The organism is Pseudomonas ovata (assembly GCF_003131185.1).
GTDB classification, from domain to species: Bacteria; Pseudomonadota; Gammaproteobacteria; order Pseudomonadales; family Pseudomonadaceae; genus Aquipseudomonas; species Aquipseudomonas ovata.
On sequence record NZ_QFFU01000013.1, the window covers coordinates 57672 to 154657 of the forward strand.

General features: G+C 62.4%; 68 protein-coding genes and 2 pseudogenes. 47 read left to right on the forward strand and 23 right to left on the reverse strand.

Going from position 1 to position 96986, the window contains the following annotated elements:
- Positions 1 to 128 precede the first annotated feature (128 nt).
- The 27 genes from DGA31_RS17855 to DGA31_RS17985 all read left to right on the forward strand — a co-directional run bounded on the left by DGA31_RS17855 (position 129) and on the right by DGA31_RS17985 (position 36858).
- The gene (locus DGA31_RS17855; RefSeq protein ID WP_109513446.1) at positions 129 to 845 is read left to right on the forward strand and encodes a replication initiator protein A; all 717 of its coding nucleotides are present in this window, start codon (positions 129 to 131) and stop codon (positions 843 to 845) included.
- 649 nt (positions 846 to 1494) lie between these two features.
- The gene (locus tag DGA31_RS17860) at positions 1495 to 1680 is read left to right on the forward strand and encodes a hypothetical protein (RefSeq protein WP_082481335.1); all 186 of its coding nucleotides are present in this window, start codon (positions 1495 to 1497) and stop codon (positions 1678 to 1680) included.
- Between the two features lie 95 nt (positions 1681 to 1775).
- Complete coding sequence (locus tag DGA31_RS17865) at positions 1776 to 2060, forward strand: hypothetical protein (protein WP_109513447.1); 285 nt, start codon at positions 1776 to 1778, stop codon at positions 2058 to 2060.
- Complete coding sequence (locus DGA31_RS17870; protein ID WP_109513448.1) at positions 2057 to 2488, forward strand: hypothetical protein; 432 nt, start codon at positions 2057 to 2059, stop codon at positions 2486 to 2488. The genes DGA31_RS17865 and DGA31_RS17870 overlap by 4 nt, the downstream gene beginning before the upstream one ends.
- Before the next feature lie 59 nt (positions 2489 to 2547).
- Positions 2548 to 3363, forward strand: coding sequence for a toprim domain-containing protein (locus DGA31_RS17875; protein WP_338322869.1), 816 nt, complete (start codon positions 2548 to 2550; stop codon positions 3361 to 3363).
- Positions 3350 to 5140: a DUF927 domain-containing protein gene (locus tag DGA31_RS17880; protein ID WP_109513449.1), complete on the forward strand. Its 1791-nt coding sequence runs from the start codon at positions 3350 to 3352 to the stop codon at positions 5138 to 5140. Before DGA31_RS17875 ends, DGA31_RS17880 begins: the two co-directional genes overlap by 14 nt.
- A 359-nt stretch (positions 5141 to 5499) precedes the next feature.
- The gene (mltA, locus tag DGA31_RS17885; protein ID WP_109513450.1) at positions 5500 to 6669 is read left to right on the forward strand and encodes a murein transglycosylase A; all 1170 of its coding nucleotides are present in this window, start codon (positions 5500 to 5502) and stop codon (positions 6667 to 6669) included.
- Positions 6670 to 6896: 227 nt separating this feature from the next.
- Positions 6897 to 7127, forward strand: a complete 231-nt coding sequence (vapB, locus tag DGA31_RS17890) for a type II toxin-antitoxin system VapB family antitoxin (protein WP_109513451.1) — start codon at positions 6897 to 6899, stop codon at positions 7125 to 7127.
- Positions 7127 to 7543: a type II toxin-antitoxin system tRNA(fMet)-specific endonuclease VapC gene (vapC, locus tag DGA31_RS17895; RefSeq protein ID WP_056835776.1), complete on the forward strand. Its 417-nt coding sequence runs from the start codon at positions 7127 to 7129 to the stop codon at positions 7541 to 7543. The genes vapB and vapC overlap by 1 nt, the downstream gene beginning before the upstream one ends.
- 553 nt (positions 7544 to 8096) lie before the next feature.
- Positions 8097 to 9638 carry a cellulose biosynthesis protein BcsE gene (bcsE, locus tag DGA31_RS17900; RefSeq protein ID WP_109513452.1) on the forward strand — a complete coding sequence of 514 codons (1542 nt, stop codon included), beginning with the start codon at positions 8097 to 8099 and terminating at the stop codon, positions 9636 to 9638.
- Positions 9635 to 9835, forward strand: a complete 201-nt coding sequence (gene bcsF / locus DGA31_RS17905; protein ID WP_109513453.1) for a cellulose biosynthesis protein BcsF — start codon at positions 9635 to 9637, stop codon at positions 9833 to 9835. The genes bcsE and bcsF overlap by 4 nt, the downstream gene beginning before the upstream one ends.
- On the forward strand, positions 9822 to 11453 hold the full coding sequence (gene bcsG, locus DGA31_RS17910; protein WP_109513454.1) for a cellulose biosynthesis protein BcsG: 1632 nt from the start codon (positions 9822 to 9824) through the stop codon (positions 11451 to 11453). Before bcsF ends, bcsG begins: the two co-directional genes overlap by 14 nt.
- On the forward strand, positions 11423 to 11680 hold the full coding sequence (gene bcsR / locus DGA31_RS17915) for a cellulose biosynthesis protein BcsR (protein WP_109513455.1): 258 nt from the start codon (positions 11423 to 11425) through the stop codon (positions 11678 to 11680). Before bcsG ends, bcsR begins: the two co-directional genes overlap by 31 nt.
- Complete coding sequence (gene bcsQ / locus DGA31_RS17920; RefSeq protein ID WP_109513456.1) at positions 11677 to 12417, forward strand: cellulose biosynthesis protein BcsQ; 741 nt, start codon at positions 11677 to 11679, stop codon at positions 12415 to 12417. The genes bcsR and bcsQ (DGA31_RS17920) overlap by 4 nt, the downstream gene beginning before the upstream one ends.
- Positions 12414 to 15005: a UDP-forming cellulose synthase catalytic subunit gene (gene bcsA, locus DGA31_RS17925; RefSeq protein ID WP_109513457.1), complete on the forward strand. Its 2592-nt coding sequence runs from the start codon at positions 12414 to 12416 to the stop codon at positions 15003 to 15005. Before bcsQ (DGA31_RS17920) ends, bcsA (DGA31_RS17925) begins: the two co-directional genes overlap by 4 nt.
- Positions 15002 to 17296, forward strand: coding sequence for a cellulose biosynthesis cyclic di-GMP-binding regulatory protein BcsB (bcsB, locus tag DGA31_RS17930; protein ID WP_109513458.1), 2295 nt, complete (start codon positions 15002 to 15004; stop codon positions 17294 to 17296). Before bcsA (DGA31_RS17925) ends, bcsB (DGA31_RS17930) begins: the two co-directional genes overlap by 4 nt.
- On the forward strand, positions 17286 to 20861 hold the full coding sequence (gene bcsC / locus DGA31_RS17935) for a cellulose synthase complex outer membrane protein BcsC (protein WP_109513459.1): 3576 nt from the start codon (positions 17286 to 17288) through the stop codon (positions 20859 to 20861). Before bcsB (DGA31_RS17930) ends, bcsC begins: the two co-directional genes overlap by 11 nt.
- Before the next feature lie 389 nt (positions 20862 to 21250).
- Positions 21251 to 21709, forward strand: coding sequence for an REP-associated tyrosine transposase (locus DGA31_RS17940; RefSeq protein WP_109513493.1), 459 nt, complete (start codon positions 21251 to 21253; stop codon positions 21707 to 21709).
- An 854-nt stretch (positions 21710 to 22563) separates the two neighbouring features.
- Positions 22564 to 23454 carry a cellulose biosynthesis protein BcsQ gene (bcsQ, locus tag DGA31_RS17945; RefSeq protein ID WP_241509611.1) on the forward strand — a complete coding sequence of 297 codons (891 nt, stop codon included), beginning with the start codon at positions 22564 to 22566 and terminating at the stop codon, positions 23452 to 23454.
- The gene (gene bcsA, locus DGA31_RS17950; RefSeq protein WP_109513461.1) at positions 23451 to 25670 is read left to right on the forward strand and encodes a UDP-forming cellulose synthase catalytic subunit; all 2220 of its coding nucleotides are present in this window, start codon (positions 23451 to 23453) and stop codon (positions 25668 to 25670) included. Before bcsQ (DGA31_RS17945) ends, bcsA (DGA31_RS17950) begins: the two co-directional genes overlap by 4 nt.
- Positions 25667 to 27961, forward strand: coding sequence for a cellulose biosynthesis cyclic di-GMP-binding regulatory protein BcsB (gene bcsB, locus DGA31_RS17955; protein WP_109513462.1), 2295 nt, complete (start codon positions 25667 to 25669; stop codon positions 27959 to 27961). The genes bcsA (DGA31_RS17950) and bcsB (DGA31_RS17955) overlap by 4 nt, the downstream gene beginning before the upstream one ends.
- Before the next feature lie 3 nt (positions 27962 to 27964).
- Positions 27965 to 29173 (forward strand): cellulose synthase complex periplasmic endoglucanase BcsZ, encoded by a 1209-nt coding sequence (bcsZ, locus tag DGA31_RS17960; protein ID WP_109513463.1) that lies wholly within the window; start codon positions 27965 to 27967, stop codon positions 29171 to 29173.
- A complete protein-coding gene (locus DGA31_RS17965; RefSeq protein WP_161959201.1) occupies positions 29149 to 32916 on the forward strand; it encodes a cellulose biosynthesis protein BcsC in 3768 nt (1255 codons plus the stop codon). The genes bcsZ and DGA31_RS17965 overlap by 25 nt, the downstream gene beginning before the upstream one ends.
- Positions 32917 to 32931: 15 nt before the next feature.
- Positions 32932 to 33597, forward strand: coding sequence for an SGNH/GDSL hydrolase family protein (locus tag DGA31_RS17970; protein WP_056835751.1), 666 nt, complete (start codon positions 32932 to 32934; stop codon positions 33595 to 33597).
- Positions 33598 to 33611: 14 nt separating this feature from the next.
- Positions 33612 to 34268: a cell division protein FtsQ gene (locus DGA31_RS17975; RefSeq protein ID WP_109513495.1), complete on the forward strand. Its 657-nt coding sequence runs from the start codon at positions 33612 to 33614 to the stop codon at positions 34266 to 34268.
- 21 nt (positions 34269 to 34289) lie between these two features.
- Positions 34290 to 35705 carry an MBOAT family O-acyltransferase gene (locus DGA31_RS17980; RefSeq protein ID WP_109513464.1) on the forward strand — a complete coding sequence of 472 codons (1416 nt, stop codon included), beginning with the start codon at positions 34290 to 34292 and terminating at the stop codon, positions 35703 to 35705.
- Between the two features lie 10 nt (positions 35706 to 35715).
- Positions 35716 to 36858 (forward strand): alginate O-acetyltransferase AlgX-related protein, encoded by a 1143-nt coding sequence (locus tag DGA31_RS17985; RefSeq protein WP_109513465.1) that lies wholly within the window; start codon positions 35716 to 35718, stop codon positions 36856 to 36858.
- A gap of 244 nt (positions 36859 to 37102) precedes the next feature.
- Here DGA31_RS17985 and DGA31_RS17990 read toward each other — a convergent pair whose 3' ends face one another.
- A complete protein-coding gene (locus DGA31_RS17990) occupies positions 37103 to 37543 on the reverse strand; it encodes an RES family NAD+ phosphorylase (RefSeq protein ID WP_109513466.1) in 441 nt (146 codons plus the stop codon).
- A complete protein-coding gene (gene parS, locus DGA31_RS17995; protein ID WP_109513467.1) occupies positions 37540 to 37980 on the reverse strand; it encodes a type II RES/Xre toxin-antitoxin system antitoxin in 441 nt (146 codons plus the stop codon). The genes DGA31_RS17990 and parS overlap by 4 nt, the downstream gene beginning before the upstream one ends.
- A gap of 180 nt (positions 37981 to 38160) precedes the next feature.
- Between parS and DGA31_RS18000 the strand changes: the two genes are divergently transcribed.
- From DGA31_RS18000 to DGA31_RS18010, 3 genes are read left to right on the forward strand one after another with little or no spacing between them, the layout of a single operon-like run.
- Positions 38161 to 39552, forward strand: coding sequence for an MBOAT family O-acyltransferase (locus tag DGA31_RS18000; RefSeq protein ID WP_109513468.1), 1392 nt, complete (start codon positions 38161 to 38163; stop codon positions 39550 to 39552).
- Entirely contained in the window at positions 39539 to 40774 is a 1236-nt protein-coding gene (locus DGA31_RS18005; protein WP_109513469.1) for an SGNH/GDSL hydrolase family protein, read from the forward strand. The genes DGA31_RS18000 and DGA31_RS18005 overlap by 14 nt, the downstream gene beginning before the upstream one ends.
- A 1-nt stretch (position 40775) precedes the next feature.
- Positions 40776 to 41978, forward strand: coding sequence for an SGNH/GDSL hydrolase family protein (locus tag DGA31_RS18010; RefSeq protein ID WP_236709367.1), 1203 nt, complete (start codon positions 40776 to 40778; stop codon positions 41976 to 41978).
- Between the two features lie 29 nt (positions 41979 to 42007).
- On the opposite strand, the gene DGA31_RS18015 is transcribed toward DGA31_RS18010, so the two are convergent.
- The 3 genes from DGA31_RS18015 to tynA all read right to left on the reverse strand — a co-directional run bounded on the left by DGA31_RS18015 (position 42008) and on the right by tynA (position 45172).
- Positions 42008 to 42136, reverse strand: coding sequence for a type II toxin-antitoxin system YoeB family toxin (locus tag DGA31_RS18015; protein ID WP_277749402.1), 129 nt, complete (start codon positions 42134 to 42136; stop codon positions 42008 to 42010).
- Positions 42137 to 42142: 6 nt separating this feature from the next.
- Entirely contained in the window at positions 42143 to 42523 is a 381-nt protein-coding gene (locus DGA31_RS18020) for a lysozyme inhibitor LprI family protein (protein WP_082481329.1), read from the reverse strand.
- A 375-nt stretch (positions 42524 to 42898) separates the two neighbouring features.
- On the reverse strand, positions 42899 to 45172 hold the full coding sequence (gene tynA, locus DGA31_RS18025) for a primary-amine oxidase (protein WP_109513471.1): 2274 nt from the start codon (positions 45170 to 45172) through the stop codon (positions 42899 to 42901).
- A gap of 412 nt (positions 45173 to 45584) precedes the next feature.
- On the opposite strand from tynA, the gene DGA31_RS18030 reads away from it, so the two are divergent.
- Together DGA31_RS18030 and feaR are read left to right on the forward strand one after the other, a co-directional pair.
- The gene (locus DGA31_RS18030) at positions 45585 to 46496 is read left to right on the forward strand and encodes a helix-turn-helix domain-containing protein (RefSeq protein WP_109513472.1); all 912 of its coding nucleotides are present in this window, start codon (positions 45585 to 45587) and stop codon (positions 46494 to 46496) included.
- A gap of 69 nt (positions 46497 to 46565) precedes the next feature.
- Positions 46566 to 47483 carry a transcriptional regulator FeaR gene (gene feaR / locus DGA31_RS18035; protein ID WP_109513473.1) on the forward strand — a complete coding sequence of 306 codons (918 nt, stop codon included), beginning with the start codon at positions 46566 to 46568 and terminating at the stop codon, positions 47481 to 47483.
- Between the two features lie 311 nt (positions 47484 to 47794).
- On the opposite strand, the pseudogene DGA31_RS18040 reads toward feaR, so the two are convergent.
- From DGA31_RS18040 to wecB, 8 genes and pseudogenes are all read right to left on the reverse strand, one after another.
- Positions 47795 to 47938: pseudogene (locus DGA31_RS18040) on the reverse strand (type II toxin-antitoxin system RelE/ParE family toxin); the annotation flags it as partial.
- Positions 47934 to 48797, reverse strand: coding sequence for an alpha-amylase family protein (locus DGA31_RS18045; RefSeq protein ID WP_161959202.1), 864 nt, complete (start codon positions 48795 to 48797; stop codon positions 47934 to 47936). The gene DGA31_RS18045 and the pseudogene DGA31_RS18040, both read right to left, overlap by 5 nt.
- Positions 48798 to 49772: an alginate O-acetyltransferase AlgX-related protein gene (locus tag DGA31_RS18050; RefSeq protein ID WP_109513474.1), complete on the reverse strand. Its 975-nt coding sequence runs from the start codon at positions 49770 to 49772 to the stop codon at positions 48798 to 48800.
- Entirely contained in the window at positions 49769 to 50422 is a 654-nt protein-coding gene (locus DGA31_RS18055) for an alginate O-acetyltransferase AlgF (protein WP_109513475.1), read from the reverse strand. The genes DGA31_RS18050 and DGA31_RS18055 overlap by 4 nt, the downstream gene beginning before the upstream one ends.
- A gap of 9 nt (positions 50423 to 50431) precedes the next feature.
- Complete coding sequence (locus DGA31_RS18060; RefSeq protein WP_109513476.1) at positions 50432 to 52993, reverse strand: bacteriophage N4 adsorption protein A; 2562 nt, start codon at positions 52991 to 52993, stop codon at positions 50432 to 50434.
- Positions 52990 to 55098: a glycosyl transferase family protein gene (locus DGA31_RS18065; RefSeq protein ID WP_056835725.1), complete on the reverse strand. Its 2109-nt coding sequence runs from the start codon at positions 55096 to 55098 to the stop codon at positions 52990 to 52992. Before DGA31_RS18065 ends, DGA31_RS18060 begins: the two co-directional genes overlap by 4 nt.
- A gap of 12 nt (positions 55099 to 55110) precedes the next feature.
- Positions 55111 to 57315, reverse strand: a complete 2205-nt coding sequence (locus DGA31_RS18070; RefSeq protein ID WP_109513477.1) for a cellulose biosynthesis cyclic di-GMP-binding regulatory protein BcsB — start codon at positions 57313 to 57315, stop codon at positions 55111 to 55113.
- A 96-nt stretch (positions 57316 to 57411) separates the two neighbouring features.
- On the reverse strand, positions 57412 to 58653 hold the full coding sequence (gene wecB, locus DGA31_RS18075) for a non-hydrolyzing UDP-N-acetylglucosamine 2-epimerase (protein ID WP_421957982.1): 1242 nt from the start codon (positions 58651 to 58653) through the stop codon (positions 57412 to 57414).
- 923 nt (positions 58654 to 59576) lie between these two features.
- On the opposite strand from wecB, the gene DGA31_RS18080 reads away from it, so the two are divergent.
- Together DGA31_RS18080 and DGA31_RS18085 are read left to right on the forward strand one after the other, a co-directional pair.
- A complete protein-coding gene (locus DGA31_RS18080; protein ID WP_109513478.1) occupies positions 59577 to 60605 on the forward strand; it encodes a response regulator in 1029 nt (342 codons plus the stop codon).
- A gap of 3 nt (positions 60606 to 60608) precedes the next feature.
- Entirely contained in the window at positions 60609 to 61559 is a 951-nt protein-coding gene (locus tag DGA31_RS18085) for a sensor domain-containing diguanylate cyclase (protein WP_056835719.1), read from the forward strand.
- A 166-nt stretch (positions 61560 to 61725) separates the two neighbouring features.
- On the opposite strand, the gene DGA31_RS18090 is transcribed toward DGA31_RS18085, so the two are convergent.
- Positions 61726 to 62754, reverse strand: coding sequence for a hypothetical protein (locus DGA31_RS18090; RefSeq protein WP_109513498.1), 1029 nt, complete (start codon positions 62752 to 62754; stop codon positions 61726 to 61728).
- Between the two features lie 283 nt (positions 62755 to 63037).
- Between DGA31_RS18090 and aroA the strand changes: the two genes are divergently transcribed.
- Together aroA and DGA31_RS18100 are read left to right on the forward strand one after the other, a co-directional pair.
- Entirely contained in the window at positions 63038 to 64300 is a 1263-nt protein-coding gene (aroA, locus tag DGA31_RS18095; RefSeq protein ID WP_109513479.1) for a 3-phosphoshikimate 1-carboxyvinyltransferase, read from the forward strand.
- A 180-nt stretch (positions 64301 to 64480) separates the two neighbouring features.
- A complete protein-coding gene (locus tag DGA31_RS18100; RefSeq protein WP_152035055.1) occupies positions 64481 to 64816 on the forward strand; it encodes a hypothetical protein in 336 nt (111 codons plus the stop codon).
- 39 nt (positions 64817 to 64855) lie between these two features.
- Here the strand turns inward: DGA31_RS18100 and DGA31_RS18105 are convergent, their stop codons facing one another.
- On the reverse strand, positions 64856 to 65677 hold the full coding sequence (locus DGA31_RS18105; protein WP_109513481.1) for an NAD-dependent epimerase/dehydratase family protein: 822 nt from the start codon (positions 65675 to 65677) through the stop codon (positions 64856 to 64858).
- Between the two features lie 418 nt (positions 65678 to 66095).
- Here DGA31_RS18105 and DGA31_RS30300 point away from each other — a divergent pair, with 418 nt between their 5' ends.
- Entirely contained in the window at positions 66096 to 69278 is a 3183-nt protein-coding gene (locus DGA31_RS30300) for a glycogen debranching N-terminal domain-containing protein (RefSeq protein ID WP_109513482.1), read from the forward strand.
- A gap of 16 nt (positions 69279 to 69294) precedes the next feature.
- Here DGA31_RS30300 and DGA31_RS18115 read toward each other — a convergent pair whose 3' ends face one another.
- A complete protein-coding gene (locus tag DGA31_RS18115; RefSeq protein WP_240043348.1) occupies positions 69295 to 70080 on the reverse strand; it encodes a substrate-binding domain-containing protein in 786 nt (261 codons plus the stop codon).
- A 388-nt stretch (positions 70081 to 70468) separates the two neighbouring features.
- Here DGA31_RS18115 and DGA31_RS18120 point away from each other — a divergent pair, with 388 nt between their 5' ends.
- The 3 genes from DGA31_RS18120 to DGA31_RS18130 all read left to right on the forward strand — a co-directional run bounded on the left by DGA31_RS18120 (position 70469) and on the right by DGA31_RS18130 (position 73568).
- The gene (locus DGA31_RS18120; RefSeq protein ID WP_109513484.1) at positions 70469 to 71104 is read left to right on the forward strand and encodes a hypothetical protein; all 636 of its coding nucleotides are present in this window, start codon (positions 70469 to 70471) and stop codon (positions 71102 to 71104) included.
- A 452-nt stretch (positions 71105 to 71556) separates the two neighbouring features.
- A complete protein-coding gene (locus tag DGA31_RS30305) occupies positions 71557 to 72579 on the forward strand; it encodes a type II toxin-antitoxin system RelE/ParE family toxin (RefSeq protein WP_241509614.1) in 1023 nt (340 codons plus the stop codon).
- Positions 72580 to 72608: 29 nt separating this feature from the next.
- Positions 72609 to 73568 (forward strand): alpha/beta hydrolase, encoded by a 960-nt coding sequence (locus DGA31_RS18130; RefSeq protein WP_241509616.1) that lies wholly within the window; start codon positions 72609 to 72611, stop codon positions 73566 to 73568.
- Positions 73569 to 73636: 68 nt separating this feature from the next.
- On the opposite strand, the gene DGA31_RS18135 is transcribed toward DGA31_RS18130, so the two are convergent.
- Positions 73637 to 75547: a HAMP domain-containing methyl-accepting chemotaxis protein gene (locus DGA31_RS18135; protein ID WP_109513485.1), complete on the reverse strand. Its 1911-nt coding sequence runs from the start codon at positions 75545 to 75547 to the stop codon at positions 73637 to 73639.
- Positions 75548 to 76035: 488 nt separating this feature from the next.
- Between DGA31_RS18135 and DGA31_RS30815 the strand changes: the two are divergent.
- The 3 genes and pseudogenes from DGA31_RS30815 to DGA31_RS18145 form a co-directional block, all read left to right on the forward strand.
- Positions 76036 to 76914: pseudogene (locus DGA31_RS30815) on the forward strand (cache domain-containing protein); the annotation flags it as partial.
- 117 nt (positions 76915 to 77031) lie between these two features.
- Positions 77032 to 77820 carry a methyl-accepting chemotaxis protein gene (locus tag DGA31_RS30820; RefSeq protein ID WP_421957983.1) on the forward strand — a complete coding sequence of 263 codons (789 nt, stop codon included), beginning with the start codon at positions 77032 to 77034 and terminating at the stop codon, positions 77818 to 77820.
- 206 nt (positions 77821 to 78026) lie between these two features.
- Complete coding sequence (locus tag DGA31_RS18145; RefSeq protein ID WP_109513487.1) at positions 78027 to 79232, forward strand: tyrosine-type recombinase/integrase; 1206 nt, start codon at positions 78027 to 78029, stop codon at positions 79230 to 79232.
- Here DGA31_RS18145 and DGA31_RS18150 read toward each other — a convergent pair.
- The 4 genes from DGA31_RS18150 to DGA31_RS29660 form a co-directional block, all read right to left on the reverse strand.
- A complete protein-coding gene (locus tag DGA31_RS18150) occupies positions 79207 to 80235 on the reverse strand; it encodes a DNA replication terminus site-binding protein (protein WP_109513488.1) in 1029 nt (342 codons plus the stop codon). The genes DGA31_RS18145 and DGA31_RS18150 overlap by 26 nt on opposite strands.
- Before the next feature lie 268 nt (positions 80236 to 80503).
- Positions 80504 to 80803 carry a hypothetical protein gene (locus DGA31_RS18155; RefSeq protein ID WP_109513489.1) on the reverse strand — a complete coding sequence of 100 codons (300 nt, stop codon included), beginning with the start codon at positions 80801 to 80803 and terminating at the stop codon, positions 80504 to 80506.
- A complete protein-coding gene (locus DGA31_RS18160; protein WP_056835692.1) occupies positions 80800 to 81432 on the reverse strand; it encodes an AAA family ATPase in 633 nt (210 codons plus the stop codon). Before DGA31_RS18160 ends, DGA31_RS18155 begins: the two co-directional genes overlap by 4 nt.
- A 60-nt stretch (positions 81433 to 81492) precedes the next feature.
- Entirely contained in the window at positions 81493 to 81885 is a 393-nt protein-coding gene (locus tag DGA31_RS29660) for a hypothetical protein (RefSeq protein ID WP_152035056.1), read from the reverse strand.
- Between the two features lie 768 nt (positions 81886 to 82653).
- Between DGA31_RS29660 and DGA31_RS18165 the strand changes: the two genes are divergently transcribed.
- The 4 genes from DGA31_RS18165 (at position 82654) to DGA31_RS18180 (ending at position 88498) form a co-directional block, all read left to right on the forward strand.
- Positions 82654 to 83400 carry a replication initiation protein gene (locus DGA31_RS18165; RefSeq protein ID WP_056835690.1) on the forward strand — a complete coding sequence of 249 codons (747 nt, stop codon included), beginning with the start codon at positions 82654 to 82656 and terminating at the stop codon, positions 83398 to 83400.
- 682 nt (positions 83401 to 84082) lie between these two features.
- On the forward strand, positions 84083 to 85834 hold the full coding sequence (locus tag DGA31_RS18170; protein WP_109513490.1) for a type I secretion system permease/ATPase: 1752 nt from the start codon (positions 84083 to 84085) through the stop codon (positions 85832 to 85834).
- A gap of 7 nt (positions 85835 to 85841) precedes the next feature.
- A complete protein-coding gene (locus DGA31_RS18175; protein WP_056835686.1) occupies positions 85842 to 87176 on the forward strand; it encodes an HlyD family type I secretion periplasmic adaptor subunit in 1335 nt (444 codons plus the stop codon).
- Entirely contained in the window at positions 87173 to 88498 is a 1326-nt protein-coding gene (locus tag DGA31_RS18180) for a TolC family outer membrane protein (protein ID WP_109513491.1), read from the forward strand. Before DGA31_RS18175 ends, DGA31_RS18180 begins: the two co-directional genes overlap by 4 nt.
- Positions 88499 to 88720: 222 nt before the next feature.
- Here the strand turns inward: DGA31_RS18180 and DGA31_RS18185 are convergent, their stop codons facing one another.
- A complete protein-coding gene (locus tag DGA31_RS18185) occupies positions 88721 to 90547 on the reverse strand; it encodes an O-linked N-acetylglucosamine transferase, SPINDLY family protein (RefSeq protein WP_056835860.1) in 1827 nt (608 codons plus the stop codon).
- A gap of 76 nt (positions 90548 to 90623) precedes the next feature.
- Positions 90624 to 96947, reverse strand: a complete 6324-nt coding sequence (locus DGA31_RS29875) for a beta strand repeat-containing protein (protein ID WP_206606847.1) — start codon at positions 96945 to 96947, stop codon at positions 90624 to 90626.
- Positions 96948 to 96986 lie beyond the last annotated feature (39 nt).

Sequence of the window (96986 nt, forward strand, 5' to 3'; positions counted from 1 at the left end):
ATCCCGTAATTCACACACACGTCCTGCAACACGCGTTGCCGCGCTCTGATTTTTTCTTACCGTACAAGCGCCTACCATCGTGCGCTGCCCGTTCTTGCTGGCATGTTTTTCACGATGGAAGCTTTGCCATGCCGACCGACGAGCGACTTCGCCCGCTTTACCTGAGACACCCCTTGCCGATGGACCCGACTGTGCCGCACGAGCCGACCGAGCGCTCGGCTGGCCATCAGCCGCTGCAGCCTGTGGAAGCCGGGTATTGGTTGCACGAGCCGTTGCTCTACGACGATGACATCGACGGCGTGCCGATCACTTACGTCATGGGCGCCAATTACCATCCGCCGATGGAGTACCTGGCCGAGAGGTTTCTGTCCAGGGCGCCTCTGGGCCTTACCACGCCGATCCGGTTCACGCTGAATGATGGTTACCTTGAGCTGTCAGCCGGGTTTCATGGCATGGCTCTGGTCGAGGACTACGCCATCGTGAAACTGGCGCGCTCATGCTTGACCGAGGCAACAAGGACGTATCGCAAGGACTGCGGCGAGCGGCCCGCGCAGACTGTGGTGATGCCTCTGGAGGTCGTGCTGGACCTTTACCGCCAGAACCACGGCGATTACGCCGACAACGCGCTGAGCAACGCCTTGCAGCGCCTGAGCACGACGTTTCTGAAGACTGAGCGCAAGTTTATGAGCAAGCGGGTGCCGCAGACGGTTGTGCTTCATGCGAGCCTGATCAAGGCGTTCAGGGTGACGCGTTGCCCGCAGACCAAAGACATCCTGTGCCTGGAGATCCAGGTGGCTGACCAGATGTACAGGGATGTTGTGGGGACGATGGGCAGGAGGTCGTAAGCGCTTATAGTCAGAAAGGTGTTTGTGTTCACACCTGTTCCTGCTTTTTTTATTACGTGGGTACGCCGCAAAGCCCCGTACTTGCTGGTTGTTCGCAGCGTTCTCACTGTTCCCGTGGCGTTCAGGTTCCTGTGAATGATGCTTTCAGATCTGGACGTTCTGACCTCAGAGATCCTTCTCATGAAATGTGCCTGTGATTTCAAAACGGCGGGAACATTGGGAATGCAAGGAAAAGCCAATGTTTACGGGGAATTGGCATGTGTTCGTCATTCCCGTCACGATTTTGTTGGGTACAGTTGGCGAGGCTCCGACTCAACACGAACAGCCCTACACCTGCAGGCCCGTTTTCAGACAGCCTGAATACGGCTGGCCCGGTTGCACGTCATGGTGATGCCCGGTATGGTTTCCGCCAAGCCATGGTAAATCCCATGGCCGGGTGTGGAAGCCCGAATAGACAGAGGCGCAACAGCGCCCAGACCACGACTGAGAGCGCTTTTTTTGCGTCTGAGGTTTCGTGCTATGGCGGCTGTGCGTTGGAGGCTTCGGCCTGCCGGTTTCCTTTGTCACCGGTCTTCCACACCTTCGCACAGCTGCCACCCTTCATGTGGAAGTGAAGCCAGCAGCTCTATCTGACGAAGGAGCTACATCAATGCCTACCCATAGTCCGTCCAGAATCCGTGCTTTTGCTCATCGCCGCATGGCCCTGAGTGCACTGCACGCCGATTCATCCCTTGCTACACGCCTGGCCCGCTACAACCGCCACATGGCCCGCGCTCGCGCCTTTGAACAGGCCGAGGGGACTCAGCCATGCCCGGATTGCGTCGTCTCGACCTGACCGGCTGCCCCTGAGCAAAACGGGATCGCGGTCACCCTGGCGGGTGGCTGCGATAGTGATCTGAATTCCAGGGCCACAAGGCCGGCGGAACACTCATGAAAAATCAAAACGGCGCACTGGCGCCAACAGGACCGGCTTGCCTGAAAAAAGCCATCGAACTGTTTTTTATCGTTCATCCCAAGGTCGCCAAGCCGTTGCTTGGACCGTTCCTGACCCGTGCGGATGCCGAATGCGCACGGGTTGTCATTCGCAGCGCTGGCGCTGCTGTCGAGGCCCGTCAGGTCTTTGCGGTTGACGATTTCATTCGCGGGCATGCCGTTAACAATGGGTGGGTGTGCCGGGCCTTGCTGGGTATTGCTACTCAATGGAGGCGGGCATGAACGACTCTTCGAAACGCCTCACTCTCGATCATCTGCCCAGACTGTCACCGCGTCCGGCGCAGGCTACCGACCACACCGGCAAACAGCGCGGCAAGATGACCGCCATTGCCTGGGTACGCGCCAGTCATTCAGGCAAGGGCACCGTATGGCTGTGCCGTTGCGCCTGTGGCTTGTACGAATACCGTCGGCCCGGCACTTGGTTGAGCAAGCCGTTTCCTGAAGACATGTGCACGGTGTGCCAGCGCGCCCAAGGCCCTAATGCCCGGCAAACGGCCCCCGTGCGCTTCCAGCAATGGATTGATGGCCTGCACAGTCTCGGCCTGACCGATGAGGAAATCGCCCGTATTCAGGCCCTCAAGACCAAGGTAGAAACCCGAGGCAAGACGGCCGCCGAAATCCGCGAGCAGATCGCCAGGGGTGAGGCATGAAGGTCGAGACCCTGCTGTTTCGTGAGGCCCTGCAATCGGCCTATGGCGTGCTCGACTGAGTGCCGATCGGCGATGGCGAGATCCATCGCTTTCATGTGCCGGGTGACAAGCCGGGGCGGCTCAATGGGTGGTACGTGTTGTTTGTCGACACGATTGCGTCGGGTGCATTCGGCAGCTGGAAGGCTGGCGGTACGCATACCTGGTGCAGCCGGCAACCGCATACTCGCCAAGAGACCGAGCAGGTGCGCCAGCACATCGAGCAGGCGCGCATGCGACGGGAGGTCGAGCGTGTGCGCGGCCAGAAACAGGCCGCCGAGTTGGCGCGAAACTGGTGGCGCAGGGCACAGCCTGCCGATCCTGGACATGCTTATCTGGTGGCGAAACAGGTCAGGGCCTACACCCTGCGCCAACGTGGGGATGAGCTGCTGGTGCCTTTGTACGAGTATGGCCATCTGGTCAATCTGCAGCGTATCGGCGCTGACGGTCGCAAGCGCTTTTTGCGTGGCGGCAAGGTGCAGCGCAGTTACTCGCCGCTGGGCACGGTAAAGCCTGACAAACCCCTGTGCATCTGCGAAGGCTGGGCCACGGCGGCCACGTTGCACCATAGCGGCTATGCGGTGGCTGCGGCGATGAATGCGGGCAACCTCAAGCCCGTGGCGCAGGCCTTGCGGATGCGGTATCCCCATCTGCAGATCATCATCGCCGGCGACGATGATCGACAGACCGAGGGCAACCCGGGCCGCACCCTGGCCAATGCCGCTGCGGTGGCGGCGTTCGCAGGGGTCGCCTTTCCGGACTGGCCCGCCGAGGCGCCACTGACCCTGACCGACTACAACGACCTGGTGGCTTGGAGGCGTGCGCATGGACGTGCCTGAACAGACTTTCATCAGTTTGCATCCTGATGTTCCGGTGATCGCGCCTGAACGGCCTTGCTGGGCTGTATATGAACATTGGGTCAGTAATGAAAAGGGCCGGCGTCTGCGGCCCGGTGTGTACTGGCATGGCTACAAACGCATGCTTGGCGACGAGGAATCAGGCTGTGAGCAGAGTTTGCCTATCGTCGATGAGTGGGTGTCGACCCCTGTAACGGTGGTGACCCGTACTACCAACAGTGATGACGGCAGCCATGGGCGCTTGCTGCGTCTACTGACCGATGATGGACCCAAGGAGCTAATCATCGCCATGGAGGCGTTCGGTGGGAGCGGCGAAGAGATTCGACGGCAACTCTTCCACATGGGCGCCATTATTCTCATGAAGAAGCGTGGCCAGTTCATGGATTACTTGCTGGAGCAAAGGCCTGTCGAAGCCTTCGCGACCACAAGCCGACCGGGCTGGCATGAGTCCGGCGCTTTCGTACTGCCTGGCCTTACCCTTGGCAGCGACAAGGTGCGTTATCAAAGCAATCCTGCAACTCAGGTGCTGTTCAACCGTCGTGGCAGCCTGGATGGATGGCAAGTCGAAGTCGCCACCCGATGCGCAGGCAATCCGGTGCTGACACTGGCCATCGGCTGCGCTTTGGCAGGTCCGCTGCTGAGCCTTGTGGGTGTCTTGGGTGGCGGCGTGCATCTGGTGGGCGACAGCTCCAGTGGCAAGTCGCTGGTGCAGTTGATCGGCTCGTCGGTCTGGGGCGATCCGGGGGTGTTTGCGGCGTCCTGGGACATGACCAAGGGCGGGCTGGAAATCGAAGCCTCCAGCCGCAATGACACCATGCTGCCGCTGGACGAGATCAAGCGTGCCGACCCCAAGCGCATACAGGAAATGGCTTACAGCCTCGCCAATGGCCAAGGCAAAGGCACCATGACCCGCGACCGTGAAGCGCGGGGCAAATTGAGTTGGCGCCTGTTGGCGCTGTCCAGTGGCGAGCGTTCCTTGTCCATGCATGCGGCCATCAGCGGCAACAGCGCTCATGCCGGGGCCGAGTTGCGCATGGTCGACGTCAACGCCGGCACCCGCACGCACCGCGCCTTCGATGAACTGCACGGGCTGGCGGGGGCTGACTTTCATCGGGCGCTGACTGTGGCCGTCAGCAAGCATCATGGTCATCTTGGGCCCGCGTTCGTCGAGTGTCTGCTGGCCAGTGATGATCGGGCCGGGTTGCTGCAGGAGTTCGCCAGTGTTCGTGCCCGCTTTGTCGAAGACAACGCCCAGGCCGGTCGGGTGGCGGATCGCTTCGCCGTGATCGCGCTGGCGGCGGAAATGGCAATCGCCTACCACCTGTTGCCCTGGACGCCGGGCAGCGCTCTGGATCATTGCCGATTGCTCTATGGCGAATGGCTGGCCCAGATCGGTAGCGGAAACGCCGAAGACCGCCAGATCCTCGCCAGCCTCTCGGACTTCATCGACAAACATGGCAGCAGCCGCTTTTCATGCATCAAGCACGACACCACCGACCTCAAGGTGCATAACCGTGCCGGCTACTGGGAGGTGACGGGCGAGCGGCGGTTGTACCTGTTCAACAAGCCGGCGCTGATCGAGGCGGGTAATGGCCATGCGTTGAGCCGCATCATCAAGGCGCTGGAAGGCGTGGGCGGCCTGGCCAAGCGCGACAGCGACCGCAAGCGGCACACCAAGAAGTATCGGCTGCCGGGGGGCGGTTCGGCCGGGCTTTATGTGATTGATCCGGAGGCTATCAACGGCGAAAGCACGCGATGAGAAAACATCGGACTGTGGGAGGCGGCTTGCCGGCGATGGCGATGGGACAGGCGCAGCAGGTGTGTTGGGCTTGCTGGCCTCATCGTCGGATCGCCGCCCGGGGCAGAGCCCCCTCCCACTGGATTGATGTCGCCCAAGGTCTCGGGTCTGGCATCAGACTGTGGGAGGCAGCTTGCTGGCGATGGCTATGTGACAGGCGCAGCAGGTGTGTTCTGCATGCATCAGACGCTTGCAGGATAGACCTCGATAAAAGCCGATACAGGTCACGGCCTGGCCAATGGTTACCTTTGACCGACAATCACTTGCCCCTCACGCCACATCCGCCACAATGGGCGCTTTTTAGTTAGGACTGCCCGCCGATGCCTGTCTTTTTTACTCCTTGGCGCAAAGCCCTGGTCATTTCGTCGCTGGTGTTGCTGGCCGCGTGCGACAACACGGATAACACCGCCAAGCCCACGCCACCGGTCAAGCCGGCCGAGCCGCACACCACGTACCGGCAGGCCGGCTGGGACGAGCTGCCGGCGGTGGCGGATGCCGACCTGCAGGCCGGTTTCGGTGCATGGCGCAGCGCCTGCACGCGGCTCAAGGCGGATCCGGTGTGGGGCGCGCCCTGTACGGCGGCAGCCAGTCTGGCGCCGGCGCCTGAGGCGATGGCGATCCGCAGCTTTTTGCAGGCCAACCTGCAGGTCTACAGCTTGCGTGCCGAGGGCGGCAGCGCCGATGGCTTGATCACCGGTTATTACGAGCCGGTCTACCCCGGCAGCCTGACCCGCACCGAGCAGGCCACGGTGCCGGTGTACGGCATTCCCGAGGACCTGGTGGTGGTCAACCTCGACAGCCTGTACCCCGAGCTCAAGGGCAAGCGCCTGCGTGGCCGGCTTGATGGGCGGGTGCTGAGGCCTTATGACGATGCCGCGACCATCAACGCCCAAGGCCTGCAAGCGCCGGTGATTGCCTGGCTGACCGACCCGATGGATTTGCAGTTCTTGCAAATTCAGGGGTCGGGCCGGGTGAGCCTGCCGGATGGCTCGCAGGCGCGTCTGGCGTATGCCGACCAGAACGGTCACCCGTACCGCGCCATTGGCCGCTGGCTGGTGGAGCAGGGGGCCTTGAAGAAAGAAGAGGTCACCATGGGCACCATCGCCGGTTGGGCCAAGGCCAACCCGCAGCGGGTGCCGGAGCTGCTGGCGAGTAATCCCAGCTATGTGTTTTTCACCCGGAATCCGGACAGCAACGAAGGTCCGCGTGGCTCGCTGAACGTGCCGTTGACCGACGGTTATAGCGTGGCCATCGACCGCAAGGTGATTCCGCTGGGCAGCCTGCTGTGGCTGTCGACCACCCGCCCGGACGGCACGCCGCTGGTGCGCCCGGTGGCCGCGCAGGACACCGGCGGGGCGATTGCCGGTGAAGTGCGTGCCGACCTGTTCTGGGGCACCGGTGACGCCGCCGGGCACCTGGCCGGCGACATGAAGCAGAAAGGTAATGTGTGGCTGCTGTGGCCCAAGGGCACGGCATTGCCGGCGCAGTAGGCACGGACTCGATCGCGGGCAGATCGGGTCGCCGATCTGCCCCTTCTACAGGATTGATGTCGCCCAAGGTCTCGTGCCTGGCACCGGACTGTGGGAGGCGGCTTGCCGGCGATGGCTATTGTGTTGTTTTGATGAAGGGCCACGTTTTGTCAATGTCAGAAGGTTGGTTGTAGCCATGTGAAGGCCTATCATGGGATATACAAGTGACATATCCCAAGAGGTGTTCCATGGAGCAAGGTGCTGTTTTTCAGAGCAACCGTAGCCAGGCAATCCGCTTGCCAAAGGCGGCAGCGCTTCCCGATGATGTCAAACGGGTCGATGTCGTGGCGATTGGCAGGACACGAATCATTACCCCGGCGGGCGAGTCCTGGGACAGTTGGTTTGATCAGGAGGGTGTTACTGGCGATTTCATGACTCATCGGGAGCAACCTTGCGATCAGGAGCGCGAGTCGTTCTAATGATCAAGTACATGCTCGATACCAATATTTGTATTTTTACCATCAAGAACCGCCCTGAGTCGGTCCGCGACCTGTTCAAGCGGCACCACGGTCAAATGTGCATCAGCACGATAACGTTGATGGAGCTCATGTACGGCGCAGAAAAGTCTTCAAGGCCTGAACGTAATATGGCAGACGTTGAAGGGTTCACGGCCCGTCTTGAAGTGTTCTCCTATGACGTGAATGCAGCTGCGCATACCGGCCAGCTTCGTGCCGAGCTGGCAAAGGCAGGAGCGCCGATCGGACCTTATGATCAAATGATTGCCGGTCATGCGCGTGCTGAAGCGCTGATTCTGGTTACCAACAATCTTCGCGAGTTTGAACGAGTACCGGGTTTGCGAATTGAAGACTGGGTGACAGCCAAGGGTGAGTCATAGCCGGTCTGCACTTCTCTGCCTGCGAAAGGCTGGAATCATGACCATCGCGGGCAGATCGGGGCGCCGACCGGCCCCTTCCACAGGATTGATGTCGCCCAGGACCTCGTGCCTGGCACCGGACTGTGGGAGGCAGCTCTGCTGGCGATGGCTATGTGACAGACGCAGCAGGTGTGTGGGTCTTGCTGGTCTTTCCCACAAGTGCTGCAGCGAAAGGCCAGAAGGTCAATAATTTGGCGTTTTTTAAACGTCTACTCAATATAAAACCAATCATCACATAATATTGACAGTGGCAGTTTGATGCCACACTATGTCTCTTATGACGAACGGTATTACACAATCATGACAGGCCTGTTTTAACGCTGGTCAGCCGATAAGCATCCTCCGTATCATGCGCGCACTCTAGTTATAAGCCCGCTTGCCGATAGCACGGGTAATCGCTTAATCCACTCGTCTTCTCTTCAGGTTCAAGTTCTCGACGTTCTGGTTTACGGCCAGTGCTCAATCATTGCGGTTGAGGCCTGTCTGTGCATTCGTATTGATGGAGTAGAAAGGTTTGGGGCCTGTCACCTTGGCCATCCGGCATTTGCAGGATGAGCATATTTTACTGCGCCAGGGAGGCCTGTACTGGATCGCTCATGATCTGCCGGCGGATGCGCAGACGCTTGCCTGTCAGTTCCTGGGCGCCTTGTCGGCGCAGCATGAGGCGACGCTGGTGTGTGTCGGCACTGAACCTGAAGCCCTTGCCGGGCGCCTTGCTGCGGACAGCGGCCCCTCTGTCTTGCGCCTGTTTGCCGTGGCCGCCGACGCGGCAGCCACGGCGGTATTGCCGGCCCTGAGTGTCGACCTGCAGCGCATCCGCCTGGCCCGGGGCAGCCAGTTGGTCTTGATGGTGCCGGCCGCCTGGCTGGACACGTTCGACACGCTTGAACTGCAACGCTGGTGCGTGCATATGCGCCAGTGGTTATTGTCGTTCGAGGCCACGCTGTTGGTATTGAGCAGCGGGCAGTCGCCACAACTTCATCAATGTTTGCTGGGCTTTAACGAGCAACTTTCCGGGCTGGCGCAGTTGTATCGCCAGGATGGTGCGATTCGTTATCAATTGAATTACTGGCACAGCCCGCTGGGCGTTTGTGCCGCACAAATGTTCGAGCTGCAACAAGGCGCCTGCGGCTTTGCCCTGGACAAGACGCAACGCGCTACAGCGAAGTCGCGCACCGACGATCAACGCATTTACCTGACCCAGCGTCTGGTACTTGAGGGCGCGCCGCCCTTGTCCAGGCAGTGGCGGCTGTTCGAGCAGCGCAGCGAGCTGTTGCAGCAGGCGCGCAGTGCGCGCGCTGCCAGCGTCATCGTGGCACTGGAGAGCAACAAGGATGTGGAGGCGCTGGCCGGCCAGTTGCACGAACTGCGTGAGCACTGCGGTGTGTCCCTGAAGATCATCGTGCGCGAAATGGAGCCTTGCCTGCGGTATCGCGACGAACGCCTGCTGCTGGCCAGCGGGGCCAACCTGATCGTGCCGTGCAACACCACGCTGGCCCGCTTTCTGAGCATGGTCGAAAGCGTTCAGGGACAGGTCTGGCGTCACCGCCAGGCGTCCGACATCGAGTCGCTGCTGGATCGGCTGCGCCCGCCGGCCCAGCGCGGCCTGCTGGACCCCAAGGCATTCATCGACCTGCTCGATCAGGTCTATGGCGGCGCCGGCGGCGAGCTGGATCACCAATTGCTCAGGCTGCAGCCTCGCGGTGAATTGAACCTGGAACAGTACCTGGGCCAGATCACCCTGCGCCGCTTCGGCGATGTCGCCTGCGTGGTCGACGGGCAGTTCTACCTGTTTCTGTTTGCCTGCCGCGGCGACGGCCTGGAGCCGGCGCTGGGCAACGTCTGCCGCCTGCCGTGGCGCGACCTGTTCAGTGACTGCACCGTGCTGCCCGGCGTGGACGCCTTGCCGCGCCAGGCCTTTGTGCTGGCGCCGGCAATGCAGGACCTCTCGCAGCAGGCGCTGCAACAGGTGACCGCCGACCTGCACCGGTCGATCAATCAGACCGGCTTTGTGCCGCAACGCATCACGCTCACGCTGTCGGAGCCCGGTTCATGAATTACGCCCAGTTGCTGCAGGTCATGGCCGTCAGTGTATTGCTGACGGTGGCGCTGATCCTGCTGCTGCGCAGTGTCCGCCAGCGCCTGGCCCGCTGGTGGCAGACCTGTTTGCCGCCACGTCACCTGAAACCGCGTGGCGTGCGCCGCCGTCAGTCTGCGGATGCGGCCGGGAGTGATGTCCATGAGCAGTCTTGAACGCGACAAGGCCGTCCCGGCAGCCACGGTCTGGACCTGGCCGGGGCTGGGCCTGTGGAACCTGTATTTCATCGTCAAACTGGCGCTGTTCTGGGCCGGCTACCTGAACCTGCAACTGCTGCCCAACCTGGTGCTGGCTGCGGTGCTGCTGGTGCCGTTGCCGCATCGTTACCTGGTGTGGCTGCGCACGTTGATTGCGGTGCCGGTGGGCGTGGCGCTGTTTTATCAGGACACCTGGCTGCCGCCGTTCAGCCGCTTGCTGGACCAGCCGGGCGTGTTGAATTTCAGCAGCGAATATTTGCTGGAGCTGGCCGGGCGGTTTATCGACTGGCACCTGTGTGGCCAGTTGCTGGTGCTGACCGTGGTGTACTTCTTTGTGCGCCAGTGGCTGCGCCTGACCACCCTGACCCTGGCCGGCTTCGCCTGGCTGGGCAGTGCCAGCCTGCTGGCCATGCAGGCGCCGGCGCCGCAAAGCGTGGCGCCGGTTCCGGGCGTTGCGGCCGTCAGCAATACCGAGCCCGACAGCCCGACGCTGGAGGCCTACCTGCAGAAGTTCTACACCACCGAGGCCGCACGGCAGGTCAAGTTCGAGCCGTCGACCTCGGCGGCGCAGCCGTTCGACCTGTTGCTGATCAATATCTGTTCCATGGCCTGGGACGACCTGGAGGCGGTGGGCCTGCGCGACAACCCGCTGTTGCAGCAGATGGACATGGTCTTCGATAACTTCAACTCGGCCACCTCCTACAGCGGCCCGGCGGCCATTCGCCTGTTGCGCGCCAGTTGCGGCCAGCAACCGCACAGCAAGCTATACGGCATGGCCGCCGAGCAGTGCCTGCTGATGGACGACTTGCGCAAGCTGGGCTTCAGCAGTCAGGTGATGCTCAACCACACCGGCCAGTTCGAAGGCTTTATCGATGAGGTGCGCAGCCAGGGCTCGCTACCGGCGCCGCAGGTCAGCACCGCCAACCTGCCACGGGCACTGGTCGGCTTCGATGGCTCGCCGATCTGGCGCGACCGCGAGGTGCTCGACAAGTGGTGGCTCAACCGCGTCGGCCAGCAGGATGCGCGCGTGGCGCTGTTCTACAACACCACCACGCTGCACGACGGCAACCGCGCGCTGACCGCCGATGGCGGCACCCGGAGCGCCGACTACAAGCCGCGCGCCCAGGCGCTGATCGACGACTTGAACACTTTTCTCAAGCAACTGGAAAAGAGCGGCCGGCGCGTGGCGGTGGTGATCGTGCCCGAGCACGGCGCAGCCTTGCACGGCGACCGCATGCAGATCGACGGCATGCGCGAGATTCCCAGCCCCTCGATCACCCATGTGCCGGTCGGCATCAAGCTGGTGGGCATGGGCAAGCCGCCGGCCAATGGCCCGATCCATGTCAGCGCGCCAAGCAGTTATCTGGCGCTGTCGCAGATCATCGCCCGCCTGTACGCCGCCGGCCCCACGGCCGAAGGCCAGGAGCCGGACTGGCAGGCGTTGCTGGCCAACCTGCCGCAGACCCCGATGGTGTCGGAGAACTCAGGCACCGTGGTGCTCGATTACGCCGGCAAGCCTTACGTTCGGATCAAGGAGAAGGGCGCATGGCTGCCTTACCCACAACGGTTCAAATGAACAAAGCGCCGTTGACACGCAACGAGCGCGCCGACGATATCGCCAGGCTCAAGGCCGACCTCAATCTGGCGGACCTGCACTACGTCGATATCTCCGCGCAGCTGGAACTGAGTCAGGCGCTCAAGCGCTGGCCATTGCTGGTCGAGCTGATCCGCGCCGACGAGCCGGATAAACAGGCCGTTGACGACCAAGACGAGCGGTCCATTATTCGTGAGGCGCGCCTGTGACGGTCCTGAGCCTGTCCGGCGTGCGCGGCGGGGTGGGCACCACCTCGCTGCTGGCCGCGCTCGGCTTTGCCCTGCAAAGCCTGGGCGAACGGGTGTTGATGATTGACCTGTGCCCGGAAAACCAGCTGCGCCTGCACTTCAACCTGCCCCTGGAGCAGTCGTCAGGCTGGGCGCGGGCGATGCTTGATGGCCAGCCCTGGCATGAACACGCCTGGCGCCTGACCGAGCAGTTGCACCTGCTGCCTTATGGCCGCCTGAGCGCGGCCCAGAGCCATGTGATCGAGCAGCGCCTGCTGACTGACCCGCTGCTCTGGACCCGGCGCCAGGCCAGCCTGGCCGGGCAATACGACTGGCTGTTGTTCGACCTGCCGCAGCGCTTGCCGGGTCATGCCGCGATGGGACCGTGCCTGCTGCCGATCCGGGTGGCCGAAGCGGATCCTGCGTGCCTGGCGCTGTTGCAGCAGGCCCGGCAGGAGCCCGGTCATGTGCCGCCCCTGCTGTTGGTCAATCGTTTCGATCCGGGCAGTCAGTTGCAGCGCGACCTGTTGCTGGTGTGGCGCAACAGCCCGGGTAACCGCCTGCTGCCGTTGACCGTGCACAGTGATGAGGCCCTGCGCGAGGCCATGGCTTTTCGTCAGCCGGCGGGTCAGTACGCCCCCGACAGCCTGGCCGCCCAGGATGCGCTGAGCCTGGCGACCTGGTGCCTGACCCGGCGCCACGAACTGGAGGCCGCATGATCGGGCGCTGGTTTCCTTACCGGGCCTTGCGCCGCCAGCATGACTGCTATCCGCCTACCGCGCTGTGGCTGGCCACGCTGAGCGCGCTGGCCTGGGTGTTCCTGCGCCTGGAGTCGCCGGTCTGGCAGCGCCTGATCGAACAGCGCCGGCGCTGGTACCCGCACCTGGCCGACAAGGCACCCGGTGCCGGTGATCCGCTGCGCATTGTGCTGCAAAGCCTGTGGCTGATGCTGTTCCAGCCCTGGCCCGAAGTGCGCCGGCGGCCGATGCCGGCGTGGCTGCTCCAGGCTGGTCGTTTCAACCGCGCGCTCTGGGCGCGGCTGGCGCATTTTCTCAATAACTTGCCTGATCAGGTCAGCCAGAGCCGTTCGATGCAAGGCAGTAGCCAGTGGTGGGCGGCCCTGGGGCGACGCCAGCAATTGTGGCTCAACACTCTGTGTGCCGTGCTGGGCGTGCTGCTGGTGGTGATGTGCATCACCGAGCCGTTCGGCCTGATTTCGCAAGTGGCGTTCGTGGCCCTGCTGTGGGCCGTGGCAATGCTGGTGCGACGTGTGCCGGGGCGCTTTCCGACCCTGCTGCTGATCATGCTGTCGCTGATTGTGTCGTGCCGTTACCTGTGGTGGCGCTACACCGCAACCCTGAACTGGGACAGCCCGGTGGACCTGGTGCTGGGCGTCATTCTGCTGGTGGCCGAGACCTATTCGTGGCTGGTGCTGGTGCTCGGGTATATCCAGACCTGCTGGCCCTTGCAGCGTCAGCCTGCGCAATTGCCGCGCGACACCGACCTGTGGCCGACGGTCGATCTGCTGATTCCGACCTACAACGAAGACCTGTCGATCGTGCGCGGCACCGTGTACGCGGCACTGGGCATCGACTGGCCGCACGACAAGCTGCGCATCTCGATCCTGGACGACGGCAAGCGCGAGTCGTTCAAGCAGTTCGCCGCCGAGGCAGGGGTCAACTACATCACCCGCACCGACAACAAGCACGCCAAGGCCGGTAACCTCAACCGGGCGCTGGGCCAGCTTACCGGCGAGTTGATCGCCATTTTCGACTGCGACCATGTGCCGGTGCGTTCTTTCCTGCAACTGACCGTGGGCTGGTTCCTGCGCGACCCGAAGATGGCGCTGGTGCAGACCCCGCACCACTTTCTGTCGCCGGACCCGTTCGAGCGCAACCTGGACACCTTCCGCAAGCGCCCCAACGAAGGCGAGCTGTTCTACGGCCTGGTGCAGGACGGCAACGACATGTGGAACGCGGCGTTCTTCTGCGGCTCGTGTGCAGTGTTGCGCCGCGCGGCGATCGAAGACATCGGCGGCTTTGCCGTGGAAACCGTCACCGAAGATGCCCACACCGCGCTGCGCATGCACCGCCGGGGCTGGAACTCGGCCTATGTGCGCATCCCGCAGGCCGCGGGCCTGGCCACCGAGAGCCTGTCGGCGCACATCGGCCAGCGGATTCGCTGGGCTCGCGGCATGGCGCAGATCTTTCGCACCGACAACCCGTTGCTGGGCCGCGGCCTGACGTTCTTCCAGCGCATCTGCTATGCCAACGCCATGCTGCACTTTCTGGTCGGCCTGCCGCGCCTGGTGTTTCTCACTGCGCCCTTGGCGTTTCTGCTGTTTCATGCCTACATCATCTACGCCCCGGCGGTAATGATCGTGCTGTATGTGATTCCGCACATGGTCCACGCCAGCCTGACCAACTCACGGATTCAGGGCGAGCATCGCCTGACGTTCTGGGGCGAGGTGTATGAAACGGTGCTGGCCTGGTACATCGCCCGGCCGACCACCGTGGCGTTGTTCAACCCCAGCAAGGGCAAGTTCAACGTCACCGCCAAGGGCGGGCTGATGAGCGAAAACCAGTTCGACTGGGCCATCGCCCGGCCTTATCTGGTGCTGGCGCTGCTCAACGTACTGGGCCTGGGCTTTGCCGGGTGGCGGCTGGTGTATGGGCCGGCCGACGAGATCGGCACGATTCTGGTCAGTTGCCTGTGGGTGTTCTACAACCTGTTGATCGTCGGTTCCGCCGTGGCGATTGCCGCCGAAGTGCGCCAGGTACGTGAAGCCCACCGCGTGCTGGCGCGCCTGCCCGCTGCGCTGCGCCTGCCCAATGGGCGCTTTTACACCGGCACGCTGGTCGACTATTCCGATGGCGGCGTGGGCCTTGAGCTGGATGCCGGGCTGGCGGTCACGCTCGGTGAGCGGGTGTCGCTGATGATGCAGCGCGGCAATCGCGAATTCCTGTTCCCCGGTGTCGTGACCCGCAGCCACCGCAACCTGGTCGGCATCGCCTTCAACGAGCTGTCGGCGGCGCAGAAGATCGATTACGTGCAGTGCACCTTCGCCCGTGCCGATGCCTGGCTGAACTGGAACGAAAACTTCACCCCTGACCGCCCGCTGCACAGTTTCGTCGAAGTGCTGCGCCTGGGCGCGACCGGCTATTACCGTCTTTATCAGTACCTGCCGTCCTGGCTGCGCACCCTGGCGCGGCCGCTGGTGCGTGCCTGCGCCTGGCTGATCAGCTATGTGCCACGGTTCGCCAGGACGTCTGCTTCTTCAATTTCCCGATCGGTGTCTGCCCCATGAGTCGTTCTTTCACTTTCAGGCTTGCCAGCCTGCTGTTGCTGGCCATGGGGTGCGCCCACGCACAGACACCGACACTGCCGGGCGCAGTGACACCCAGGCCGGCCGTGCCGGCGCCGGTTGCAGCCCCCGTGGCCGCGCCGGTGCCGCCGAGCTGGGGGGTCGAGCACAGCTTCGAGCGCCTGGGCCGGACTGCCGACAGCCTGTTGTTGGGTACGCGCACGACCGATCAGTTTGAATTCACCCTGCGCCGCGACCGCATTGCCAGCCAGGCCGGGCTGCAACTGGAGTACACCCCGTCGCCGGCGCTGCTGCCGACGCTGTCGCACCTGCGCATCTACCTCAACGATGTGCTGATGAGCGTGGTGCCCATCGAGAAGGAGCAACTGGGCAAGAAGACCGTGCGCCAGGTGGCGCTGGACCCGCGCCTGGTCAGTGACTTCAACCGCGTGCGCCTGGAGTTCGTCGGGCATTACACCGACATCTGTGAAGAGCCGTCCAACAGTGCGCTGTGGGTCAACATCAGCCGTACCAGCCAGGTGACGCTGACCGAGCAGGCGCTGGCGATCAAGAACGACCTGGCGTACTTTCCGGTGCCGTTCTTCGATGCCCGTGGCTACGGCATACCGACCCTGAACATGGTCTTTGCCGGCCAGCCGACCCTGGGCGAGCAGCGCGCCGCCGGGGTGCTGGCCTCGTACTTCGGCAGCCAGGCTGCTTGGCGCGGCACGCAGTTTCCGGTGCTGCTCGACCAGTTGCCGGCGGCCACGGCCGAGCGTCCGGCCGGCGCCTCCATCGTGTTTGCCACCAACGGCCATCGCCCGGCATTCCTGAGCGACCTGACGAAGTATCCGGCGGTCGAGGCGCCGGTGGTGCAGATGATCGATCATCCGCAGGACCGCTACAGCAAGGTGTTGCTGGTCATGGGTCGCGACGAGGCCGATCTGCTCACCGCCGTGCAGGCCCTGGCGCTGGGCGGCGATCTGCTGCGCGGCGAGCGGGTGGTGATCGACAAGGTGCAGCAGTTGCAACCGCGCCAGCCTTACGATGCACCGAACTGGATGCGCACCGACCGCCCGGTGCGCTTTGCCGAGCTGATCAAGTACCCCGAGCAGTTGCGCGTCAGTGGCCTGCAACCGCAGCCGATCAACGTGGAAATGAACCTGCCGCCGGACCTGTTCGTCTGGCGCAACCAGGGCATCCCGCTGCAGACGCGCTACCGCTACACGCCGCCGCCGTTCAATGACGGTTCACGGCTGAACATCAGCCTCAACAACGAGTTCATCAGCAGTGTGCCGTTGCAGGTCCACAGCAATGACCAGCTTGAAGAGCTGCGCATGGCGGTGCTGTCGAGCGAGTCGGCTAACGTCAACGAGAAACTTTCGGTGCCGGCGCTGAAAGTGGGCGACCGTAACATTCTGCAGTTCAAGTTCAGCTTTACCACCACCGGCGGCAGCGCCCAGCGCGACCGCTGCCAGACCTCGCTGCCGATCGATGCCCAGGCGGTGATCGATGATCAGTCGAGTATTGATATGTCGGGCTATCACCACTACATGGCGATGCCCGACCTGTCAGCCTTTGCCCGCAGCGGTTTTCCGTACAGCCGCATGGCCGACCTGTCCGACACCGTGGTAGTGCTGCCCGCGCAGCCCAATGCGTTGCAGTTGAGCACTTACCTGGAAGCGCTGGCCGGCATCTCGGCCCGCTCCGGCCTGCCGGCCATGAAGCTGCAGATCAGCGATAACTGGGAGCAGGCTGCAAAACAGGACGCCGACCTGCTGGTGCTGGGCACCTTTGCCCCGGACATGCGCACCAACAATGACCTGAGCCTGTTGCTCGACCGCTCCCGTGACTGGCTGTTGCAGTCCAGCGAAAAGGGCCGCTACAGCGAGTCCAACCCACCCTCGACGCGGGTCGAGGTGTCGGCGCAAGGGCCGATTGCAGCCATCGTCGGCCTGCAGTCGCCGTTCCATGCCCAGCGCAGCATCGTCGCCTTGCTGGCCACCGAAGACGCCGACTTCCAGTTGTTGCGCGAGGTGCTCAGCGACAGTGGCAAGCTCAATGCGGTGGCCGGTTCCGTGGCCCTGATTCGCAGCAGCGGTGTGTACAGCCAGATCGTCGGCGAGCGCTATTACGTCGGCAGCCTGCCGTGGTGGCTATTGCTTTGGTACACCTTGTCGGAGCATCCGGTGTGGCTGGCGGTCATGGCGGTGTTCGGTGTGCTGCTGACCTCGCTGGTGGTCATGCGTGCGCTGCAATGGGCGGCCCGTCGTCGCCTGGCCTATGGGCAATAGACCGGTGCGCGCGCTCAAGGCGGTGACCGTGCGCTACACCTTGCTGCTGTCGTGCCTGAGCGCTGCGGCGCTGGCGGCCGAGGCGCCGCAGTCGGGGAGCGAGCAGCAGCAATGGCTGTTGCAGCAGATGCGCATGGGCGAGGCGCTGTACCGCGATGACGTGGTCAACGACGCTCTGGCGCGCCTGGAGCTGGTCGCCCCGCAGCACCCCCAGGTGCTGTTGGGCAAGTTGGTCCAGGCGCTGGCCAATCCGTCAGCCAACGAAGCCTGGATCAATCAGCTGTTGCGCGAACTGGACCAGAAACACCCCGATTCGCTGCAGCGGCGCCAGGCTTACGCGCTGGTCAGGCTGCGCAGCCAGGAGGGCCAGCAGGCCTTGCAACAAGCCCGGCTGCTGGCCGCTGCCGGTCGCTTTGACGAAGCCACCAAGGCGTTCGAGCAGGTTCTGGGCGAGCAGCCGCCGAACCTGGCCATGGCGCTGGAATACTGGGGCAGCCGCAGCCGCCTCAACGGCCAGCGGCCGGTGGCCATTAAGCAGTTGCAGGCCCTGGAGCGTGATTATCCCGGCAATACCGGGGTGCGGCAGATGCTGGCCAGCCTGCTGATGGCCGACCAGCGCGACGGCGATGCGCTGGCGGTGTTGCACCAGCTGGCCGGCGATCCGCTGGCCAGCAACAGTGCCGCCGAAACCGAATACAACTACCTGCTCAAGCAACCGATCACCCCCGAGACCTTGCGCGCCTGGCAGGCCTTTATCGGGCACTACCCGTATTCGCCGCTGATCAAGGACGCCCGCCAGCAACTGGCCGACCAGCAACGCTTGCAGGGTGACCCGGCCTGGCAGGCCGGTGCCCAGGCCAAGCGCTTGCTGGAGCAGGAACCGGCCACGGTCAGCGACAGCGCGCGCGCCGAGCAACTGCTGCGCCGGGCCCTGAAAGCCTACCCGCAAGACCCAGGCCTGCACGGTGCGCTGGGCACTGCCCTGGCGCGCCAGGATAAGAATGCCGATGCCTACGCGGCGTTCACTCAGGCGCTGAAGCTGGAGCAGGACACCTCTTACATCAGCAAGTGGCAGGACCTGCAGAACGCCGCACGCAACTGGATGGTGCTGCAACAGGGCGACCAGGCGCTGGCGCGCAAGGACTATGCCGGCGCACGCAAGGCGTATCAGCAAGCCCGCAGCCTTGATGCTCAGTCAGCCGGGCCCCTGATCGGCCTGGCCGAGGTGGCCCGTGGCGAACTGAACGACATTCAGGCTGAAGCCTTGCTGCTGCAGGCGCGCAAGCTCGAGCCAGGCAATGGCAACGTGATCCGTGCCCTGGTGCGGCTGTATCGCACACAGTCCGACGAGCGTGCCGTGGCCTTTCTCAATACCCTGCCGGCGAGCAACCAGGCGGAGTTCGCCGCGTTGCGCCAGAGCCTTGAACTGGCGCGCATGAACCAGCAGGCCGATCAGTTCAGCCAGCAGTCCGATTGGGCGCAACTGGTGCCCTTGCTGAAAAAGATTCGCGTGCTGGACCCGGACAATCCGTGGCTGGCCTACCGCCTGGCGGCGGCCGAAGTGGCCCTGGGCAACCCGCGTCAGGCCGATGATGCGTTCGCGCAATTGCTGGTGCGCCAGGGCAACAACCCTGAGGCCCGTTATGCCCACGGTCTGTACCTGGCCAATGCCAACCGCGACAGTGAAGTGCTGGCCAGCCTGGGCAAGATTGCCAAGGCCGGCTGGACCGACAACATGCGCGAACTGGCCACCCGTATTGAACGCCGGCAGTTGCTGGCGCGGGTCGAGCAGTTACGCAACAGCGGCCAGGAGCCACAGGCCATCGCCTTGTTGCTGCGCAACCCGACTCCCGATGACTATGCCACCCTGGCCGACTGGGCCACCCAGCGCAGCGACTTTCCGGCGGCCGAAAGCGCCTACAGGAAAGTGTTAGCGGCCGATCCGCACAATGCCGATGCGCAACTGGGGCTGATCGAGGTCTTGCTGGCCACGCAGCGGGTGCCCGAAGCGCGCCAGGCGCTGGCCGGCCTGTCGATGCTGCCCCAGGCCTCGGCCAATTGGCAAAGGCGGCTGGCCAACGCCTGGCTGGGCGCCGGCGACAAGGCTCGTGCCCAGGCGTTGCTCGCCGATCTGCTCAAGACCCCGCAGAGCGACCCGCTGATCTATCGCGATGCGGCGCGCCTGCAGGCCAAAGACAATCCGCAGCAGGCACTGGACCGCTACGCCCAGGCCATGGCCGCCGCGGGCCTGATCAGGCCTGACGAGGCCAGCCCCAGAAATAACGTGGCCCTGACCCGTGCCAGCCGCGCCCAGGACAGCGACGACTGGTTGCCACGCGGCCTGCGCAGCGATGTCGAAGAGCTGTACAAGGCGCAGAATACGACGGTCAACGTCTATCGCGACTTCACCGTGCGCACGGACAGTACTTCGCCGGGCATTTCCGACCTGACCACCCAGACCACGATCGTGCGCGTCGACACGCCTGTGGCCCAGGGGCACGGTTTTATCCAGGCCGAGCAGGCCGATCTCAAGGCCAGCGATTTCGAGACCGAAAACGGGGTGCACACCGAAGCGTTCGGCACCTGTGCCGTGCGGGTCCGTGACCGCGCCACCGGTGAGCTGGTGACCAACGGCTGCCGCAGCACTTCACAAAGCGTCAGTGGCCCCAGCCTGGCAGTGGGCTGGAAAAACGATCAGGTGGCGGTGGACATCGGCCATACGCCGCAGGGGTTCGAGGTGGGCAACTGGCTGGGCGGCGTCGCCTACAGCGGTGCCTGGAAGTCGGTGGGCTGGACCGTGACCGCTTCGCGCCGGCCGCTGACCAACTCGGTGATCTCCTACGCCGGTGCCGTGGACCCGGCCACCGGCATACGTTGGGGCGGGGTGACCAGCAACGGCTTTACCCTGAGCCTGAGCCATGACGAAGGCGGTGTCGACGGTCTGTGGGCCAGCCTGGGCACCCATTGGCTGCGTGGCAAGAACGTGGTCGACAACTACCGGCTCTCGGCGATGGGTGGCTATTACTACCGGCTCAGGGACAGCGCCGACGAGCGCATGCGCACCGGCCTGACCTTGATGTACTGGGGGTATGACAAGGACCTGAGCGAGTACACCCTGGGGCAGGGCGGCTACTACAGCCCGCAGCAGTATTACTCGATCGGCGTGCCGCTCAGCTACGCCTGGCGCAATGCCAACTGGTCGGCGCAAGTGGAAGGCTCGGTGGGCTGGTCGTTCTCCAGTACCGAAAGCAGCGACCTGTACCCGCTCGACGGACCGGCCGGCAAGCTGTTTGCGCAACAGGCCAGCAACGGCCTGGACATTGACGCCGACACCACCCTGAGCAAGTCCGGGAGCAGCAGCACCGGCGCCAGCGTGCGCATGCAGGCGCAGGTCGAACGGCGCCTGAGCAACAACCTGATGCTGGGCACGGGCGTCTCTTTGCAGCACAGCGAAGGCTACGCCCCGAGCCGGGCCATGCTGTACCTGCGCTATAACTTCGACGAATGGCAAGGCAACCTGCCCATGCCGATCGAGCCGGTCTCGCCATATGCGGACATGCGCTGAAGGTCGGCGTATCGCGGTGTCGATCAGATTGTGGAGAGGGGCCGGCCCCCCGATCTGCCCAAGTGACGATGAGGCCCGCAAGGCCAACACACCGGCTGCGCCTGACACATAGCCATCACCAGCAAAGCTGCCTCCCACAGTCTGGTGTCAGGCACGAGATTCTGGGCGACATCAATCCGGTGGGAGGCGGCTTGCCGGCGATGAGGCCAGTAAGCCCAACACATCTACTGCCCCAGCCCTATAGCCATCGCAGAGCTGCTTCCCACAGGTGCTGTGTTGCTCTGAATATGCCATTCCTGCCTGAAACATCTTGCGATACCCCATGCACTTGCTTGCGGCAGTGAAGCCTTACATTGGGCTTCCATACTCAAGTGAACAAGGGCAAGGGAATGCTTGAAACTTCACATTCATCAGACCTGCGCGCAGGTCGATTTTCGCAAACGGGCCAAATCTACCTGGTGACCGCGACCACAATCGCCAGAGAGCCTGTGTTCGCCCAATGGCCGTTCGGACGCCTACTGGTCAAAGAGTTGAAACACGCGCAGGAACGGGGACAGGTCCATTCACTGGCCTGGGTCGTTATGCCCGATCACCTGCACTGGCTGTTCGAGTTGCGTACAGGCTCACTGGCGGAAATCATGCAAAGGGTGAAGTCAAAAACGGCAAAGGCAGTCAATAAAGCCTGTGGCCGGCAAGGCACGCTCTGGCAGGATGGCTATCACGACAAAGCGGTACGCCGGGAGCAGGACCTTGTGCACTTTGCTCGTTATATTGTCGCCAATCCTGTTCGAGCAGGACTGGTCAAAAGCGTACGGGACTATCCACTTTGGGATGCTGTCTGGGTCTAGGGCTGCCTCCCCCAGCTCTTGTGCCAGGCACAAAACCCAAGACCATATCAACTTGTGGGAGGCTGCTCTGCAGGCGATGAGGCCAGCAAGCCCAACACACCTGCTGCGCCTGTCACACAGCCATCGCCAGCAGAGCTGCCTCCCACAGTCCGGTGCCAGACACAAAATCCGGGGTGCAGATCAATCTGTGGGAGGGGGCTCTGCCCCGGGCGGCGATCCGACGATGAGGCCGGCAAGGCTGATATATCTACTGCGCCTGTCCCATCGTCATCGCCAGCAAAGCTGCCGCCTGGCCTTGGTTGTGTTCAAAAATATTTCTTTGATATGTATAGCTAGATAGCTAGCTATATTAATAAAAAATGCATATTGGCAAAAACAACAAGATTAAGTCGCCAAAAAAATGACTTTTAGGGTGCGTGCTATTTCTGTCGAGCGCGCTCACACCCTAATTGGTATCAAATTATTGACACTGTCACGTTGATATTACACATTACCGCCTAATGCTTTCTTACAGGGGCTGCTGCTCCCAGCCTTTTAAGAGGTCGACCCCGATGCATCGCGCCGATGATATAGCCAACTTGTTCCAGAAACTGGATACGAGTACGGACGCCTATGTGGAAATAAACACCGAATTCGATTTTCAGGAGCCACCTGCGCCTCCAGCGCGCCCGGTGGCTGTGGCTGTAAAGCCGGTGATCGAGACGCGTATTGCAAAGCCGGATTCTCAGGTCTCCTTGAGGGCACAACAGGCCAGTGCGCCTGCATTACAGGCCCCGGCGATGCCTGTGGCAGCTCCTGAGCCTGGCCACGCTTCGACGTCCGCGCCAACGCCTGCGCGCCCTGTGGCGATGCCATTGCGCTCGTTGTTGGCCGAGGTGGCCAGTGCCCGTCAGGCCGAAGCGGAAAAGCGCAACCATGAAGCCTTGCAACAGGCGTTGTCCAAGTCGGCACCGCCGGCCATCCAGGCCTGTGTGATTGCGCTCGTGTCGGCCAAGGGCGGGGTCGGCAAGAGCACATTGTGCGCCGCGCTGGCGCGTCTGGTGGGGTTGCCCGGCGGGCGCACGGTGGCCGTGGAGCTCGACCCCCAGAATTGCCTGTATCATCACTTCGATGCCAGTCCCGATGTCGCCGGCCTGGCCCCCGGCAGCCTGCGCGGCGAGGCCTGGAGTGACCTGCTGCTGACCGGCCCGGATGCCACCCAGGTACTGCCTTATGGCACGCTGACGGCCGACGAGCGCAGCACCCTGGAACAGTACCTCGATCACGACCCGCACTGGCTGGTCCGGCAGCTCGAGCGCCTGAATCTCACCGCTCGCGATGTACTGGTGCTGGACGTTGCATCGGGCCCGTCGCGTTACCTGGACCAGGCACTCAACGCGGCCAGCCATGTGCTGGTCGTCGTCGATACGGAGGCGGCTGGCTACCTGACGCTGGAGGCCATGGAGCGTGCCCTGGAACCGCTGGCCGAGCGCTGCCAGCCGCCGGTGTGCCATTACGTGATCAACCGCGTCGAGGCTTCCCGCAGTTTCAGTGCCGACATGCATGAAGTGCTGTGCCGTCGTCTGGGCGAGCGTGTGCTGGGCCGGGTGCGGCTTGATCAGAAGATCGCCGAGGCGCTGGCTTTCGGTACACCTCTTTTACCGGCTCAGGCCCCGACGAAGGGCGTGCAGGACCTGTCTGAGCTGGGACGCCGCCTCACCGCCCTTCTCATGGCCGGGCGAGAGCAAGCGGTGGAACGCTCATGAATGCGCCGTTACCCGAAGTGCCTGGGCTGCCGACCTCTGCGCAAGGACGGCTGCAGCGCTTGCAGGGGTGGTTTGATGCACGCTCGCCGGGCACGATCAAGCGGTTGAAGCGGGCCGGCATGCTGGTGGGGACGCTGCTGTTTTTCTCGATCATTTCAGTGCCCTTCGACTTGCTGACCCAGGGTGTTTTCGGTGTCATGTGTTTCTTCGCGGCCGTGCTGCTGCGCCGATCGGCCAGCCGTCTGGCAATCCTGGCCATGATCGTGCTGTCGCTGGTCATGTCGCTGCGCTACGTGTACTGGCGCATGACGTCCACACTGGGCTTCGAGAACAGCCTCGACATGATGTTTGGTCTGGGCCTGTTGCTGGCCGAGCTGTATGCGCTGGTGGTGTTGTTGTGCGGCTACCTGCAAACCTGCTGGCCGCTGCATCGCAAGCCGGTGCTGATGCAGGGCGCGCCGGACACCTGGCCGGTGGTGGATGTGTTCATTCCCACCTACAACGAGTCGCTGTCGATCGTGAAGCTGACCCTCTTTGCCGCCCAGGCCATTGACTGGCCGCGCGACAAATTGCGGGTGCACCTGCTCGATGACGGCAAGCGCGACGAGTTTCGCGAGTTCTGCGCGCAGATCGGGGTCAACTACATCACCCGTGACAACAATCACCACGCCAAGGCCGGTAACCTCAACGAAGCGCTGAAGGTCACCGATGGCGAGTACGTGGCCATCTTTGACGCCGACCACGTACCGACCCGTTCTTTCCTGCAGATGGGCATGGGCTGGTTCATCAAGGATCCCAGGCTGTCGATGTTGCAGACGCCGCACTTTTTCTTTTCGCCGGATCCGTTTGAAAAGAACCTCGACACCTTCCGCAGCGTACCCAACGAAAACGAGCTGTTCTATGGCGTGGTACAGGATGGCAGTGACCTGTGGAACGCCGCGTTTTTCTGTGGCTCGTGCGCCATCATCCGCCGTCAGGCGCTGGAAGAAATCGGCGGCGTGGCGACCGAGACGGTGACCGAGGATGCCCATACCGCACTCAAGCTCAGCCGCGCCGGCTACAACACCGCTTACCTGGCCATCCCGCAGGCGGCGGGCCTGGCCACTGAAAGCCTGTCGCGGCACATTCGCCAGCGGGTGCGCTGGGCACGCGGCATGGCGCAGATCTTTCGTACCGATAATCCCTTGTTGGGCCGTGGCCTGACACTGGGCCAGCGGTTCTGTTATTTCAACGCCATGCTGCACTTTTTCTATGGCCTGCCGCGCCTGGTGTTTCTGACCGCGCCGCTGGCCTTTCTGTTTTTCGATGCGCGCATCTTCCATGCCTCGGCGCTGATGATCGCGGTGTACGTGTTGCCGCATATCCTGCATTCCAGCCTCACCAACTCGACCATGCAGGGGCGTTTTCGCCATTCGTTCTGGAACGAGGTCTACGAGACGGTTCTGGCCTGGTACATCCTGGGGCCGGTGATCATGGCCCTGGTCAATCCCAGGTTCGGTGGCTTCAACGTCACCGACAAGGGCGGGATCATCGACGAGAAGTTCTTCGAGTGGCGCCTGGCGCGTCCGTACATCGTGCTGCTGGGGCTGAACCTGTGCGGTCTGGTGGTGGCCTTGACGATGCTGGTCCGGGGCAGCAACGAAGAAGGTGTGGCGGTGACCGTGCTGATCAACCTGGCCTGGACGCTGTACAACATCATGATCACCGGCGCGGCCGTGGCCGTGGCCAGCGAAACCCGCCAAGTGCGCCGTGAGCCGCGGGTGGCCGCCAGCCTGCCGATCCGCCTGGAGCGGGCCGACGGCAGCGTACTGGACGCCGTGACCCTGGATTTTTCGCAACAGGGCCTGGGCCTGCGGTTGCCCGAAGGACAAGGCATCGCACGGGGCGAAGCCTTGCAGGTCGTGCTGTTTCGCAAAGACACGCTCAGCCGGTTTCCCGCCACTGTGGTCTTCAGCCATGGCTCGATGGCCGGTGTGCAGTTCGACCCTCTGACCCTGCGCCAGCAAAGCGATCTGGTGCGCCTGACCTTTTCACGTGCCGACACCTGGGCGGCGACCTGGGGCCGCGGCGCCATCGACACCCCGCTCAAGGCCATGTGTGAAGTCTGCAAGGTCAGTCTGCGCGGGGTTCGCGAGCTGTTGAGCGCCACCCGCCAGGCCTTGCACGCCCGACGTACTGCTGAACCCGCTTGCGACTCTGTAATGGAAAAATCATGATCTGCAAATCGATTGCCAGCCGTCAGGCCGGCGGTGCATCACGCTGCCTGGCGGCCTTTGTGTCGTCGCTGTTGCTGCTGGGGAGCAGTGCCTCGAGCATGGCCGCCCCGGCCGCCCCGTTGATCAGCCCGCCCGTCGCGGTGCCCGCACCAGGCGTGCCTGGCAACGACATCTCCGTCACGCTCGAGCAACTGGGGCGCAATTACCCGATGGTGCTGCGCGGCGTTGATTCGAACGACACGGTCAACTTCAACGTGCGCGCCGACAAGGTGGTGACCGGTGCGCGCCTGACGTTGCAATACAGCTATTCACCGTCCTTGTTACCGGACCTGTCGCAGATCAACGTGCTGGTCAACGACGAAGTGGCGGCCAGCCTGCCGTTACTCAAGGAAGGCGCCGGCCAGCCGCAGAGCCGCACGGTCGAGATTCCGGCGCACCTGATCACCGAGTTCAACCGCCTGAGCCTGCAGTTCATCGGCCACTATTCGATGGGCTGCGAAAACCCGCAGCATTCCAGCCTGTGGGCGCGGATCAACAGCGACACGCGCCTGGACCTGCAGGTTTCACCCTTCACCCTGGCCAACGATCTGTCGATTCTGCCGCTGCCGTTTTTTGATCGCCGTGACGACCGTGATGTAACGCTGCCGGTGGTCATGGGCGCCTCGCCCGACCACGCCACGCTTGAAGCCGCCGGCGCACTGGCGTCCTGGATCGGCGCGCTCAAGGGCCCTTCGCGAATCGCGACGTTCCCGACGCATTTCGACAACCTGCCGGCCGAGGGCAATGCCCTGGTGCTGCTCAAGGGCAGCGGCCCCCTGCAGCTGGGCGGCCTGACGATGCCGGCCGCCAAGGGGCCGACCCTGACGATGATGCCGCACCCGAACGACCCGGGCAGCAAACTGCTGGTCATCACCGGTCGTGACTCGGCCGAGCTCAAACTGGCGGTCAATGCCGTGGTGCTCGGCAGCCAGGGCCTGGCTGGCAGCAGCGCGTTGATCGAGCGGGTCGAGGTGCTCAAGCCACGCCGGCCTTACGACGCGCCGAACTGGCTGCCCAGCGACCGGCCGGTCAAGCTGGGTGAACTGATCGAGACCCGCAAGCTGGATGTGGTCGGTTACGCACCGGGCGATATCACCATCCCGCTGAACCTGCCCCCGGACCTGTTCAACTGGCGTGAGGAGGGCGTGCCGTTGAAGCTCAAGTACCGCTACACGCCTCAACAGCGCTTCAACAACTCGTCGATCATCGTCAGTCTCAATGACCGCCTGATCAGAGCCGAGTCGCTGCCGTCGGAGGAAAAGCTCGCCGGCTCGACCCTGTCCAGCCTCACCGGCGACAACGCCATGGTCAGCCGTGAAATGGACATGTACCTGCCGCTCAATGCGGCGGCCCTGCAATCGCGCCTGCAACTGCGCTACATGTACGACTACATCAAGCAGGGCGAATGCCAGGACATCATCATCGACAACATGCGTGGCAGCATCGACCCCGAGTCGACCCTGGACCTGAGCGGCTACGACCACTTCATGGCCATGCCGAACCTGGGCGTGTTCAAGGATTCGGGCTTTCCGTTCACCCGCTTGGCCGATCTGTCGCAGACCGCCGTGGTGTTGCCCGACAGCGCAACGGGCGAAGACATCAGCGCCTACCTGAGCGTGCTGGGCCGTTTCGGCGAGTCGACCGGCTACCCCGCGACCGGGGTTTCGGTGATCCAGGCGGCAGAGGTCTCCAGCGCCGCCGACAAGGACATTCTGGTGGTGTCCTCGGGGGCCAGCCAGCCCCTGCTCAAGCAATGGGCCGAGCACCTGCCAGCCCTTGGCGAGGGCCAGGGGCGCAGTTTCGAGATTTCCGACCTGGCTTTTCGCTTGCGTGACTGGATGAGTCCGGATCCTGATGAAAACCTGCGGCGCGCCCGTGTCGCCGTTGTGTTTTCCGGGAGTGCGCAAAGCACGTTCCTGACCGGTTTCGAATCGCCCTTGCACAAAGGACGCAGTGTGATATTAATGTCCAGTGGCCAGTCTTCTGGCCTGGCCGACATGACCCGTGCGCTGGATACCAGCGATAAGGTGCAGGGCAGTCTGGTCGTGGTGCGTGGTGATTCGGTCGAGGCCTTGGTGGCCGATCAGCAGTATTTTGTCGGTGAGTTGAACCCGGTCAAGTACGTGCAATGGCTGATGTCACGCAATGTCCTGTTTGTCTTGCTCATCCTGGCGGTCTGCGTTGCCCTGGTCAGTGGCCTGGCCTATCTGGCTTTGCGCTCGCTGGCCAAGCGTCGTCTGGGAAATGGATAACCCATGTTGGCTTTACTGATGACCCCACGTCGCAGGATGTGCTGGCTGGCAGCGTTGCTGGCCTGGGCAATACTGACTCCCCTGATGGCCGCCGAGCGCTGCGACGGCCCGACCTGGCCACTGTGGCAGAACTACGCCCAGCGCAATGTCCAGGAGGATGGACGCATGCTCGAGTCGAGCATGGAACCCAACCACAGCACCTCCGAAGGCCAGTCCTACGGTATGGTTTTCGCGCTGGTGGCCAATGACCGCAAGCGCTTCGACGCGCTGTGGTCATGGACGGTCGCCAACATGATGGGGTCTGACAAGACTCGTCTGCCAGGCTGGTTATGGGGGCAGGGCAAGGACGGTGCCTGGCAGCTCCAGGATGCCAACTCGGCCTCCGATGCCGATTTATGGATGGCCTACACGCTGCTTGAAGCGGCGCGGCTCTGGCAGGCACCGGCCTACCGCACCGATGCGCTCGCGTTGCTCAAGACCATCGAGTCGCGACTGGTCGTCGACCTGCCAGGTGTAGGCAAAATGGTGCTGCCCGGTCCTGAAGGCTTTATCCAGCCCGATCACTTATGGCGCCTGAATCCCAGTTACCTGCCCATTCCCTTGTTGCGCCGCCTGGCCAAGGAGGCGCCGAACGGTCCCTGGAAGGAAATCGCCGACAACACCCTCAAGATGATCCAGGCCTCCAGCCCCAAGGGCTTTGTGGCAGACTGGCTGGCGTATCGTGGCACTTCGCCAAAAACCGGCCTTTTCGTGATTGATCCTGCCAAAGGCGAGCTGGGCAGCTATGATGCGATCCGCGTTTACCTCTGGGCTGGCATGACGCCAGCCTCCGACCCGCTGGCGGCTGCTCTGCTGGCACGCCTGGACGGCATGTCGGCCAGCACCGCCTCGAGTGGCGTGCCGCCGGAAAAAGTCCAGGTCATGAGCGGCGCGAGCGAGGGCCAGGCGCCTTTCGGTTATTCGGCGGCGTTGTTGCCTTACTTCCAGGCCAAGGGACACACCTGGCTGGTTGCGCAACAACGACGCCTTGTCGAGCAGGGGATTGCCCGGGTCATGAAGCATGACCCGCAAGACCGCTCGGAACCTGCTTATTACAACCTTATGCTCAGCCTGTTTGCCTTGGGCTGGATTGAACAACGCTATCAGTTCCGCTCTGACGGAACGCTTGAATTGTCTTGGGAGACTTCATGCCCGCCAGTCGCCACACGTTAGTTATCGGGCTACTTACAGCAATCGCCGCCAACAACGTTGCCAATGCTGAAACCTCCGCTGTACAGGCTCAATTGATTGAGCAGGGCCAGTACTGGCAGGCGCGTTCGAATGCCTCGCGGGCAGCCGAAGTCTGGCAGAAAGTACTGCAACAAGACCCCAACCAGGTGGATGCGCTGTATGGCATGGGCCTGATTGGCGTCAACAAGAACCAGCCCCAGCAGGCCCAATCCTACCTGGCACGCCTGCGCGCCCTGTCGCCGATGCCGGCGCAGGCGATCCAGCTGGAGCAGGACATTGCCCTGACCCAGCCGGAAAACAAGGCCTTGCTCGAGGAGGCCAGGCGTCTGGCCGATGCCGGTGAGCGTGACAAGGCCACGGCGGCGTTTCGCAAGCTGTTCAATGGCCGTGTGCCTCAAGGCTCTATCGGGCGTGAGTACTACACCAACCTGGGTTTCAGCAATGTTGACTGGCCCGAGGCCCGCCAGGGCTTCGAGCGCCTGATCAAGCAGCGCCCGAACGATTCGGTGCTGGCGCTGTTTTTCGCCAAGCACCTGGCGCGCCGCGAAGACAGCCGCGAAGAAGGCATCCGTGCCCTGGCCCGGCTGACCACCCACCCCGATATCGCCGGCGACGCCGACCAGAGCTGGCGCCTGGCGCTGGTCTGGAGCGGGCCGCCGACGGCGGCGCAGGTGCCATTGTTCGAGGCGTTTCTCAAGACCCATCCAGATGATCAGGAAGTGCGTGATCTGATGAACAAGGGTCGCCAGCAGGCCGGCACCGGTGCCGGTGCCGGTGCCGGTGCTTCAGGCTGGCAGCAGGACCCGCAGGTGGCCCGTGGCCTCAAGGCCCTGGAGAAAGGCGACCTGGCCACCGCTGAGGCGGCCTTCAACGAGCGGTTGAAAACCAAGGCCGATGATGCCGATGCCCTCGGTGGCCTGGGCGTAGTGCGTCAGCAACAGAACCGCCCGGCCGAAGCCGAGCAACTGCTGACCCGCGCCGTCCGCCAGACCGGTGGTGGCCGCTGGAAAAGCGCGCTGGAAAATGTCCAGACCTGGACGCAGCTGCAGCAGGCCCGCGACCTGCAGGCCAAGGGGCAGGGCGGCAAGGCACTGGAAACCGCCGCCCAAGCGGTGCGCCAGAACCCGGCCAATGTCGATGTGCGCCTGGCCCAGGCCGATATCCAGGCCCAGGCCGGTCAGTTCGAAGCCGCGCATGCCAGTTATCGCCAGGTGCTGGCCGCCGACCGTGGCAATGCACGGGCCACGCGCGGGCTGATCAATGTCCTGGCCCAGAGTGGCCAGGTCAATGAAGCGCTGCGCCTGATCGACACCTTGTCCGCAGCCGAACAGGCCAAGCTGGACGACAGCGGCAGCTTCAAGGCCTTGCGTGCCATTCAGGTCGCACGCCTGGCCGAGCAGCGCGGTGATACGCCGGCGGCCCAGGCCGCCCTGAGGGAGGCGGTCAGCAACGATCCGGACAATGTCTGGACACGTTTCGACCTGGCCCGCCTGTACCTCAAGACCAATGAGGCCTCCAAGGCCCGGGCGTTGATCGACGACCTGCTCAAGAGCCAGCCGAACAACATCGATGCGCTCTACACCAGCGCCCTGCTGTCGGTGGAGATGGGCCAGTGGAAAGATGCCCAGGCCGCGTTTGCACGCATTCCCGTTGACCAGCGCACCCCTGAAATGAAAGCGCTGGCCGAAGAAGTCACCATGACGGTGCAGGTCAACCTGGCCGTCAGCATCGCCAAGCGCGGTCAGCGTCAGGAAGCGCTGGCGCTGCTTGACCGGCTGCTGCCGATGGCCAGTGCCACGCCGGAGCGTCAACTGACGCTGGCCAGTGCCTACATCGACGCCGGTGAGGTCGAGCGCGGACGTGCCATGGCGCGCACGGCCATCGCCCAGATCCGCACGCCTTCGACCGATCGCACGCTGCAATACGCCGGCGTGCTGCTGACCGCAGGCGACGATGCACAGGTCAACCTGATCCTGCGCAACCTGCAAAGCCAGTCGATGAACGCGCAGACCCGCAAGCGCTATGACGATCTGCTGTACCAATACCGTATTCGCCAGGCCGACCTGCTGCGCGAAGGCGGCGACCTGACCGGTGCCTACGACACCCTGGCCCCGGCCCTGGCCCAGCGCCCTGATGATATTCAGGGTGTGTCGGCGCATGCCCGGCTGTACACGGCCAAGGGTGACAGCGCCAAGGCGTTCCAGCTCTACAAGCCCTTGCTGCAGCGCCAGCCCAATGACCCGCAAGTGCTGCTGGGTGCGGCCGATGCGGCGGTCAAGGCCAATGACCGCACGTTTGCCGACCAGGCACTGGCGCAGTTCCTGAGGCTGGGGCGCTATGACGCGCTGACGCTGACCGAAGCGGCGCGCATCTACGAGAGCATTGGCAAGAGCGGCGCCGCCGAGGAACTGCTGCGCAAGGCGGTTTCCATCGAGCAGGGCGAGAAGCAGCGGGCGCTGGCCATGCAGGTCACGCAGTCCGCAGGTCCGAGCGCTGCCAGTGCCTCGCGCAGCGTGGCGGCCAACGACGCGATTCCGGCACCGGCCCAGGCCACGCTCAACGGCGACGCCGACAGCAGTGCGCTCACCGGTGCCCAGAGCGCGCTCAACCGCATTCTTGAAAAACGCAGCGGCTATGTCAGCCAGGGGCTGAGCGTGACCAGCAACAACAGCGAGGCCGGCCTGGGCAAGCTGACGATGGTCGAGGCACCGCTGGAGGTCAATATTCCGCTGGGCGACAACCGCGTGGTGGTACGTGCCACGCCGGTGACGCTCAACAGCGGCAGCGTATCGGCCGATGCCGGCAGTCGCTTTGGTGATGGGTCGGCCGGTGCTGCAGGGTCGAACCGTGAAACCGGCGTGGGCCTTTCGGTGGGCTTCGAGCGCCCGGCCGAAGGCCTCAAGGCCGACATCGGCTCGACGCCGATGGGCTTCCAGTACACCACCGTCGCCGGTGGTGTCAGCGTGGATCGCCCCTTGGGTGAAAACCCCAACCTGCGTTACGGCCTGAACATCTCGCGGCGCCCGGTGACCGACAGCGTGACCTCGTTCGCAGGCTCCACCGACGACCGCAGCGGCCTGTCCTGGGGCGGCGTGACGGCCAACGGTGGCCGTGGCCAGATCAGCTACGACAACCAGACCATTGGCGGCTACGGCTACGGTTCCTGGCACAAGCTGGTGGGTAACAACGTCAAGGCCAACAGCCGTGGCGAAATCGGCGGTGGCGTCTACTGGTACCTGAACAATACCGAGAACAGCAAGCTGACCGCCGGTGTCAGTGTCATGGCCCTGAGCTACGACAACGACCAGAACTACTTCACCTATGGCCATGGCGGCTATTTCAGCCCGCAGAGTTTCTTTGCCATTGGCATCCCGGTGATGTGGTCGCAACGTTCCGAGCGTTTCAGCTACCAGGTCAAGGGTTCGGTCGGCGTTCAGCACTTCAAGCAGGATGGCGCAGAGTATTTCCCCGACGACAGCGCCATGCAGGCCGCTTCCGGGCAGAGCTACGACGGGCAGAGCAAGACCGGCATCGGCTACAGCCTGAGTGCGGCCGGCGAGTATCGCATCGGCGGCAACATGTTCCTGGGGGGCAACGTGGGACTGGACAACGCCCGCGATTACCGCCAGCTCAGTGGTGCCCTGTACATGCGCTACATGCTTGAGAACATGACCGGTCCCATGGAGTTGCCGGTCAGTCCTTACAGCTCGCCTTATTCCAACTGATTGTGAGAGAACCCGATGCCTTCCGTACTTGCCGGTATGACGCTCCTGGTGCTGGGGGAAAGCCATATGAGCCTGGCCGACCACCTGATGGAGCCGTTGCATGACAACCTGACCCGTCAGGGCGCCATCGTGCATTCGATCGGCGCCTGCGGTGCCAGTGCCGGCGACTGGCTGCTGACCAAGAAGGTCGATTGTGGTGCCGAGCAGAAAGGCGACGGCAAGATCGTCATCAAGGGCCGTGACGCCACTACCACGCCCATTGGCGACCTGATCGCCGCCGACAAGCCGGATCTGGTGGTGATTGTCATCGGCGACACCATGGCGTCCTATGACAAGCCCTCGTTTCCCAAGACCTGGGCCTGGCAGAGCGTCACCGGCCTGACCAAGGCCATTGCGGCCACCGGCACCCGGTGCGCCTGGGTAGGACCGGCCTGGGGCAAGGTGGGCGGCATGTACCAGAAGAACGATGCACGCACGGAAATGATGTCCAAGTTCCTGGCGTCCAACGTGGCCCCTTGTACTTACATCGACTCGCTGAGCTTCTCCAAACCGGGCCAGTGGATCACCACTGACGGCCAGCACTTCACCGTGGCCGGCTACAAGGCCTGGGGCACCGCCATTGGCAATGCACTGGGACAGTTGCCGGCCTCCAGCGTCAGCGCCGGCGGAGCCAAGAAGTGACCTGCGTGCGCTGGATGGCGAGCGTAGGTGCTGGCCTGCTGGTGAGTCTTGGCGCGCATGCCGCCGAGATTGCCCTGTACCCCACAGGTCCCGCTGAAGACTCGGCGTTCATCCGTTTCGTCAACGCCGCGTCGGTACCGCTGGAGGTGATCGCCCAGTCGGGCCAGGCCCCGCTGCGCCTGGAAACCGCTGCGCCGGTGTCGGCGTTTTTTCCGGTGCAGGCCAAGGGTGCGGTGAAAGGCACGCTGGTCAGTGGTGCACAGACGCTGGAAATGACCCAGACCGTCGCTCCTGGCGAGTTCGCCACGGTGGTGGCCGTGCCACGGGCCGATGGCGGGGTCGCTCAGGTCGCGGTGCGTGAAGCGCCCGATGACTTCAATGCTCTGAAAGCCTCGTTGGCGTTCTTCAGCCTTGATGCCGGTTGCGTGGAGGCCAGCCTGCGTCCGGCCGGGCGCACGGCCGATCTGTTCAAGGCCGTGGCCGATGGCACCCTGCAACGACGCGCGATCAATCCGGTCAGGCTGGCGGTGCAACTGGTGTGTGCCAATGCCACGGTAGGTGAGCCCCTGGATCTGGGCGAACTCAAGGCCGGCGAACGCTACAGCGTACTGCTGTTGCCGTCCGCCAGCGGCCCACGGCTGTTGTCGACTATGGATGCGTTGTCCCACTGATCAGATCGGGCAGTTGTCGTCATGGTCTTTGCCTCCCTTGAGTTTCTCCTGCTGTTTTTGCCGGCGTTCATGCTGGTCTACTCGTTGGGACGGCCGTCGTGGCGCAACACGATCTTGCTGGTCGGCAGCTGGCTGTTCTATGGCTGGCTGAGCCCGTTGTTCCTGGCCTTGCACATGGTGTTGACCGTGGTGGCCTGGGGCGGCGGTCTGGTCGTCGACCGCACGCGTGAAGGCACCACCGCGCGCCTGCGCTGGCTGGTGGGGCTGATCGTGCTCAATGTCGCGGTCCTGTGCTGGTACAAGTACGCCAACATCCTGGCCCTGACGGCCAATGAGCTGATGACCGCCTATGGCGCCATGCCCTTCGCCTGGCAGCGGGTGGCGTTGCCGGCGGGGTTGTCATTCATCGTGCTGCAGGCCATTTCGTACCTGGTGGACGTGCACCGGCATACCGTGCCGGTGGAGCGCAGCTTTATCAATTACGCCACCTACATCTCGATGTTCGGGCATTCGATTGCCGGCCCGATCATTCGCTACGACTGGGTGCGGCGCGAGCTGAACCAGCGCTATTTCAACGGGCAGAACTTCGCCCTCGGCGCACGGCGCTTCATGATCGGCATGAGCATGAAAGTGCTGGTGGCCGACACCTTGTCGCCGCTGGTGGACGTGGCCTTTCATTTGCCACAGCCGACGCTTGTCGATGCCTGGATCGGCTGCCTGGCGTATTCGCTGCAGCTGTTCTTCGACTTTGCCGGCTACAGCGCCATGGCCATCGGCCTGGGCCTGATGCTGGGTTTTCACTTTCCGGAAAACTTCGACCGGCCCTACCTGGCGCGCAGCATCCAGGACTTCTGGCGTCGCTGGCACCTGTCGTTGTCGAGCTGGCTGCGCGATTACCTGTACATCGGCCTGGGCGGCAACCGTCATGGCACCTGGAACACCTACCGCAACCTGTTCCTGACCATGGCCATCGCCGGCCTGTGGCACGGTGGCGACAGCTGGAATTACCTGCTGTGGGGCGCGGCGCACGGTATTGCGCTGTGCGTCGACCGCGCCTGGTCGCATTCCAGCCTGCCGGCGGTGCCCAGGCCGTTGGCACATGGCTTGACGCTGTTGTTCGTGTGCCTGGCCTGGACGCTGTTTCGCTCGCCCGACTTCCATACCGCCATGACGATGTACGCCGGTCAGTTCGGCCTGCATGGCGTGGCCCTGGGCGATGCGCTGGCGGTGACGCTGCGCCCGGCCCATGGCATGGCCGCGCTGCTGGGCGTGTTGTGTGTACTGGCGCCGTTGCTGCAGCCTCGGGTCGAACAGCGCTGGTCGCACAATGGGCTGTTCGTGGCGGGCGCGGCAATATGGCCGGTGGCGGGCTTCTTGTTGTCATTCGCGCTGATCGCCAGCCGTGAGACGGTGCCGTTCTTGTACTTCCAGTTCTGAGGGGCCGGCCATGACCCGATCGTCCAACACACCGCCACCGCCCAGCGAGCTGGCACAGCGCATCAGTCCGGTGGCCGGTGTGACCCTGGCCGTGTTCATGGGCATCGGCCTGCTGGCCTGCGGGTGGTTGATGGCCAGCGGCAAGGTCCAGTGGCTGCCGGCCAGGGTCGACCGCGACACGCTGCTGCACGGTGAGGTGACCCATGCGCTGGCCAGGCAGTTGTCCGGTACGTTCCTGGCGCAGCAGGCGGCCAATCTGGAGCGCGGCGCCAGTTGGCTGCTGCTCGAGGATACCGGGCCGCGCGTGCGCCAGGGCTGTCCTGGCTGGCTGTTCCTGACGGACGAACAGCGCATCAACCGCCATGCCCAGGCCAACGAGCGGACCAAGGCCCAGGCGGTCATCGACCTCAAGCAGCGGCTGGACAAGCAGGGCATTGATCTGTGGGTCGTGGTGGTGCCGGACAAGAGCCGCATCGCCGCCAATCAACTGTGCGGGCTGTATCGCCCCGGGCAATTGCACAACCGGGTGACGCGCTGGAGCGGCATGCTGCAGGCCGCCAATGTCCACACCCTGGACCTGACTGCCGTTTTGCAACCCTTGGGCGATGCGGCCTTCTTGCGCACCGACACGCACTGGAGCGAAACCGGCGCCAGTGCCGCCGCCAATGCCGTGGCCCGGCGCCTGAAGGACGTCGGTTTCAAGGCCACCCCAAGTCGAACCTTCGACACCCGTGTGGCCCCGCTGGCGCCTCGCCCTGGTGATCTGGTGCGCCTGGCCGGGCTCGACTGGCTGCCGCTGTCGTTGCAACCGGCGCCGCAAAGCGTGGCCCGGACCACCATCAGCGAGAAGGTCGAAGCGGCCTCGGTGGGCGGTGAAAGCCTGGATGACCTGTTTGGCGATGCCGACCTGCCCAATGTCGCACTGATCGGCACCTCGTTCTCGCGCAATTCGGCGTTCGTGGACTTTCTGCAACGGGCGCTGGGCGCGCCGCTCGGTAACTTCGCCAAGGACGGTGGCGAGTTTTCCGGCGCCGCCAATGCCTACTTCGCCAGCCCGGCCTTCACCCAGACCCCGCCCAGGGTGCTGATCTGGGAGATTCCGGAGCGTGATTTGCAGACGGGGTATGTGCCGGTGGAAATCGGGCGGCAGTGAGCGGTATATCCACCCTTGTAGCTCGCCCCGTATCACTGACACCGCGCCAAGGCGGAGCGCTGTCGCGCAGCAAACACTGGGCTATGGGAGGCAGCTCTGCTGGCGATAGCTATGTAACAGGCGCAGCAGGTGTGTTGGCCTTGCTGGCCTCATCGCCGGCAGATCGGGACGCCGGCCGGCTCTCCCAAAGATTCGATGTGATCCCGGATTTACATAGCTATGACGTTCATATATAGCTATCTAGCTAGCTATATATAGTGATAGCGCCCTTAACCATCCCTGCAAAGCCTGGATACCGGGGGTTGAGCAGGTAATTGAACTCATGCGCCACCTGCACGCTGGGCACGGCCAGGGCCAGGCTCTGGTTGGATGCCAGCCACTGATCACCCAGCCAGGCGGTGGTGGCCGGGGCCGGTTCGCAGCGCCAGTCGGCAGGCAGGTCGGCGCAGGGCAGGTGCAGGACTTGCTCTTCATCCAGGGCCAGTTCGAGCATGGCGAAATGGCGCATGACCGCGCCGTCGTTCAGGTGCATCAACGTTTCGAGACGGGCCAGGGCCTGGCTGCCGGCGCCGTACACGCAAGCCTGGCCCTTGCTGTTCCAGCGGCCGCCATGACGACTGGCCACTTCGCCGTCGAAGGCCTGGGCCAGCCAGCGGCGCTTGATCAGTCGATAGATGCGGATCACGCCATCACTCCATGCTCCAGGCGTGCGATCAGGTCGAGCACGCTGTGCGATTCAGCCGAGGTGATGAGCATGTCCAGCGGTCGGCGCTGGTCCAGGCCGGCGACCGGGTGGATCAGCCAGCGTTGCACGGCCTCGGTATGGCCTTCGAACAATTCCAGCGCGGCGGCGTAGATCGAGGCCAGGCGAAACAGGCGGTCGCCTTCCTCGACATTGAAACGGCCGGCTTTCAGGCGTCGTTGCAGGGTGGCCGGGGCGATGCCCAGGTGTTCGGCCAGGGTCGAGCGATTGATGTCGAGGGCGTTGGCCATATGATCGAACACCGCATAAGGCAATCCTTCGCGCAGGGCGTCATGCAGTTGCACGCCACGCGGCGCCAGACCCAGCCAGTGCCAGAAATCTTCGGCCGAACCTGTTGTCCGAGGGAAGTCGAAAGACATGGGAAATTCCATTTGACCCAATAGTTGACTGCGCTGTGTAGCACACTTGCATACAGGTCGGATCGTTTGATGGTTGTATTCTATCCATTCGAATACATCCTGTTACATGTGTTAAGGCTCTGACATAATCGCGCCGCAACGCCCCAGCCCGCTTGATTTTTGAAGTAACGGACTACGTTGATGAGCTATTTTTCGATCGAATTCGGTCTGTTTTTCCTGCCTTTTTTTATTCTTTACTGGTGTCTTTGTGCCAGTACGCGCTTACAGAATGCGCTGTTGCTGGCCGCCAGCTATGGCATCCTGGCAACCTTCAGCCTGAACTTTCTCTATGTGCTGTTGGGCTACACCTTGGTGGTGTGCGGCCTGGGGCATTTGAGCGCGCGCTGGCCGGGCCGCTGGTTTGTCCGCGGCCTGATCCTGGCGGTGGTGCTGGGCTGTTTCTATGCCTTCAAGTACCAGGACCTGATGGCCAGTGCCGTGCAGGCCGCCGGCTTGCCGCTGCAGTGGCCGGTGCTGCAATTGCTGCTGCCGGTGGGGCTGTCGTTCTACGTGTTCCACTCGGTCAGCTACCTGGTGTCGATCAATCGTGGCGAGCTCAAGCCGGTGGCTTTGCCGGACCTGGCCTTGTACCTGGCGTTTTTCCCCAGCCTGATTGCCGGGCCGGTCAACCGCGCCTTGCATTTCATGCCACAGATTCGCCCGACCGAGGTGCGCCAGGTGCTGGACCCTTACCGCGCGCTGGGACTGATCGGCCTGGCGGCGGTCAAGTTGTTCCTGCTCAGTTCGTGGTTGGCCAATGAGTGGGTCGACCCGGTGTTCGATACACCGTCCGCCAGTTCGGCCGAGCAGATCCTGCTGGCGGTCTATGGCTACTCGCTGCAGATCTACTTCAACTTCAGCGGCTACACCAACCTGGTGACCGGTATCGCGCTGCTGCTGGGCTTTCGTCTGCCGGAGAACTTCAACTACCCGTACCTGGCGCATAACCTCAAGGAGTTCTGGGCGCGCTGGCACATCAGCCTGTCGCGCTTCATCCGTGACTACATCTACATTCCCCTGGGCGGCAACCGCCACGGGCTGTGGCTGGGCATGCTGTACATGATGATCGCCATGCTGATTTCCGGCCTGTGGCATGGAGCAAGTGTCAATTTCATCGTCTGGGGCGCGCTGCACGGCGTGGGGCTGGCGATCTACAAGCTGTGGGCAACCTGGGGCCCGGGCGAGTCGAACCACCCGGTGGCGCGGCTGCTGGCCCGCCTGTTGACCTTTCACTACGTGGCGCTGGCGTGGATTTTCTTTCGCAGCGCGACGCTGGACGACGCCATTGAATTGCTCAAGGGCCTGGGCGGCCTGTCCCTGCAAGGGCTGGACAGCGAAGCAGGCATCAGCGTGCTGGCGTGTGGCGTGATGCTGCTGTTGTACCCGGCGTGGGTCAGTTTCATGCGTGAGTTGTTCGCGGCCAGCCAGCGAATTCCGGCGGTGCTGTATCCGGTGGTGCTGGGGCTGTTCATTTCTGTGGTCATCTTTGCCTCGCCTGCCGGCGTACCGGGTTTTATCTATGCCAGTTTCTGACACCGCCACGGCCGGTCGCAGCCTGTTCATTGCCCTCAAGACCCTGATGATGCTGCTGGTGGTCATCGGCATCCTGAGCTGGCTGAACCAGGATTCCATGCGCCTGTATTGCCAGCAGAAGTACCACAGCGGTTGCGAACTGCCGGGGCTGGGCGAGCTGCCGGCCTGGCGCCTGGGGGCGGACATTACCCGGTCGCTGGGGCAGGGGCGCGAGGCCTTTGTGGCCGCTCTTTCGGGGCATGAAGCCGCCCCCGGAACAGCGCAGGACGAGGCTGTCGAACCTGCGGTGCCAGGCGTGCCGGTTGTGGAACTGCCGCCGTCAGTGGCTGCGGTCACGGTCATCGCCGGAACCCGTGACGCGCCAGGATTTGTGGCGCCGGCCGACAGTGCTGCCCTGCCTGGCGCAACGCCCGAGCCGGCCAGGCCCAAGCCGGTGGAGCCTGCTGCAGTGGCGGCCCCAGTCCCTGCCTCAATACCTGGACCTGGTGCACCAGCCGTGGCCCTGTCACCGGCACCGGTGGTGCCCGTCACGCCGCACCGCCGGCGACCACCAGGTGCGCCACACGTGGTGCTGGAGCCGGGTGACGAGGTGTTCTTCGTGGGTGATTCGCTGATGCAGGGCGTGGCGCCGCACCTGGCCAATTCGCTGCTCAAGCGCTACAACATCAAGAGCATCAACCTGAGCAAGCAGAGCACCGGACTGGCGTACCCAGGGTTTTTCAACTGGCCGCAGACGGTGCATGAAACACTGGAGGCGCATCGCAATATCCGCCTGATGGTGATCTTCCTGGGGCCCAACGATCCATGGGACATGCCCGAGTCGCGCGGCAAGCCGTTCCTGCGCTTCAAGAGCGAGGCCTGGGAAGCGCTGTACCGTCAGCGCGTGCGCTCGATTCTCGAGCAGGCGCAGCAGTTCGATGCGCAGGTAATCTGGGTCGGGCCACCGAACATGAACGCGGCCAAGCTCTCCACAGGCATGCAATATCTGCGCGAGCTGTACCGCACCGAGGCGCAGCAGTACCAGCAGATCTACCTGTCGGCCAACGAGGTGTTCGGTTATCAGGCAGAAGATTTTTCGTTCTATATGACCGACGAAGCCGGCAAGAAGAGCAAGATCCGCGTGGATGACGGTATCCACTTCACGCCATTCGGCCAGAAACTGATCGCCAACAAGGTGCTCACCCTGATCGATGTTCACCAACCTGGCTTATCGGAGCGTTGAGTTGAAGCACGCCATTTGTTTGCTGCTGTTGGGCCTGTCGCTGGGCACCAGCACAGCCCGGGCAGAAACCCCCGTCGCGCCCAAGCGCATCGTGACCAAGGCGTGGACGCCACTGTTGCCGGCCACCCGGCAGGACCCGAACCTGGCGTTGTTGGCCAGCAAGCTCAAGGCCTCGCGGAGCAAACGGGTCAGTATCGTCCAGCTAGGCGACTCGCACACCGCGGCCGACCTGTTCAGCGGTGAAATGCGTCGGCTGTTCCAGCAGGACTACGGTAACGGCGGGATCGGCTTCATCGCCGCCACACCGGTGCCTGGCACGCGCTATGACCAGGTGATCATCACCACCGGCAAGCGCCAATGGGACCTGGTGTCGAGCCGCAACCAGCAGAGCTCGCAGTTTCCGCTGGGTGGCTATCTGTCGGTGCCGCTCAGCAGCCGTCCCGGCGTGAACCTGGCCAGCCGCGAGCCGGATGAACAGCGCTACAGCCTGTCGACGCTGTACCAGGCCAGCCGCAGCACGATCCTCCAGGCCCGCGACAGTGCGACCCAGGCCAGGGCGCTGCCGGTGACCCAGGGCCAGTGGCGCTTCAGCCAGCCGATCAACAATGTGCGCCTGCCGGTGGACCTGAGCTTTGCCAGCGGCAACGGTCTGGCGGTTGGCGGCTGGTTGCTGCAGTCACAGCGCAACGCCGGCGTCGAGTACTCGGCGCTGGGTATCAATGGCGCGACGTTCGATGTGGTCGACAAGTGGCAGGCCGGCTGGCTGGAGACCCTCAAGGCCTTGCGCCCGGACCTGTTGATCCTGGCCTATGGCACCAACGAAGCCTATGACGACAGCCTGGACACCGTGCTCTACGAGCAGCGCCTCAGGGAACGCCTGCAGATGCTGCGCAAGGCGCTGCCCGGTACCGTGCTGCTGGTCACCAGTGCGCCAGATTCGGTGCGCAACAAACGCGCGGCCCGTTGTGAAGACAAGCAGGCCAACCACCTGCGCCAGGTGATCCAGATCCAGCGCCGCGTCGCCGCGCAGACCAGTGCGCTGTTCTGGGACTGGCAGGCGTTCATGGGCGGCAACTGCTCGATCGAACGCTGGCAGGCTCGCGACCTGGCCCGGCCGGACCTGGTGCATATGACAGCCGATGGCTATCGCCAGAGTGCGCAGGGGTTGTATGCGTATTTCAAAGGGGTGGTGGGGCGGCGGTGAACCTAATAGCTAGATATATAGCTATCTAGCTAGCAATTTATCTCTGCCTGTGACCAGAACCCTGAACGATCACCTTTCAACGGTTCTGGCTCGCCTGTGTCAGTAAAGGGTGTTCTGCGGATGTCCTCGATCAATTCATTGACCGAGGCAGACGTCACAATGTTTTACATCCCCGCAATCGCTTCCAGCTCATCGGCACGGCGGGCCGTGGCGTCAAGCACGCAGCTGCTGCTGTTGATGCGGTCCATCGTGCCGCCGGTCTGCTGGGCATAGAACATGCAGTTGGCGTCGCGGTATTTGAGCCACTGGCGCTGGGCGTCGAGCAGCAGGTCTTGCTGCGTTTTATCCAGCGTGGCCATGGCGGCCTTGTACTGGGCGTTCAGGCGGCCATCGTGGCGTTTGATCTCGGCACCGATGCACTCGACCATGGCGCTGGTCACGCCACCGGCAGTGTCGATACAACGGTCGTAGGTGGTGCTGTATTGCGGCTCCTTGGCGTGGACGGGCAGGGCCAGGACGGCGAGCAGCAGGAGTGAGCGGCGCATGGGGCAGGTCCTTCTAGCGGTCAGGATGATCGGGCAATCGCCAGCATACCGGCTTGATTCAGACAGTGCGCCCTGGCGATTGATCCTCCACGTCCGATCCCTGACCCAAGACAGACACACCTGCTGCGCCTGTCATATAGTCATCGCCGGCAAGCCGCCTCCCACAGTCTGGTGTCAGGCACAAAACCCAGGGCTACATCAATCCTGTGGGAGGCGGCTTGCTGCGGGCGGCGATCCGACGATGAGGCCGGCAAGGCCGATATATCTGCTGCGTCTGTTCCGTAGTCATCGCCGGCAGCTTGCTGCCTCCCACAGGCCCGCGTCGAGGCTTGACTGATCGGCATTAACCCTGCGCATTACCGCAGGATACGTCCCTCAAGGCTTCTTCAAGGCCCCCAGCGTCGGGGTTTCGTCAAAGAAGTTCCATGGCTTTAGCAGCACGTTGACCCATTCGGTCGGCATGATCGGCCATTCCTCGGCACGGGCCACGTGGGTGGTGCCGGTGGTCAGCCACACGACGTTGTCGGTGTTTTCGATCGACTGGTTGTCAGCGGTGAACTGCGCCAGGCCCGTGTCTTTGGCCGAGCGGTTCGGATAGAGGCCCTCGGGGTAGAGTTCCTGCGGGTTGTAGCGCGAGACCCAGAGCTGCTTGTCCATGAAGCTCAGGCGGTGGTTGATCCACTCATCCTTGCCGAAGTTGGCGCCCTGGGCCACCGGGTGAGTGCCGCCGGCATACGGGATCAACTGATATGACACGGTGTTGCCGACCTTGTTTTCCTTGCTCGGGTTGCTCAGCAGGCGAATGGTCGAGGGGTCGAACTTCTGTACGGCCTGTTGCTCGTCCGGCACGGTGCGTTGCTTGACCTGCATGGTGCTGGTGCGCGGCCCGCCACGGTCGTTGCTGGCCACCACCGGGTTCATCTCGACCAGCGAGTTGTTTTCGCCGTCGACGTCCATGTCCAGGCGGAAGTTGTAGATGTGCTGGTGCGTGGTGCCGACGATGTTGTGGTCGATCAGCGTGCCGTACTGGGTGTCATGGGCGGCGGTCTTGTCGCGCATGGTGCGGGTGGTGACGCCCTTGACCGCTTCGATGCCGGTGGCGCCGGCGTTGATGCCGATGGTGCCGTTCTGCTGGAAGACCCAGTCGAAGATGTAGTCGTAGTTGCCCACGGTGCTGACCCAGCGGATCACCAGTTCGCGGCGCTCGGCGCTGACGTTGGGCTGGCCCATTTCCTGGTGCTTGTACTCGGGACCGGCGTAGCGTTCGAAGATGGCGATGGCGCGCGGGATGGTGGTCGGCGCGCCGGTGTAGTCGGCAATGGTGGCGTCGAGCAGCACGGCGTTGTCGGGCGCGTCCTTGCCCGGCTGGATCGGCGAGGTGAGGGTGCCCATGCCGTATTCACCCGAGTCCAGGTAGGCCTTGAAGTACCAGCCCACGTCCGGGTCGCCGTAAGGCACGACCATGCCGCCGAGGTTGCCCTGGTACATGACCTTGCGCTTGGTGCCCTTGTCGTTGTAGCTGACTGTGGACAGCACAGGCCCCACCCGCGAATCCAGGCGCAGGTGCAGGTCCCAGTTCTGCCAGTGGATGCTGTTGCCCTTGATGGTGTAGTTCTTGCCTTCGGGCTCGATGATGTCCAGCGGCTTGACGGCGGCCTGGACCCGGTCGCTGCCGTTGTAGGCGCGTGGAGCCATGGGCACGGGAATCACACCATCGTCTTCGATCTTGATGATCTTTTTCTGCCCCAGGTCGACCACTGCCACCAGGTTCTCGATCGGGTGGGCCCAGTAGTTGCCGTCGCCGACATCCTGGTAGGCCACCACCTTGAGCAGGCGCTTATCCTGCTCAAGGCCATCCTTGTTGTCGAAATAGCCGACGGTCAACGGCGTGGTGATCACCTTCTTGATGTCGGTGATACCGCGCTTGGCCACGGCCTGGGCGTATTCGGGGCTGGTCTCGATGATCGATTGCAGGGTGGCGAAGTCATCGAGCAGGACCATGCCATGCACGCCCTCGACCGGCTGCCACGACAACAGCTGCTTGCTGACCAGGTCAACGCGCGCCTCGATGACATGCGGGCCGTGCAGCATGGTCACGTTGACCTGGCGCGGCTGATTGACCGCCTTGCCGGTCAAGGCGAAATCCCAGACCCTGGCCTTTTCCGGCTCGTTGAGGGTGATCAGGCTGAAACGCAGATCCGGCTTGTTCTTGTCCGAAGCCTTGATGATGGCCACGGCCTGCTCGATTTCCTGTGCACTGAGCGGGTTGAGCGGGTGCGGCAGGGACTCGACGACGAAGGTCTTGTCGAGCCCGGACTGGAACACCTGATTGATGAAGTCCTTGGACATGTAGGCGGTCTTGCCCTTGAACACCACTGGCACGTCCAGCGCTACGCGCTTGCCGTTGAGCTGCGCCACAGCGGCACCCGGCTTGACCTTCACGTAGGCGCCGTCCTTGGTGATGGTGAACAGGTCGGCATAGTCGTCCCACTTCACCCGCGCACCGAACGTTTCCAGAGTCGATTGCAGCGGCACCATTTCGGCCGCTCCACCATGCGCCTGGGCCAGCATGGGCACTGAGGCGATGGCCACGGCCAGGGCCAGTTGCCTGAGTGCCATACGCGGGCCGGTGAGTCGTTCATTAAACATGGTGTGAGTCCTCAGGAGCCGGTCGGAAATTTTTTATGGTTCTTTTGGTAACAACAACGCTCACGCTTTTTTGAATCCCTGCCAGGCAGTTTGTTGGGCGTGACAGCAACAACAGCGTCAGTGTTTAAAGAGTGAAATCATGAAGGCTTGACTGTAGTCCGCCGGCGCCATGAGCAAGTAACACAAATTGGCAATTGATGAATGAGGGCCGTGCAAAAGGCGCGCAATAGAACGCTGCACCGTGCGGGAGCAATAAAACTTCGATGAAGCTGCATGACCGTGCGACCGCGGCTGTTTTTATTCGCTAGTTGCCGCTGCAGACCGCATTAAGAGGGGCGGCATGAGTGTTGCAACATTTTGAAATGACCGTCTCAGCCTGCGGATTATCAGAAGCTGCTTTCCGGATTTGCCCATGCGCCAATGCGTTCATACCACCGACATCAACGAGCACGCCAACGCCTTGCCGGGCTGGCAGCAGCGCTATGACCAGCTCAGCCCCGGCCGGCTGGACGGCTGGCTGGCCATGGCACAGGTCGATGGCGTGCAGGTCTTTCGCGAGCGCCTGAATCGTTCGGTGGTGCAATCGCTGCGCCTTCCGTCGCAGACGCTCACGCTCCTGGTCCCGCTGGCCTGGCCGCAGTGGGATGAACACGGTGATATTCGTGTGCTGCAGCCCAGTCTGCTGCCCGATCATGAAGAACTGCGTGTGGTCAGCCCGGCCGGGATGGACGTGCTGTGCCTGTCCATTCCGGTCGCCATGCTGGCGTGCGTGCTGGATGAAGAAACCCTGGTGCGGCTGCACAGCGCGTCGGTGATTCAGCATATCAACGTGACCTCAGCCCGGTTTGCCGCTGACATCAAGCCGTTGCTGGTCGCGCTTGAGGGTGAGCTGCCGCCGCCTGCCGAGCTGAAGACGCAACTGGTCCTGCTGGCCGCCGAGTGGCTGGAAAGCCTGGCGGGCGAACCTCGTGCAGTGCCGTGTGCCGGCACACGGCGGTATATCGTCGACCGCTGCCACCAGTGGTTGCTGGAGGAATACCAGGCGCCGCCCAGTGTGATCGATCTGTGCCGGCGCCTGAAAGTATCCCGGCGCACCCTGCAATACAGTTTTCAATCGGTGGCGGCGGTCAGTCCGGTGCACTATTTACGCTCGGTTCGACTCAATGGGGCGCGACGCAGCATGCGCCATGACCCGCAACTGGGCATTGCCGACATTGCCGCGCATTGGGGCTTTGAACACCCCAGTTATTTCAGCCTTGAATACCAGAAGTTGTTTGGCGAGTTGCCATCCGTCAACCGCCGCAGCCAACAGGCGCGGCAGTAGACAAACACCGTATTTATCGGGATAAGGGTGCAATAAAATACAACAAGACAGGCGAGGCGGCGAAACGCCATGGGCATGTTCCAGAGCACACAGACCGATCAGTTCCAGGCGTGGCTGCATGACGTCAACCAGGCCTGTGGTGCCTTCGCAGCCAGGCCGCTGGGTGCACAGTACGGCGGTGCCCTGCGCGAGCATCGCTCCGGCGCCCTCAAGCTGAGCATTGTTGATGTACACGATGTGCAGCTCTACCGGGGGGCGCGCGAACTGGCCCACGGCGACGACAACCATTACTACGCGGTCTTTCAACTGCAGGGCAGCGCCAGCCTGGAACAGGAGCAGGACAGCGTCGTGCTGCAACCAGGTGACATCGCGCTGCTGGATGCGGCCCGCCCGGCCAGCCTGCTGTATGGCGAAAATGTCCGGCAATTGTCGTTGATCCTGCCCCGGCCGCTGGTCGAGCAGAGCCTGCAGTTTGCCGCAGTGCGCTGCGCCCAGCGCATCCCGGGCCATTCACCGCTGGCCAGTCTGGCCAGCCGCCTGATCCTCGATTCGACCCACCAGTCGTGCCTGAGCTTTGCCGAAAGCGAGGCGATTCTGGGTGCTGTGCTTGACTTGCTGCGACCGGCCATCGGCGTGGCCCGGCGCGAAACCGACAACCACGAGCGGCTGTTGCGCAAGGCGCTGGACTTCATCGACGAAAACATCGGTAATGAAGCGCTGTGCCCGGACCTGGTGGCCGCCGAAGTCGGCGTTTCGGTGCGTGGCCTGTACCGGTTGTTTGCCAGAAAGAACCTGGTCATCGCCCAGTACATCAAGAACCGCCGCCTGGACCTGTGCGCCGAATCACTGCGCAGCGCGCATCAGACCCAGACGCTGTCGACGCTGGGCTACGCGTGGGGGTTCTCGGACTACAGCTACTTTTCCACGGCCTTCAAGGCGCGCTTTGGTGTGTCGCCGAGTGAGTACCGCAAGCGGTATCTGGGGTGAGGGCGTGTTGTTTCGACAGCCTCCCATCAAACACCAAATAATTTACTGATTTTATTGGATATTGAATTCACCTCCTGTGGGAGGCGGCTTGCCGGCGATGGCGATGGAACAGACGCAGCAGGTGTGTTGGCCTTACCGGCCTCATCGTCGGATCGCCGCCCGGAGCAGAGCCCCCTCCCGCAGGATTGATGTCGCCCAGGACCTCGTGCCTGGTATAAGACCAGTGTTTGCTGCGCGACAGCGCTCCGCCAAGGCGGCTGGTAGTCTCCGCCAGGAATTAATTTAATATCCAATAGAATCAGTAAGTTATTTTATTTATAAGGGGCGCGATCTTCGCGTGTGTGCCACAGGCGCAACAGGTAAATGGTCGAGGCCTGTATCTCATAGCGCAATTCGTAATGGCCGATCTGAATCCGGCGCACATCCCGTGGCTCGAACTCTTCCAGGCGTTCACCGCGCCAACTGCTGTACCAATTCGGGCGTCACATAATGCGGCCCATCGAACAGGTACAACGGGTAGCCGTCATAGGCTGCCAACTGGGGCTTGAGCTCGCCGACGGTCGCCGGGCGAAAGCCGCCGCCGACCTGCGGGCGGAAGGCTTCGACGATCAGGCGCACACGGTGCTTGCCCAGGCGCTGGCTCAGCGCGTCGGCGTAGGTGCGGGCCACCGGGGCGCTGCGGGCGTAGACGCCGACGCCGTCCTGGAAGAACACGCCGATGTCATCGGGCAGCCATTGCTGCAGCCACTCGGCGGTGGCGGCGGGGCCGATGTTGGCGCCGTCGTAGACGCTGATCCACAGCGGTCGTGGCAGTCTGGCCAGCAGCGCCGGCAGCTCGCTGGCGCGGGTCCAGCTGGGGTCGACTTCGGCGGGAAAGTACCAGCCGGTGACATGCAGTGGAGTCTTGATCTTCGCCACCTTTTCGGACAACGCCGCCAGGTGCTCGATGTTGTCGCGTGAGCGGTTTTCGCTGTAGTACCCGGCCAGCCCCAGGATCACATCCTGTGCCCAGGGCTCGCCGGCAATGCGCTGCCAGTCGGGCATCACCGGTACGCCGGGCAGGCCGGTGCCGGGGATGAACGCCTGGTCGTCGACCACCGACCATTGCACCAGCAGTTCCCTGGCGCCCAGCGTGTGCCAGTCGCCGCGAATGCCGACGGTGGCGTTGTCCGGCTGCCAGACCATGCCGACGATGCCAGGCTGCAGCGGCTTGTCGGCGGTGACGTACAGCAGCGTGGTGCCGGTGACGAAGGTCAGCGCCAGCAGGAGCAGGCCCGCAGTGGTGCGGTTCAGGGTGCGGCCGAACATATTCAATCAGAGCGCCTTCTGGATGCGTTGCTGCCACAGGTTCAACGAGATCACACCCTTGGCGTTCCATTGCGCGGTGGCGTCGGGGCCCAGGTGGAACTGACCTTCGTTGAATTGCCAGACGATGACCTGCGGTTTGTGTTCGGCAAAGTCCGGCGACTCCAGGTACTGCAACAGCGTGGCCCATGGCCCCACATCGCCGGGGTTCCAGGTCAGGTTGACCGGGCGGTCCAGGGCGTTGGAGAGCTTTTGCGTGAACCCCAGGTAAGGCTGCACGAAGCTGTTGCCGATCACCTGCACTGGCGCCGGCGCGTCGTCGATCAGCAGGTCTTTCTCGACCTGATGGCGCACGGTGTAGATGTCGCGGCCGATTGCCTTGCGCTTGATGGCCGGCAAAAAGTTGGCTGCCAGGTCGCCAAAGGCGCGTTTGTCGAACCACTCGCCCAATACCGCGCCACCTCCCGGCGCACCGGTCAGACGGTAGCGCTGGTTGATCAGTTGCGCGGTGGCGTCGGCGGTGTTTTCGGCGCTCCAGGCGGTCCAGTGGTAGTCGGCGCGATAAAACGCGGTCTGCTCGCCGTGTTCGGTACGTTGCAGGATCGGCTTGATGTCGAGCGTGGTCAGCCCGGCCTTGTTCAGCTCGCCTTGCAGGCGCTCGTAGCGCTGGGACACCGCCGGACTCAGGGCCTGGCCCTGTGGCAGGCGTGCGGCATAGAGCGGGGCTTTCATGGGCACCACCAGCACCACCAGTTCGATCCTGGCCTGGGCCAGGCGCTGCTGCACCTGTCTGACCAGGGTGGTGCTGCGTGCAAGGCCGGCGTTATCGACCTGGCTCAGGCTTTCCCAGGCCGGAAACAGCCAGCCGTCCTGGCCGACGATCACCGCCGAGGCGGCTTGAGCGGCGGTGCCTGACAGGCTCAATAGCACAGCGGCTACGCACGAGGACCAGGCACGACGGGCAGGATGGACGGCAGCCTTCATGGCGCGGTCTTGTCGACTAGGCCGATCAGGCGCGGGTTCTGCGCCGTCCCGACCAGGAACAGGCTGTAGCGGTCACCGGCCTGGAAGGGCTGCAGTTGCAGCGGCAGGCTGGCGGCCTGGCCACAGTGGCCGATCAAGGTGGCCTGCACCGGGTTGATGGTGCGCTGGGCCTGGCCCCCGGAGGCCACCTGGCTGAACACACTGCCGCCGTTGGCGAGCTTGATATCGGCCTGGGCGCAGCCGGTGCTGAGGTTATAGGTGTTGAGCTCGGCCTTGAGGTCCTTGCCGCGTGGCGGCGGGTCGATGACCAGGCGTGGCGCGGCTGCCGGGTCACGGTCCAGGATCAGGGTGACAAAGGCATTGGCCGGTGCTTTCAGGTCGCGCAGCGCTCGACCGTTGACCGTGATCGGCAGCGGCTTGCGGGCATCGACCGCCTGGAACGGGCTGGCGACGATGGCCTGGGCCGACAGGGCCTGGGCGGCCCCTGTGCCGATGCGCACCTGTTGTTCGGTGTCGGCCGGGTTGACCACGCGCACCCAGGCCGAGCCTTCAGGCAGTTTCGGGGCATAGAGCTGGGCGATGCCGGCGGCGGCCTGGGCCACGGTGCAGGCCAGCCCCAGGCCGAGCAGCAAGCTGATACGGGTGTACATGAGCGGTCCTCAGTAAGAGTAAGTCAGTCGGGAGAACACACCTTTGGCACGGTCATCGCCAAAGACTCTCAGCCGGTATTGCAAGGAAAAATCGACATAGGAACGCGGTGCGTTGTAGGCGTCTTCACGAAACCAGTAGCGCACGTTGTTGCCGATGCCCAGGCCGCCGGCGCTGCCAGAGGCATAGTCCGTGCTGCCATCGGCCTGGATTTCAGCGTCCATCTTCGAGTCGTAGTCGAACGCGGCGACCACATGCGGGAAACTCACCCAGCGCGAGCCGGTGCCGCCGATGGCGTAGCTGCGCCCGCCCTGCCATTCACTGTTGAAGTAGTTGCGCGAGTCGCCCAGGTAGCGGCCCGCCTCGGCGAACAGCTGCGAGGTCCACCAACTGGGCGTATCGACGCGCAGGTCGGTGCCGACACTGGCGCCATAGCCCAGGCGCAGCAGCCAGTCGCCGTCGATGTCGGACGAACCCAGCGGGAAGGTGCGCTCCACGGCCGCGACCACGTTGACCGATGAGAGCGGTTTGACCCGCACGCCCAGCGCGCCTTGCAAGGCCTCCAGCCCGGTGTCGGCGTCACCGTCCTTGCTCCACAGCGTGTCGCTGAGGCGCCCATAGACTTCGACGTAGCGTGCGTTGCGGTAACCCAGCGGGCGCCACGACGCTTCCGTGCTGTTCTGCAGGCTGTCATTGCTGCGACTGCCGCTGCCGCCGGTGGTGTTGCCGGTACTGGGGGCAGCGCTCAGGCCGCTGGCCGAGCTGTTGCCGCGGTAAGTGGTGGTGCTGGTCAGGCCCACGCTGCGCGAGACATCAGCCACCGCGCGCCGGGTGTCGAACACCTGCTGCGCCGACAGGGGCAGTTCGCCGGCCTTTTCAGCATCGACGACACGCTTGAAGTAACCCACGGCGCCCTTGTCGTCATTGACTCGCATGGCGGTGTAGGCCGCATCCTGCGTGGCGGTCGGCGGCAGACCGCTTTCGCTGTCGGCCTTGGCAAATGAGGCGTGGGCCGCTTCATCATCGCCGGCCTGGATCGACAGGTAGGCGACCTGCAACTGACTCATGGCATTCAATTCACCGCCGTCGCGGGCCAGTTGCAGGCGCTCGCGGGCGGTCTGCTGCTGACCCAGGGCCGCATACAGGCTGGCCTCTTCGTAATTGGGCAGGCTGCCCATGGCCAGGGCCTGGCTGAAGTCCTTGCGGGCGCCGGCATCGTCATCGGCCTGTTGGCGCAGGCGTCCACGCTGGGTCAACAGGCGGGCGTCATCACCGGCCACCTGCAAACCCTGGCCAAGGGCATCGATGGCCTGCGACAGGTGCTTCTGCTCGCTCAGGGCGGTGGCCTTCAGGCCGTAATACGCCGGATTGCCGGGGGCGCGGCGAATCGCTTCGTCGGCCAGTGCAGCGGCGGTTACGGGGTCCTTGCGCGCCAGGGCCGCATAAGCCTGCACAGCCAGGTCGGTGCCGGCATCACGCTGATTGCCCGGCCACAGGTCACAGACCAGGCCGAACGCACTTTCCTGGCAGTTCAGGGCCGGGGCCGGAAAGCGCATCGTGGTTTGCAAACCCTTGCGTTGTTGGCGTGCAGCGGCCTGCGCGACGCCGCGGCGGCGCGTCAGTTCGCCGTCATCATCCTCGGGCAGGGCCTGCAAATGTTCCAGGGCCTGTTGCGGGTGCTGGTCGAGCAGCGCCAGGTCGGCGGCGAAGAAGCGGATCTCGCGGACTTCGGAATCGAGCAGGCCCTTGATGGCCAGCGCCCGCTTCAGGTCGGCCTGGGCGGCCTGGGCCTTGCCCTGACGATCGAGGGCATAGCTGCGCAGGATCCACGGGGCGATCTCGCCGTCGTCCTGGGCCAGCGCGCCGGTGGCCGCTTGCTCGGCCCCTTGATAGTCCTTGGCGGCCAACAAGGCGCTGATCAACAGTTCCTGATTGGCCGCCACTTCAGGGGCCCAGGCCACCGCCTGGCGAGCCTGATCCACGGCCAGCGACAGGTTGCTCTGTTGCAGCGCCCGGTAGCCGGCAATCGCCAGTGGTGCGGCCAGTTGCCGGCGGATGGCTTCGCGGCGCATCAACAAGGTGTCGTCGTCAGGGAAACTGCGCAAGGCGTCGGTGGTGGCCTGGTCAGCGGCGTGCAGATCCTGTTGGCGCTGCAGTGACTCGATCAGCAGCAGGCGGTAATCCATACGCCCAGGGGCCTGACTGATGGCCTGGCGGGCAGCGCGGGCGGCCCCGGCAAAGTCTTCTCGGTCGTAGGCCTTGAAGGCCTGGGCGGCAACGCCAAAGCCTGGTGCCGGTCGCGCTTGCGGGTAACGTTGCGGATGATCGCGGCGGTACTTGTCGCGCTCGGCCAGGGCCATCAAAGTCTTGAGCTGGGCGACATCCGGGCGTTGGCGCAGGGCTTCGCGGGCCTTGCTGATGGCCAGGTCGTAGTTTTCCCGGTCGTAGGCACGGTAGGCCTCGCTGGCCAGCTGGTAGGCCGAGCCGCTCAGGGGCAACGGCAGGATTTCAGCCGTGGCACTGAGCGGTAACAGGGCCAGCAAGACCAGTAGGGGCAAGAGCGGGCGCATCATGACGTAGGCTCCAGAGCGGCAGGGCGATGCTGGCGGGCGACCGCCTGCTCGATGGTGTCGCGGGGCAACACGCCCAGGTCCACCAGGTAGTCGCCGATGCGTCCGTGGTGCTGCGGGCGATAGTTGAGCATGGCGCGGTCGAACACCTGGCGGTCGATCAGGCCGGCCTCGATCAGCAGGTCGCCCAGCAGCGGTGTGCCGGCGGCCGGTGGCTGCGTGCCGGGGCGGCTGCCGATCTGGCGCAGGCGCTCGACCACCTCGCCTTCGCGAGCGATCAATTGCAGCGGCTCACCACCCAGCGCGGCACTGACCTGGCGCAGGCCTTCGTCCGGCAACGGGCTGGTCACGGCGATACGCGGCTGGCCGTTGGGCGCCGGTGTCAGGGGGACGGTGCGCCAGCGCAGGCAGAACTCATCGTCGAGTGCGCCGTCCTGGCGGTTGGCGTCCAGTTCGAAAATGCGCGGCAGGTCGTTCTGGAAGGCAATGGCCTCGGCCAGGGTTTCGTCGTCGAGCCAGCCACGTCCGAGCAGGATGCGCCCCAGTGGCAGCGGCCGGCTTTGTTGCTCGTCCAGGGCAGTTTGCAGCCTGGCGTCGGTAATTGCCTGCCAGGACAGCAGCACGCTGCCCAGTTTGCGTGGCGCCGCGGCGACCAGGTCGGTGGACGGGAAGTCGTGCATGGTCTTGTCCCACACCAGCTTGCGCCCCAGCAGCTTGCCGATCAGGAACATGCGCCAGGCGCGGGCGGCGGCCATGAAATTGACGAAGTTGCCCACCACCATGCGCGGGATCGACAGCAACCCGTGCTGCCAGCCGTACAGCACGCTGGTGAAGTAGTAGCGGTGCAGCATGCGCCACAGCAGCGCGATGCCGTTGGTCAGCAACAGGGCCTGCAAGGTGTCGTTGTCATCGAACCAGGCCGGGAAGCTCACGTCCCACAGGCCGCTGTAGCGCAGCACGATCAGCGCCACCAGTTGCAGCAGGATCACGTAGGCGAGAATGCTGATGAACGAGGTGACGATGCCCTTGCGGTCGCGAAATAACAGGTAGCGGTTGGCCAGCGAGCCGCTCCAGCCCATCTGCTCCCAGCCTTGCAGGCCGATGCCCAGGGTCCAGCGGGCTTTCTGGCGAAAAGCGGTGCGGAAGGTGTCGGGGAAGAACTCGCGCACGCACAAGGGCATGTGCAGGGTCGATTCGTACGGTTTGCGAAACCACGACTTGCGCAGCACCCGGAACTGCACCGCAAAGCGCACGAAGATGGCGTTCATCCCGTATTTGGCCAGGCGCGCACCGACGTCGTAGTCCTCGGTCAGGCTGTCGGTGTTGAACGGCTGGTTCTGGTTTTCGGCAGCCAGCACTTGCAGGGCACGGTTGGAAAAACAGGTACCGACGCCGGCCGAGGGCACGGTGTCGGTCATGCTCTCACGCACCACCAGGTCCTTGCCGTGCCATTCGGCGAACTCGTCCATGTAGGTGCCGGCCACCCATTCGTACCAGTTGCGCTCCAGCGACACCACCGGCAGCTGGATCATGTCCTTGCGCGGGAGCAGGTAGTTGAACAGGCGCAGTTCCAGCGGGTGTAGCACATCTTCACTGTCATGCAGCACGGTGCCGGCGAAGGTCATGCCGTGGGTTTTCTCGTGCAGGAAAATCGCCTGGATGATCCAGTTCAGGCAGTCGGCCTTGCAGGTGGGGCCGGCGTGAGGCACTTCGACACGGTGCAGTTGCTTGTAACGCCGGCGCATGCGCTCCACTTCATCGATGGTGCGCTGGTCGTTGATGTAGGTGCCGACGAAGACCATGTAGTTCTGGTAATCCAGGGTCGAGACCATGTTCTCGATCATCGGCGCGATGACGTCGTATTCCAGCCAGGCCGGCACCATGATTGCCAGGGGTTGCTGGTCGCGGTCGAGCAACTGCTGCTCGGTCAGCGGCCGATAGCGGCGCTCGGCGGTGAACTTGCGGTACAGGCGACGCGACCAGTACCACACATCCACGATCAGGTCGTCCAGGCTGGACACAAGGATCAGTACCGCGACCACCAGGGTCGCGGCTTCCAGGAAGCTGTAGTAGTGAGCCAGCCAGTAGGGCCAATAGAGCGAGGTCATCGACAGGCCTCGTTATTGACGATTACGGCGGGCACGACGGCCGGCCAGCAGCAACAGCGCAAACAGCAGCACGCCGGCCGGGATCAGCCACAACAGCGACGGTTGGCGCCAGGCGTCCAGACCACGTGGCTCGTCGGCGTCGATCAACTGGCTGCCACTGGGGTCGTGGGTGTCGAAGGTCGACAGCGCACCCTCGGCCCCGAGGATCGAGGCGTTACCGCGGGTCAGCAATAACGGTTCCTTGAACTGCGGGGCCTGGCTGCCCAGGGTGCGATACACCACGCCGTGCAGGCTGCCGCTCTTGATCACTTGCAACGCGGCCATGTTGTCCAGCTGCTGCAGGTCCAGCAGGCGCTGTTCCTTGTGGTTGATCAGCAGGCGGCCTTGCGCGTCGACCTGCAAGGCCTCGGCACTGTCCTTGACCGGCAGCTCGAAGGCCAGGAAGGATTTGTCCGGGCTCACGGCCGTCTTGTCGTCGGCCTGCACACTGAGCTGGGCGCGCAGCGGCGAGACCCCGGTGGCGTCGGCAATCTTGATCAGGGTCGGCAGGCTGCTGGCCGGGTGATCGAGCCAGGCTTGTGGCACCAGCACCTGGGTGTGTTGCGCAAAGCGCGCGGCCATGCCGGCAAAGTCGCTGCCCGGTGTGCTGTTCTCCAGCACGATATGGCTGGTCGGCAGCACGCTGACCGGGAACGCCTGGGGCGTTTCCAGGCAGCGGTTACTGACCGGCTGACGCTGGAACGACACCCGCAAGACGTTACGCGAGCCCAGGGCATAGGCCGGGATACGCGCCTCGATGCGTTGTTTCTGGCCATCGCTGACCAGTTGTGCGGCACCGATCAGGTAATCGTTGAGAAACACCGAGGCCACAGGGGCCGTGCTGGAGGCTCCGGGCGCGCTGGCCACGTCGACCACGGCCCGCACTGGCAGGCGGCCGTCGTAGGCAACGTTGCCCAACGGGAACGTGGCGCTCCAGTCGCTTTTGGCCAGCAAATCCAGGCTGCCGGGCGAGCCGCCCAGGCGCGACAGGGCCAGGCGACCGTCCTGGGTCAGCGGCAGTTGTGCTTCGGCAATGGTCAGTTGGTGGTTGCGCGCCAGTGTGTTCCACGCCGAGTTGAACAGGGTCATGGCCTTGATGGTGGCCGTGGGGGCGATCAACAGCATCGGCCGGGTGCCGAGCAGGGCCAGGCGCGCCTCGTCCTTGCCCAGCGAGCCCAGCCCTGTACGGATGTGGTGTTCGCGCCATTGGTCCAGCGCGGTGGCGGCCTGGGGGTCGAGCGCCTGGACTTCGGCCTGCAAGGCATCCAGCGCCGTGTCGATGCCCTTGAGCAACTGCGCGTCATCGATGGCCAGGTCGGCCTGGATGTCGGGGCTCTTGCCCAGCACCAGCAGTGCGCCGACTTCAGCGGCGCTCTTGAGGGTGTAGCGACCCTCGCCGTCGAGGCTGGCGAAGGCTGGCACGCCGCGCAGTGCTTCAGGCACACGACGGGCGCTCAATTGAACGGTGTCGCCCACGCCGGGCAGCGGCAGGATGCGCGCCTGTTTGCCGATACGCTCCAGCGCCACGCCGAGGCGCCAGACCGCGTCGTAGCTGGCACTGGACAAGGTGCCCGGGGCGATCAGTACGCCGGGTTGGCCGGGCAGGGCATTCCAGGCCGCACCGATGTCACGCAACTGGCTGGCATCGTAGCTGTAGGTCAGGCGTGTGTCGGGCTGGATGCGCAGCACGTTGCCGATGGCGCGCTCGTCTTCGCACAGTTCACGTTCCACCCGTGACGACCAGGCCACCCCCAGGCGCACCGAACCGCTGTCGCGCGGGGCCTTGTCGACGCCCAGGGTGGCACTGGCATCGCCCTGGGCTTCGTTCAGGCCCTGGGCGCGCACCGGGTAGCCGTCCAGCGACAACAGCAGGGTGTTACGGCCACCCTCGCCATTGAGGTAGCTGGCGTCGAATGTCAGCGAGGCATCGGTCAGTGGCACACCCGCCGGCACGGGCAGGTACAGCTCGCGCCGCGCGTCGCTGGCGCCCAGGACAATGGGGTCGTTGATGCCCAGGTCGTCCAGACGTATTTCGCGCTCCTGGCGCAGGTCGGCATTGAGTCGGGCAATGGCTTGGGCCAGCGGGCTTTCGGCTGCCAGGGTCTGGGTCGGCATGAGCGCGAGCAGGCTCGCACCCCAGGCAAGGGCGCTGAATGCACCCAGGTGGATGGACTTCATCGGACGTGGTCTCGAACGAGTAATAAACGAGTGAGCGTTGGCGGTCGAGCGGGCAGCATGGCCGCCCGCGTCAACGGTGTCGCAATACAGCGGTTGCTAGCTGGGCAGCGACTGGCTACAGGGCAGCCACAGGGCTGAGGAGCCTGCGCCGATGAGCGCATCGGCACGCTGCCAGTCGCGTTGTCCGGGCACAAAGTCATCGACCGGACGGCCCATCAGGACGTCGACGATGCGTGAGCAGGCCAGGCCGTCGCCGTACGGGTTGCTGGCCTGCGCCGCGCGCCGCCAGAGCAGCTCATCTTCATAGAGGGCGCTGACGCCGTGCACGATCGACTGTGCCGAGGTGCCGACCAGACGCACAGTACCGGCCGAGACCGCTTCGGGGCGTTCGGTGACCTCGCGCATCACCAGTACCGGCTTGCCCAGCGATGGCGCTTCTTCCTGCACGCCGCCAGAGTCGGTGAGGATGACGTGAGCACGCTGCATCAGGCGCACGAATGACAGGTAGTCGAGCGGTTCGATCAGGTGCACATGGGGCACATTGCCCAGGTGCTCGGTGACCGGGCCCTTGACGTTGGGGTTCAGGTGCACCGGGTAGACGATCTGGATGTCCGGGCGCTGTGCCAGGGTGCCCAGCGCCTTGCAGATGTCCAGGAAGCCTTCGCCGAAGTTCTCCCGGCGGTGGCCGGTGACCAGCAGCAGCTTGCGCCCCGGCAGCAGGAAGTCGAATTGCGCGTCTAGGCGGTCACGCAGGGCGCTGTCGCGCTCGATGCGCCGTGCGGTCTGCTGCAGGGCGTCGATCACGGTATTGCCGGTGACGAATGAACGGCCCTGCTGGCGCTCGCCCAGCAGGTTGCGGCGCGCCTCGGCCGTGGGCGCAAACAGCAGGTCGGCGGTCATGTCGATGCAGCGCCGGTTCATTTCTTCCGGCCACGGCTGGCGGATGTCGCCGGTGCGCAGGCCGGCTTCGATGTGGCCGACCGGAATGCGGCGGTGAAACGCAGCCATCGAGGCGACCATGGCGGTGGTGGTGTCGCCGTGCACCAGGATACGGTCGGGCCGGGCAATGTCGAGCATCGGATCGATGGCATCGAACAAGGCCGCACTCAGGGTATTGAGCGTCTGGTCGGGGCGCATGACGTCGAGGGTGTAGTCGACCTTGAGGTCGAACAGTTCCAGTACCTGTTTGAGCATGTGCTGGTGCTGGCCGGTGACGCAGACGCGTGACTGTATACCGGGCTCGGCGGCCAGCGCCTTGACCAGTGGGGCCATCTTGATGGCCTCTGGACGGGTACCGAAGATGGACAGAATCTTGATCGGCGTGTGGTTGCTAGCGATGATGGCCTCCTGCGCAATAACGCGCTTACAACAGCGGGACCGCCAAGGGTCCAAGCAGTGAGATGGGTTCTATCGTAGTACCGGGGTCAACAGAATCATCACGGGGACACATCATGTGAATAAACGGCACTGCCTTGTTTCCCGGAAGTGGAGCGATTATTAGCATTGCCTAAGGATTTTGCAAAACTTAAATGCCTGTTTTTTGGAAATAAAAGAGCGGAAACTTTTTTTGAAAGTTGAAGTCATGGCGATATTCAAACGAGGGTATAAACACTATTGAAAGGTGTGTTATCAATGCAAGAAATTGATTTTGAAGGTGTTTTTTATTTTATTGATTTTGGTTTTTCTTTTTTTGAGGGGGCTAAAGCGGTTTAAGGGGACGCCCTCAAGGCCGCTGAGCGAACGCGGGTAGACGCCTTAATGACGCCTGAATATTGGCATTCATGAGGCCGTGCAAGGCGCGCGTATTATTGACGTCGGAAAAGGTTCAATAAAGGTTAAAGGCGATAGAAGAGCGACCGCGATAAAACGATAAAGTTTCGACACCCTGGGTGAGGAACATCACATTCAGGCCGTGTGGTGTAAGAGACCAGCGTGCCCGCCACATCCATACAAGCGACCCGAACAATAGAAAGTTCAAGTTAGTTGGCCATTAGTTGGCCATTACTGATGGTTTTCGATAGTGTGCGTAGCACGCTCACCCTCGACGGTGCCCCGTCTCATGGGCCGACAGGCTGAGCACGTTAATTGCATCACCTTTTTCTGAAAGAAAAAAAGGGGAATATTCGACCCATCGGGCCCCTGCACAGCCCCTGTCCTACACTGACAAGCGGCGCTCAGGCTGGCATTGCAAATGCCGCCAGAAGCGTCCCCTGCAGTGTCCGGGTTGACCTGAAACCTTCTTTGTCGTGAGAAACCATGCAATGCCCACAATCGCGCTACTGATCTGCGATGACTCGAATATGGCGCGCAAGCAGTTGATCCGGGCGCTGCCGGCCGGTTGGGATGTCTCGGTCAGCCTGGCGGCCAATGGACTCGAAGCCCTCGAGGCCCTGCGCAAGGGCTTGGGCCAGGTGATGCTGCTGGACCTGACCATGCCGGTCATGGACGGCTACCAGGCCCTGGCGGCGATCCGGGATGAAGGGTTGGAGACCCAGGTGATCGTGGTTTCCGGCGATGTCCAGGAAGAAGCGGTGCGCCGGGTCATGGAGCTGGGCGCCCTGGCCTTTCTGAAAAAACCGGCCGACCCCGATGAACTGGCGTCCACCCTGATGCGCCTGGGTCTGCTTGGCGAGCCGCTGGCGGCTCAGGCGCCCAGCGTGCCGGCGGCGTCGGCAACGGCGCAGGCACCGCGTGCAGGCGAGGGCATCATCAGCTTTCAGGACGCCATGCGCGAGACGGTCAACGTCGCCATGGGGCGTGCGGCGGCCTTGCTGGCCAAGGTGCTGGGAGTCTTTGTGCAATTGCCGGTACCGAACGTCAACATGCTGGAGGTGGGCGAGTTGCACATGGCACTGGCCGACACCCAGCATGGCCAGCGCCTGACTGCGGTGTGCCAGGGCTACATTGGCGGCGGCATCGCCGGCGAAGCGTTATTGCTGCTGCACGATTCGGAAATTGCCGACATCGCCCGGCTGATGCACCGCGACTCACCCGACTACAGTGACATGGAAGTGCTCCTGGACCTGTCGACCATCCTCATCGGTGCCTGCCTGAGCGGGATCGGTGAGCAGATCGATGTGCCATTTTCCCTGGGGCATCCGCAGATACTGGCCCAGGAGGGCGGCAGCGATGAGCTGATCAACGTCCGCCAGCAACGCTGGAAACAGACCCTGGCCGTGGAGGTCAGCTACAGCGTGGAAGGGCACGACATTCATTTCGATTTGCTGATGTTGTTCACCGAGGACTCGGTCGAGCGACTCTCGCGCAAACTGGCCTACCTGATGAGCTGATGTATGAACGAGCAAATCGATATCAAAGAGCTTCACTGGCTGCTGGCCGTTACACAGAACATCGATGTAGGCATTGTGGTGCTCGACCGTGACTTCACTGTGCAGATCTGGAACACCTTCATGGAAAACCGCTCCGGGGTGGTGCCATTCGATGCCATTGGCCAGTCGTTCTTCCAGCTGTTCCCGGAAGTCAATCGTGCCTGGTTCAGCAAGAAGGTCGACAACGTCGTGACCCTGGGCACGCCGGCATTCACCATCTGGGAGCAGCGACCTTATCTGGTGCGCTTCAAGAACTACCAGCCGATTACCGGGCAGGAGGCGTTCATGTACCAGAACACCACCCTGTTTCCGCTGCGCAGCACCAATAACCAGATCAGTCATATCTGCCTGGTGATCTATGACGTGACCGATGTGGCCACCAATCGCCATCAATTGCTCAATGCCAACAACGAGCTGCAACGGTTGTCCAGCACCGACCGCCTGACCGGCCTGAACAACCGCGGCCATTGGGAAGAGTCCTTGCGCCAGGAATACGCCAGGCATAGACGCTACGGCACGCAAGTGGCGATGGTGATGATCGACATCGATCACTTCAAGCGGGTCAATGACACCTGGGGCCACCAGACCGGAGACAAGGTGATCCAGGTCGTGGCCGAAGCCATGCGCACTCACATACGCAGCGCAGACATTGCCGGGCGCTATGGCGGTGAAGAGTTCGCGGTGCTGTTGCCCGACACCGACAAGGCCGGTGCCCAGGTCTTTGCCGAACGGCTGCGCAAGGCTGTGGAAGAGCTGCATGTGGATCACGATGGCCAGCAGATCCGCTGCACCATCAGCCTGGGCGTGGCCGACCTCAGCCAGCCCTCGACCGACTACAAGACACTGATCGAGGCTGCCGACCAGGCGTTGTACCAATCCAAGAAGAATGGGCGCAACCAGGTGACGCTGGCTTGAGCAGACCCTGGGCTATCGTGCAGCCAACACCCGTCTATAGCGACCAACGGTCGCGAAAAGACCGGCATGGTTTTTGCGCCATTCGCGACCGTTGGTTGCTCCTACGGAATAGTGCGGATAAAGGCTACAGCGCGGCGCCAGGGCGGCGCCGGCTGTAAGGGATGGATCAGCGGGTGGTGACAACCTTGTCGGCAGGCTGGGTACGGCGACCCAGTACACCGGCACCGGCAGCCACCAGGCCCGAGATCACCAGGGTGATCAGCAGGATCCACGCGCCTTGCGAAACGCGCTTGGCAGCCACTTCAGCGGCTTCGCGGGCTTTCTGCTCGGCCTGGGCCTTCAGTTCCTGGTACTTGGCGTAGGCCTGGCGATAGCTGGCCTGGGCCTGATCGACGATCTGGTTGGCTTCGGCATCGGTCTTGTTGCCACGCGCCTTGATCAGGTTGACCAGCGCCTGACGGTCAGCAGCATCCCAGGCTTCGTTGCCCTTGGCCTTGATGCGATCCAGCAGCCCACCGATCTGCTCATCGGCCTGTTGTGGGTTGTTGGCACTGCGTTCGGCGGTGTTCTGCGCATCCTGAGCCGTGGACTGTGCTTGTTGTGCCACATTGTCCGGGTTCAGTTCGGCCTTGCCGGTCTGACGCATGGCCAGTTCGATTTCGTTCTGGATGTCATTGAGGTTGAAATCGATGCCCTGTTGCTTGAGCTGGTCCTGAATCTTGTCGCCCAGCGCCGGCGCCACCTGGGCGATACCGCTGCCGACGGCTGACAGGCCACTGCCGGCCAGGTTAAGGCCACCACGGACCACGCCGGTCACGGCGCTGGACACCAGGTACACGGTAATCAGCGAGACCGAGGCCCAGACCAGCAGACCGTGGAAAGCGCCTTCACGCTGCGCCAGGCGACCTGCTGCCCAGCCACCGACGAACAGCGAGATGACAGCGCTGACGACCACCCAGATACCGGCGCCGGTGCCCAGTCCGGAGACCGGGTTGGCTTCCTGCATCGGATCGATGGCGGCCGTACCAATGGCAGTCCCCAGCAAGTTCAACAACAGTGAAACGATCAAGGCCAGAACAACACCGGCCAGAATGGCACTCCATGAAATGCGTTTAAGTAAAGGCGCCACAGTATTGGCTGTGTAGTAATCCGGTGCGGCATAGCCTGCCGGTGGGTTTCGATCATCGCGAATCATGGTGGTCATCCTTCAGTCAATGGCAGGGGCACCGCATGGGGTGCACATAGCAATGACTCTTGCTGCGCGCAGGAAGTTTGAAAATTTTTACCAGAAAATTCGCAGTATTAAAGGGTGTTAAAAGTTCGATACATTTATAAAAATAACCTCGAAAAGGCTTCTCTGTTTATACGTTATATGGGATCCAACTTGATGGACCCATTGCTGTCGACAGGCAAGGTCCGTGAGGAGCGCCGGGCATGTTAGGATCGCGATTTTTCCGCCAATCTTCATCAGGGCCATCATGCGACCTCAATCCACACTCACCGTAGTGCCTGTCAATCGCCCGCTGACCGGTCGTGTCAGCCCGCCGGGCTCCAAATCCATCACCAACCGTGCCTTGCTGCTGGCCGGTCTGGCCAAAGGCACCAGCCGCCTGACCGGCGCGCTCAAGAGTGACGATACCCGGGTGATGTCCGAGGCCCTGCGGTTGATGGGTGTGCAGGTCGACGAGCCGGACGACAGCACCTTTGTGGTCACCAGCACCGGCCACTGGCAGGCGCCGGGCCAGCCGCTGATGCTGGGCAATGCCGGCACCGCCACCCGCTTTCTGACGGCGGCGCTGGCCAACTTCGAGGGCGACTTCGTGGTCGATGGCGACGAATACATGCGCAAGCGCCCCATCGGCCCGCTGGTCGATGCGCTGCAGCGCATGGGTGTGCAGGCCAGCGCACCGACCGGCTGCCCGCCGGTGGCAATCAAGGGCCGTGGCGGCCTGGCGGCCGGACGCATCGAGATCGATGGCAACCTGTCCAGCCAGTACGTCTCGGCGTTGCTGATGGCCGGCGCGTGCGGCCAGGGCCCATTAGAGGTGGCCCTGACCGGCAGCGAGATCGGCGCACGCGGCTATGTGGACCTGACCCTGGCGGCCATGCAGGCTTTCGGTGCCGAAGTCGAGGCCATCGGTGAGTCAGCCTGGCGAGTAGCGGCCACCGGCTACCGTGCCACCGATTTTCATATCGAGCCGGATGCGTCGGCAGCCACTTACCTGTGGGCGGCCCAGGCGCTGACCGCAGGCCGTATCGACCTGGGCGTGGCCACCGAGGCCTTTACCCAGCCCGACGCGCTGGCCAGCCAGATCATCGAGCGCTTCCCGGACATGCCGGCGGTGATCGACGGCTCGCAGATGCAGGACGCGATTCCGACGCTGGCGGTGCTGGCGGCCTTCAATAACCAGCCGGTACGCTTTGTGGGCATTGCCAACCTGCGGGTCAAGGAGTGCGACCGGATTCGCGCATTGTCTGACGGCCTTTGTGCCATCGACCCGAAACTGGCGGTGGAAGAGGGCGATGACCTGGTGGTCAACGCTGATCCACAGCTGGCCGGTCGTACCGTGGATGCGCTGATCGACACCCATTCCGACCACCGCATCGCCATGTGCTTTGCCCTGGCGGGCCTGAAAGTGGCCGGCATCCGCATTCTTGATCCGTTGTGCGTCGGCAAGACCTACCCGGGCTACTGGACGGCGCTGGAGTCGCTGGGCGTGCAGTTGCAGCGTCAGGGTTGAGGGCTTGAGGGCGCTGCAGAAGTACCTGACATTCGCCTGTTGCGCAGGTACAGGCACCGATGGTCCTTGCCTGCGCCAGGCCAGAGCCTGGCGAACTATGCTTGATCAGGCAGGGTAGCCATCGCTGCCCACCCGCAGGGACAGCGGGTGTCATTCGCAACGGCCAGGGAAGGCTTGATCATGAACCGTTTCATCAAACAACTTGTTATAGGTACCTGTCCTTTTTTGCTCTTTGGACAGGCGACTCAGGCCATGGCCGATCAATGCCCTGAAGTGTCCGACTTTACCCAGAAAGGCCAGGGAACGACCATGGCGTTTCAGGCGGTCTTGCTGTACCTCGAAGGCCAGATCATTTTTTGCGAATACACAAAAGGCTCCTACAAGTCCCTGCTGCAGATCCAGAGCACGACGCCTGTGGTGGCAGAGGGTGAATACTGGGGCGAGCAGGATGATCCTTTGCCCCTGTGCAGTGAAAGCGTGGAAAAATGCACGTTCACGCTGCACTCGAACGAGTGAAAGCCTGCCTGGCGTTGACGTGCACCCATCCGGCCTTTGTCAATGATCCCCGAATGGCCCGCTGGCAGCAAATGCACCGCCCTGATAGCGCCGGGCCGGGTCATCGGCCGCTGGCAGTGGCTGGCGCTCGACCTGGGCCCGAAAGGCTTCGGAGCTGTCCTGCGGCTGGTAGTCCAGATGTGCGGCCAGGCAATTGTCCCACCACACCGTCTGGTTGGCCGACACACCGTAAACCACGGTGTGCCCGACATCGGGCGCGTACAAGGCCCGCTCGACCAGGCGGGTCAGGTCGTCGTAGCTGAGCCAGGTGTCGAGCATGCGATGGTTCAACGGCTCGGCAAACGAAGAACCAATGCGCAAGCTGACGGTTTCGATGCCGTAGCGATCAAAGTAGAAACTGGCCATGTCTTCGCCGTATGACTTGGACAGGCCGTAATAACTGTCGGGACGGCGCGGCGACTGCGCGTCGATTACCTGGTCCTGCCCATAGAAGCCGATCACATGATTGGAGCTGGCGAAGATCACCCGCTTGACGCCGTGCCGGCGCGCGGCTTCATAGATGTGGAAGATGCCACTGATATTGGCGCCCAGGATTTCCTCGAACGGCCGCTCGACCGAGACACCGCCGAAATGCAGGATCACGTCGACCCCCTCGACCAGGGCGTGCACCGCCTGCTTGTCGGCCAGGTCGCAGCGCTGGATTTCTTCATGGGCACCGCGGGCCGGTGCCATTTCACTGATGTCGGACAGGCGTAGAACCTGGGCGTGGGGCTGCAATGAATCACGCAGGACCTTGCCCAGGCCGCCAGCGGCCCCGGTGAGCAACAGGCGATTGAAAGGCGTAAGAGAAGAAGAGGGCATGGGCTAGACCTTGTTGTATGTCGTCGTATGACTTTTCCGGATTATCCGGAGCTTCATGCGCTATTGTCAATGCGCCCGGGTGTGAGAAAACCTCGTGCCTCGAAAGTCCGCCCGCCGCGCCAAGGCGCAGCGCTGTCGTACAGCAAACCCCCGCGCTCCTGCAACGGGTGAGTTCATATCCGATAAAGCCAGTTGTTTTATGTTTATTGAGAGGATGGCCACCGCTCGCAAAATGCCAATTTCTTCATGTCGTCATACAACGTGCCCGGGTCAGGATCAGTTCGTCAGGCCGGTGTGACATTCAGGGCATGGCGTTGAACTGCCTCGGCCGGTGGCCTCTCTATGCTCAATGACACTCCTGAAATAATGCTCTGGTCGTTCATCGCGCGTAGGAGGGAACCGTCAAGGAGACCACCTGATGAGAATCGCCCAGATCGCGCCCCTGGCCGAAAGCTGCCCGCCGCAGTTGTACGGGGGCACCGAACGCATTGTGTCGTACCTGACCGAAGAGCTGGTTCGCCTGGGGCATGAGGTGACGCTGTTTGCCAGCGGCGACTCGCAGACCCGGGCGCGCCTGGTGGCAGGCGTGCCTCGGGCCTTGCGCCTGGGCCCAAGGCCCGAATTTCCCGACACCTTCCCCTTGCTGATGCTGGATCGGGTGATCAGGCAGGCGGAACAGTTCGACGTGCTGCATTTTCATGGTGGTCACGCCCATCTACCCATGAGTGCCGCCTTGGGAGCACGAGCCGTCACGACCCTGCACGGGCCGTTGCAGCATCCGGAACTGCTGGCCTTTCATGCCGGCTTTCCCGAAGCACCGCTGGTGTCGATTTCGATGGCACAGCGGCGCCATCTGCAGCGTGGTGTGCACTGGGTCGCCAATATTGCGCATGGGTTGCCGCACGATCTGCTGCCTTTCACTGCCCGGCCCTCAGGCGACTACCTGGCTTTTCTGGGGCGTATTTCCAGGGAGAAACGACCGGATCGCGCCATCGAGATTGCCTTGGCGTGCGGTCTGCCGCTACGTATTGCGGCCAAGGTCGACCCGGCCGATGAGGCTTACTGGCGTCAGCAGATCCAGCCGCTGATCGAGGCCAACCCCTCGATCGAGTTCATCGGTGAAATCGACGAGCATCAGAAGGCCGCGTTTCTTGGCAATGCCAGGGCCTTGCTGTTTCCCATCGACTGGCCAGAGCCGTTCGGGCTGGTGATGATCGAGGCCATGGCCTGTGGTACGCCGGTGATTGCCTTCAATCAGGGATCGGTACCGGAGGTCATCACGCCTGGGCAATCGGGCTTTATCGTCGAGAGCGTCGAGCAGGCGGTGGCGGCCATCGGCACGCTCGCCTGCCTTGAGCGTCGCAGGGTGCGCGCAGCATTCGAGCAGCGATTCACAGTGGAACGCATGGCCGCGCAGTACCTGGCGCTGTATCGACAGCAGGGCGGGCAGGCCGACCGCTCACCGGCACCCAGCGGCAGCTCGTTGCAGGAATTGCGTCCGCGCACCCTCAAGCATAACGACACCTTTGGGGTCTTTGATCCTCATGGCGATGTGCAGGCGACTGCCGACAGCCCTCAAGGCCTGTTTCACCGTGACACACGGCACTTGTCGCACTGGCGCCTGACCCTTAACGGAGTGCGTCCGTTATTGCTCAGCTCGACCCTGCGTGACGACAATGCCATGCTGACGTGCGACCTGAGCAACCCGGGCCTTGAGGACACCCAGGATGCAGAGGGTATGCCCCACGGGCTGATCCATCTGCGTCGCTCGCGATTTCTCTGGCAGCGTTCATGTTTCGAGCGGATCACGTTGCGCAATTTCGACCAGCAGCCCTGGCAGGTACAGCTGCAGATTCGCTTTGGCGCCGACTTCAAAGACCTGTTCGAGGTCCGTGGCACATCGCGTCGTCAGACCGGCCAGCCGCACCCGGCGGCGCTGGAGGCACAGCAGGCACAGCTTTCCTACACCGGGCTGGACGGACGGTTGCGCACCACGACGGTACGTTTTGATCCACCGCCACAGCAACTCGACGGCGAACAGGCGGTGTTCGAGCTGACCCTGGCACCCGGTGAACGTCGCTCATTGTTCGTGGCCATCGACTGTGATGCAGGCGCTTATCCTGTGCCGGTGCGGCATGCCTTTTTCAGTTCGGTGCGCGATGCCCGGCGCGAGCTGCGCACGTTTTCGTCGCGGGCAGCGGCGATCCAGACCTCACATGAGGTGTTCAACGAGGTGGTACGGCGCAGTATTTCCGACTTGTACATGCTGATGACCAAGACTGAGCACGGGCTTTATCCTTATGCCGGCATTCCCTGGTACAGCACGGTCTTTGGCCGTGATGCGCTGATTACCGCGCTGGAAATGCTCTGGGTCGACCCCGGTATTGCCCGCGGTGTATTGGGCCATCTGGCGGCGCAGCAGGCCCGGGAGCTGTGCGCTGACAGCGATGCCGAGCCTGGCAAGATCGTGCATGAAGTCCGGCACGGAGAGATGGCCGTGCTGGGTGAGGTGCCGTTTCGCTGTTATTACGGCAGCATGGATGCCACGCCCTTGTTTGTGATGCTGGCCGGTGCCTATCTTTCGCGCACCAGTGATGTCGCCACGCTGCAGCACCTGTGGCCGTCGATCGAAGCGGCGCTGGTCTGGATCGATCACTACGGCGACCGTGATGGCGACGGCTTTTTCGAGTACCACCGGCGTGCTGACAGCGGCTTGCTCAACCAGGGCTGGAAAGACAGCCACGATGCGGTCTTTCATGCCGATGGCCGGCTGGCCAAAGGGCCGATCGCCCTGGTCGAGGTCCAGGCCTATGTCTATGGCGCCTGGGAAGCCGCGCGCAGCATCGCCCGGCGCCTGGGGCACACCGAGCGGGCCGCGCAACTTAAGGGCAAGGCGGTGCGTCTGCGTCGCCAGTTCGATGAGCAGTTCTTCGATGAAGCGTTGGGCACTTATGTGCTGGCCCTGGATGGCGACAAGCAGCCCTGCCGGGTACGCACCTCCAATGCCGGGCATGCGTTGTTCACTGGCATTGCCTACACCGAACGCGCCCGCCATGTGGTGGCCACGCTGATGGGGCGTTCATCGTTCAGTGGCTGGGGGGTGCGCACGCTGGCTTCGGCGCAGGCGCGCTACAACCCGATGAGCTATCACAACGGTTCGGTCTGGCCCCACGACAATGCGCTGATTGCCGCCGGGTTTTCCCGTTATGGCTTTCGTCGTGAAGCGGCGCATCTGTGCGAAGGGCTGTTCGCGGCCGCGACCTACCTCGACCTGCGCCGCCTGCCGGAACTGTTCTGCGGCTTTGCCCGCCAGCGTACCCAGGGACCGACATTCTACCCGGTGGCGTGCTCGCCCCAGGCCTGGGCGGCGGCGGCGCCGTTGTCGATGCTGCAGTCATGCCTGGGGCTGCAGTTTGACCCGCAAGGACTGCGCGTGATCTTCGACGAGCCGGTGCTGCCGGCCTTTCTCGATCAGGTTCTGTTGCGCCGCCTGCCGGTCGGCCAGGGTTCGGTCGACCTGGCCTTGCGGCGCTCGGGCAGCAGCGTGCTGAGCGAGGTATTGCAACGCCAGGGTGATGTGCGGGTACTGGTCACCAGTTGAACGGGGCAACAGCCTGTCATTTCATGGGTTCCAGCCCGTTGTCACGCATTGTGCCGGCCGCTTCGCTCGAGGCCAGGTAATCGAGCAGCGCCTGGGCGTCCTGCGGGTGATTGCTGCGACTGGCCACGGCGCCGCAGTACAAGGTCATCTGCTGTGCCTGATCGGGGATCAGCCCCACAATCTGGATACCGTTCGCCTGCTTGAGCTCGCTGAGCTGCTGAAAACCCACCTGCGCCTCGCCACGCGCCAGGACATCGCCTACCGGCTCAGTGCTGATCATCCGGCTCTTGTCTTGTACACGATCGGCAATGTGCATCCGGTTGAACATCACCCGCGATACATAAAGACCGCTGGAGCTGTCCGAATAGGCGATGGACGAAGCGTCCAGCAGGGTCTGGCGGAAGTTCTCCATGGTGCTGATATCCGGCTTGGGCGCCCCGGCCGGCACGGCCAAGGCAATAAAGGCCTTGCCCAGTTCGACGCGGCTGTCGGCATCGGCATGCCCGTCCTTGATCAGCCGTTCCAGGGCCGGACGGCTCAACAGCACAACATCGGCCGGCTCCTGGCGAGCCATGCGATTGGCTATCGCATAGGGTGCATTGCCTGTCGAGGGCGCCAGTTGCGCCACCAGGCGTACGCCAGTGCGCTTCTCATAGTCGGTGCTTAGTGCCTGGAAAGCGCCCATGGTGGCGCTGGAGGCCAGAACGATCAGTTGTAGAGGCTTGGCAGTGGCTGCATACGCAAAAGACAGCGGCAGAAAAGACAGAACACCGCCGAGCAGCCAGGGAAGTAGATTTTTCAATGGAAGATTGACCTTGCTGTCACTTGAATCGGCAAGTATGTGGCAAAAACGCGCAGGCGTCGGGCAACCGAGGGCAATTGGCGGCAGATTTCGGGCCCGGTACGGGTCCATCCATCGCTTGATCGGGCCGGGTCGCCTGTTGACTGCCACACTGATTGACGTCTGTATCCCGAACCTGGAAACCGTGTAGATCGGGCGCCATGCGTCAAGGTTCCTGTCGACGGCGGTGGTCACCCTGAAGTGTCCTGCACGATCAAATCCGTTGCACGCTTACTTGTTACAGGCGTGAACAGGCCCGTCGGGTTCAGTTGCCCTTGAACAGCGATACGGATTATTCAACCGGCGGTATCAGCCGCTTTATTCACTTTACAGACAGTCGGTTGCCTGTATGAACACTGAGTCTGAAATCGATATTTCAGGCCTGAGGTGTTACGACAAGAGTGTCGATGATGTCACCTATAGCGTTCCGCGCGGCATTACCCGGGAAACCCGAGGCCGTGTGTGGATCGTTCGTGTCCTGAAAAACAAGAAAGTGCAAGTGTCCGCCCGCTTTACCGATCGGCGCTTCGGGGGCACGCGGCGTGCACTCGATGCCGCCATTCTTCATCTGCTTCATAGTGGCCATGCCTGGCGTCGCGACGATGTGCTGCAATTGAATGAACGTACGGCGGTTCATTGGCGCAAGCGCAGTGGCGTCGGATTATGTGCCGTGGCGTATGTCACGCATCGGGGACCCGGGCGGGGCGAGACCTTTTTTCTTTCCACCTACCGGCGCGTGGCCAGTGGCCGGGGCATGGAGAAGTTTCGCGGCAAGCTGGTGAGTGTGCTGGAACGGGCCTGGGAAATAGACAACGAGGCCAGGGACACGCCTTATCCGGTGCAGAAAAGCATTCGCCAGGCAGTCGATCGCTTGCTCGACAGTGACGTATTTACGCGTTTCAAGCAGGCCGGACAACGTAAGGTTGACCAGATTGCCGTGGCCCAGTATGTGGAATCCCTGAACCGCTACAAGGGACGCTGGTGATGCTCTAAAAGGCCGCGTTTAATATTAAAATGAGGGGGATATTCAAGCCCATCCAACTTGTTACAGGGGTGTAGAAGAGTGTCGTTAACCCATGGATATCACGGCGCCTGCTGATTATTTCCGACCCCTGTACAATCCGATAGGCGGTTGAAACAGACCGTTGGCTTGATCAGCCCTGATCGATGATGAATAATCGCTGGGCTGGCGCGCTGGATAATGTCAGCCGATTCAGCCTGTTGTCCCGATGGGCTTACACTAAAACAGGGAACTCCAACTTAAGGCGTTTGTCATTTTTTTAGTTGCCTGATCCATGATGACGAACTGTGCAGATATGGCCATTTAATATTGCTTTGCCATATCTACAGATCCTGCAGTGAACCGGTTCGCAAAACGACGGTGCCGCGCAAGGTTTTTTACTGCCAGGCCCGGATAATGACAGCAGGATATTTTTCATGGCTTCTGACGTTTCACAGATTCCGGACAGCGTTCAGGGCGAACGCCTGGACCACCGGATCAGGCGGACACCGCACAGCGCAATCGAGGCAGGCATCATGCTGAAAATGACACGCAAGGCCAGCCTGGATCTGGACGAGATTTTCCAGCATTACAAGGAACTGGTCGGTGCCGAACAGGCCGAGGCCATTGTCGATGACGTAATGGCCGAGAGTCAGGCGCTGGAACGCTGCAGCGCGCTGGACACGACCCATCCCCAGAACATGCCGGCCGTACGCGAACTGGCGCTCAAGCGCTGGCCGTTCCTGACCACCTACCATGTCACACCCGGATCTATACAGATCCTGAGTTTCCTGCATCGAAACGGCCAGCCCATCAACCAGCCACTGGAGCCCAGCACCGACGTCTGGGTGCGCTCCTCGGTCGATGTCTCTGGCCTGCGTTGTTATCAGAAAACCATCGATGGGCTGACCTACAACGTGCCCCGTGGCATCAGCCGCGAGGTCCGCAGCGCGGTCTGGGTCGTGCGTATCGTGCGCGACAAGCGTGTCATATTGCAGTCGCGATTTGCCGATGCCACATTCGGCAGCACGCTGGGTGCGCTGGAAGCGGCGAGCATTCACCTCAAGCACAGTGGTCATGCGTGCCTTGAGCAAGACATCCTGCAACTTGACGAGCATGCCGCTGTGCATTGGCGCAAGCGCAGTGGGGTGGGCCTGTGTGCGGTGTCCTATGTCACCAGCAACGGACCGGGCCGTGGTGAGACGTTCTTTATCTCGACCTGGAAACGGGTTGAAAGCGGTCGGGGCCTGGACAAGTTCCGCGCCAAGCTGGTGGAAACACTGGCGTGCTCCCATGCCTTGCAACACGACCTGGCCCAAGTGCCGGAGCCGGTGCTCAAACACCTGGAAATCCAGGTTAAAAAGCTGATGGCCAGCGCGTCTTTCGAGGCGTTTGTAGAGGCTGGCAAGCGCAAGGCCGAGCGTATTGCGGTCGGCGAATATGTCGACAGCCTCAGGTAGTTCAAGAGAGCACCCAAGGAGGCCGGCCATTGGAGAATGACGCATGCCTGTGTTCAGAGCAGGATATCGCGCAGGCAAGGCAGTTCAATAAGAAGCTTGCCTGGCTGCCGCGTTTTCGCATCAGAAATCGCCTCACACCCATGGCCATTCAGGCCCTGCTGCGCATGAGCCAGTTGGGGCGCAGCCGTGGTCTGCACAGGCATGGCCTGCACGCCGAACGCAGAATCGTGACAGTGGACGGAACGACGGTGCCGGTCAGGATCATCAGGCCCGCTGGCAAGGCCAGGGGGATCGTGCTCGATTTCCATGGTGGCGGTTGGGTGATCGGCAACGCGCAGATGAATGACGACCTCAACGCCGGCCTGGTCAAGGCCTGCGACGTGGCGGTCATTTCAGTGGATTACCGGCTTGCCGTGTCGACACCGATCGAAGGTCTGCTCCAGGACTGCCTGTGTGCTGCCCGCTGGCTGCTGGGGGACGCTCCGGAATTTGCCGGTTTACCCGTCATTGTTGTCGGCGAGTCAGCCGGTGGCCATCTGGCGGTGGCCACGTTACTGGCGTTGAAAGCGTGGCCTGACCTGCTGCGTCGGGTCAGTGCTACGGTGCTGTACTACGGGGTGTTCGACCTCAGCGGCACACCCAGTGTGCGCACCGCCGGCCCGGAGACACTGTTGCTGGACGGCCCGGGCATGGTCGAGGCGTTTCAGATGCTTACCCCTGGACTGAGCGATGCACAACGTCGACAGGCTCCGGTCTCACCGCTGTATGGCGACTTCACCGATTTCCCGCCTGCGCTGATGTTTGTTGGCGAGCTGGATCCGCTTAGCGATGACACCTTCGGCCTGGCCGAACGCTGGGCCCGGTCGGCAGAGGTTGAAATGCACAGGTTGCCGGCCGCACCGCATGGGTTCATTCATTTCCCCACGACGATGGCGAACAAGGTGCTGGCGTACACCCGTCAATGGGTGACGAAGCGGATCGGGGATTGAGTGGAGGAATCTTCAAGAGAGATTCTGTCGTGAGAGGTGCCGCCCGGCGCCTCCCACATCAAATGGACTCAAACCTTGAAGCGGCTGACCATCATCTGCAACTGACCACCCAGACGCGCCAGTTCGACGCTTGAAGCCGCCGTTTCTTCGCTGGCCGCAGCGGTCTGTTCAGACACGTCACGCACGTTGACAATGCTGCGGCTGATTTCCTCGGCCACCGCGCTCTGCTGTTCGGCGGCAGCGGCGATCTGCTGGTTCATGGCCTGAATGTTGGAGACTGTCTGGGTGATGCTGCCCAGCGAATCACCGGCCTTGCGGCTCAACTCCACGCTGCTGTTGGTCAGCTCACGGCTGCCAAGCATGATGCTCGACACTTGGCGGGTGCCGCTCTGCAGGCCGGCGACCAGGCCTTCGATTTCTTCGGTTGACTGTTGGGTGCGCTGGGCCAGCCCACGCACCTCATCAGCGACCACGGCAAAGCCACGCCCGGCTTCGCCGGCACGTGCCGCCTCAATGGCGGCGTTGAGGGCCAGCAGGTTGGTCTGCTGGGCCACGGACTTGATGACGTCCATGACCTTGCCGATCTTGTCGCTTTCCTGTTCCAGCTCGGTCATGGCATCGGCGGAACGCTTGACCTCGGTGGCCAGGCGTTCGATCTGGGCAATCGCCTCGCCCACCACCCGGTCGCCATCGCGCGCTTCACGGTCGGCGGCCGAAGCGGCTTGCGAGGCCTGTTCGGCATTGCGGGCCACTTCCTGGACGGTGGCCGACATTTCATGCATGGCCGTGGCCACCTGGTCGGTTTCGGTTTTCTGGCTGTTGACGCCGGCGCTGGTCTGCTCGGTGACGGCCGAGAGTTCTTCGGCGGCGCTGGCAATCTGGGTCACGCTGTCACGAATGCCGGTGATCAGCTCGCGCAAGGTGCTGCCCATGCGCTGGATGCCTTGTTGCAGCACACCCAGTTCGTCGCGGCGCGTCACTTCCAGGGTGCGGGTCAGGTCGCCCGAGGCAATACGCTCGACCACTTCCAGTGTCTGCTGCAGCGGGCGGGTGATCTGGCGGGTAATCAACACGGCCGCCACGATACCGAGGATCAGGGCCAGCAAGGTGCAGATGACCTGCCATTGACGGGCCTGGGCGCTTTCTATGTCACGACGGTCCAGTTGAAGCTGGTTGAGGTCTTCGTTGATCTTGACGATGTCCTGGCCCTGAGTGGTCATTTCCTTGCGTGCCTGAACGATCTGCGCATCACCTGCCTTGAAACCTTGCAGGGCCGCACGGTAACCCAGCAGCGCGTTTTCCAGCTGCTTGACGCGTGCAGCCTGGCTGCCAGCGAAGACGCTGTTCATGCGCTCCAGCCCGTTGAGGGTCGTCTCCAGCTGGCCGAAGGCTTTTTGCTCGCCCTCAGGATTGGGAGCTGCCGCGTAGCCACGCACTTCGTAACGCACCTTGAGCAGGTCCAGGCGGGTCTGGACCATGACCTGGTATTGCTCCAGTTGTTCGGCATCACCCTGGACTTCAGCCAGGGTCTGGTCGACCAGCTCAGCAGCCTTTTGTGCCTGGATGGCCATGTCGGCCCGCGCCTGATTGCTGGTCTTGTAGCCGGTACGCATGTCGTTGAACGACTGCTGATAAGCGCTGCTGACCTGGCTCAACTGATTGAGCATCTTGAGGTTGTCGGCGCTTTTAAAGGTCTTGAGCAGGTAGTCGATCTGGCCCTTGAAGCCATCGAAGGACGCCTGCACGGTGTCGGCCACCTTTTCGTCACCGTTGGCCACCATGTACTGCAGGCGGGCAACACGCAATTTGGTCAACTGGACATTGAGCGTGCCGATGTCGCTCATCCAGTTGCTGCGGTCAATGAGCTTGCCCAGACCGGTCCAGCTGACAAGGGCTAAAATGGCAGTAAAAACAAGCACCAGACCAAAGCCCAGCGCCAGTTTCATATTGACGCTGATATTGGAAAACCAGCTGTTCATTCGACGTTCTCCTGGAATGTCTATTCTAATGATTCGGGCCGCTGGGATTGTTTTTGTGAGGCCATCGCAAGGTATAACGCACTACGCTATCGGCGGCAGAACGTCTGGCTGTAAGGAAAAATGAGTAATTTTTTGAAAAAAGCCTGTTCTTCTTTCACCAGCCTTTCATTTGGTGCAGGCCACGTTTATAAAGGGCTCCAGGACCCTTCATAAAAACAATGCCACCGGGCCGATACCGAATGAAAAGCCGCTTGCAACTCATCTATACTTCCGTTCATCTATTCCTAGTTGACGTACGACATCGTTCTTGTTCAAGAACCTTAAAGTTCTAGAACGTTAAGACGTGTCCGTTATTTTCCCGTTCCTGATGACTGCTGAGATAAACCCTGATGAATTTGAAGTTTCGTCATAAGATCCTGTTGGCCGCCTCGGGCGTTGTGGTATTGGCCTTTGCGCTGTTCACCTTGTACAACGACTACCTGCAACGCATGACCATCCGCCAGAACCTTGAGGCCTCGGTCGGCCAGGCGGGCGAATTGACGGCCAGCAGTGTGCAGAACTGGCTGAGCGGCCGGATTCTGGCACTGGATAACCTCACACAGGACGTGGAGCGCCAAGGCATCAAGACCAATGACCTGGGCGGTCTGGTCGGTGCGCAATCGCTGCTTTCCACTTTCCAGTTCACCTACATCGGTGACAGCGACGGTGTATTCACCCAGCGCCCGGACGCACAGATGCCGGCCGGCTATGACCCGCGCAAACGACCGTGGTACAGCTCGACGGTAGCGGCGGGCAAAACCATCATCAGCGCTCCCTACCAGGCGTCGGTAGGGGGGCTTGTCGTTACCATTGCCAGCCCGATCCGGTCCGGTGGGCAGATCAATGGCGTGGCTGGGGGTGACCTGAGCCTCGATGTCCTGGTCAAGATCATCAATTCGGTCGATTTCGGTGGCCTGGGCCATGCGGTATTGGTGAGCCGCGACGGGCAGGTGATCGTCAGCCCGGACAAGGACCAGGTCATGAAAAACCTCAAGGATCTTTATCCGGGCCAGACCCTGGCGCTGGAAAAGCCCCTGCGTGAAGTCGTGCTCAATGGTCAGGCGCGGCTGCTGTCCTTTACCCCGATCACCGGCCTGCCAGGGGCTGACTGGTATATCGGGCTGTCGATCGACAAGGAAAAAGCCTATGCGCCACTGCGCCAGTTCCGCCAGTCGGCCTTGATTGCGGTGCTGATTGCGGTGGCCGTGATCGCTCTGCTGCTGAGCCTGCTGATCAGTGCGCTGATGCGTCCGCTGACTGATATGGGCCGTGCGATGCAGGACATTGCCGAGGGTGAGGGTGACCTGACCCGCCGCCTGAAACTGCAGGGCAATGACGAGTTTTCCGAACTGGGCGGTTCGTTCAACCGCTTTGTCGAGCGCGTCCATGCCTCGATTGCTGAAGTCTCATCGGCCACTTTGCAGGTGCATGACCTGTCACAACGGGTGGTAGAGTCGTCCAACTCGTCGATCATCGGCTTCGATGAACAGAGCGCCCGCACCAATAGCGTTGCGGCAGCCATCAACGAACTGGGGGCGGCGACCCAGGAAATTGCCCGTAATGCTTCTGATGCATCGGGCCAGGCCAGTGATGCGCGCGAGCAGGCCGAGGACGGTCGGCGTGTGGTCGAACAGACGATTCGCTCGATGAGCGAGTTGTCGAGCAAGATCAGTGGTTCATGTGTACAGATCGAGAAGCTCAACGCCAGCACCGACAACATCGGCCACATTCTCGACGTGATCAAGGGTATTTCGCAGCAAACCAACCTGTTGGCGCTCAACGCAGCGATTGAGGCCGCACGGGCCGGTGAGGCCGGGCGCGGCTTTGCGGTGGTCGCCGACGAGGTGCGCAACCTGGCGCATCGCACGCAGGAGTCGGCGGACGAAATCCACAAAATGATCGGTGAACTGCAAAGTGGTTCTCACGAAGCGGTGATCAACATGAATGAAAGCCAGGCTTCCAGCCAGAGCAGTGTCGAGGTGGCGAACCAGGCGGGCAGCCGCCTGCAGGATGTCACCCGGCGCATTGGTGAAATCGATGGCATGAACCAGTCGGTCGCTGCCGCCACCGAGGAGCAGACCGCCGTGGTAGAAACCCTCAACGTCGACATCAACCAGATCAACACCCTCAATCAGCAAGGTGTGGCCAACCTCAACGAAACTCTCAAAGACTGCGCCGCCTTGTCGCAACAGGCCGGTCGCCTCAAGCAACTGGTTGACAGCTTCAAGATCTGACGTCTTTTCAGCCCGCTGAAATGAAACGCCCCCTATCATCGGAGGCGTTTCATTTCGATGAGGGCCTGAGTGAGGGTTCATTAACCTGATCAGAACCTGAGTGCCTGCAAATAAAGGCTTTAACCGCAAATGTACGCGGAGGGTGCCTCCGCGTACATTGCGCTGTAAACTTTGCTTCTTTGTGTGTCCTTTCCTTGCGAGAAGAAATGAGCAAGCTGACCCTGTCATTTATCAAAACCGTGGAAAAACCAGGCCGGTATGCTGACGAGCGTGGCCTGTTTTTGCGGGTGAGTGCCGGCGGCAGTAAAAGCTGGGTGTTACGTTACCAACGTGACAAACGCCGGCATGACCTGGGTCTTGGCGCGTTTCCAGCCGTTTCATTGAAGGCCGCACGCCTGGCGGCCGACACACATCGTCTGGCCCTGAGCAAGGGAATCGACCCTTTGGCACAACGCCAGGCCGAGCAACAGAGCGTTCTGGCGGCAGCAGGTCCGGTGACCTTTCGCGAAGAAGCCGAGCGCTATATCCAGACACACCAGCAGAGCTGGAAAAACGTCCGGCATGCCCAGCAATGGACGCATTCGCTGGACGATCATGTCTATCCACGGCTGGGCGCAATGACGGTCGAGGCTATTGAGACCGACGATGTGCTGGATGTGCTAATACCCATCTGGAGCCGCATTCCTGAAACGGCTTCGCGCCTGCGCAACCGTATCGAGCTGGTGCTCGATGCGGCCAAGGCGCGCAAACTGCGCACGGGCGAAAACCCGGCTCGCTGGCGCGGCCACCTGGACAAGCTGTTGCCGCGACAAAAGCGCAGCCAGATGCCATTTTCGGCCATGCCGGCTGATCGGCTGGGCGCGTTTGTCCGTGAACTGGACAGCCTGGACAGTACAGCAGCACGCGCTTGTGAGCTGATCATCCATACGGCCTGCCGCAGTGCGGAGGTGTGTGAAGCGCGCTGGGAGGAGGTCGACCTGGTCAATCGGGTCTGGAACATCGACGCCCGACGAATGAAGGCCGGCAAGCTTCATCGCGTACCGTTGGTGGAGGCCGCGCTGCAGGTACTGGAGCAACAGCGTGGTAAACACCCTTTATATGTCTTTCCCAATGCCCGCCATAGCGGTGCGCTCCCGGGCAACGCCATTCGCCGGGTCATGGCGCAATTGAATGCCGATGACTATGTGCCGCATGGCTTCCGCTCCAGCTTTCGCACCTGGGCGGCCGAACACACCGATTTCCCCAGGGACGTCTGCGAAATGGCCCTGGCCCATACCCTGGGCGACAAGGTTGAAGCGGCTTATCACCGGGGTGACCTGCTGGATAAACGCCGGCAGCTCATGACCGCCTGGAGCGCCTTTATCGAGCAAGGCACCCGCCAGGTCGTCAGTCATCTACAGCCGGAAGGTTAAGGTCCAGTTGATCGTCGTTGTGAGGCAGGTTGTCCTCTGACGTTCTGGCGCGGCTCTCGGAGTACGTGGAGGCCACCAGGCTGGAGCGGCTCTGGGGTAGCTGAGACTTGCGCATGCCGACCAAGTCATTGGGATTGAGGTACAGGTTCATCCGTGGGATGACTTCAATGCGACTTTTCTTGTCCGGCCGTTCGGCCTGGCGTACATGGCGATCAAAATCACGCAACTCGTGAACCTCGATCGGCTTTTCACCGGCCAGTACAAACAGCGGCAAATTGCTGTGGATCATCGCGTCGTAACGGGAACTGGCCGAGAAATACAGCATCGCCCGTGGGTGTGGCGCCACTTTCTTGTATTTGACCAAGGTGGCATGGTCCGCCAGGTTGACGATACGCCGCAGTTCAGCGCCGGCAAGGGTCTCACCGGGCGCGACATTGTCGCGGTCCGACTGCTGCTCGGCAGCCTTGGCCAACAGCTCGCGTACCTTGCCGACCTCAACCCGCTCACCGCCGGTGGTGTGGCCGGCCCAGGTAAAGACAATCAAGCGCGGGCAACTGTCGAAGGCCTGGGTATGACGGCCCAGTTGCTTCATGCTGAATTGATGCCCCAGGGCCTGCCGCAGAATCTTGGAGCGTGCCGTGGTGGCCAGATTCAGTTCCAGGCGGGTCTTTTCGATCATGGCCATCAGTTCGTCCTTGAGATCATTGATTTCACGGACCCAAGGTAAGACGCTGTCGCGCACGGCAAAGTAACCCGGCAAGCGCATGACCGTACCGGGTGCCTGGCCGACAACACGTTCAAACGCCGTCATGGCCTGTATGGCAGCCTCGATGGCGGCCTGTCCTTCAAGGCGTTGTGCATCGATACGATCAGGTGCCTTTTGCTCTGCCAGGACAGGCAACTTCCAGACCGTACCGTTGACCACCAGGCTGGGCCATAGTTGATTAAAGACATGAAGCCTGGAAACCAGGCGCTCATGCACGGACACGATTTCAGTAAGCATATGCTCTCCTTTTCAATACCACCCCTAAATAAAGACCCCAAATAAAACAACACATTCTGCGCAAACCGGGTCGGGTAATCCGGGAAGGTAGAGCGGCTAACCTCTTTTGGTTCTCTAGGGGTGGTATTGATTTTGATAGCTATCTATCTTTATAGATAGCTATCTTTTTAGCTAACCCCTAGCCAGGCAGGCTGAGCGCTGTGATTGAACCAAAGAGATAGCTATCTATCTAGCTATCGATAAATGGATTACCTGCCCAACTCTTCAACTACTTGAGGTTGTAGTGCTTTTTTAACAGCTGCTGAACAATGTCAGTTTCAGTGACGCGCTTTCCGCTCTTGGCTGACTCTTGTGCAGCCCCCATTTTCAGTGCGTTGGCAATGTCCCACCGTAAGCGAAACAGCTTCTGGATGGTCGGCTCTGGCTTGAAGGCTTCAATGGTCGGTTCCTGGGCCACAGGTTCTTCACGGACTGTCATTTTGTTCAAGGCCTTGTCGGCCTCCCCGCCTTCGAGAAAATCGTTCGGGTCCTTCTTGAAGCTTTTGATGTCTGGCTTGGACTTGATCATGCCAGTACCTCGGCAAAGAACGCGTTCATTTCCTGAATGGCGGCATGATCACGCTTGAGCTCATGAACGATCGCCCCTTCACTGATGCAGCGACGGAAAGCCACACGCTCACAGATTTTGGTCTTGAAGACACTGAATGACTGCTCTTCCAGGAAGTGCAGCATCTCACCGGTGTCCTTGGTGCGGGTATCGACTCGGGACAACAGCATCTTCACATTCAGGTCGGGGTTGTAGTCGCGTGCAAGGTCAACGACCGTCAACAAATCCGTCATTGCTGCTGCGTCAAACGAGCTGGCGCCTACGGGCACGATGACGACTTCAGCCAACAACAATGCAGAGCGCAGTCCCACCGAATCTCGGCCACCGGCATCGACAACGACGTGCTCATAAGACGTTGCCAGCTGGCGGCCTTCCGAATTGATGGCTTTGCCTTGCAGACAGACCGTGGTCGGGCTTGGGCTGTACTCGGGGTTATCACGGCGCCAGGCGGCCCAACTGGCCGCACTGGCTTGCGGATCGCCGTCGATCAGCAATGTCTTTCCTCGTGTTGCCAGCATGGTTGCCAGGTGCACGGCTGTGGTGGTTTTGCCAACGCCCCCTTTGGTATTGACGCATGCAAAAATAGTCACTGCGGTCTCCTTCTCGTTGCGGCAGCTATATATAGGCCGTTCTTTCGACGTGCATTATAGCTATCTATCTATATAGCTAGCTATTTTAAATGCGCTTTCCTCCGAGCGCAGGTCTTCCATTCCAGCTGTCAGCTGAGTGACTTGTGCTTGTAGGGAAAATCCGAACACTTTGAAAGATTCTGCTTTTTGTATTGCGCGTTTTCTTCTGCTTTGCTTGTCGGTAACGTTTCTGGTGATCATGGGCAAAGTGCGGCCCCGATGCCCGCGACTGCAGTGATATGACGTCGAATGCATTGCACCTGGTGTTTTTTCATCACGCCGGCAATTCGGCAGAAAATTTTCCATGGCACCTGAAAAACTCATCTGCACACCTCGTAGCAATAGCCTCAAAAGACCCTGAGAAGAGTTTTGAGCGGTTTTACCCTTGTTTGCACATCCGTGGAGCTTAGGCATGCATTTCGTGCAACCTGCAAGCTCTCAGGAGGTTTTGGCGCTATTTCCTTTTTGCTCTGTGCTTTTGATTTTTCATCCCAGAAAAAAATCAGCTCTTCGCGTGTGTTTTTAAAATCTTTTTTTCTTGTTTTTAAAGCTTGTTTTTAAAGCTTGTTTTTAGCACCTCTGGAGGCCTTGATTTACGTGGCCTCCAGAGGTGCAACGACTACAAATTCCGGCTATACGACTACAAATTCCGGCTATGACGACTACAGATTCCAGCTGTATCGACTACAAATTTCAGCTATGACGACTACAAATTCCGGCTGTTATCCACAGGCAGTCAACGATTTTTGGATCCCAATTTAAGCTAAGTGATCCTTTGCCTCGATGTCATCCCGGCAGGCTCGACAAAGGTCGAAAATAAGCGGCGAAACAGGGGCTGGCTATCGACTACAAATTCCGGCTATGGCTCAACGCCTCGCCAAACGTGGCCCTCAGCCATGCCAGTGCGTCTGACAGACGCGTCCTACACGCCCTTCATGTGCTCATAACGACTACAAATTCCGGCTACTGCCAGACTTGCGGGTAACGACTACAAATTCCGGCTACCGTCGATCATGGCGCCGCAACTGAAAATCCAGGTCAAACCGGTGCCGGTCATCGACTACAAATTCCGGCTATGGCTTATGGCTATTAACGACTGGATATTTCAGGCATGCACAAACCAGACGAAAAACGGTTGCCAAGCTTGTTACTATCGACTCATCAACGCGCCCGGAGTAGTCGATGACCGCCAAAGAACCTTCGTCACTGCTGGTGACGAAAGCCAACGATCTGATCAGTGCTTCCTACCGCCTGACCCTGCAGGAACAGCGCCTGCTGCTGGCCGCGATCGCCCAGGTCGACCCGCGCAAACCGATGCCCTCCAAGATCACCGTGACCGCCGCCAGCTTTGCCGAGATCTACGGTGTGCCGATCCGTTTTGCCTATACCAATCTCAAGGAAGCGGCCGATTCCCTCTACGAGCGCGATATCCAGACGTTCGACGGCAAGAACCGCACGCGCATCCGCTGGGTGTACAAGGCGACCTATGCCGAGGGCGAGGGACGTGTGACGTTGAATTTCACGGTGGATGTGATCCCCTACCTGTCGATGCTCAACAGCAAGCTGACCTCGTACGACCTACGCCGTGTGGCCAACCTCAATTCGATGCACAGCTTTCGGCTGTTCGAGCTGATGATGCAGTTCAAGAGCACTGGCGTTCTGGTCATCGAGGTCGAGAGGCTGCGCATCCTTCTGGACCTGGGCGACAGCTACAAGCGCTTCAACAACCTGCGTCAGCGTGTCATCACGCCCTCGATCAACGAGATCATGGCCAAGTCGGGCATCTCGATTACCTACGAGACAATCACCGAAGGCAAGACCGTGAAAAGCCTGGTGTTCCGCTTTCAAGAGGCTGCCCAGTTGCGACTGTCACTGGGGGATACCTTGCAGGCACTTCCCGAAAACCCGCTGGATATCTTGAAAGATTAGTATTTAAAACAGTAAGTTGCGGAATTAAAAGATAGCTATATATCTAGATAGCTATCTATGTTTTTCGTTATTACCATAGCCGGAATTTGTAGTCGATGCACCGCTCCGGTTCACCTGCGACGTCGGTTTTGGTGTCGGCCGTGCCGATTCGGCTGCCTTGCCTGGTAAACCGGTCCTGTAGAGCCCAGGCATCGGCACATCGCTTTTTACGGGGGCTGCACGTCATTTTTCGCGCAACTGCGTGCTGATCCGTATAGATAGATAGCTATATAGATAGCTGTTTTTTTGCCTGTCACTTGAAACCAAAGGCCGAAACATTCTGTAGCCGGAATTTGTAGTCGATAGCACTGGCCGCCCAGAGCTTGAACATGCACCTGAGCGATCAGGCAAGAAACGTCTTGCGCGATATAAAGGCCGCAACGGATCCAGTCAGTGCTGACGAGCGGCAAAGGGCTGGCAGGTACTTGTCGACAGGCTGCATCGTGACCGTACGCTCAACGATGAAGCCTTAGTCAACAGGTTCAAGATCAGGCTGTTGGAGCCGATGATATAGGTGTGTGGGCCGGCCTTGAGCAGTTCGCCTGCCAAAGTGCTAGCATCCGCGGCATCAAGCTTGCGTGATGCGATGCCGGCCTGTTGGCCAGCAGCCCTTTTCCTATCGTGACTTTCTCTCCTGGACGCCATGCGACTCTTTTTTGATCCCAAGCGAGACATCGATGCAGCCCTGCTGCGCTACCGTCGTCTTTTCGGGGTGCTTGCCCTGTTCAGCGGGGTGATCAACCTGCTGATGCTGGTGCCTTCTGTTTATATGATGCAGGTCTTCGACCGTGTCCTGACCAGCCGTAACGAAACCACGCTGCTGATGTTGAGCCTGATCCTGCTCATCTTCTTTGCGGTCAGTTGTGCACTGGAGTGGGTGCGTGGCCAGGTCATGATCAAGATGAGCGCGGGTCTGGACACGCAGCTGGGTGAACGGGTCTTTGACGCCGCCTTTCAGCGCAGCCTCAAGGAAAACAGTAGCAACCCGGCCCAGGTCCTGAGCGATCTGAACAGCATTCGCCAGTTCGTCACCGGGCCTGCGTTGATTGCGCTGTTCGATGCGCCGTGGCTGCCGATCTACGTCATTGCGACCTTTCTGTTTCACCCTCTGCTCGGTGTGTTCACGGTCATCGGTTCGCTGATCCTGGCCGGGCTTGCGATCTGGAACGAGTTGACCACGCGCAAGAGCATGAGCGAGGCCAACCGCTTGTCGGTGGCGTCTTCGAGCTATGTGAACGGTACCTTGCAGAACGCTGAGGTCATTCAGGCCATGGGCATGCTCCAGCCCTTGCGTCGTCGCTGGTACAACGTCCAGCAACAGGTCATCACCGAACAGGGCGAGGCCAGCGACCGCAGTTCACGCATTGCGGCGATTTCGCGTTTTATTCGCATGACCTGGCAATCCCTGGCCCTGGGCCTGGGCGCGATACTGGTGATCGAGAATCAGATTTCGGCCGGGGTCATGATTGCCGTCTCCGTCCTGCTTGGGCGCGCGATGGCGCCGGCCGAGGCGCTGATCGGCTCGTGGAAGCAGATGGGCAATGCCAAAAGCAGCTATGAACGCTTGAACCGCCTGCTCAATGAATTCCCCAAGGACACCGCACGCATGCCGCTGCCGGCGCCCACCGGTGCCCTGAGCATCGACAAGCTGGTGATCACCCCGCCGGGCCTGCAGCGCCCGGCCGTCAACGGTGTGACCTTCAAGCTGGCCAAGGGCGAAGTGCTGGCAATCATCGGCCCGAGCGCCTCGGGCAAATCATCCCTGGCGCGCGCCATGGTCGGCATCTGGCCGGCCAGCCACGGTTCGGTGCGCCTGGACAATGCCGAAGTCAGCCAGTGGTCGCGCGAGGCGCTGGGGCCCCACCTGGGCTACCTGCCACAGGACATCGAGCTGTTCGACGGCACGATTGCCGAAAACATCGCCCGCTTTGGCGCAGTGGACTCCGACAAAGTCATTGAGGCCGCGCAGATGGCCGGCATCCACGAAATGATCCTGCACTTCCCCAAAGGCTACGATGCCTTGCTGGGCACAGGGGGGCTGGGTCTGTCAGGCGGCCAGAAACAACGTGTCGCCCTGGCCCGTGCGCTCTATGACACCCCTTCGCTGGTGGTGCTCGATGAGCCCAACTCCAACCTCGATGACGCCGGTGAGGCTGCACTGGTGCAGGCAGTGCGCAAGCTCAAGGACAAAGGCAGCACCGTGGTGCTGGTGACCCACAGGCCGAACATCCTGGGGGTGGTCGACAAACTGCTGTTTCTCAAGGAAGGCGTTCAGCAACTGTTCGGCCCGCGCGACCAGGTGATGAAAACCCTGATGCCGGCGGCGGCGCCCAAAGCGGTCGCGCCTGCCAGTGCACCCGACAGCAACCCGGAAACCAGCAATCAAAAAGCCTGAGGCATCCATGCAAGCCAGTCAGAACGACCTGTCCACCCCGGTCTCCAAACCCGATGCCGATGCCAATAACATCGCCCGCGTCGGTATGTGGTGCCTGCTGCTGGGCCTGGGCGGCTTTTTTCTCTGGGCCGGTTTTGCACCGCTCGACCGGGGCGTGGTGGGCAGTGGCTCGGTGGTGGTGTCCGGCGAGCGCAAGACAGTGCAATCACGCAGCGGCGGCATGATCGAGCGCATCCTGGTGCGTGAAGGCGACCAGGTGCAGCAAGGTCAGGTGGTGGTACAGCTCAACACCGTGCAGGCCAAGTCGCAGCTTGATGTCGCCATCGGCCAATGGCTGAGTGCTCGGGCCGTCGAAGAGCGGCTGATGGCCGAGCGCCTGGACCGTGACCATATTCAATGGTCGCCCGACCTGCTGGCCCGCGCCGACGACCCGCGGGCGCGAGCGTCCATGGAACTGCAAGGCTACCTGTTCGCCACACGCCGTGCCGAGCTGGCCAGCCGCTTGCAGATCAACCAGCACGAAATCGCTTCGCTGAACGAACAACTGGCCGGTTACGAAGAGATCAAGCGCAACCACTCGGCACAGCTGCAATTTCAGCAGCAGGAACTCAAGGGCCTGCGTGAGCTGGCCCGCGAAGGCTATCTGCCGCGCAACCGCCTGTTCGAGGCCGAGAGCAATGCTGCACAATTGAGCGCACAACTGGCCGCGACGATTTCCGACATCGGCCGCACTCGCCAGGGCATCAATGAAAGCAAGCTCAAGACCCTGCAGCAGGGTCAGTTGTTTCGCAGCGATGCCGAATCGCAACTGACCCAGGTCTCAGGCCAGAGCTCAAGCCTGGCCGACCAGATCAAGGCCCTGGAATTTGAACTCAACAGTGCCGCTGTCGTGGCACCGGTCGCCGGTCAGGTGATGAGCCTGGCCGTGCACACCGTTGGCGGTATCGCCCAGCCCGGCCAGCGGCTGATGGACATCGTGCCGCAAGGGTCCAGTTGGGTGGTCAAGGCGCAATTCCCGCCCATGATGGCCGATCGGCTCAAGCCCGGGCTGGTCGTGGACCTGCGCTTTGGTTCGTTGCAACGCGTACACACCCCGGTCATTGTCGGCAAGGTCCAGACCGTATCGCCAGACCAGTTGATCGATGAGCACACCAACTCGCCGTATTTCTCGGTGGAGGTCTCGGTCAATCCTGAGCAAGTCGAAGAGCTGCACAACCTGGGCCTGGACATCAAGCCGGGCATGCAGGCCGAGGTACTGGTCAAGACCGGTGAACGCACCCTGGCCAACTATCTGATGCAGCCGATCGCCGAGCGTATGGCCGGCGCCTTCAAGGAAGAATGACCGTGCGCCTGCCTGTCGCTGTATTTGCCCTGCTGTTCTCCTGCCACCTGTTGGCGGCCGACGATCAACTGTCGCTGGTGGCCTTGTATGACGCCTCGCGCCTGAACGATGCGGCCTACCAGGTGGCCAACCATGATTACGAAGCCTCGCGCCAGGAAGAAGCGATCGGTCGCAGTGGCCTGTTGCCCCAGGTGGCGATCAATTCGCGTTATGGCCATGGTGGCAAATTCAACAAGGAGTCGGCGGCCAACAGCGGCGAAGACCAGTTTGCCTCCGACAGCATTGCCCTGACGGTCAGCCAGCCGCTGTTCGACAAAGGCCGCTGGGCGGCCTACGAGCAGGCCAAGGCCCGTGCCCGGCTGGGAGAGTTTCAGCACGACAACGCCGGACAAGCGCTGTACGACCGGGTGGTACAGGCCTATTTCGATGTGGCACAGGTCGAAAACGAACTGAAACTGACCTCCCAGCAGAAAGCGTCCATTGCCGCCCTGGCCAAACAGTCCAAGCGCCTGTTCGAGGCCGGCGAAGGCACCATCACTGACCTTGAAGAAGCCCAGGCCCGGCTTGATGCCATCAGCGCCCAGGAAATCGAAGCCCAGGCCCGGCGCCGCGCCGCCTTGCGCAAACTCTCCGGCCGGGCCGGCCTGCCCGTCAACGATATTCAGCCCATGCAGGAGCCTTCGCCGGCCAACGCCCTGCTGGCGCCTGAGGAAGACCTCGATTACTGGATGCTCAAGGCCGATCAGGCCGCCGCCGAACTGGGCGTCAGCCGGGCCACGATCAAGGTGGCCGAAGCCAACCTGAAACTGCAGAAGTCCGGACACTACCCGACCGTCGCCCTGAGCGGACGCATGGCGCGAGTCGACCAGAGCGACATCAACGAGTTGTCCCAGCGACAGTCGACTTACTACGTGGGGGTGGTGGTCGACATTCCGCTGTACCAGGGCGGTGGCGTCAGTGCCTCGTCGGAAAAGGCCCGCTCGGCCCTGGAAAGCGCCCGTTCCAGCTATGACGCGCAACTGCAGCAGTTGACCGAAGATGTCGAGGCCAACTACCTGGGCGTGGTTGCCGGCTTCGAGAAAATCCGTGCGCTGATCACTGCCGTGCGCTCCAGCCAGGTCGCCCTGACTTCAGCTGAAAAGGGCTACCAGGCCGGCGTGCGCTCCACCCTGGACATCCTCGATGCTCAGCAACGCCTGTTCTCGGCCCGGCGCGACCTGCTCGACACCCGCCTGGCAGTGTTGCAAAGCTACGTCAACCTGCACACCCGCACCGGCCAGATGACCCGCAGCAAACTGGAAAAGGTGCAGGGGCTGTTCTGAAAACAACCGCCTGATGTACAGGCGGTTGCTGTTGTGGCCGTCCCCGCGCGCTCATCAAACATAAAATAACTTATTGATTTTCTTGGCTATAAAATTCACACCCGTAGGAGCCCGCTTGCCGGCGACCGAGTGCGCAGCGCTCGCAGAAATCTGCGAAACGCCGCAAATTTACGACTGCTACGCAGCCGGTCGCCGGCAAGACGGATGGCCGCCCCCGCGCTCCTACAACGCCACGCGGCTGATTGCCGCTTCGAAATCGCGCACAAACCCCGGTGTATCGAACAGCGGTGAGGTGTCGCGGGCCTGGATCAGACGCTGACGCAGGCCGGGCAACAGATCGGGCTCGGTCGCCAGTTGCACGGCGCGGTCTTCGTAGTCGGCCAGGGTGGTGGTGATCAGCTCCGGCAGATCCAGCGCCGTCAGCAGGCTGCCGGCCATGCGCGAGGCGAAGGTGCGGCCTGAGCGGGTGAGCACCGGCAGTCCCATCCACAGCGCATCGTTGGCCGTGGTTCCGGCGTTGAACGGATAGGCGTCCAGAAACAGGTCGGCGGCCGTGTAGCGCGCCAGGTACTCCGGCGGTGCCACCCGCGGGGCGAACAGCAGGCGAGCCGGATCGATGCCTTGCGCCTTTGCCCGGGTGCACAGGTTGTCTTGGGCCCAGCGGTTATCGGCCAGTAACCACAGCAGACTGTCAGGGGCGCGCTGCAGGATGCGCATCCAGCAGTCGAAGACCTCCTCGTTGAACTTGTAGTTATTGTTGAACGAGCAGAAAACGAAGCGATCATCCGGCAGGCCGCACTGGGCCCGGGTCGGCAGGGCTGCCACCGGCCGCTGCCGGTCACTGCACTGGTAGATCTTGTCCAGGTACAGCGGCGTTTCGCTGTAGTAGGGTTTTTCGGTGTCAGGAATCAGGTAGCGGTCGGCAATCACGTAGTCGATGGCCGGCAGTCCCGTGGTGCCGGGAAAGCCCAGGTACGTCATCTGCACGGGGGCCGGCCGGTAGGCCACGATGTCCGCGCGCGCCCCGGACGTCAGCCCGTGCAGGTCGATCAGAATGTCGATCTCATGGCTGCGGATGCACTGCGCCGCGGCCGCATCACTCATCGCACCGATGAGCACGAAATGATCCATGGCCTGTTTCACCCGCGCACGCAGCGGCGAGCCATCCTCGCGGCTCCAGCAGAAGCCGTAGACCTCGAAGCGCTCGCGGTCGATCAACTCGAACAGCTCGACCGTCAGCAATGACACGGCATGCAGGCAGAAGTCTGACGACAAGAAGCCGATGCGCAGCTTCTGGTGGCCATACCCTTGCGCCGTGGCCAGGGCCGGCACGCGCACATTGACCCTTTCCTTGACGAAATGCATGGCCGCTGCCAGTTGCAGGCCCGGGTCACCACTGCCGGCCAGCAACGCCAGAGGCGAAGACGCCTTGAGCAGATCGCCTTTGCTCAAACCTTCAGGCGCGTCGTACACCGGCCATACGCATTGTTTCTGACGCAGGTGCACCCAGTGTTGAATGACCTTGGGCTGGACCGGATCGGCCAGCAGGCTGGTGTGCAAAATGGCTTCGGCGGGCTGTAACTGGCGGGTTTCTTCCAGCAGCCGGCCCAGGTTGTTACAGGTCAGCACATACAGGTCACGGCTCTGCTGTGCATCGACCAGGCGCTTGTCGAGCATCGATTGCCAGGTGGCCAGTGCTTCCTGCGGCTTGAGCTGACGCTCCTGCAGCGAGCCCAGGTTGAACCAGGCCTGGGCGAATTCGGGGTTTTGCGCGATGGCGGCGCGATAGGCCTGCTCGGCGGCGTCTATTTGTCCAAGGCCGGACAGCGTAACGCCCAGGTTGAACTGAATGATGTAATTGATCGCCGAATGACAATGCCCAAGCCAGCGCTGATACAGCGTCGCGACATCGTGGGGACGCTGGGCGGCATTGAGCTGGTCGGCGATCTGCAGCAGTTGCATCGGCTCCAGCGCAACACGTTCAGCGCGTTGCAAGGCGCTGGCAAACACCGCATCGAGGTCCGGGCTATCAAGGTTCTCGGTCTGCATTGAAGGCTCCACACAAAAAAATACCGGGCTTTCGCAAGCCCGGTATCAAGGTCTATCAAAGGTTTAACACTGAATATCAGCTAATCCAAGTCTGAACATCGGTGGCCACCAGCAATTGCACGTCACCGTCGTTGTACACGTTGTAGCTCGCGCCATCGACGGTTGCCGTGCCTGCCGCTTGCCACTCGCCGGCAGCGCCCTGGACGTGGACTGTATCGTTCTGGTCACCGTTGATGATCATCTGCACCGGTGCAGCAGCACCGTTGCTCACATCAACCTGTCCGGCCTGGCCCAGCTGGCTGACGGCCTGAGCATCCAGGGTCAGCGAGGTGGTGGCGCCGTTGTCGGCCGCCAGATCGATGCTGCCCAGGGTATGGGCACCGACGACCGATACATCCAGTTGCGTCAGGTCGATGGACTGACCGCCATTGCCATCGGTGCGGAACCACACGTCAGCAATGGTATGGGTCTGGCCATCACCGGTTTCGAAGCTGCTGTGCAGCCCGATCAGGTTGCCGTGGTTCAGCTCGGTGGTGGTGGCCACGTCCAGATTGAACTGGGTGATGCCCAGGTCTTTCAGGGTGTGCAGCTCGCCCGCCTCACTGATGCCATCGTTGTTGCTGTCGACCCAGACCTGCAGGGCACCGAACAACTGGTCGCCGGCATTCACTACGCCGTCGTGGTTGCTGTCCATGCTCTGGAGGGCTTCGAAACCGTCCTTGGCCAGCGAACCGTCCGGCAGGCGGAACGAGGAACCGAACAGTTCGGAGCCATCGTTGATCTGACCGTCGCCATTGACGTCCAGTACCAGCAGGCCATCACCGCCGGCAGTCCAGCCGGTAGCTTCCTTATGACCGTCGGCGTTGAGGTCAAAGCGCGCGCCGGTGGTCAGGTGGGAGGTCTGCACGCCGTCACCGTTGAGGTCCAGAACCAGCGGCGTGGACAAGGCCAGCGCGTCGATCTGGGCTGCACTCATCGCTTGCAGCTGCACAGTGGTGAAGGCATCGACCTGGGTCATTTTCAGGTGCGACAGCTGATCGGTGGTCAGTGCCGCCGCCTGGGTGGCGGTAAGCGCCTTGACTTGAGCGGTGGTAATCGCCGCCAGGTCAGCCGTTTCGATCGCGCGGACCTGAGCGGTGGTCAGCGCCGCGATATCGGCGGTTTCCATCGCCGCAAGCTGCGTCGATTTCAGGGCCACGATTTGCGCCGTGGTCAATGCAGCAACCTGGCCGGTGGTCATGGCCTTGATCTGTGCAGTGGTCAAGGCCGCGACATCAACAGTATCCAGAGCGGCGACCTGAGTGGTGGTCAAGGCCGCGATCTGGGTCGTTTTCAGCGCAACCACTTGAGCGGTGCTCAGCGCCTTGACCTGAGCGGTGGTCAGGGCTGCAGTCTGAGCGGTGGTCAGGGCCGCGACACTGGCCACCGACAGGGCGGCGACATCGGCGGTCTGCAGAGCGGCGACCTGGCCTGTGGTCAGGGCAGCGATCTGGGCCGTTTTCAGCGCGGCGACCTGACCTGTGGTCAAGGCGACGATCTGGGCGGTGGTCAGAGCGGCCACGTCAGCGGTTTCCAGGGCAGCGACCTGAGTGACTTTCAGTGCAGCCACTTGGGCTGTGGTCAATGCGGCGACCTGGCCGGTGGTCAAAGCAACCACCTGAGCGGTGGTCAAGGCGCCCACATCGGCAGTTTCCATTGCCGCGACCTGGCCGGTGGTCAGTGCCGCAACCTGAGTCACTTTCAGCGCCGCCACTTGGGCGGTGGTCAGTGCCACGATGCCGCCGGTGGTCAGGGCTGCGACATCAGCGTTTTGCATCGCTGCGATCTGGGCAGGTTTGAGCGCTGCGACTTGGGCTGTGGTCAGGTTGGCCACCTGAGCGGTCGTCAACGCGACAACCTGAGCGGTGGTCAGCGCCGCCACATCGACGGTTTGCATGGCCGCCACTTGCGTGGTGGTCAACGCCGCCACTTGAGCGGTGGTCAGACCGGCCACTTGCGCGGTGCTCAATGCCACCATTTGCGCGGTGGTCAGCTTGGACACCTGGGCGGTGGTCAGTGCAGCAAGGCTGGCAACCGGCAGGGCGGCCAGGTCGGCTGTTTCAATCGCCGCCACTTGGGCGGTGGTCAAAGCGGCCAACTGGGTGGTTTTCAGCGCTGCGATCTGACCGGTAGTCAGGGCTGCGATCTGACCGGTGGTCAAGGCCGCGACATCGGCGTTTTGCATCGCTGCGATCTGTGCAGGCTTGAGTGCCGCCACTTGCGCGGTGGTCAGGTTAGCCACCTGAGCGGTGGTCAACGCGACGACCTGAGCGGTGGTCAGCGCCGCTACGTCAGCGGTCTGCATGGCCGCCACTTGCGTGGTGGTCAACGCCGCCACTTGAGCGGTGCTCAAAGCGGCCACCTGGGCGGTGGTCAAGGCCACAACCTGAGCGGTAGTCAATGCTGCCGTTTGAGCGGTAGTCAGCGCCTTGATGCTGGCCACCGGCAGGGCCGCCAGATCAGCCGTTTGAATGGCCGCCACCTGGGTGGTGGTCAACGCGGCAATCTGAGTGGTTTTCAGCGCAGCGATCTGAGCGGTGCCCAGCGCAGCAATCTGAGCGGCGCTCAGGACTGCGAAATCGGCGTTCTGCATCGCCGCCACCTGTGCCGGCTTGAGTGCCGCCACTTGGGCGGTGGTCAGGTTGGCCACTTGGGCGGTGGTCAGGGCCACGATCTGAGCGGTGGTCAGAGCCGCTACATCAGCGGTCTCCAGCGCCGCGACCTGAGTGGTGGTCAGGTTGGCCACCTGGGCGGTGGTCAGTGCCACAACCTGAGCGGTGGTCAGTGCCGCGATCTGACCGGTGGTCAAGACCGCGACATCAGCGTTCTGCATTGCCGTGATTTGTGCAGGCTTGAGCGCGGCCACTTGGGCTGTGGTCAGGTTGGCCACCTGAGCGGTGGTCAACGCGACAACCTGAGCGGTGGTCAGTGCAGCCACATCGGCCGTTTCCAGCGCTGCGACCTGAGCGGTGGTCAGGTTGGCCACCTGAGCGGTGGTCAGAGCGGCCACTTGCGCAGAGGTCAAAGCCGCTACTTGGGCTGTGGTCAGCTTGGACACCTGAGCGGTGGTCAGTGCCGCAATGCTGGTCACCGGCAGGGCGGCCAGGTCGGCCGTTTCAATGGCCGCCACCTGGGCAGTGGTCAGCGCCGCGACCTGAGCGGTTTTCAGCGCCGCGACCTGGGCGGTGGTCAGCGCTACGATCTGACCGGTGGTCAGTGCCGCGACATCAGCGTTTTGCATCGCTGCGATCTGGGCAGGTTTGAGCGCCGCGACTTGGGCTGTGGTCAGGTTGGCCACCTGAGCGGTGGTCAACGCGACAACCTGAGCGGTGGTCAGCGCCGCCACATCGACGGTTTGCATGGCCGCCACTTGCGTGGTGGTCAGGGCCGCCACTTGAGCGGTGGTCAGACCGGCCACTTGCGCGGTGCTCAATGCCACCATTTGCGCGGTGGTCAGCTTGGACACCTGGGCGGTGGTCAGTGCCGCAATGCTGGCAACCGGCAGGGCGGCCAGATCGGCTGTTTCAATGGCCGCCACTTGCGCGGTGGTCAGGGCTGCGACCTGGTTGGTTTTCAGCGCGGCGACCTGGGCGGTGGTCAGGGCCACGATCTGACCGGTGGTCAGGGCCGCCACATCGGCGGTTTCCAGCGCTGCAACCTGGGCAGGCTTGAGCGCAGCCACTTGGGCTGTGGTCAGGTTGGCCACCTGAGCGGTGGTCAACGCGACAACCTGAGCGGTGGTCAGCGCCGCCACGTCGACGGTTTGCATGGCCGCCACTTGCGTGGTGGTCAACGCCGCCACTTGAGCGGTGGTCAGAGCGGCCACTTGCGCGGTGCTCAATGCCACCACTTGCGCGGTGGTCAGCTTGGACACCTGGGCAGTGGTCAGTGCCGCAATACTGGCGACCGGCAGGGCGGCCAGGTCGACCGTTTCAATGGCCGCCACTTGCGCGGTGGTCAGGGCGGCGACCTGAGCGGTTTTCAGTGCCGCCACTTGAGCGGTGGTCAGGGCCACAATGCTGCCAGTGGTCAGGGCCGCCACATCGGCGGTTTCCAGCGCTGCGACCTGGGCAGGCTTGAGCGCGGCCACTTGAGCAGTGGTCAGGTTGGCCACCTGGGCGGTGGTCAGTGCTGCGACCTGAGCAGTGGTCAAGGACGCCACATCAACCGGTTGCATGGCCGCCACTTGCGTGGTGGTCAACGCCGCCACTTGAGCGGTGGTCAGTGCTGCGACCTGAGCGGTGGTCAGGGCCACGATGCTGCCAGTGGTCAGGACTGCCACATCAGCGGTTTCCAGCGCCGCAACCTGTGCAGGCTTGAGCGCGGCCACTTGGGCAGTGGTCAGGTTGGCCACCTGGGCGGTGGTCAGGGCCACGACCTGAGCGGTAGTCAGCGCGGCCACATCGGCCGTTTCCATCGCGGCTACTTGGGCTGTCGTCAGATTGGCCACCTGAGCGGTGGTCAAAGCTGCAACCTGAGTGGTGGTCAAGGCCACTACTTGAGCAGTGGTCAGCTTGGACACCTGGGCAGTGGTCAGTGCCGCAATGCTGGCGATCGGCAGAGCAGGAATATCATCCGTCTCAATAGCCGCCACCTGAGTGGTGGTCAGTGCCGCGACCTGGGCGGTGGTCAGAGCCGCCACCTGGGCGGTGGTCAGGGCCACGATGCTGCCGGTGGTCAGGGCCGCGACATCAACGGTTTCCATCGCTGCGATCTGGGCAGGCTTGAGCGCCGCGACCTGATCGGTGGTGAGGTTGGCCACCTGAGCGGTGGTCAGTGCCACGACCTGTGCGGTGGTCAGGGCCGCGACATCAGCGGTTTCCAAGGCAGCGACCTGAGCGGTGGTCAGATTGGCCACCTGAGCAGTAGTCAGCGCAGCGACCTGGGCAGTGGTCAAGGCGATCACTTGATCAGTGGTCAGCTTGGACACCTGAGCCGTGGTCAGTGCCGCAATGCTGGCGACTGGCAGGGCAGAAATATCAGCCGTTTCAATGGCCGCTACTTGTGCGGTGGTCAGTGCCACGACCTGGGCAGTGGTCAGAGCCGCCACCTGGGCGCTGGTCAGGGCCACGATGCTGTCAGTGGTCAGGGCCGCCACATCGGCGGTTTCCATTGCGGCGATCTGGGCAGGCTTGAGGGCCTCTACTTGATCGGTAGTCAGCGCCGCGACCTGGGCGGTGGTCAGTGCCACAACCTGAGCGGTGGTCAGAGCTGCAACATCAGCGGTTTCCAGCGCTGCTACTTGACCGGTGGTCAGGGCTGCGACCTGAGCGGTGGTCAGCGCGACCACTTGACCGGTGGTCAAGGCCACGATGTTGTCGGTGGTCAGCGCCGCCAGATCAGCCGTTTCCAGTACTGCGATCTGGGCAGGTTTGAGCGCTGCCACTTGGTCAGCCGTCAGATTGGCGGCCTGGGCGGTGGTCAGCGCCACGACCTGAGCAGTGGTCAGTGCCGCGACATCAGCCGTTTCCAGCGCGGCGACCTGAGCGGTGGTCAGATTGGCCACCTGAGCGGTGGTCAAGGCGGCGACCTGGGCAGTGGTCAAGGCGATCACTTGATCAGTGGTCAGCTTGGACACCTGGGCAGTCGTCAGTGCCGCAATACTGGCAACCGGCAGGGCGGGGATATCACCTGTTTCAATGGCCGCCACTTGCGCGGTGGTCAAGGCGGCGACTTGAGCGGTGGTCAACGCCGCGACCTGGGCAGTGGTCAGGGCCACGATGCTGTCAGTGGTCAAGGCTGCGACATCGACGGTCTGCATGGCCGCGATCTGGGCAGGCTTGAGGGCCGACACTTGATCGGCGGTCAGGTTGGCGACCTGAGCCGTAGTCAGGGCCACGATCTGGGCGGTGGTCAGCGCCGCTACGTCAGCGGTTTCCAGAGCCGCAACCTGAGTGGTGGTCAATGCCGCTACTTGAGCGGTGGTCAATGCCGCCACTTGAGCGGTGCTCAGGGCCACGATGCCGTCGGTGGTCAGTGCTGCAAGGTCCACGGTCTGCATCGCCGCGATCTGTGCAGTCTTGAGGGCTGCCACCTGATCAGTGGTCAGGTTGGCCACCTGAGCGGTGGTCAGGGCCACGATCTGGGCGGTGGTCAGCGCCGCGATATCGGCGGTTTCCATCGCCGCGACCTGGGTGGTGGTCAGGGCTGCGACCTGGGCCGTTTTCAGCGCTGCGACCTGGGCGGTGGTCAGGGCCACGATGTTATCAGTGGTCAGTGCCGCAAGATCTACAGTCTGCATCGCTGCGATTTGCGCCGTCTTGAGGGCTGCCACTTGGCCGGCGGTCAGGTTGGCGACCTGAGCGGTGGTCAGGGCCACGATCTGAGCGGTGGTCAGGGCGGCGACATCAGCGGTTTCCATCGCGGCCACTTGCGTGGTGGTCAGGGCCGCCACTTGGGC

Excerpts from the sequence above, each read along its gene's own strand:
- DGA31_RS17855 (WP_109513446.1), top strand. The coding sequence starts at position 129 with ATGCCGACCGACGAGCGACTTCGCCCGCTTTACCTGAGACACCCCTTG.
- DGA31_RS17860 (WP_082481335.1), top strand. The coding sequence starts at position 1,495 with ATGCCTACCCATAGTCCGTCCAGAATCCGTGCTTTTGCTCATCGCCGC.
- DGA31_RS17865 (WP_109513447.1), top strand. The coding sequence starts at position 1,776 with ATGAAAAATCAAAACGGCGCACTGGCGCCAACAGGACCGGCTTGCCTG.
- DGA31_RS17870 (WP_109513448.1), top strand. The coding sequence starts at position 2,057 with ATGAACGACTCTTCGAAACGCCTCACTCTCGATCATCTGCCCAGACTG.
- DGA31_RS17880 (WP_109513449.1), top strand. The coding sequence starts at position 3,350 with ATGGACGTGCCTGAACAGACTTTCATCAGTTTGCATCCTGATGTTCCG.
- mltA (WP_109513450.1), top strand. The coding sequence starts at position 5,500 with ATGCCTGTCTTTTTTACTCCTTGGCGCAAAGCCCTGGTCATTTCGTCG.
- vapB (WP_109513451.1), top strand. The coding sequence starts at position 6,897 with ATGGAGCAAGGTGCTGTTTTTCAGAGCAACCGTAGCCAGGCAATCCGC.
- vapC (WP_056835776.1), top strand. The coding sequence starts at position 7,127 with ATGATCAAGTACATGCTCGATACCAATATTTGTATTTTTACCATCAAG.
- bcsF (WP_109513453.1), top strand. The coding sequence starts at position 9,635 with ATGAATTACGCCCAGTTGCTGCAGGTCATGGCCGTCAGTGTATTGCTG.
- bcsG (WP_109513454.1), top strand. The coding sequence starts at position 9,822 with ATGAGCAGTCTTGAACGCGACAAGGCCGTCCCGGCAGCCACGGTCTGG.
- bcsR (WP_109513455.1), top strand. The coding sequence starts at position 11,423 with ATGGCTGCCTTACCCACAACGGTTCAAATGAACAAAGCGCCGTTGACA.
- bcsA (WP_109513457.1), top strand. The coding sequence starts at position 12,414 with ATGATCGGGCGCTGGTTTCCTTACCGGGCCTTGCGCCGCCAGCATGAC.
- bcsB (WP_109513458.1), top strand. The coding sequence starts at position 15,002 with ATGAGTCGTTCTTTCACTTTCAGGCTTGCCAGCCTGCTGTTGCTGGCC.
- bcsC (WP_109513459.1), top strand. The coding sequence starts at position 17,286 with ATGGGCAATAGACCGGTGCGCGCGCTCAAGGCGGTGACCGTGCGCTAC.
- DGA31_RS17940 (WP_109513493.1), top strand. The coding sequence starts at position 21,251 with ATGCTTGAAACTTCACATTCATCAGACCTGCGCGCAGGTCGATTTTCG.
- bcsA (WP_109513461.1), top strand. The coding sequence starts at position 23,451 with ATGAATGCGCCGTTACCCGAAGTGCCTGGGCTGCCGACCTCTGCGCAA.
- bcsB (WP_109513462.1), top strand. The coding sequence starts at position 25,667 with ATGATCTGCAAATCGATTGCCAGCCGTCAGGCCGGCGGTGCATCACGC.
- bcsZ (WP_109513463.1), top strand. The coding sequence starts at position 27,965 with ATGTTGGCTTTACTGATGACCCCACGTCGCAGGATGTGCTGGCTGGCA.
- DGA31_RS17965 (WP_161959201.1), top strand. The coding sequence starts at position 29,149 with ATGCCCGCCAGTCGCCACACGTTAGTTATCGGGCTACTTACAGCAATC.
- DGA31_RS17970 (WP_056835751.1), top strand. The coding sequence starts at position 32,932 with ATGCCTTCCGTACTTGCCGGTATGACGCTCCTGGTGCTGGGGGAAAGC.
- DGA31_RS17975 (WP_109513495.1), top strand. The coding sequence starts at position 33,612 with ATGGCGAGCGTAGGTGCTGGCCTGCTGGTGAGTCTTGGCGCGCATGCC.
- DGA31_RS17980 (WP_109513464.1), top strand. The coding sequence starts at position 34,290 with ATGGTCTTTGCCTCCCTTGAGTTTCTCCTGCTGTTTTTGCCGGCGTTC.
- DGA31_RS17985 (WP_109513465.1), top strand. The coding sequence starts at position 35,716 with ATGACCCGATCGTCCAACACACCGCCACCGCCCAGCGAGCTGGCACAG.
- parS (WP_109513467.1), bottom strand. The coding sequence starts at position 37,980 with ATGTCTTTCGACTTCCCTCGGACAACAGGTTCGGCCGAAGATTTCTGG.
- DGA31_RS18000 (WP_109513468.1), top strand. The coding sequence starts at position 38,161 with ATGAGCTATTTTTCGATCGAATTCGGTCTGTTTTTCCTGCCTTTTTTT.
- DGA31_RS18005 (WP_109513469.1), top strand. The coding sequence starts at position 39,539 with ATGCCAGTTTCTGACACCGCCACGGCCGGTCGCAGCCTGTTCATTGCC.
- DGA31_RS18020 (WP_082481329.1), bottom strand. The coding sequence starts at position 42,523 with ATGCGCCGCTCACTCCTGCTGCTCGCCGTCCTGGCCCTGCCCGTCCAC.
- tynA (WP_109513471.1), bottom strand. The coding sequence starts at position 45,172 with ATGTTTAATGAACGACTCACCGGCCCGCGTATGGCACTCAGGCAACTG.
- DGA31_RS18030 (WP_109513472.1), top strand. The coding sequence starts at position 45,585 with ATGCGCCAATGCGTTCATACCACCGACATCAACGAGCACGCCAACGCC.
- feaR (WP_109513473.1), top strand. The coding sequence starts at position 46,566 with ATGGGCATGTTCCAGAGCACACAGACCGATCAGTTCCAGGCGTGGCTG.
- DGA31_RS18050 (WP_109513474.1), bottom strand. The coding sequence starts at position 49,772 with ATGAAGGCTGCCGTCCATCCTGCCCGTCGTGCCTGGTCCTCGTGCGTA.
- DGA31_RS18055 (WP_109513475.1), bottom strand. The coding sequence starts at position 50,422 with ATGTACACCCGTATCAGCTTGCTGCTCGGCCTGGGGCTGGCCTGCACC.
- DGA31_RS18060 (WP_109513476.1), bottom strand. The coding sequence starts at position 52,993 with ATGATGCGCCCGCTCTTGCCCCTACTGGTCTTGCTGGCCCTGTTACCG.
- DGA31_RS18065 (WP_056835725.1), bottom strand. The coding sequence starts at position 55,098 with ATGACCTCGCTCTATTGGCCCTACTGGCTGGCTCACTACTACAGCTTC.
- DGA31_RS18070 (WP_109513477.1), bottom strand. The coding sequence starts at position 57,315 with ATGAAGTCCATCCACCTGGGTGCATTCAGCGCCCTTGCCTGGGGTGCG.
- DGA31_RS18080 (WP_109513478.1), top strand. The coding sequence starts at position 59,577 with ATGCCCACAATCGCGCTACTGATCTGCGATGACTCGAATATGGCGCGC.
- DGA31_RS18085 (WP_056835719.1), top strand. The coding sequence starts at position 60,609 with ATGAACGAGCAAATCGATATCAAAGAGCTTCACTGGCTGCTGGCCGTT.
- DGA31_RS18090 (WP_109513498.1), bottom strand. The coding sequence starts at position 62,754 with ATGATTCGCGATGATCGAAACCCACCGGCAGGCTATGCCGCACCGGAT.
- aroA (WP_109513479.1), top strand. The coding sequence starts at position 63,038 with ATGCGACCTCAATCCACACTCACCGTAGTGCCTGTCAATCGCCCGCTG.
- DGA31_RS18100 (WP_152035055.1), top strand. The coding sequence starts at position 64,481 with ATGAACCGTTTCATCAAACAACTTGTTATAGGTACCTGTCCTTTTTTG.
- DGA31_RS18105 (WP_109513481.1), bottom strand. The coding sequence starts at position 65,677 with ATGCCCTCTTCTTCTCTTACGCCTTTCAATCGCCTGTTGCTCACCGGG.
- DGA31_RS30300 (WP_109513482.1), top strand. The coding sequence starts at position 66,096 with ATGAGAATCGCCCAGATCGCGCCCCTGGCCGAAAGCTGCCCGCCGCAG.
- DGA31_RS18120 (WP_109513484.1), top strand. The coding sequence starts at position 70,469 with ATGAACACTGAGTCTGAAATCGATATTTCAGGCCTGAGGTGTTACGAC.
- DGA31_RS30305 (WP_241509614.1), top strand. The coding sequence starts at position 71,557 with ATGGCTTCTGACGTTTCACAGATTCCGGACAGCGTTCAGGGCGAACGC.
- DGA31_RS18135 (WP_109513485.1), bottom strand. The coding sequence starts at position 75,547 with ATGAACAGCTGGTTTTCCAATATCAGCGTCAATATGAAACTGGCGCTG.
- DGA31_RS18145 (WP_109513487.1), top strand. The coding sequence starts at position 78,027 with ATGAGCAAGCTGACCCTGTCATTTATCAAAACCGTGGAAAAACCAGGC.
- DGA31_RS18150 (WP_109513488.1), bottom strand. The coding sequence starts at position 80,235 with ATGCTTACTGAAATCGTGTCCGTGCATGAGCGCCTGGTTTCCAGGCTT.
- DGA31_RS18155 (WP_109513489.1), bottom strand. The coding sequence starts at position 80,803 with ATGATCAAGTCCAAGCCAGACATCAAAAGCTTCAAGAAGGACCCGAAC.
- DGA31_RS29660 (WP_152035056.1), bottom strand. The coding sequence starts at position 81,885 with ATGCCTAAGCTCCACGGATGTGCAAACAAGGGTAAAACCGCTCAAAAC.
- DGA31_RS18165 (WP_056835690.1), top strand. The coding sequence starts at position 82,654 with ATGACCGCCAAAGAACCTTCGTCACTGCTGGTGACGAAAGCCAACGAT.
- DGA31_RS18170 (WP_109513490.1), top strand. The coding sequence starts at position 84,083 with ATGCGACTCTTTTTTGATCCCAAGCGAGACATCGATGCAGCCCTGCTG.
- DGA31_RS18175 (WP_056835686.1), top strand. The coding sequence starts at position 85,842 with ATGCAAGCCAGTCAGAACGACCTGTCCACCCCGGTCTCCAAACCCGAT.
- DGA31_RS18180 (WP_109513491.1), top strand. The coding sequence starts at position 87,173 with ATGACCGTGCGCCTGCCTGTCGCTGTATTTGCCCTGCTGTTCTCCTGC.
- DGA31_RS18185 (WP_056835860.1), bottom strand. The coding sequence starts at position 90,547 with ATGCAGACCGAGAACCTTGATAGCCCGGACCTCGATGCGGTGTTTGCC.
- DGA31_RS29875 (WP_206606847.1), bottom strand. The coding sequence starts at position 96,947 with ATGGAAACCGCTGATGTCGCCGCCCTGACCACCGCTCAGATCGTGGCC.